Source organism: Paenibacillus silvestris (genome assembly GCF_009882985.1).
Classification (GTDB): Bacteria; Bacillota; Bacilli; order Paenibacillales; family NBRC-103111; genus Paenibacillus_E; species Paenibacillus_E silvestris.
In genome coordinates this window covers 57,672-170,984 of sequence record NZ_WTUZ01000020.1, presented here as the reverse complement: position 1 = coordinate 170,984, position 113,313 = coordinate 57,672, and the positions used below count along the sequence as shown (strand labels likewise).

Here is a 113,313-nt window from a genome sequence, read left to right as displayed (position 1 = left end):
CATGAGCAACTTCTCTAAATCAGGTTATGATATTCAACAAAATATTGAGGAGTGGATGTCCGTTTATGGAGTAATTTGATTCATGGAATAGAGACCTATACGAATTAATTTTGGAGGATGAGTGTACATGCCAATACTCATAACCGGTGGAGCCGGCTATATCGGCAGTCATACCTGCGTTGAATTACTGCATGCAGGGCATGAAATTGTCGTGGTTGATAACTTAAGCAACAGCAGTCTAGAGTCTTTAAGACGAGTAAGGGAACTGACGGGTAGAGACTTCAAATTCTATCAAGTTGACCTCTTAGATCAAACAGAACTGGATCGTGTTTTTGCAGAAAATAAAATTGAAGCCGTCATTCATTTTGCCGGGCTTAAGGCAGTTGGGGAATCCGTTGAGATTCCTCTTTTTTATTACCAGAATAACATCACGGGCACACTCATATTATGTGAGGTTATGAGGAAGTACGGGGTGAACAAAATCGTATTCAGTTCATCAGCAACCGTGTATGGCATGCAGGAACATGTGCCTATCTCTGAAAACTTACCGCTAAGTGCAACCAATCCTTATGGTCGAACGAAACTAATGATTGAAGAAATTTTGAATGATTTATACCTCTCCAATAAAGATTGGAGCATTGCGCTTTTGCGTTATTTTAATCCAATTGGAGCTCATAAGAGCGGACTAATCGGAGAGGATCCGAATGGTAGGCCTAACAATTTAATGCCTTTTATTTCACAAGTGGCGGTTGGGAGGTTGGCGGAACTAAGCGTATTTGGCAACGACTATTCTACCTTGGATGGCACAGGGGTAAGGGACTATATTCATGTGGTCGACTTGGCATGGGGACACTTGAAGGCGTTAGAGAAAGTGATCACAACTACAGGAATAGAAGCGTACAATCTTGGAACTGGACGAGGATACAGTGTGCTGGAAATGGTCACTGCCTTCGAACGAGTTACTGGAAAACACATTCCGTATCGGATTACAGATCGGAGACCAGGCGACATTGGGATATGTTACGCGGACGCATCCAAGGCAGAGCGTGAACTGGGCTGGATTGCAGAAAAAGGAATCGAAGAGATGTGTATAGACGCATGGCGGTGGCAATCAAATAACCCGAATGGTTACCGTGTAGAAGAGAAAGCATTAGAAATATTTTAGGAGAGGTCAAATCATGAATATTTCCGAGTTAACGCAACAACAGGTAAAAGAGATCCTTATTAATGCCTACAAAATTGGCAACGAAGAAGAACATATGAGTGCAAAAGAATTAGTAGAAGAAATAAAACAACAAATCATTCTGGCGTTAAGGTAATGCCACAATAAGATTTTAGGAGCATGATCATTGATGAAGCGATTCTGCGATTTACTAATCTCAATTCCTTTATTACTACTCTTTTCGCCGGTTATCGGAATTGTCGCCATTTTGGTTAGAGTAAAGTTAGGATCTCCGATTATCTTCACGCAGCTGAGGCCGGGATTGCACGGCAAGCCTATTAATATTTATAAGTTTCGAACCATGACAGATGCAAGGGACAGTGAAGGGAATTTATTGCCCGACTCGATCAGATTAACGTCCTTTGGGGAATTTCTTAGAAAATATAGCCTTGATGAATTGCTCCAGTTGGTGAATGTCATTAAGGGAGACCTAAGTTTAGTAGGGCCGAGGCCATTGTTAATGGATTATTTGACACTATACACGGAAGAGCAGGCCAAGCGCCATCAAGTGCGTCCTGGCATTACGGGTTGGGCTCAAGTTAACGGTAGAAATGCAATCTCTTGGGAAGAGAAGTTCAGGCTCGATGTATGGTATGTGGAAAATCAAAGCATCCTCCTCGATTTCAAAATTCTAGCTTTAACTTTTGTTAAAGTGATCAAGTCGGATGGGATCAGCCACGGCAATCATGTGACCATGGAGAAATTCTCCGGATCAAATCTATCATGAAAGGTTTGGTACAGGTTGGATTTAGTCGTTATTGGTGAGGGTGGCCACAGTAAGGTCATAAGGGACTTGATTCATTCAAAAAGTGATGCGAAGATCATCGCCATATTGGATGACAAGTATGATGAGTTAACTCTAAATAATGAGTTGTACATAGGACCGACTTCTTCCGCACCTCTTTTATTGAATCGCATGAATCATCTTAAATTTGTGATTGCGATAGGGAATAACGCGGTTCGCAAGTCGATTGCGACGAAGCTTGGCCTAGCCAAGGAGAACTATATTTCACTCGTTCACTATTCTGCGATTGTCAGTCCAAGCGCTGCTATTGGGAGTGGGACGGTTATTATGGCTAATACCATTGTCAGTGCAGATACAGTCGTTGGTGATCATGTGATTATCAACTCAGGTGCAATCGTGGAGCATGACAATCACATTGGAGACTATGTCCACATTGCTCCTAAGGCTACACTTACTGGCTCCGTGATTGTAAAAGAAGGAACTATGATCGGAGCGGGAGCTACCGTCATTCCTGGGAGAAGCATCGGAGAATGGGCGATTATCGGAGCGGGTGCCACAGTCATTAGTGATATTAGGGCGAATAGTACAGCAGTAGGAACCCCAGCCAAAATTATCAGCAGCAGAAAGTTTGCCTGACAGCGCCCAAGGCGCTTTTTTTCGTCTCAAGAACCTATGTAAAGGAAGTGGCTTAACAAGTGTTCACGAATAAAAAGAGAATATATCTTTCCCCTCCGCACATGAGCGGGAATGAAATGACGTATATTCAAGATGCTTTCGATACGAATTGGATCGCTCCGCTAGGCCCGCATGTCGATGCCTTTGAGAAAGAGCTTGCGTCATACGTGGGTGTAAACGACGCGGCTGCAGTCAGCTCGGGAACGGCGGCCATCCATTTGGCGCTGCGACTATTGGATGTTAAATCTGGAGATATTGTTTTTTGTTCAAGTCTCACATTTGTTGCAAGTGCGAATCCAATTGTTTATTTGGGGGCTTCACCGGTTTTTATTGATTCAGAGCCGGAAACTTGGAACATGTCCCCTCAAGCGTTAGAGCATGCCTTGTATGATGCCATCCAGGATAAGAAATTGCCTAAAGCAGTCATTGTCGTTAATCTCTATGGTCAAAGTGCAAAGATGGACGAAATCGTGGCGATTTGTCAGAAGTTTAATATCCCCATCATTGAGGATGCGGCTGAATCATTAGGCTCCACCTACAAAGGGAAAGCGAGCGGGTCATTTGGCAAGTTTGGCATCTATTCCTTTAATGGGAATAAGATTATTTCGACTTCAGGCGGGGGGATGCTGGTATCTAATGAGGGCGAGGAGCTGAATAAAGCTCGTTTCCTGGCAACTCAAGCACGCGACTATGCGGCACACTATCAACATAGCCAGATGGGCTATAATTATCGGATGAGTAATGTATTGGCAGGGATCGGGAGAGCTCAGTTAGAGGTGTTGGAAGAGAGAGTTAGCGCTAGAAGAGCAATTTTCAACAAGTATGTTCAAGAGTTGGCCCATGTTCCGGGCATCACGTTTATGCCTGAGTTGCCGGAAACGCGTTCGAATCGTTGGCTTACAGCGTTAACTTTGGACGAGAGGGAAGCTGGCATATCGGTTGAGGCTCTACTCAGTGCATTAGCGGAACAAAATATCGAGGCTCGTCCAGTTTGGAAGCCACTACATATGCAGCCTTTATTCGAAGGGGATAAGTTCTACCCTCATAGCGATAACGAGAATATATCTGAGCAATTGTTTAAAATGGGACTTTGTCTACCATCCGGATCCAGCATGTCGGAAGACGATCAAATGCGAGTTATCGAGTGCATCCAGGAGTCATTGATTAAGGCGAAAAGCATTAGTGTTTAATACTTGCATGTTTAAGCGCCTTCATGCATTTTCTGCCTATGATGCTGCATCTTTTCAAACAAAGCTTCCTTCATTTCTACGTCAAGGCAGTCTCTATAGAGTATAGAATTGTATGCATGCAGAACCTTATGGTAAGTACGCTGCGCCTTTTTCCATACACTCGTCGAAAGTGAATACATGACATAATCCCTCCCTTTGTAAAAACTTATGAGGGAGTTAGATAATGTATGCAAGGAATAGTTAATTATTCCTCGATCGTTCTTTATTAAGAATTTTATTTCAAAGGAGATTTAAAATGTGTGGAATTGTAGGATATATCGGTAATCAGGACGCGAAAGCAATCTTAATTAAAGGATTAGAAAAACTGGAATACAGAGGGTACGATTCTTCCGGAATAGCTTTATTGAATGAAAGAGGTACACATGTTTACAAAGAACAGGGACGGATCGCGGCACTTAGCGACGTCATCGATCATCAAGAGACAGCACAAGTTGGCATTGGTCATACCCGGTGGGCAACACATGGCAAACCTAGCCGCAGAAATGCGCATCCGCACCAAAGTAACAGCGGCCGTTTTACAATTGTACATAATGGGGTTATTGAGAATTTCGAAGAAATTAAGCAGCATGATCTTTCTGAAGTACCGTTCTCAAGCGACACGGACACTGAAGTTATTGTGCAGCTGATGGAGAAATTGGTGCAAAGCGGATTAGCGGTTGAGGAAGCTTTTGGACAATTGCTCTTGGCCATCAAAGGTTCTTACGCAGTCGCTTTAGTAGATAACGAAGACATCCATACGATTTATGTGGGTAAAAATAAGAGCCCCTTGCTCATTGGATTAGGCCAAGACTTCCACGTTATCGCAAGTGATGCTATGGCGATGCTGCAGCTAACGAATCAGTTCGTGGAATTAATGGATGAGGAGATGGTTATTCTTCGCCAACATTCAAAAATGATTAAGAATTTGAACGGAGAAGTCATTCAGAGGAGGCCTTTTCAAGTAAAACTTGATGCTAGCGATATCGAGAAAGGGCTCTACCCCCATTATATGCTGAAAGAAATTGATGAACAGCCCTTCGTCATTCGTAAAATCGTTTCTAAATATCAAGATGGTAATGGAGATTTGATCATCGATCCTAACATTCGCGACAGCGTGAAAGAAGCGGATCGTATCTATATCATTGCTTGCGGAACAAGTTATCATGCTGGATTGGTTGGTAAACAGCTGCTTGAGAAAATAGCCGAGATCCCCGTTGAAACTCATATCGCGAGTGAATTTTTGTATAACAGACCCATCCTGTCCACGAATCCGCTCTTTATCTTCATTTCTCAAAGTGGAGAAACTGCGGATAGCAGAGGAGTATTAGTAGCCATTAAGCAGCTGGGCTATCCCTCATTGACGATTACCAATGTACCAGGTTCCACTTTATCGCGTGAAGCGAATTTTACATTACTCACACATGCCGGACCCGAGATCGCGGTAGCATCAACAAAAGCCTATACAGCACAAATTGCTGTATTAGCGATACTTGCATTCGATTGTGCACGTGCAAAAGGGATCCAGCATGATATCAACCCCTTCCACGAGTTAAGTCTTGCCGCGAATGCCATGGAAATTATGATTAACAAGAAGGAGATGATGGAGGAGAATGTTTGGAAGTATTTGAACGCGTCACGTACCTGCTTTTTTATAGGACGAAGCATTGATTACTATGCCTGTCTTGAAGGCGCGTTAAAGCTTAAGGAGATTTCGTATATCCAAGCGGAAGGTTTTGCAGGTGGAGAGCTGAAGCATGGGACGATTGCCTTAATTGAAGAGGGAACTCCTGTTATTGCACTCCTAACCCAGTCTCCTATCAAGGGAAATATTAGAAGCAACGTCCAGGAGGTTCTAGCACGCGGTGCCCATGTTTGTATGATTAGCATGGAGGGGATGGAGGAAAAGAACGATCAAATCGTTCTGCCTGCTATTCATGAGCATCTTACCCCGCTGGTTTCAGTTATTCCGTTACAATTAATTGCTTATTATGCAGCCGTGTATCGAGGTTGTGATGTTGACAAGCCAAGAAATCTTGCCAAAAGTGTCACCGTGGAGTGATGATAACCATGATCGGTCAAAATATTTCAAGTATTCGTAAGCAAAGGGGGTATACGTTGTCTGAGCTTTCAGAGCGGACAGGTATTTCCAAATCCTATTTAAGCAATATCGAAAGAAATCTCAAACAAAACCCTTCGATTCATGTCATAGAAAAAATCGCAGAGGTTCTTAATGTTGATCTTAAGCTCTTGCTGAAAATTACCGAAGATACGGGAACCAATCATCAACTGGATCAGGAATGGATGGACTTTATTGCAGACTTGAAACAATCAGGCATTGCCAAGGAACGCATACATGAACTGAAAATTTTGATAGAGTTTATGAAATGGCACAATGATAAAGTTAACTAGGGCGAAGATGATGATCTGGTGGTGCCTACTAGCTGTTGGCTTAGGTGCCCTATTTCTAATCACTTCTCTTCAGGTTTTTACAAGTGAGCATACCAAAGTCATCGTTCAGCACCTAATAGGTGTCGATGAACAGCATGCCTATGCAACCAATGCCGTTATCCGTAAGGCTGCACATGTTCTTATGTTTGGCATGCTAAGTATTTTTTTCTACCTGGCATTCCGAAGGCGAACGAGTTGGTTACCATGGATTTGCACGACACTGACTGCTGCTATAGATGAATGTTATCAGGCTTATGTACCAGGAAGATCAGCTTCACTTCAAGATGTGATGTTAGATTCTTTTTCAGCGTTATTATTTCTAAGAGTTATGGTGTGGCTAACTAGTAGATGATCCATGCAAGGCTTAAAAGCCCCCTTGGGGCTTTTTTTGTTCTTAATAAGATACATATTTGTTCTTTGCAGGGAATTCTGATATAATTACATGAGCACCCATCACTTTAAGATAAGGGAAGATACGAAATGATTGGAAAACGTGTTCAACAATTGAGGAAAGAGAAGGGTCTGTCGTTGACAGAACTTGCTGAACGTGCAGGGGTTGCTAAATCATATATTAGCAGCTTGGAGCGGGATATTCAGAAGAATCCTTCTATTCAGTTTCTTGAGAAGATTGCAGCTGTATTAAAAGTACCCGTCGAGAGATTAATTGATGAACAGGATGAGACAGCGCAGGATGGGCCTCAGCTCGATCAGGAATGGTATGACATTATTAAAGAAGCTATGACATCTGGGGTAGATAAGCAGCAGTTTCGTGAATTTCTGGATTTTAACAAATGGAGAATGAAGCGACCAAACGACGAATAAGCCAGATAACCCTGCAGCTCTATGGGGACATACAAGGGTCATTTTCAGTTGAATTTTGTGACTTTTGAGTCGTTTGGAAAGGGCTTCTTAGGAATGCGCGAATTTCATCCATCGTAAAACCCATCTTACGAGCACTCATAATAAGATCTATCCACTCCGTGTCAAGTTCTTCCAAATTCGTCTGATGCATCTGATTCACAAGTGACCCCTCCAAAGCATTCTTTGTGATACAAATCGTATCTGGTAATTTATTATCGCACGTTTTTTCTGTGAAATCAATCCCGTTCATATTAAAATTATACAAATTGTATCGGCGCTTATGTGACTTACCTCGACAAATTCCGCATTAGCCTCCGTAATTAGACCTAGAGATACTCGTGAAGAAGGGGGACATATAGTGATCAATAGACGTATAGATCGCAGGACGTTTCTCAAGCTTAGTATGTCTGCTATTGGATCTCTGGCGATGCTTACGGGAGCAAGCGGTATATATGGCATTTTCGGAGAGCGTTATTGGATTCAGTTGAAAACGATTCAACTTGCGTACCGCCGATACCCGGCAGCATTTGCAGGCACACGAATTGTTCAATTCAGTGACACACATCTCGGCAAGTATTACAGCTTGGAACAATTGGCTCGAGTGGTCAAGCTGGTTCAGAGGCAAAAGCCTGATTTGATTTGTTTTACAGGAGACTTATTTGATTCTAACTATGGTGAATTAAGTGATGATGTGATCCCCATTCTATCGCGGCTTCAAGCCAAATTAGGGAAATATGCGGTTCTAGGCAATCATGATATGCGTCTGGATCCCAGTGGAGTAAGGAGTGTGCTTGAGCGCTCCGGCTTTACTGTGCTAGTTAATGCAAACAAGTCGATTGAACGAGGAAATAGCCGTTTATGGGTAGTCGGAATAGATGAAATGTTCCATGGTAAACCAGATCTGCCTCTCGCCTTAAAGGGGACAGAGGCAGATGAGTTCGTGCTTCTGCTTGCACACGAGCCGGATTTCGCTGATACCGCTATGAAATTTTCTGTTGACTTGCAGCTCTCTGGGCATAGTCATGGCGGACAAATTCGGATTCCTTTTTACGGGAGCCTGTTTACACCGGACCTAGGACAAAAATACCAGGTAGGACTTTATGCCTTCGAGAAAAGTGAGTTTCACGTTTACACAAATCGTGGAATAGGAACAACATTGTTTCCCATAAGGTTCAACTGTCGGCCTGAAATTACGGTGTTTGTTTTAGACGCAAAGCAGCCATAACGAATAAAAGCTCCGCCAGCTGATGCTGACGGAGCTTTTATTCGTTAATAGCAGAACCACTTTTTCCAAATATCGTATGAATCTAGACAATCATTATCATCCCAATCAATGTCGTCCCAGTCGATATCATCCCAGTCGTTGTGATTGTTGTTGTTGTGGTTATTATTATTATTATTATTATTATTATTATTATTGTTATTGTTATTATTATTATTATTATTATTGTTATTATGATTGTTATTATTATTATGATTGTTGTTATTGTTATTGTTATTGTTATTGTTATTGTTATTATTGTTATGATTGTTATTGCTGCTGTTATTATTGCTGTTATTGTTGTTACTACTGTTATTATTGTTCTGGTTTGAACTTGAACTCCATAATTTACTCAGATTAAACAAAGAAGTAAGTTGTGATAGAAAATTATTTTTCTGAGAATTTCCTGACTCATGACCCGAAGCATAAGCTGATACAGGAAACGTAATTGCACTGAAAATGAGAACGATAAATAGGAACCTAGCAACTTTTAACAATGTCCGTGGCCTCCCTCCATGATTTGTTAAAGCATGAAAACGTTCTTTATTAAGAATTATACCGTAGATAATGAGTTTTGAGAACAGGAAAAGGCATAGATCATTTATCAAATTTGTGATACAATATGTAACATACAATAATTAGGAGGATTGATAGATTAATAATAATTTGAGTTCATATGCAATAGCAAAAAATAGATACATACAGTGAATTTTGATTATAGTCATGTGAGGTGCTATCCATGCAAGTTGTTCAACCGATAAGAGATCAAGAGAAAATTGAACAATTACAAGAGGTTTTAAAAGAGCAATCGATTCGGGACTGGCTTCTCTTCACAATCGGGATTAATTCCGGACTCCATCTCAGCGATCTTCTTTCACTGAAAGTAAAGGATGTGAGGGATCGAAGTGTGGTAAGTGTTCGGGAGGAGAAAACGGGTAAACTCAAGACGTTCCAGCTCTCTGCACAGCTTAAGGCATTCATCAAGGAGTATATTCAATATATGGACGAGGATAATTACTTATTTCCGTCACAGCGAACTGGTAATCCTATCAAAAGAATTCGAGTCTATCGCATTTTAAATCAAGCAGCGAAGCAGGTAGGATTAACAGATATCGGCACGCACACACTCCGTAAAACATATGGCTATCATTACTATTTAAAAACGAAAAATGTCTCTGTGCTTAGAGATTTGTTTAATCAATCCGCCCCATCTGTAACATTGAAGTATATCGGTGTAAATAAGTAGAAATAGGCGATCCTCGCCGATCCGTCTCGCATGGGATACATATCGTATCACAAAAGATATCGTCATGTTTTTTTACTTTTTAAGAAAAGCTGAGCGTTGGGAGTAGGTCCGCATATGAATCAAGAACTTAAGATTTCAATCGATATTCATCAGATTCTTCTCTATATTGGCATCGACAAACAGAAATTTCAGGCTCATAACGTACAATGTGCTTTACAATCAACTACTCCAACGAACGCTCAGCCCTTACAAAGGCAATAAACCGTTTTGCTTCATCAGGTGAAAGCTTTCTGCCATCAACGGTCAATGAAAACTTTTGCAAAATATTTTCATCTGTTAAATCAAGATTTTCTACAAAGTCCCGTACATCGTTATCAAGAACAGTTTGCTGAAGGTTCGTGCGTCCAAGCAAATAGTCGATGGAAACATTAAAAAAATTCGCTATCTTATTAATGGTTTCGTAATCGGGCTCACGGCGACTTGTTTCATAGTGAGAAAGGGATGCCCTAGATATTCCAATTTTAATGGATAATTCTTCTTGGGTTAGTCCTCTCTTTTCACGTAAGTGGGCAATGCGGTCTCCATACTTCAGCTTGATCATTCCTCACTGTTTATTTTTCTACCATTATATCCACTGTGTTTAACCAAATATACCAGAAAACCATTATAACAAAGCAAAGATTCATTTGACTAGATACAATATGTATTAAGGTGGTGTGAAGGCTTTGACGATCGGAAAAAGAAGCAAATTAACACTTACTTCCCCTTTAGAAGGTAAATTAACAATTGTTCAAATGTATGCGAGAAATATTCATACGAAATATGCCATGATTGATATTTTGGAGTTAGAGAAGTCTCAATTTACTTTCGAAAGCTCATTGATTTTACCTACCGACAACGAAATTATCTATGGTTTTGAGTTTATCGTTGCGAATCGAACGTTCCATTGCGAGGGCTGCATTGACCTTGTGAGTAAGAACAAAGATATTTATTTGTATAAAGCGGCAATTCAACCGAATAATTACGTAGAATTCGAATTGCTTTATGAAATAAATCAACTTGCAACTTTACATAATAAGGAATTCGCTAGGCTAACTAAAAGCTATGATACTGACCGATATTACGATGACGTAATTGTCAATTATATGTGTTAATAGGAAGAAACCCCTTGTTAAGTTACGAAATGTATCTTATAATCATTTATATATACATAATGTAACAATAAACGACAGTACGATTCAGTAAAGGGGAGAGATTTATGTTTAACTTAGATATGGTGTATTGCGTGAAATGCGAATCTGTGATGTCCAGAAACAATGCGGAGAAAATATTCAAAACTGGGTATTATAAGACCACCATCCCACTGTGTCACTGCAAGGACTGCGCTAATGAGCGATTGGCGAAATTAAGTGCTGAGTTGTCCGAGGATTCACAGATTTGTTACTCGGGTTATGAAGCCTCCGCATTTTTATTTGCTACACAGGAGGCATGACAATGAGTACGTTTGACAGCTGTCTTAATAAATAAAGCCATCCCTAGATTCAAAGGGGTGGCTTCTTCATTTCTACTGAAGCAAATGTTTATAGGCGGTATAGTCGATCTGCTCCCTCTCAAGGAAGCTGGTCAAGCTGCGGTAATCACGCTTCGGAGTCGCCAGAATATACCCTTCGATACAATGATCTCTCGTTACTTCATTAGCTTTGGCCTCTAAAGCAACTTGTGCGATTCTAGCAGCGATGGAATGCTTAGCAATATCTCTAAAAGGTGTTGGCACAGGAGAAACCAGCTGATCCAGAAATGCTTTGGAGTCTTCTGTCCATAAATGACGAGAGTTGTCGACATAATGATTTTGCCAATCAAGCTTTGATTTTCCGTCCTCTTTGGGGAGGACCTTCAGGAACTTGCGAAACATGAAGAATCCGCCTACAGACATGAAGAACAGCAGGACAAAAACCCAGAAAATAATGAACCACATGAAAAAATCGTTAGCCATTTATTTGTCACCTCACGACCAAACAGTCATATATGATAAGAATTATACCTTATTTCTAGATTTCTTGCGACAATCCGAGTAAAATAGGAGGGTAGCAGATAGATACTCAATAAAGGAGCAATGAATCATGCCCAAAATTGGCTCACACGTTTCGTTCTCAGATAAAGGCTTATTAAATGCAGCTGAAGAAGCAGTTTCATACGGTTCTTCCACATTTATGATATACACTGGCGCACCACAAAATACGCGCCGCAAACCGATTGAGGATCAATATATTGAAGAAGGCAAAGCTTTGATGGACAAGCATGCAATGAACGAAATTGTTGTTCATGCTCCTTACATCATTAACTTAGGCTCCTATAAAGAGGATACCTTCGAACTAGCTGTTCGCTTCCTACAAGAAGAGATTCGCCGGACAGCATACATCGGTGTGCGTAATATTGTTCTTCACCCAGGTGCCTACACGGACAAGGATGCCGAGTATGGCATTGCTCGAATCGCGGAAGGTTTGAATGAAGTACTAGCCGGCGTGAAGGACACAGATGTGAATATTGCGTTAGAAACAATGGCTGGCAAAGGCACCGAAATCGGCCGCAGCTTCGAGGAAATTGCGGAAATTATGGAGCGTGTGGAGTTTAACAACAAACTTACAGTTTGTATGGACACCTGCCATATTCATGATGCTGGTTATGATATCGTTAACGATTTGGATGGCGTACTGCATCATTTCGATAAAGTCGTTGGCTTAGAGAAGCTTGGTGTCATTCACTTAAACGACAGTAAAAATTCTCGCGGAGCTTCGAAAGACCGTCATGCGCCGCTGGGCTCAGGCTGGATTGGCTTTGAGGCGATGAATAATATTGCTAATCATGAGAAGCTGCAGCATTTACCGATGATCCTAGAGACGCCATGGATTGGAAAAGAAGACAAAACGCAGCGTCCGATGTACGAAGCGGAGATTGCGCTCTTGTCAGGTAACCTCAAAGGCCGCTTCGGCGAAGAATTCTTGGATCATGTAGAGCGAATTGACCATATGTTTGGCAAAAAGGATATTCATTTCCGCGATTACGTGCTGAAAACTTGGGACATTTTGAAAAACGATGCGAAAGCCAAAAAAGCAGACGGCCGCGAGCCGCTAGAGCGCTTGTATGATATTTTGCATGAAGAAAGATTGTTGTCCGACCTAAGTGAAGAGCAGCTTAACCAACGTCTTATCGTTTGGCTTGCTGGTCAAGATATATTAAAGAAGGCTTAAGACAGATAGCTTTGGAGTAGAAAGCAACTAGGGGGATTCACATGGAACGGGGAAATACAAGCAGCCTGACTCGCAGGGAGAGCGAATGGGCGAATAGAGCAAGAATGTTGATCTCCTGTCCGGATCAGCCGGGCATCGTGGCGGCAGTGTCGCAATTTCTGTTTGAATATGGCGCGAACATCGTACAATCCGATCAGTATACGATGGATCCAGAAGGCGGTATGTTCTTCATCCGGATCGAGTTCGACTTGGAGCAGCTAGAAACCCGCGTTGAGCAATTGAAAGAGGCATTCTCTGCGGTTGCTGACAAGTTCTCCATGGACTGGAGTTTGTCACTTGCTAGTCAGAAGAAGCGCATCGCGATCTTCGTCTCGAAGGAAGATCATGCTTTGCTTGAGCTTCTTTGGCATTGGCGCGCTGGCGATTTGAATGCTGATATTGCGATGGTGATCTCTAATCATCCAGACATGCAATCGCTGGTAGAGCCTTTCGGTATTCCGTATTACCATATTCCAGTAACAGCGGATACAAAGGCTGAAGCGGAACGCCGCCAGCTTGAAGTAGTGGGAGACAACGTGGATGCTATTGTATTGGCACGTTACATGCAGATCGTCTCGCCGTCTTTCATCAAACATTACGCGAATCGCATCATTAATATTCATCATTCGTTCTTGCCAGCCTTTGTAGGCGGTAAGCCGTATGCCCAGGCGCACAACCGCGGCGTGAAAATTATTGGTGCTACCGCGCACTATGTGACGGAAGAATTAGATGGCGGACCTATTATTGAACAGGACGTTCAACGGGTTAGCCACCGTGATAATGTAGAGGATTTGAAGCGAATCGGCCGCCATATTGAACGCATTGTTCTTGCCAGGGCAGTTGCTTGGCATGTGGAAGATCGCATTATTGTTCATAATAATAAGACTGTTGTTTTCAATTGATGGGAAAACTAGGCTGTATCCAATAAGGATACAGTCTTTTTTGCTATTGAGCGCAATTCCGACGAGTTTTAACGGTTTATTGTGGCAAAGCCTCAAAGCAAATGGTACAATAATGCAAGTGAGAAAAGTCGCTTGTATGTACAAGTTAAGACTTAGGTAAGTAGAGACATATAGGAGGGAATTTTCGAAATGACAGCAACAAATAAAACAATCGAACAATTAGCAGTTGACACGATTCGTACGTTAGGTATCGATGCCGTTGAGAAAGCTAAATCAGGACACCCTGGTATGGTCATGGGGGCTGCTCCAATGGCGTACGTGCTGTGGAAACAGCATATGAAGCACAACCCTGCTAATCCGAAATGGGTCAATCGTGACCGTTTCGTACTTTCTGCGGGTCACGGATCCATGTTACTATACAGCCTGCTTCACTTGTGTGGATATGATCTGCCGATTGAAGAGATCAAGAACTTCCGCCAATGGGGAAGCAAAACGCCAGGACATCCAGAATACGGCCACACAGCAGGTGTTGATGCAACAACAGGTCCACTTGGACAAGGGATTGGTATGGCAGTAGGGATGGCTATGGCAGAAGCTCACCTGAGAGAGACATATAACAAAGAGAACTTCCCAGTAATCGACCATTATACATACGCGATTTGTGGTGATGGCGACATGATGGAAGGCGTTTCCTCTGAAGCGGTATCCTTAGCTGCTCACCTGAAATTGGGCAAATTGATTATGCTTTACGATTCAAATGATATCTCGCTTGATGGCGAGCTGAATATGGCATTCTCCGAAAACGTTCAGGCACGTTTTGAAGCTTATGGCTGGCAAGTGCTGCGCGTAGAAGAACAGAATGATCTTGCTGCAATCTCCAAAGCGATCGCTGAAGCGAAAGCTGATACAACTCGTCCTACTTTGATTGAAGTGAAAACGACAATCGGTTTCGGTAGCCCGAACAAAGGTGGAAAAGGCGGTCACGTCGGACCTCACGGATCCCCACTTGGCGGCGACGAAGTGAAATTGACGAAACAAGCATACGGCTGGCCAGAAGAACCAGACTTCTTGGTTCCTGATGAAGTTCGTGCCCACTATGCGGAAATTGGTAAAGAAGGCGCTGCAGCTGAACAAGCTTGGAGCACGCTTCTGAATGACTACATTAAAGCTTATCCGGAATTGGGTAACCAGTTCAGCGCAGCAGTTAATAACGAACTGCCAGCAGGCTGGGATGCGAACCTTCCCGTGTACAGCACATCGGACAAGCCAATGGCAACTCGTGTCGCTTCCGGTAATGCGATTAACGCGATTGCTCCTTTGCTTCCACAGTTGATTGGTGGTTCCGCGGATCTAGCGAGCTCCAATAATACGATGATCAAAGGCGAATCCAATTACAGCGCGAGCAACTATGCTGGCCGTAATTTATGGTTTGGTGTTCGTGAGTTCGGTATGGGTACAGCACTGAACGGTATGGCTTTGCATAGTGGTGTGAAAGTATACGGTGCAACATTCTTCGTGTTCTCCGACTACCTACGTGCGTCCATCCGTTTAGCGGCGCTGATGCAGCTTCCGGTTATCTACGTACTGACACATGATAGTATCGCAGTTGGTGAAGATGGACCGACGCATGAGCCGATTGAGCAATTGCCTGCGCTTCGTGTTATTCCAGGTATTACGGTTATTCGCCCAGCTGACGGAAACGAAACGTCCGAAGCATGGCGTTATGCCATTTCCCAAGCAACGGGCCCAGTTGCCCTTGTCTTGACTCGTCAGAACCTGCCGATTCTTGAAGGTGCGGTTGAAGGCGCGAAAGCGAACTTGAGCAAAGGTGGATATGTTGTCTCCGATGCTGCAAACGGGAAGCCAGATGCTCAAATTCTTGCAACAGGTTCCGAAGTACAATTGGCTGTCGCGGCGCAAAAGCTGCTTCAAGCTGAAGGTATCAACGTTCGCGTTGTCAGCTTGCCAAGCTTGGAACTGTTCGAGAAACAGTCCAAAGAATACAAAGATTCCGTAATTCTTCCAGATGTCAAAAAGCGCCTAGCTGTTGAGATGGCATTCCCGCTTGGTTGGGAACGTTATGTTGGCGACGAAGGTTCCATCTTGGGCATTTCCACGTTCGGTGCATCCGCGCCTGGCGATTTGGTTCTGAAAGAGTACGGCTTCTCACCAGAGAACGTTGTAGCTAGAGTCAAAGCTCTACTTAAGTAGAACAAACATAGCCGCGTTAGTCACAAAGCCATAGCCCACCTCGCGTGGGCTTGGCCTTATTTTATAGCCATTTTAGAGGGGGAACTATTGATCATGTCCAGCTTTGAAAATGTAACGGTATTAACGAAAGCTAATGTTTACTTTGATGGTAAAGTAACAAGCCGCACGGTGCAATTTGCCGATGGCACGAAAAAAACTTTGGGCATTTTGCTTCCAGGTGAGTATGAATTCGGAACAGATGTGAAAGAAATCATGGAAATCCAAGCTGGTGAGCTGAATGTACTTCTTCCAGGCAGCAGCGAATGGATCAGCATCAATGGACAAGGTGAGTTCACGGTTCCGGCGAATGCAAAATTCAAGCTTGAAGTGAAAACAGTTAGCGATTATATCTGCTCTTATATTAGTGAATAGATCTTAATATCCCATACATCTGATGAACATTGTTCATGGATGTGTGGGATTTTTTTATTTGGGGGGCTTGCGCGAGTCACTCCAAGGGTACAAGGTGCGAACATCCATCTGAAGTACTTCTTCGATGTCATTCATCCGCAGCCAGAGCTGCTGGATATCGAAGAGTTCTTCCAGGTATGCAGCGTGTCGAATCTTTAAGCTTGAGAGGGAGATACCTATAGCGTGGGGGCGTTCCGGATTGACAATGAGATCCTCCATTAGTACAGTGATGCCGACATCGAGTTCGTTGACATCCTCCATGTTCAGCTGTTGAAACGGTGCTCCCAGCGGCACATATAGCGAATTTTTGCTAAAATCAAGCTCGTTTGGCCGGAAACGCAGCGACAGGAGGATCGGCATGATGCCCTCTTCATGATAATCATAAAAGACGGTTAGTTTTGCCACTTGCAGGCACCCCCTTGGATTTCAGAAATTCGAGCCTTTCCATAATCAAACAGGTTGCCTCGGACCAATTGGACGGATCGTATTTCCTGCTAGTCTGGCCTTGTGTATTTTGTTGGTATTCATAGTCGAGAAACCCCTGTAGGACACGCCTTTCAATTTGATCAATCCGCGCTTTGGCAAGTCGGAAAGTGACCTGGAATTCTTCTGAGAGATACGCAATCATCTCATTTTTGTTCTCGGGCAGCGTAAGGGTCTTCAGCATGGAGAGTGGAAGGGCCGCGTAGAGCTGGAAGGCGGATGCGTCCTGCTCTTGCCAATTCACATATCGGTCAGGCATCGCCATCTGATTGCCGGAATGCCGGAGAACATGGCAGAGCTCGTGCAAGAAATCTTCCCACTGCTCCTTAGGGGAGAGACGACGGTCAACGTTAATGCTAAACTGCCCGTTATTTTCGATCGCCATACTATTCATATCCATGGTATACACCCAAATGCGCAGCTTAGCCGCCAAATGAGTCATGGAAAGCTGAGCTGGCCTTGTGATTTCATGCTGTTCATATAAAGCTTCGACCCATTGTTCCAGAGGGGTAGTGTGATAGTGAGTAAACAGGGAAAACACCTCGATATGATTGAAATGAGAATATATGTTCGTTCTATAAGGATAAAGAAAAGCCCATTGGGCTTAAACTTCATATCATATGTACTATTGCTCGCTATCCGGCGTACGGTTGATCTGCTGCTCTTTGATGAAGTGCCAGAAACGAAGCATTTCGTCCCTTCGTTCCCTAGGCGCACTTTGGAAGTCCTTAAAGAATAGACTGACCTCAGGATCATCGATGTTACTAACCCCGGGTCCAGAAGGGGCATCCAGTGACTCTTCATCCGTCGGCGCAAAGCCAGCAAGCAGCAAGAGCTCGTCCTTGTCAGCGCGATTAAGCGAGTCAGCTAGCGCGATCACCGTTTCCCTAGATGGATTGAAGCGGTTATTTTCTATGGAGTTAATAAACGAATAACTAACGCCGGACCGCTCTCCAAGCTCTCTAAGGGTAAAATGATTCTGCTTCCGCAGCTGCCGGATTCGAAGGCCGAACTGGACCATATCTTTCATCGATTCATCACCTGTTACTTATTGTAAATGGTTTGAGGCACAAAAAACAAGTGTAATTTTTCGTTTCTCAAAACTTTTGTATTGAAATTATAAACAAGATTAGCGTATGATTTGTTTATAATTTCAAAACGACAAATTTTGGGAGATGATGAGGATGTTGGAACAAATATTACACATAGATCAAGATCAAGTGGACAAGCGGGCTACACGGAAGAAGGTGGAGAGTCTGCTTGAGACGGTCCGTCTGTACCAAACACTTGGAGGTGTGCGTAAAGATAGCGGAAGGCTATTTGCGCCAAAAGTGGCGGAGGAACCTGCTGGATATAGCGTGGCTTCTGCGTCAGAGGAGCAGGCAGCGCTCTTACATGCTGAGGTTGAGCAGGCGCTGTCGCGGCTGGACGAGCAAGAGGAAGAGATTATACGTAGACGTTATTTGCAGAAGGAGAGAATGTTGGACTACTTGCTGTGTTACGAGGTGAATTTGAGCGAGCGTACCTATCGAAGGGTGAAGGCACGCGCAATGGAGAAGCTAGCTTACATGCTGCGGGCAGAGGTGGTCCGAACGTTTGGCTAGTGTGGTTGTTTCTTGGCCGCTTGTTGGCAATGCACTGGATTGGAGGCATGGTAAGATCGATGTGTAGACCAAGAAGGCGGTGATGCTGCTGAAGAAGATTGAAGTGATTAAGCTCTTAAGGCCAACAAGCAAGGCTTAACGGGAGTAGAAGAGAGGGAGTGGTTGTTGTAAAGAAAAAAATGTTTTGAAATTCAAAACAAATAACCGAAGAGAGGTGAGAGAATGAATGACTAACATGGCCAAACAATTGGCGTTGTTTTTACAAGCGAAAGAGGAGGGAACGCTCGGTACAGACCTGTTCGTGGATAGCGAAACTCAGAATCCAGACGAGGCAGTTACAATCTGCCATGTCGGAGGCAGCGCCGAATTCAAGCTGGATGCGCCTGGCAGTTGGCGCAAGTTGAGCCTGCTGGTCAGAAGCGCAACCGCTGAGGGTGCACAGGAGAGAATCTGGCGCATCATTGGCCGGATGCTAGAGCCAGAGGAAGGCACAATTCAGGTGGACGGCGGACAGTTTACGGCACAAATTACATCGCTGCCAGCTGTACAGGCTTTGGATGGGGAAGGCAGATACGCTATGAAAGCTGTCTTCCTTTTTAAGCAAATCAAGCCTGTCGTCGAATCATGGTTGGAAGCTATTTCCCAATTCACGGAAACTTCACTTGGCGGGCAATGGCGTGTCTATCGCGGTTTCAATGGAACTTGTCGACCGGCAGTCTCATGGCAGTGTACGGGTTGGCATAGCGCAGCAGCCTCGCGAGGCGTTCAACAGCTGTCCAAGCAATTCATTGGCCAAATTGCCGCTAGGTCGGCAAGTGAATACCAGCTGGCAGCGCAACTGCTGATGCTTGGCTTAGCTGAGCAGGCCAAATTGCCACTCGGAGGATTGGGCGGCAGATGGTTAACAGTGCTGGATGCTCAAGCTGCGATTCGCTCAGGCGATTTGTCCACAGGCGTGCTGACAGTGACGTTGACAGGTGCTGCCGGGGCATTGCAAGGTGCAACTCCTTTGATAGCTGGCGTACACACAGAAACAAAAATTTAAGAATGAGGTGACTGATTTTGAGACAGAGCAAAGCTCAAGCAAGCGGAACTACAGAGGAAGAAATCGTGATGTATGACAAAGAAGAACTAATGGCGAATTCAAAAGCGCTTTTTGATTGTGCCCCAGAAGTGTTCGTTGGTGCCTTGCAAGGGGATTCCGAAACGATGTTTTCGATTCAATACGTCAATCAAGCAATTCAAAACTTTTTACAAAGGAAGGTGCAGGAATAATGGCGGGTGGAACTTGGAGTGGAACAGATCGTCCGGTATTACCGGGATTTTATATGAATTTTGAGGCGGCGGCGTTAAGCGCGATCTTGCCTGGAAGTCAAGGCATTGTTGCCGTACCGGTGAAAGCAAATTGGGGAGCTGTGAAACAGTTTGTTGAAATTACGAGTGAGCAGGGTATCTATGATGCTTTCGGTCGTGATCAAAGCGGCTCGGCATCCGCGCAAGCGATTTTGAAGCTGGCACTGCTCGGCAAGCCCAAGAAGGTGCTAGCTTACCGGATTGCGGATGCAACAGCCGCCAAAGCAGCGTTAACGCTGAAAGACTCGGCTTCTGCCAATGTATTGAAATTAGAAGCTAAGTACGAAGGTGCACGAGGTAATGGCTTCTCGGTCATTATTCAGACGAATGCCGTGGATGCGTCGAAAAAAGATTTGAAGCTGCTTGAAGGCTCCGCAGTTCTGAAGACATTTACATTCCCAGGCAGTTCCGTTCAGGCTGCTGCGGATGCTCTTAATCAAGATAGTGGCAATACTTGGCTGACTGCGACTGTTCTTGCTCCGGGCAATGGTACGCTAGCTGCCGTATCAGGCAGTGCGTTTACTGGCGGCAACTCGGGTATTAGCGGGATTGCCTCGGCGGATTACCTGAATGCTCTGAGCACACTAGAGACACAGGAATTCCATGTGCTTGCGCTGGATGGAGTAACGGATACGGGCATTCAAGCATCGGTTGCTGCTTGGACAAGTCGTTTGCGCTCCGAGGGTAAAGGCATCGTAACCGTACTCGGCGGCCCTGCTGCCGATGATACCGCATCTGATGCAGCCAGTCGCGCTGCGGCACGCAGTGCTTTGTTTAATCATGAAGCGATTATCAACGTTGGGACAGGAGCAATTCTAGCGGGCACGAGTTATAGTTCGGCATGGGTATCCGCTTATGTAGCGGGTCTGATCGCTGGCCAAAAACTAAGCGAATCCACGACCTATGCGGCAGCACCGTTCAGCGATGTAACGCGGAGATGGACGCGCAGCGAACAGGAAAGTTCAGTGAAAAACGGAGTTTTCCTGCTGTATCATGACGGCCAGAAGGTGAAAGTACTGCGTGGAATGAATTCACTCGTTTCTTTGCGCCAAGGTCAAAATGCAGCTTGGAAGAAAATTCGTACGATTCGTGTCATGGACGCAATTAATCAGGATCTTTTGCGCACAGCGGAAGAGGGGTATATCGGAAAAGTAAATAACACGGAGGAAGGGCGTCTTGCTCTGGTGGAATCGGCCAAGCAGTATATGCAGACATTGGCGCAAGCTGGCGTCATTGAAACGACAGGCTTCGATGTGTATCTAAACCCAGCTTATTACGGAGAAACCGCAGGACTGACACCAGAGCCTGATCAAGTATATATCAAGTGGGATGCGCAGCTAACAGACGTGATGGAACAAATTTTTGGCACTTTTATCGTACATTAAGGGGGAAGAATAATGAGTTTAGATGCGAGCAGAGTAATTTTAGGGACGTATGGTTCGGTATTTATCGGTGGTGTATGGCAAACCAATTTTAATCATTTGGAAGCAAATGTGGAGATGCAGAAGAAAGAGTTACAGCTTGCAGGAGACCCGTGGGTTCGGCATAAAAAGGGTGCCATGAAAGGCACGGGAACACTGAGTGGTTTCAAGGTTACGAGCGATATGATTGCCAGAGGATTTGATAAATTCAGTCTTGTCTCCAAGTTGAATGATCCTGACGCTTATGGTTTCGAACGGATTACGCTAAACAACGTTATGCTGGATAAGCTTCAGTTGGCTAATTGGACGGCAGCGGAGGAAGTGAAGGAAGAAGTAACATTTACATTTGAAGGCTATACGCTTAACGATCCTATCAGGGCTATTTAACTAGTTGAACAAGGAGGAATGACGTGATGTTAACAGATGAACAAATTCTGCAAAAGCTGCTTGAGGCCGATCAACTCCCAGAGAAAACGGTGACAATCGCTAGGTTCGGTGTTCCCATTCTACTGCGCGGACTGACCGGGAAGCAGGTGTTTACGCTCCGCGAACGCTGCACGGAGCGAGCTGATCGCCGAGGTGTACAAACCGATCGGCTTGATGAAGAGCAGTTCAACGTCGCTCTGATTTTCGCTGCCACTGTCTCCCCCAATTGGGGGGACCCTCGGCTGCTTGCGAAGTACCAAGCCAGCTCCGGTGAGGAAGTGATTAAGCGCATCTTGCTCGCAGGCGAGCTGTCTGCACTTGGCGATGAAGTGCTGGATCTGAGCGGATTTAATACGACGCTAGATGAAGTAAAAAACTAATTACCTCCGGGGGGCTGCCGGCGATGCTCCACGCTATATGGATGCGTCATCACCTGCGCCCCGGAGTCTTCTGGACACTTCCTCGCGGAGAGCAGCAGTTCCTGCTCGCCAGTATGGAATTAGAGCTGGAGCATGAACATGCGCTGGAGAGGGAGCGTGAACGCGCAAGGAGGTGAAGCGATGAGTGAAATAGTGACAGTGAATAATCTGGCACGGGTCATGGCTGCGCAAGAACGATTGCGCAGTTTGGTGGACCGGACAGGGTCATCCTCGCAGCGGTTGACAGGTTTATTTAACAAAGCTGCTGAGGCCGGGACAAAGCTGAGCCAGATAACGGCAAGACCTGCAATTGCGGGACGGGATTATTTTTCTTTTGTCATAGACAGGATGCTGTTGCAGCTAGCGGACTTGGGACATACGAAGGTTGATGTGAAGCTAATGATCAACGATCAAATCATTCGGACGGCGAAGCAGCTGCGGGAGTTGCTGCAAGGACTAGGCGGCGAATTTTCAGGAAGTTTGGAAGGAAAGGCGAAGGCTTCGGCGTCAGCGTCAGCAACAGCCGCTGTTATTATTGCCGCTCCTCCCCAGAAGGGGCAGCTGGATAAGTGGCTTGACCGACTTTTGATCATGGCAGAAATTGTGAAATTGCTTGGTGAGGCCTTCAAGGCTTTTGGCGAGGGTTTCAAAAGCTTCGCACAAGGGCTCAAAATTTTAAAGGGATTGTTTGCCGGAAACGGCGGTAAGAAAGAGAAATGCAAGGATCCATACCAAGATAATGGCGGGAAACGTACGAAATCCGATGCCGACTCGAAGACCAAACCCAAATCGGGTTCCAAGACGAAGAACAAGGCTGGCGCGAAGTCGAAGAATAAGGCGGCAGCCAGGACCAAAGCACATGCTGGTGACCGAACGAATGCGAGTTCAGACAGAAGGAATAAATCGAGAGTTAGAACGAGAACCGGTAGACAAGACCTAAGTCGTCAACTCGTTCAAGGGAGCGCAGAAGGGCATCCGGCAGCGCCCAGAACGTCTAATCGGTTGGGCAAGTTCAGTCAAGCCTCCAAGCTGCTTAGAACAACTGGTAAAGTGTTTAAACCACTAGGAATTGGGCTGTCTGCACTGGACATTCTGACCTCGGACAATAAAGTAGGCGCAGCCATTCAGGCAGGTGCTGGTGTGGCAGGAGCTGCACTGGGCGCATTTGCGGGCTCTATAGTTCCTGGCGCTGGTACGGCTGTTGGAGGGTTCATCGGCGGATGGCTTGGGGATAAAGCAGGGGAACTCATTGTAAATAAATGGTTCTCAGGGAAAGAGAAAGAACCTCCGAAAGAGGCGCGAACAGAGCTGCTGCCAGCAGGGCGTGAGACTGTTTTGATGTCATCATCTGCAGCTAGTGTTGGCGTGAGTGAGAGCGTTCGTGCGAACAATTACAACATTTCCGTGGACGGAATTACGGTTAATATGCCGCAGGAGAAAGTGGACATGGACGAGCTGGCGCTCACCATTGGTCACCAGATTGTTCTACAGATTGGTGCAGCCATTCAGAATCGTGCGGAGAACGGAGGTGGAGCATATGGGTACTAAAGAAATGAATTTTACATTAGAAGATCCGAATAACGTTTCCTTGTGGTTCCCTGTGAATCCATCCGAAGTTAACATTCGACGCGATAAGAGCTTTGAGACTATCTCCATAATCCGTGGCGGAGAATTGGATGTTCCGCAGGGTGTAAAGGTGAAGGAGATTGCTTTCTCCTCCTTTTTTCCTGCGGTGTATGATGCCAGTTATTGCAAATATCAGCTCCTGCCTGATCCCCAAACGGCGATGAATCAACTGAATACATGGATGGAGGGGAGTGATCCGCTCCGGCTTATCATCACTGGTACAGATGTCAACGTCCTTGTCATGCTGTCTGCTCACAATAGCAGCTTCAAGGGCGGGGAGCCTGGCGATGTGTATTTTGATCTCATTTTTCGTACATGGAAGGATTACAGAATTAGAACACTTGACGAGAGTAGCGGCAATTCAGCTGGACAGACGAGGCCTGATATTAAGCTGATTTCTGCTACTTATCAGGTTCAGTCGGGAGATTCTCTATGGTCCATCGCGAAAATGAAGCTGGGCTCCGGCAGCCGCTGGCGTGAACTGTATGACGGGAATCGCACGGTTATCGGCGACGATCCTGATCTGATTGTACCAGGGCAGGAGTTGGTGATGCCGGGATGACTACTAGACGTTCGGATGGGTCTTACGATATTTGGCTCAACGGGCAATATGCGCTTCGAGATTTCATTTATGAGTTAACACTTGAAGAAGCGCTAGACGAAATCTCGTATAGAGCACAGGCGACAATCGTCGTCACGCCGGACTTTCCAGGAATGAGACCAGGTCAAGATGTACGGGTCGTAGGCGTCCCCTACGGTAGTTCGGAGCAGATAGATTTACTCCATCCTGCAATTGTCTGGCAGTGCGAGAATAGCTATGAACGGGCTGATCGTCTGACCGTAACGATGTACGATCGTACCATTTATTTAGCTAAATCGGAGGACGAATTTGTATTTCCCGCAGGAATGACAGCAAGCGAGCGTATTCGTCGTTATGCAACGGGGTGGAATATCCGTGTTGGCGACTTGCCGGATACGAAAGTTAAGCTAGCGAAGTCGATTTATCGTGCAGAGACGATTTACAACATGATCATGAAAGATTTGAAAGAAACCGCTCGGAAGGGCGGACCGATGTACCGACCACGTATGACGCTAAACGGGCTTGAGCTAGTGGAAATCGGCACTAACCCTGTTATATGGTCGCTGGAGCCTAGTGAAAACGTGATGAGCATTATGCAGAAGCGAACGCTAGAAGGTGCAGTAACTAAAGTGAAAGTACTCGGGACCAAAGATGCAGGAGATGAAAGTGCAGCCCAAGTTTTGGTGATAGAAGAAGGCGAGTACGCTGAACTGGGTACACTGCAGAAAATTGTGCAGGACAGCAGCTATCAATCCATCAGTGAAGCCAAAGAAGCGGCAAAAGCCATGCTTTCGGGCATACAGGAAACAATCAGCGTAACATCGCTCGATATTAACACAATTCGTGCTGGTGATAAGGTCGACTTGGCTGGTAGCGGGATGGACTTGATTGCTATGACAGTTAGGCACGAGCTAGGTGATCCTGGGAAAATGGTACTGGAACTGGGTAGCCCTGAGTTGGTTAGAAGGAGGTTTTATATGAATGAATCCGTATAAAAAGCTGGCGGCTGCATTGGACAACCGCATGTCCGTTCATGCGAGCTCGGCTGTAGCAGGAATGCCCGCTGAGCTGGGGACAATCACAGCAGGCGGGTTGAAACTGGATCGCTTTAAACATGAGATTTCTGATTACTATGTGGCGGATTGGATGGCAAAGCTGCTTCTGCCGGCTTTTACAATTAGTGGTACGGTTACGGGCTTGAGTAGTAGCAATGCTCCGGTGACAGGGGAAGGTGCGTTTACTTTTTCTGAATCGGAAGTTGATGATGTGCGGATTGCGTTTCAATCCGGTTTGAAGGCGGGGGATCGTGTGCTGGCTATTCCTGTGCATGATGGGAACGATGCCGTGATTTTATGCAAGGTGGTGAAGTAGATGCCCAATTTATTTCCTCTCACGGGTACAGGAAGTAGTGAATTGCCATTGTCAGGAGCGGGCAGCAGAAGAGGAGCGGTTGGCTTTGGGCGTAGTCCAAAGTTCGATTATGACCTAGGAGAATTCGTGTTGACGCAGACAGGTAAAATAGCTCAGTGCAGCGGCTCGGAGGCCTGGATGCAGTGGTGTCAGAAAGCTCTGCTCACCCAACGTTATACCTATCTGGCGTATTCTAGGGACTACGGACAAGAGTTCGATGATTTAATAGTCAGGCAATTATCCAAGCCAGCCAATGAAATGGAAATAGCCCGAATTGCAAAGGAGACTCTTATGGTTGATCCGCGTACGGCAAGTGTTGATCACTTTACATGGACGTGGAACCAGAGTGAGTGTTCATTTCAATGCCAGATCACGAATGTGCGAGGCGACAAGAAAAATATTCAAGGAAGTGTGGTGATCAGTTAACATGACTGTTTTGCCGAATTATTTGACCGAACAAACCGAGGAGGCAATTCGTGGCCGTATGCTGGGAGGCTTACCTTCCGATTTGGATAAATCCGAAGGTTCGTATATGTGGGACGCGTTGGCTCCGGTCTCCATCGAGCTAGCGCTGGCAGCGATCCAATCGCAGGAAGTCTTGCGACGGGGGTTCGCCGGAACGACATACGGTCCTTATCTGGACCTGCGGTGTGCGGAACATGGAGTAATGCGCAAAGCTGCGGTGAAGGCCACCGGTACTGTAAGGTTTACAGGTTCACCGGGTACAGTGGTTGCTCAAGGTACTCGTATTGGCACAATAGCGGATGCCATGCAGGGGACGGCTTCGTTGCTTTTTGAAACGATGGACGCCGCTGTTATTGACAGCTCGGGGAGCGTGATATTGGGTGCTCAGGCCGTATTGGGAGGATTAGGCAGCAATGTCCCTAGCGAATCAATCGTCTTCGTCGTTGCGCCATTTACCGGAATCACAGGCGTGACCAATGTCACTCCAATGGTGGGTGGCGAGGATACAGAGAACGATAGTTCGCTGCTGAACCGTTATTATGCCAAGGTGCGCTCCCCAGGTACAAGTGGCAACCGAGCTGACTATCTTAATTGGGCGCTCGATATTGCCGGCGTTGGAGCTGCTCAGGTGCAGCCGCTCTGGAACGGCCCCGGCACGGTGAAAGTTGTCATTATCGGTACGGATAAAAGAAGCGCCTCTCCTTCCACCGTAGCCGCCGTGCAGCAGTATATTTATCCGGCTCCACCTCTGGTGGGCAAAGCACCGATCGGCGCAGCCGTTACCGTCGAATCTGCCTCTGAAATTGCCATCGCTCTGCAGGCCAATCTTAGCTTGAATGGCACAAGAACGCTCAATCAGGTGAAACAAGATTTCGCCGTGGCTGTCCGCAGCTATTTATCCGAACTGGCGTTCTCTTCCGACCCGACCGTACGCTATGTGCGTATCGGTTCGCTGCTTCTTGATACGCAGGGTGTGCAAGATTACAGTAACCTGCAGGTGAATGGTACAAGCGCCAATATTGTGGTAGGCGCCGGTCGCGTTGCCGTCCTGGGGCAGGTGACACTCACATGAGTCTCGTCACTTCCCTAAGCGGAAGGCGCATGAAGGGCTATTTGCCCGACTATTACGAAACGTCGCGCGTCATGGACTCTATCCTGCAAGCGCAGGGCACGGAGCTGGATCTTTTGCGTGTCTCCCTGGAGGAGACACTGCAGCAATTCTTTGTCAGCTCCGCAACGTGGGGGCTGGATGCTTGGGAGGCTGAGCTCGGCATCGCACCGGTGCCGGACAAGCCTGAGGATCAGCGCCGGGCGGTGATCCATGCGAAGCTGCGTGGTGTCGGCACCGTCACCGTGGAGCTGTTGCAAAGCGTGGCCGGCGCGTATGAGCGCGGAGCCGTCGAGGTCACGCAGCAGCCGGCGTTGTACCAGTTCACCGTGCGCTTCGTCGACACGCTGGGTACGCCCCCGAACTTGGATGACCTGCAGGCGGCCATTGAGGAGATTAAGCCGGCTCATCTGCAGGTGGTTTACCAGTACAAGTACTTTTTGCTTAATCAGCTTCACCAAACGATGACAATAAAGGACATTCAAACGAGGAAAATGACCGACTTCGCGCCATTTATTCCCGTTTCATAAGGAGGGAGCAAGCCTATGCCAAGCACGACAACGAATTTAGGACTTTATAAGAAAAACCCGTCTACGGACGGGAATGATACTTTTGATATCACAACCATGTTGAATGATAACTGGGATAGACTTGACGCGCAGTTGGGGGCGCAAGTAGCCGATGTAGCTCCGACCGCCGTGAATTTGGTGAACGGGCTGCAGGTGGTTGATGTGCCTCAGACGGCACCGTTAGAGAACTTGCGGATAACGGGGCGGACGCTTGTTAATTTGTTGGGGCGGGATGGGAATTGCGAGGATATGAGTAGGTGGTGGGATTATCAGGCTACTCACGCTGCTGACACAACAAATTTCACAAACGGTAAACAGGGCATTAAGGTAACATTAGCTGCTTCTTTTACAGCTGGTTGCGCGCTAACAGCAGTTGGTGTCAGTTTAAACCCATCGAAATACTATATCCTCTTAGGTATGATTAAAAATGGTAATTCCTCAGTCGGTGGTAGCTTCTCAATTTCAGGACAGTTTGCAACTACTAAAACGAATATTGTTTCTGACTCAAGTAAGTTTAATCTGGCCTATAAAAAGCTTAATGGTATTACAGCGTTAAATGTGGGTGTAAATTTCAATGTAGAAGGTATTGCAACTCAATATGCTTATGCCGATGAAGTTCGTTTATATGAAATTGGAACGCTTACCGAGTACAACGCGATTGATGCAATGACAGCATCTCAAATTGCAGCTAAATACCCTTATGTAGACGATGTAAAACACGTAACCGCGCCGTATTTGATTAAGTTTGGGGAGAACTTGTTGCCACCGTTTAATGAGTGGCTATCTTTAAGCTCAGGAACGTCCATCACTGAACCCTACAAGATGATTTTATCAACTACTGCGTTAGATCAGGATAATTATGTTGATGTGGTAGCCATACCAAACCAGACCTACACATTGTCGCTGTTAACTATGAGTCAAACAATGCTAGTTGAGTACTTTAAATACGGTACAACTTATTCCTCTATTAAGCCAGACAGTGGCGTAATTACATCGTCGAGTACAACCTTTACTACACCTTCGGATGCTTACATTATGAGGGTTCATTTTTATAATCATACCTTATCTATTGGGTCATTTACATTCGACAAACCGATGCTCAATCTTGGCTCAACAGCCAAACCATTCAAACCACGTAACGACGAAACAATTGCCTTCCCTAACTTACAACTAGCATCAAGTACAGATGGTACGGTGTATGACACTTTGTTTAAGCGTGATGGAAAGTATTTTGAGGAGAAGCGATTTAAAGATATAGTCCTGGACGGAAGCTTGGCTTACGGTATTGCTACGCAGGAGACAGGGTTCAAACAATTTTATGTTTCAATTTTAAATGCTGTAGATACCACGGTGGCAACATCGAACAAGATTATGAAGTATGATGGTAAGTTAATCCTAATAGGCGTACCAGCAAACGTGGCTGATGTTTTCGGAATTACTTCTAACAATGTTTACTTGTCTGTCTCTTCTGCTGATTCTGGTTGGGGAGACTCATATATACCATCAACAGCAGAGATACAAGCGTATTTTAATGGTTGGAAGATGGCACATCTTAATGGCACAACACCATATACAGATACAGGGGCAACATCAAATGGAGCAAAGGTATGGATACCCGTTCTTGGATTTACTGGAAGCAATGGATCGAATATTCTTCCCACAACTCAATCAAGCGCAGCTATAAGCAAAGGATGGACACCTTACAAACTTACCTATCAATTAGCAACACCAACTTTTGCAGAAGTTCAATTTGAAAGTGGCATGTCGCTTCATGAGGGATTGAATCAGATTGAATTAGGGCAAGGGTTGGTTGTGCGGGAGAAGGCGAATCCTAAATTTTCAGGTGGCTACTACATTATTAATCATATTGGTGTCTCAAGTTCACAATTGAGAAATAGAGCATCAAGAATCTGGGCTGTATATAAAAATGGGAGATTGGATACAGCTTGGCTTCGCTACTCTGATTATTCATCATATGGTTTGGATAGGGTTTCTATAGCAAGTTCCATGTTCGACCCAACCGCGACCTACGAAGTCACATATCTTGCACTTGATCAATACCTAATATCAGCGCCAGTACAAGCAGTAACGTCTGAGTTGGCAAGAAACCTTAAAACAGTTGTTAATGCACTGTGTACAAATCAAGCAGACAATGAAGCGCGGATTGCTGCAAACGAGTTATTAGCTAGGCAGATATACAACGTACCACAAAAGACAACGGCAAATATGACGCTGTATGTTGATACTGTAAACGGTGCGGATAATAACGATGGAAGCGTTGGGAAGCCATTTAAGACGATCATGGTGGCTATTAATAACATTCCTCAAATCGTGAATCATACGGTAACAGTCAACGTAGCTGCTGGAACATATGCAGAAGACGTTGAATTAAAGGGATTCTGCGGACGAGGAAGACTCCTTATCAACGGAGCAAACAACGTTGTATCTGACAGTTACGTTGTAAACAGATTTTTCGTCGTATCATGCTCTTTGGCCATTTTTATTATTGGTTTTAAGGCAACTTCTACGACATTGAACAATTTCCATGCCCAATATTCAAATCATATTGTATTTGATTATTGTAAAACTGATGTTACGGCTTCCACAATTTACGCAGTTCGTTATGATTCAAGTTTAGGTAGAGTTAGCAACGGTGTTTTTTCCAACAAATATGGCGCAATAACATCTAGTTTTTCTTCAAATCTTTATTCTCAGAGTAACATCGGTTCGGGAAATATTATTGGCACAGAATCTGCAAATGGGGCCAGTGTTTCTATTTTTGGAACGTATCCTATTGGAACAACAACTTTTAATACTGTTAATACTGGTACACTTACTACTAATTCTGTTCTTAATCCTTGGGGAGATAATACCTATGCAAGCCGAAGTAGATTAGCTGCTATAAACACGGCAGCTCAAAATATAAGTGCGGGAATTGCTACAAAAGTTCTATATCAAAGTGAAAACTTAGATAACTTGTCTGAATATGATAATGGTTTAAGCAGATTTACGGTGAAGAACTCAGGAACTTATCTTATCTCAGGCACATTGAATTTCAGCTCAGGTATGGGGACAGGTGTAGGTTGTACGATATTTGTTTATGCAAACGGTGTAGCGTACAAGACATTAAGGGCTGATAATGGATCGAGCAGCTCAGCTCCTATGCTTAATTTTGTTACGCAGGTTAATTTTGCAACAGGCTCGTACGTTGAGGTTTATGTAGTAACTTCAAGCGCCACAGTTATCGCCACGAATACAACCCTGGATATTACCCAAATCGCTTAAAGGAGAGGAGAACACCTTGAATATTACTCAAGCCATCACACACCTATACCCACAAGCCGTACCACTAATCGACTTCATCGTCCAAGACGATTCAGATGGCAGCGGGCCATACATCGCCCAATGGAACCTCGAAGCCACGCAACCAACTGAAGAAGAATTACAAACCGCATGGGAAGCTATGCAGCCGACGCCCGAGTCCCAGGTCGCGAGCGCTAAACTCTCAAAAACAGCCGAACTCAACACAGCGTGCAACGCAGCTATACTATCAGGTTTCACCTCCAACGTATTGGGTGCAAACCACACCTACGACTTCGACTACGAGGCGCAAACGAATCTCAACACGATGCTCAACGCAATCATGGCTGATCTAATCTCTGAACCTATCATATGGAAAGCTAGCAACATGCTTCAACCGCATACGACTGAACAATTTAAGTCACTGTTCACAGACAGTCTCATGCACAAAACGACCAACATCAACAAGTATTGGGAGCTAAAAACAGCAGTTACTGCAACAAACAGCATGGAGGGTGTGTCGTCTATATCATGGTAAATATTTTGAAAACACAACCACTTTTCCTCCCATCTCAAAAGAAAGGAGCGAAACCGATGAACCAAGTCATGTTCAGCTCGATTTTGGCCGCGCTTAGCGCGTGTGTGACCTATGCCTTCGGCGGGGTAAGTGAATTGATGGGCCTATTCTTGATGGCAATTGCTGTTGATTATGTCACAGGCATTGCAGCTTCCATGAAGGAACAGCGCGGTCTGAACAGCCAAGTTGGCTTCTGGGGGTTAACCCGCAAAGGAATGATGCTGCTTGTCATCATGCTGGCTCACCGCATGGACCTACTACTAAACACGAATCTCATGATGACGGGGGCGATCTATTTTTACTTGGCCAATGAGTTTATCTCGATCACTGAAAATTACGGTAGATTAGGGCTGCCATTACCCAGCTTTTTGAAGCAGATGATTCAAGTGCTTCGCAACAAGAGTGAAGGTTTATGAATAAGGAGAGTTTTATCGGGCGAGTAGCACCTGCTGCACAGGCGAATATGCGGGAGTTTGGCATTCTGGCAAGTGTGACACTGGCTCAAGCGATTTTAGAAAGCGGTTGGGGAAGTCATGCGCCAGGCAATAATTTGTTTGGCATCAAGGGGAGTGGGCAACTGCTAGCTACTCAGGAGTTTATTAACGGCAGATGGGTGCAAATTGTAGATGGCTTCTGTGTTTACGAGAGTTGGTACGAAAGTATTCGCGATCATTCGTATTTTCTTTCCCAAAACTACAGGTATGCCAACGTATTGAACGAGCTGGACTACCGGTTGGCCTGCCAAAAGTTGCAGCACGCAGGATACGCAACCGATCCGCTGTATGCGGATAAACTAATTCGTATTATTGAAGGGAGTGACCTTACGAGATTCGATCAAATTGAAGAGAAAGGGGAGTATATTATGAGTACTGATGATGCGAATAAAATAATCACATTCCTATCTGCGGCTTGGTCAAGCACGGAAGATATGGAAGCTAGAGCTGAGTTTCACCGCTTGGCTAATGAACTCAGAAAAGCATCCGGGCAACAGTGAGTAGCATGCAGGAATAAAAGTCTCTACCGACTCTTATTCTTGCATTTAAGCTAATATGTACAAAAATAGAAGTCTTCAAAGACTCTTATTCGCGAAAAAATACCCGTTAAGGGTGCAATCATTAGAAGATAAGAGTCCCTAGAGACTCTTACACTGCTCAAAGCCAAAATTGACATGGAATAGGAGTCTCCAAAGACTCTTATTCCATTTGATATTCGGGCAGCTACTTGCAAATTTCATCATCCCCTACAGAAAAAAGTTCTTTCCAGCAGCATCCCATACATAAGAACGAACCCGTTTCTGCCCGCTGGCAGGTCGAATAATCCCCTTCTGGTGCAGTGAATGCAGCCATCTGCGAGCATGCTCGACGCGAATGCCAAGTTGCTCCGCCACATCACGAGGCTTAAGAGGGGACATGGAGCTGGCTGCTAGGCGAACGATTTCCTTTTCCCGATTAGCGAGTGACAAGGAAGGTGATTGTTCATCTCCATACCAACGTCCCATAAAGTGCAAGATCATTTTCTGACAGCGTCGCTGCTTGTGAGTAATGTCATCGTAAGAAAAGCGGAGCACTTTCCATCCGTCCAGGACAAGTTGGTTTTGACGCATGAGATTGTCTCCAAAGCGGGAGCGGTCAATGTCTCTGGCATGAGGACCGAAGCCATCAATTTCAATGGCGACTCGGTACGGCGGCCGAAGATAGGCGAAATCGATGAAACGAGTGCCGTCCTGAAAATCTTTTACTTCATATTCGGGATGCAGTTGACGAAAGTGTCCGATAGCTGTCCACCAGACCTGCCGCAAAAATAATGTTTCCGCATGTCCATGTCCTTCTAGCAATCTACGCATCCGTTCACCTGAGCGTTTCCCTTTATGGGAGTTTATTTAAGCTTCATACTCTACTTCAAAGCTCAACCCAATCCCCTCCAAACAAAATAAACCGTCTCTCCATTTAGGAAAGACGGTGTTCTTCACGCATCAACGAGGTACATGTATCCTTGTATTTATATTTTCATGTGTATTCAACTCTTCATATCTTCATATCTTCAATTACTTCCACTAACCCCTACAAAGCATTCTCAATATGCTCATCAATATACTTCTCCAGCTTAATCCGCACATAAGGCGGCAAACCGGATAGCATACAACCATAGCGGAACTTATCGCCATCCGTCACGATCCGAATCACACGAGCGGTGATTGGCGGGAGTTCTGCTTCCTGCGGGAAGTGGATGACGATGAACATGTCCGGCGCAAGTGGTGCAGCGGTTGTGATTTGCAGTCCGCTCTCCGATAGGTCGAAGAGTGTGCCATCGATGTTTTGGCCGGAGAAGGAACCTTCCTGCTCCCATTGGTAGATGGACAACTTCAAGTTGATGTCCAGCTTCACACGCGTGTTCCGGCGGCGTTCACGGCCAGAAAGCGGCGATGCCGGCTTCTCTTGAGCGGCAACAGCAGGCACGCTAGGTCTAGCGATTTGTTGCCCCATCCAGTCTTCGTAGCATTGGATGATAGAGCTCAAATCCTCATCGCCAAGGCCTTTGCTTAATCCCATTTGGAATAAGCCTGCCGTTGTTTGCAGCAGGGGAACTGGCAATTGGAAATTACTCGCCAGCCCCTGAGCAAGCAAGAGATCCTTGAGCATCAGCTTCAAGGAGAATTGATTGCTGAAATCGCGGTTCAATATTTTATCGCCTTTGAGGTCGACTATTTTGCTGTTGGCGCCGCCAGAGCGGACGATTTCTAGAAACTTCTCCAGGTTAACCCCTGCTTTGGATGCGATAGACAAGCCTTCGGCAAAACCAAGCAAGTTAATGCCCACCATGGTGTTATTGGCAAGTTTAGCATAGGAACCGGAGCCGGAGGGACCTAGGTAAAGAGCTTTACGGCCCATGGCAAGGAACAACTGCTCATGTTCTTCAAACACTTCCTGACTACCGCCGACCATGAACGCAAGCGAGCCTTCTTCGGCAGCAGGCTTACTGCCTGTAACAGGCGCGTCGAGGAAGTCGACGAAATGGGCTGCAAGTTCCTCGGCCAGCTTTTGGCTGGTTTGTGGAGAAACGGTGCTGGAATCAATAATCGTTAGAGCGGGATGAATACCGCTTAGAACGCCTTCTTCGCTGTAAAATATATCTAACAAAGCGGCATCGTTGCTAAGCATGGTGAACAGTACATCCGAATGACGGGCAGCATCGGCAGGTGTTGAAGCTACTTCAGCGCCAAGACGAGCCAACTCGTCCGCTTTTTCAGGAGTACGGTTATAAACGGTTACCATAAAACCTTTTTGAATAAGGTTAGCAGCCATGGGTTTGCCCATTGTGCCAAGTCCGATAAAGCCGATACGTTTCATGATCATTCACCTCTGGAATCATTTTATCATGGGAAATCTAACCTGTGAATGCCTTCTTTACTTGCTTTTGTACAAGCAAATAAGTATGCTAGGAAAAGGAAAAAAATAGAGATGGAGGCGAGCATATTGAGCTCTAAGCTACAATTTGACTACAGCAAGGCATTGTCCTTTTTATCCCAACATGAGGTTGATTATTTGTCTGGGCAGGTAGAACTGGCGCATGATCAGCTGCATAACAAAACAGGTGCCGGCTCTGATTATTTAGGATGGGTGGAACTGCCTGAGAAGTATGACCGTGAGGAATTTGCTCGCATTCAAGCGGCGGCAACACAAATTCAATCCGACTCTGAAGCGCTTGTTGTTATCGGAATCGGCGGTTCATATTTGGGAGCGCGCGCTGCGCTAGAAATGCTGTCCCATTCGTTCTATAACATTTTGCCTAAAGATAAAAGAAAAACACCTGAGATTTATTTCGTTGGAAATAACATCTCCTCTACATATGTAACGCACCTTCTTCAATTATTGGAAGGCAAAGATTTCTCCGTGAACGTGATTTCGAAATCCGGCACGACGACAGAGCCAGCGATTGCTTTCCGTATTTTCCGTGAATTGCTCGAGAAGAAATATGGTAAGGAAGCCGCTCGCAAACGGATCTATGCAACAACGGATCAAGCTAGAGGCGCTTTGAAAACACTAGCCAATGAAGAAGGCTACGAATCTTTCGTAATCCCTGATGATGTGGGCGGACGGTATTCCGTTCTGACTGCAGTTGGCTTGCTGCCAATCGCGACAGCTGGTATTGATGTAGAAGCGATCATGAAAGGTGCTGCGGATGCTCAGCGTGAGTACGCGAATCCGAAGCTTAGCGAGAACCAGGCATACCAATATGCGGCTGTTCGTAACGCGCTTTATCGCAAAGGCAAAACAATCGAAATTCTCGTTAACTATGAGCCATCTCTACACTTTGTTTCCGAGTGGTGGAAGCAACTGTTCGGCGAAAGCGAAGGGAAAGACTACAAAGGTATTTACCCGGCTTCTGTAGACTTCTCTACGGATCTTCACTCCATGGGCCAATTCGTTCAAGACGGCAACCGGATCTTGTTTGAAACGGTGATTCAAGTAGATCAAGTGGCTGATCATATTACGATCGGTACAGATGCTGATGATTTGGACGGACTTAACTTCCTGAGCGGGAAAACGATGGATTTCGTGAACAAAAAAGCCTTCCAAGGCACGATGCTCGCTCACACGGACGGACACGTACCGAACCTAATCGTTACGCTGCCGGACATGACGCCTTACTCCTTCGGGTATATGGTATATTTCTTTGAAAAAGCTTGCGGGATCAGCGGTTATCTGATGGGTGTGAATCCTTTTGACCAACCAGGCGTTGAAGCTTACAAAAAGAATATGTTTGCACTCCTGGGCAAACCGGGTTACGAGAAAGAAAAAGCGGAGCTGGAAGCACGTTTAGAGAAGTAATTTACGCAGGTAAGGAACAAAAACGATCCATCCAACCGGATAGATCGTTTTTTTCGTGGAAAATTACCATTATTTATGTGGTAAATTTTCTTACAATATTGTCGAAGTCAAAACTAGTGTGTAGAATGTAATGAAACAGTTGTTTCCTTCTACCAAGAAAGGTCGGCTATGCTAGCAAATTTCAAAACAATCCAATCGTACGGATCGTCGGAAATCATCATCAAGAAGTCGCGTTTCATCGGTCATGCCAAACCTGTGGAGTCAGAAGAAGAGGCTGCCCAGTTTATAGAAGCGATCAAGAAGGAACACAAGACGGCTACCCATAACTGTAGTGCATATGTCGTCGGAGACAGGGACCAGATTCAGAAGCAGTCTGATGACGGAGAACCGAGCGGCACGGCAGGAAAGCCGATTCTGGAAGTAATTAAGCATCAAGGGCTCAAGAATATTGCAATCGTCGTAACTCGTTATTACGGCGGTATCATGCTCGGCGCGGGCGGACTCATTCGGGCTTATACGGATGGAGCCGTGGTGGGCATTGAAGCTGCACAACCCGTTTACAAAGTGAATCATCAGAGGGTGATGATTGAGGTTGATTATACGTGGTATGGCAAAATTGAGAATGAACTGAGAAATCAGGGAATGCTTCTCGGGGATATCGATTTTACTGATAAAGTAACAGTAAATTGTTTTCCTTTAGCAGGAGCTGCGGATGCATTTATCAACTGGGCAACAGATTTTACGCAAGGTCAAGGTATGATTATCGCTGGAGAGAACGAGTACGTCGTTCACAAGAACCTGCCCGGATAGGCAGGTTCAAGACTAAACAAAATTAAATAGGCTAAGGATGCGGAGGGATTGGAATGGCTAGGAAAGCAGTCGCGCAAGAGCTTAGCAGAGAACGAATACTTACCGAGGCGCGGGATTTATTCGCTACTTTCGGCTATCGCGCTTTAACGATGCGCAGCATCGCAAAAGCAATGGGGTACAGTCATGGGGCGTTATATTACCATTTTACAGAGAAAGCCGAACTATTTTACGCGTTAATTAAAGACGATTTTTCCCTGCTGATGCAGCGTCAACGGGAGATGATCGTACGTGAACATGGATTTAGCGTGAATTTGCTTCAAAAGTTAATGATGGAATTCGTCTGGTTTGGCCTTACTAATCCGAACCACTATGAAATGATGTTCATGCTGAATGAACCTGAACTGCAGCAGTATTCCCGTACTGAACAAGCGCAATGCCTCGAAATGTTCTCCATCGTCGTTCGTCAGGTTGTAACGGACCAGCCTGGCTTCGAAAGCAAAAGATTTACTCTTCCTTGGAATTTGTTTATGTCTCTACACGGCCTTATATCGTATTGCATCCAGTTTAAAATTACTTATGAAGAAGCCCGCAGGCTGGCAGATGAGCACATTCGTCTTATTTGTGTAAGCTTGGACCTAGATTCTCATGAGCAGCAGCGCCCGCTTGTCAAAATGGTGGGACCGCATTTGCCGATCACCAATGCCATATAACTAGTTAAGGAAGAGAGACGATGGTCTTTCTTCTTTTTTTTGCCGTGCGCGAAGCTTGTATTTTACATTAGCACTCATGTGCATTAATATAGGGAAAAGAACAGCTGGGAAGGATGAGGGTCTAACATGGATTTAAATAATTGGTCGGAAGAAAATGTGGAATTTATGTTTGAAGAAATAAAGAAGAAGCTACGCATGGCTACGGGGGGCTCGATTAAGGCCTCTAACGTGAAAGAGGAAGTGTATGAAGATCTGAAAGACTTGTACGACATTGTCGCAAGTAAGGATAGATTCAGTATCAGCGAGATCGATGCTATAACAACAGAGCTTGGAAAGATTCGTAAAGGATAAGCACTTATTGATAAAATGCTGTTTTTCTAGGCGTATGACCTGGAAAAGCGGCATTTTTTTATAGACGAATGACTATTTTTCCGAATGGGTGGACAGCTATCCAAGCGATGTTACCTACACAGGAGTACACTGTAGAGCAATGTATCCCTGGTGGCTAAAAGGAGGTGGACGTTCGTGGCATCCCAAATTCGTAAATCAGATGTTCGTAAATTGGTCGGCAAACAAATTGTGGCTCTTAAGAAAGACGGAACAAGCGTGTCCGGTAAATTGGTAAGAATCAGTGGAAACACGTTGATCGTTTCTCCACAAAAAGGTAAAAAAGTTCAAGTTAAAGCGATTATCCCTTTGGTACTGTTTGACCTGTTAGCAATTGGTACTGCACCATTTGGATTCGGTGGCGGCTTTGGTTATGGTGGCTTTGGCCCAGGCTTTGGAGGAGGCTTTGGCCCTGGTTTCGGTGGCTTTGGCGGTGGCTTCGGCCCTGGCTTTGGAGGCTTTGGAGGCTTCTGGTAGGAAGGTAGAAGGAAGGGGCTGTGCCGAAACGGTGCAGCCCTTTTTTTGCGTTTATGAGAATCGTACACCAATTGGTTGACGAATGAATAGGCTAGCATACAGGATTCATCCCATAGCCTTGTCAACCTTGATAGGAGTGAGCAGTATGCCGAGTTCTATCGTTTTTAACATGATCAATATCAACAATCAGAACACCAATGCCACCATCGGGATCGGTGAGAACGCACAGTCGAGCTGGGATTCGCACAGTAAGAACAATTACGGAACCGGTGAGTTCATCGGCAATTCGATCTCCGCCAATATTGTGAATTTCATCTATGATAATGACTTTATTGATGCTCCAATCAATGATCAGGATTTCAAACCGGCAGTCACGAATCAAGCTTAATGGAGTGAGGTGAGTCGTATGCAGAGAGCAGCTCTTCCCGTCATTCCTCTAGACCCGCCGCTCATTCAGTTTGACTCTATTCATGTGAATGCGATATCGGATGGTTCCGGTATTTTTATCGGGACGAATACACAAGTGTACTGGACAACAAGCGGTAAGTCGAATTCCGGTCTTGGCGAGGTCAGCGGCGAGAACAATTATGTCGTGAGTAATGTTAATACGGTTCACGACAATGACATTATCGACGCACCTTACACCAAAGGGGATCTCGTTATTGGCCGTGTCTAAAAGGCAGCTTCAACGCGTCTTCAATCCGGCGTTTGCGGCGTGCTAACGGCCTCTTCCGGCTTTTTGGCTCCTGTTGCTGGGGTGAAGCCGGAGGCTTCCGCCTGCGCAGTTATCATCTCCTGGAGCCAGTCAGGTGTTTCATTATCACCGATATTGAGCATATCGAGGAAGTCGGAGTCGTTGAGCATGGAGCGTGTTCCAACCAACTGATTGTGGTCGCCTTCTACTTCGCCAAAGCCTTGTACAGTCTTCTGATTGCTCTGGAAATCGGTGGGCCAATTGTTGCCCATATTGATACAAGAAGCACTTTCCACCGATCCGATTCGGATCGAGCCGATAATAAAAGTCGGTGACATGAAGGATGACAAGGGGAAACACCTCATTTCGTTTTGGATTGCGGCGGCGTGTATTTGTAGCCAGTGGAAGTTCGCTCTGTCGATGACGCTGCGCCGTCGTTGCCGGACTCCGCCTGCGCGGGGGACTCTCCCTTAGATTTAGTGGGGGTGGGCCGTGAAGCGGCAACAGGCGGCTCTTTTGACACTTGAGTACGCTGAAAAGCCTCATCGAGAGGGCCTTTTTTCTCATTCGGCTTGGCCCCGAAGTTGTTCCCCAAATTTAAAGAGCCACTCAGCTCTTTGATATCCAAGTGATCCAAACGAAAGGTCAGATTTTCCAAGACAGGCTGATGAACATGCAGGGTATCTATATGAATCTGCGGATGTTTGGCGGTCAGGTTTGATAACTCGTCTTCTAATTTTTTCAGACGCTTTTCTAATTGCTGAACGGTAAGGGAAGTAGAAGTAGCGACAGAGGCGGGCTCATGTCTACTGGGAGCAGCTGCTCCGACTTGAGATGGTGCCACAGTACTCGCTCCTTGCGGTTTGGGAGGCGGCGATTTTTTCTTTTGAAACCACATGGTTGTTTCTCAGCTCTTTCGGATAAATGGTTTGAAATCAAAGAGGTCCCCATCGTTAACGACATGCTTGCCGCCAATTACAACATTGCCCTCGCCACTGACTTCTCCGAGTCCCTGGTTGGTCTTCGCGGAATGCCGCCTGCCGACAATCCGATTCGTTCCCTTGTTCACACTGGAAGATGCCGCGAGGCTGTCGATATGAATGGATTGAAATTGGATGCGTACCACAATAATCCCCTCCAAATTCGTTTTTACCGAATGTTCTCTTTTAACTATATGGGGACAAACGAAGATTCATTTCTCTTTTCCAAAATCGCAAGACAAATAACGCCCAGCCTTGATCCTATTGCAGGCAGGTGACGGTGTCTCCGGCAAGCTTAGGGTGGCTGAACGTTATGTGAACTGAATAGGAATAACTTTCTCCCCATCGGGTGGTGCCAAAGGAATGCGGATGATAAGCAGACCGTTATGATACTGCGCCCGCATTTGTTCGGTCAAAGCTCTTCCGGGTAAACGAATGGTACGCTCGAAGGCCCCGAAGAAACGCTCGGACAGCCTCATTTGCTCATCAAGCACTTGATAAGGCCTAACTAGATGTCCTCGGATTAACAGCGATTGATCACGGAAAGAAAGCTGAATCTGCTCGGGTGCGGACAACCCGGGAACCTCCGCGACAACAACGAGCTCCTGCGGTGTTTCATACATATCGATTCTTGGCCCGGTTAACGGGATGATACTGGCAATGTCCTGCCAGAATTCAGGGCCCAGCACATCGCCGGCTTGCGCCGTGAGCCCTTTCCAATCGGGCTTAGGCGGACGGTTGCCTGGAGGATTCATCGACCATCATCACCTGACTTTTGCATAGAAAATAGCGCTGCAAGCAGCTTGCTATTAGTTTATGTACAGCCGCGGCGGATTATGGCACTCTTGGGAAGCGGATCATTGCGGAGGCCGCTGCTCCGCTAATTTCTGCTGCGCCATACGAACGAGCTCCTTCACCATTGCCCCGCCAATTGGACCGCCGATCCTGCCCGCGTCTTCCGAGCTTAATTGGCCGTTGTAACCTTGCTGCAGGGGAACACCCAATGTTCGAGCGACCTCATATTTGACCAAATCAGGCCGTTCTGGATTCACATGATAACCTTGATTTCGCATGACTTGCGCTTTAAGAATTCCGAGTCCATGTTCGGATCCGGGCACGATGGCCCGGTTGCTTCTTCTACGTGCCATTAGGCATCACCTCTTGGTGATTAGGATACCCCTCTGGTCGTGGGACCATTAGCCCGAAATGTAAAATATTTATGTCCCAAATAATTTCCAATGGTATACAAGCCATTTCCAACTAAAATAGCGGCATTGTGCAGCCAGTTTGCCTGCAAGTCAGGCCACAGTGCGCCTGCGGCTTCAGAAAGCAGCAGACCGCAGCTATATGACAAGCCATAACAACTTAATATAACGATCGCAAATTTCCACCAACTGCTGCCCACACTGGCATTCGAACGGAACGTAAATGTTCGATTAAGCGTGTAGCTGACGATAGCCCCTAGCGTATTTCCCGCGAATGTCGAGAGCCAATAGTTCAAGTGCAGCAAATTGAAGAAAGCGAAGCTGGCCGAAAGACCAACGAGCGTATTGAATACACCGACAAGTAGAAATCGTAAGAAGCTGCCTGATAACAATCTCAATAATCGTTGTTGCATCATGTTAACGCCGGTTCGAAGCAGTAGGGATGGATGGCGAATTTACCTGTAATTCATCCTGTTCCTGAGCGCTCCCTTTCAACACCTTCTCAATGACAAAAAGCGGTCTCTGCTTCACTTCTTTATATATTTTTCCTATGTATTCACCGATTAGACCAAGCGCTAGCAGCTGCACACCGCCAATGAACCATACCGACAAGACCAGTGAAGTCCAGCCCGTCACATTGGCTCCCAGCAGTTTGCCGATAATGGCATATAAGCCAGCAACGACACTGAGAAGGAACAGGACGAAGCCCATTAATGTGACGAAACGGATCGGTGTTACACTGAAAGACGTGATGCCGTCGAAAGCGAAGGCTAGCATTTTGCGCAGTGGATATTTCGATTCTCCAGCGAAACGCTCTTTACGGTCGTAGTACACCTGAGCAGACGGGAAGCCAAGAAGCGGCACCATGCCACGCAGGAATAAATTAACCTCTTGGAATTTCTCCAAATTATCAAGAGTACGCTTGCTCATTAAGCGAAAATCTGCGTGATTGTAATGTATTTTCACCCCAAGGGAAGTCATTAGCTTATAAAAGCCTTGCGCAGTTGCCCGCTTGAAGAAAGTATCTGCCGATCGATCCTGCCGAATACCGTACACGATATCGTAGCCTTCCCGGAATTTGAGGACAAATTCTCGGATAACGTCCGTATCATCCTGAAGATCTGCATCGATGGATACAACACAATCAGAATAAGCTTTGGCGTGCATGAGACCGGAAAGCAAAGCGCTTTGATGACCTGCATTTCGGGCCAGTTTTAGCCCGGTAACAAAGGAGTTTGAGGCGTGAAAGCGCTCGATAAGCGACCACGTTGCGTCCTTGCTGCCATCATCAACCAAGAGCATGGTGCTCGTGCTTGCGATTAGATGATCTGTGATGAGGGCGTCGATTACGCCGCTGAGCCGGAATACCGTTTCCGGAAGGACTTCTTCTTCGTTATAGCAAGGAACTACAATGGTTAAAATCGGAGTAGCCACAATTCCTCGTCTCCATCCTGAGTAGGTAATAAGAGTGATACAGGCTTCCATTATAACGTAAAAGCTCACAAAAAAGTAAGCGGCCGAGACGAATTCATCGTCCCAGCCGCTTTCATAAGTCATTACCAACCAAATCCGAAGGTACTTAGAACGATAACCAAGAGGATGAATAAAACGAGGACTACAGCAGCTCCATTGTAGGTTGTTCCGCATCCGCAACTCATGTCTATCCCTCCCTTCATAAAATTACTATATGTCATTCATCTAGATGGCGTATGGATGAATGTCCATATTCGTCATTTTATTTGGGGACGTGTCCATATGACGTTACGATGCGGAGCCGATCAAGATAAGGTTTCCCATTTGGCCCACATTTCGGGCGGATTCATCTCATAGATCTCGTTTTCCCTGAACATAAACTGATGCATAATAAACTCCCGGCGAATCGTTGCGAAATCGGGATGGAACTGCTTAATCCACTCGTTAAGCTCTTTCTCCGTATACGTGCGTCCTTTTTCGAGCTGATCGATGAGATGCCCCAGTACGATTAGCTTCTTTTTAAGTTGAGAAGGGATATGTTTGAGCTTACCGTCTTGCGTGAAAAAATTGCGAATAATGGACTGCTTCAAGTTCTGGCGTGTGTCTTCTGTTTGCATGGATGCTGATTCTCCTTTCTGATTTTTGAAAATGAGGTCAGCTGTCGCGCTGGCGTTGCTGCGAATAAAATATTCGTTTAATGCGAAGTAAATCGTATTCTTGTCTCTGCGTTCGTGAATGAGGCTGGCTTCGCGAAGTTTGGCAGCATGATGGGTGATTGTAGCGGGTGTAACGCCTAATTTCTCGGCAAGCACTTGACCGTTCAGTTCCCCGTCTCTTAGCAAAATGAGCATGCGTATACGCGTCGCGTCGGACAGCGCTTTGTGGTAGGTGATAATTTTATCTAACTGCATGGCAGGCGCACCTTCCTAATCAAAACTAATTTATCAATCATCTAATTAGATAATAATTAAATTAGTTATCGAAGTCAAGACGGCTGTCGCGGAAGTGTTCAAAAGTTTCTTATTTGGTCCTAGTCATGTAAAATAATCTATAAAGTAGTTATCATGGTTGTTGATTAAAAAGGGGATTGGCCTAATAATGCGTGTACTTATTATGACGGCAGTAGCGCCTGAAAGAGATGCTGTGCAGCGGGGGCTTGGTCATGACAGCAGGTTTGAATTTGCTTTGGCCGGCGTAGGTCTTGCTGCAGCGGCTGTTAATGGCGCAATGGTGCTTGCCGCAGCACACTATGATTTGGTTGTTATATGTGGTATTGCCGGCGGATTTCCCGGACAAGCGGAGATCGGATCCCTTGTGGTCGCGAGCGAAATCATCGCCGCGGATCTTGGCGTGGAGCTGCTCGACGGCTTCAGCTCCCTCGATGAGCTCGGCTTCGGCACAACGCGCATCAGCGTTGCAGCGGGTACGGCCGAGCGATTGACGGCGGCGCTCACGGCCGCCGGCCTTAGCGCGCGCACTGCGCCGGTGCTCACGGTAGCGACAGCCACCGGGACGGCGGCTACCGCAGCTCAGCTAGCGGCGCGCGTGCCCGGAGCTGCTGCCGAAGCCATGGAAGGCTTCGGCATTGCCACGGCCGCCGCAATGCGCGGTGTGCCTGTGATTGAAATCCGCGCGATTTCCAACGCGGTCGGTCCACGTGACCGCGATGCCTGGCGCATCGGCGATGCTCTACAAGCTTTAGAAGCAGCAAGTTCAGTCTTAGCGGAGGTGCTTTAAAAATGAAAATTGCGTATTCACCTTGTCCCAATGATACTTTTGTCTTCCATGCTTGGGCGCACGGCTTAATCCCTGGCGCTCCAGAGCTGGATGTCTTATATGCCGACATCGACATAACGAACAAGCTGGCTGCCGAAGGCACTGGCCCCGACGTGCTCAAAATCTCATACGCCGCACTCCCATGGGTGCTGGAGGAGTACGCGCTGCTGCCCTGCGGCGGCGCCTTGGGCAGAGGCTGCGGCCCGCTCGTGCTGACGCAGTCCGGCGCAGCAGATCCTGACCCGGCACAGCTTAGCGGCCGCCGGGTCGCCGTGCCAAGCGAGCGCTCGACCGCGTACTTGCTGTTCCGCCTGTGGGCGGAACAGAACGTTCCCGGCGGCGTCGGTGAAATCGTGGTCATGCCGTTCCACGAGATCATGCCTGCCGTACGGGACGGCCGAATTGATGCCGGCCTAGTGATTCATGAAGCGCGCTTTACTTACCCGTCGTACGGGTTAGCGCTTCTCAAAGATTTGGGCAGTTGGTGGGAAGAAGATACCAACTTGCCGATCCCGCTCGGCGCCATTGTAGCGCGGCGCACGATGGATCTTGAGGCGCTTGCGGGCTGGGCCCGCGCCTCTGTAGAGTACGCGTGGGCGCATCCGGAAGCTTCGCGCGACTATGTGATGCAGCACGCGCAGGAGATGGACCCGCAGGTCGCTCAGGCGCACATCAACCTGTACGTGAACGAGTTCACCGCTAATCTTGGCGATGACGGCTATGGCGCTGTGTTGACCTTGCTTCAGCGCGCAGCAGAGGCAGGCATTGTGCCGCAGATGGATTATGCGGCACTGCTGAAGTAGATTCTGCTGTGCAATGCCAATCTCAGCCTTGCTGTAGCTTTGCCTCGCCCAAGTGCTACCCTGAACCACCCTCGGAACCAAATAGGGGGAACTACAGTCCCCTATTTTGGGTTAAACCGTCTTTTCCCGGCAGCGAAGGGAACTGGAGTCCGCTATTCTCTCGATTCTCGGAGAGAATCAGCGGCGAGAACGGAAATAGCACCCTGTAGTTCCACGAAGTCAGCTATTTCCCACTATTCACGCCAAATAACGCCCTGTAGTTCCCTCGGGACACGCTGGGAGCACCATAACCAAAAAGAGGGTCGAAATTCCAACAACGTTGGAATCTCGGCCCTCTTTTCCTATCCTTTGATTCACCCAATCAAATTCCGTGCCTGCCCATCAAGAAAGGCACGCACATTACCAACAGCAATCGTCATCAGCCTAGCACGAGCTTCCTGAGTCGCCCAAGCAATATGCGGCGTAATAAGCACATTGCGCGCATGCAGCAGGGGGTTATCCGACGTTGGAGGCTCTACGGTCAACACGTCGAGCCCGGCGCCAGCCAGACGCCCTTGGTTCAAGGCCTCCGCAACATCGGCTTCATTCAGAAGACCGCCTCTTGCCGTATTTATGAGAATAGCCGTAGGCTTCATAAGTGCAATTCGCTCTGCATTAATGAGCTCTTTGGTCTCAGGGGTCAGCGGGCAGTGAAGAGAGACGACATCGGAGTGCTGCAGCAGCTCTTCCAGCGGCACCCAAGTAAGGCCTTCGACAGGCTCAGGTGTGCGTCTGCCGCTGCCTGTTGCCACTACGTTCATGCCCATGGCTTTGGCGATGAGTGCTGTTTGTTTGCCGATTTGGCCTAAGCCGATAAGTCCGATTGTTTTGCCGCTAAGCTCCATAAGGGGAGATACCGTGTAGCAGAAGTCGATCGAGCTCGACCAATCTCCTTTTACAACACTATCACTATGCTGTTGTACCCGATGGCAAAATTCCAGCAGTAAAGCAAAAACCAACTGAGGAACAGATTGCATGCTGTAAGCAGGAACATTGGTCACAAGAATGCTGTGCTCCTTAGCGGCTTGTAAGTCAATGATGTTATAGCCCGTTGCAAGGACGCCAATGTAGCGAAGCTTCGGCAACTGCTGCAAGGTAGCAGCAGAAAGCGGGGTCTTGTTCGTTAACACGATGTCAGCGTCAGTCGCGCGATCGACAATCTGTGATTCAGCGGTGCGCTCATAGACAGTAACCTCTCCAATAGCGTGTAAACCATCCCAACTCAAATCGCCGGGATTTAACGTATAACCGTCAAGCACAACAATTCGCATTTTGTGAAGTCTCCTAATTGCTTATTTTTTTGCGGGCAGCTCACGGAAAGGGTTCATGAACAACTTCGGAATGTTCGTCTCAAAACGCAGCAGCTCCCCCGTTGTCGGATGCACAAAGGCAAGTACACGCGCATGAAGTCCCAGACGGCCAATTTCCTTCGTTTTCGAACCATATTTCTTATCGCCGACGACAGGGTGTCCGATGTCCTGCATGTGGACGCGGATTTGATTCTTACGTCCTGTTTCCAGATTAACTTCGAGCAAGGAGAAGCTCCGGTTTGCTTGCAACGTTTTGTAATGTGTTACTGCGTGCTGACCGTCATTCGGATAAGGGGTGGAGTACATTTTAAGAGATTTGGCATGCTCCTTCAGCCAGGAAGAAATCGTGCCCTCTGGTTTTTTGACCAATCCTTCTACCAGAGCTACGTATGTACGCTCTTTCACGCTATCCTGCCAGGTGTTTTGCAGGTGCTGCTGAGCCTTTTCGTTTTTGGCGAACATCATGACACCTGACGTATCCCGATCCAGTCTATGCACAACGAAAATCCGCGCTTTCGGATCATGATTACGCACATGTGCCGTCAGCTGTCGGTAGGCGGTAATTTGATTTTCCTCTGGATTGGTCGCGATCGATAGCAGCCCAGTGTCCTTTTGAATAACGATAACATCCTCATCTTCGTGCAAAATGGACATCCCAGCGAGTGGGATATTCTCCACGATCTTCTCTTTGCTAATCGTTACTGTTTGCTCCGGCAGCAGGGGGTGATTGTAAGCTGTGACGGCTTTTCCATTTACCGAAACCTGACCCCGGGCCAGTGTGGCTTTCACAGAATTTCGGCCTGCGCCGGAAAGCTTCTCCAATAAGAAAGGCAGCAGCTCGGTTGCCTCCTTAACCGTATACTGGCGAGCGTTCGCCTCCGTGACGGCCTTGATTGAAACAGGTTTATGCGTTTGGCTCTTGCTCATTTTAAGCTTGGGGTTGTGATTTGGATTTTTGTTAGGGCTTTGATGCTTGCTTTGCTTTTTGGGCATAAAAAGGGCCTCCTTTTCAATAAATACGCACGCCGATCTAATCGTGTATGTCTAACAATATATCATGTTCATAAAAACAATAGAAACGTTGGTACGGAATTTTAGGTTTCCTGTAACTTTTGTGTAACCGCCGAAAGCGTATAGTAAGAACATATCAATAGGGATTATGCTCCTTACATAGATGGAAGGCGGGTACTTTTCAAAATGGGAAAATCGACCGATTTGTCAACGTTCCGGCAAGCACGAAGGATCTTCTTGCAAGGGATTCAATTTTTGTATAGGACGTTTATGTATAGAACGAGAGCAATCACGTATATTCGGGAGCAAACCAGCGAAACACCGCATTTCCTCATAGATGCATGCGACCCTGGCGCTAGTCAGGGTTTTCTTGCAGTGACGAACCATTATATCGCATTTTTTGACCGAAATAAAAAAACGGTTGAGATGTTCCCGTTGCTGCATACAACTGACTTCGGGTTTGATACGATCGATGCTCAGCCTGTTGTTTGGATTGAAGGTTCTTTTGAGCAGGGTACAGGCCGTTATTTATGGTACGTAGGGAAACAGAAATCATTCATAGAGGCCATGAAGGAGCAGATGGAAAAAGGCGTTGTTGCCCAAGAGATAGCAGCAATGAAGCGGAATCAAGCCAAACTAGATTCTTATATGGCAACTGTGAATAGTAGACTAAATGATAACCGTGAAACGATCTTGTGCAATTCTAAAGTGGGGATCGACGACAATGCGGACACCTTATTGCAGAATATGCAGGTTATGCTGGAGACCATGTGGGAGGTTTTCCTGACGGGTTCAGCACCGCATTTACGCGTTTTGAATCAGGAAGAAACTCAGCTTCTGAGAGACAACATTATTTGTTATGCGGCGGTTAAAGGCAATCGGATTGCCAAAATTGTTCTGGAGGCCAGAGGGTACAAGCTGCCTACAGATGATGTATTCATAGAAAGCGATGCCTTCGTTGATGAGTACTATAACGCGGTGTTGCCGCCGTTTGAAATCTTGGAGCTGGTGTATGAGGATGTTCTAACCGTTTACCAAAGGTTTTTTCCCGCAACCACTTTGCATCAAGCGCATGTTGTCATGATGATTTCTGAGGCTGTGAATCTAGGTTACCGAGTTACTATTGCCAACGCCATGGTGATTGTCAAAATGCCACTGCGCATTGCAAATTAATGTTATAGATTTGGCAGGTGCACTCTTCGGATTGCGCCTTTTCGTATGGAAAGGTTGAAACCTCCAAAGATTTTTGTACAGCCAGTCATATTGTTTAAATGTCCCGTTCCTTATATGATATAACCTAACATAGAATGGAATGGTGGTGCATCGGTGTCTTTTGCGCAAGTCAATGGCGTTAGCCTCTACTATGAATGTATTACTTCCACGCGCGACTCCGAAGAAACGATTGTTTTTTTCCATGGAAACGGTTTTGACTCCTCACGATGGGGACATTTAATTGACGGGTTAAAAGAGGACTATCATCTTCTCCTTGTTGATTTGCGTGGATGCGGATCAAGTGAACCAACCTTAGGCGAGATCTCATGGGACCTGTTTGTTGATGATATTTATGCGCTGATCCAGCATTTGAATCTGCAGAAGTTTCACCTGATAGGCCATAGTTTTGGAGGGTCCTTGGCCATTTTTTTCACTGCCAGATACCCGAAGTTAGTCAAGTGCCTCATCCTTATTTCGATTAATGTGCTATTTCCAGAGATGAATGGGAGCACCGTCATTAAGAACTATATGGCTTTGATTGAAAAATACGGCATGACCTACATCCTCGAACATTTCCTTCTCCCATCCTTAACGGTCTATCCGTTTCGACACGAGGAGGCTCAGCGTTTGTACAACATGTATGCAGACGTGCCCGTTGAAAATTATACTAAACTATTTCAGTTGCAGATCGAGCAGCGGCCTATAAGTGAATTATCACAGATTCAAAGTCCCACCCTGCTGCTTGCTGGGGAATGTGATACAGTTTATCCTTCTTCTTTCCAAAATATGACGGCGGTGCTTATTCCGGATGCTACGTTTTATGTCGTTCCCAATGCCGGGAATGCGCTGTTTATTGATCAGCCTGATGTAACCGTGCAGTGGATCAAAGCATTTATCAAGAGGAAGATGAATAGTCCTGCTGCAGCTAAAAGCGTGAAACAGTCGGAAATTGCAAGCTCTGTCCAACACATGTGGGATTCTTTCTTGCAAACCCTGCTCCCAATTAGGAAGAACAACGAGCCCGTCATGAAAGTGGAACTTTTATCTGGCTTTCGAGTAACCTTGAACGGGCAAGAGATATTGAATGGCTGGAACAAACGGTATGCCCAAAATATTTTGGTCTACTTGGTGTTACGCCCTTCTTGCACCAGAGAAGATCTGTGTGATGCGATATTTCCTGCCCTACCTTTACCTATTGCCTTGAGAAATTTAAAGGTGTACCTGAACTATTTGAAAAAGTTACTCACCTACGAGGAAGATCAGAATTCAATTTTGAAAACGGATCGTAAGCATTTGTATCTGCAGGGCAAGATCGAGTGTGATCTTCTTGATTTTTTCGAGTATATCAAACAGACCTTGCATCACGAAGATAACGAAATGGAAATGTATGAGAGCTGCAAACGATTATTTCGTCTCATGCGTCAGAAGGAAATTATGCCAGGTATTTTTGACCAATGGTTCATTGAAATGAAAGCAAGAGCAGAATTCAGGCTGGGCGTTCTTTCGGCATGGATGTCTGAGCAGGAGAAAAAGAGGGGGAATTTAATGAAAGCAGCTGAATTTAGAAAGCTCGCCAACTATTATACAAGCGAAGAAGAGTAAGAGGGAGCTAAGTAGGGCTGCCCTCTTTTTTATTGGACTGATATCACTTTGACTTATGCACAGATAGTGTGCTTCCCGTGAAAAATTCCCCTTGCAGTCGCACGTGTTCAAATGGGAGATGGGGGTTAGCGATCCGCCAGAGCATCCGGTCTGCGGCGCGATAACCTGATTCCCTGATGGGCAGCTGCGGGCGTGAGCACAAAGGGAGCGTGTCGGTTTGCTCATTGAGCAGCGCGATGAATGAGCATTGCTGCGGAATTAGCGCGCCCATTCGGCGCAGCGTATAGTACACGGGCGCAGCCTCTTCGTCGATGCCGCAAATAACGGCCGTCGGCTTGCGCAGTTCATAGAGCTGCTCGACATCGTGCAGCCAATTGTCTGTGCCGTCTCGATTGGTCGCGTGCTCCCGCGCATCGACGGCATGACCAGCTTCCTTCATTGCTTCGCAAAATGCTTGCCATCGAATAACAAAACCTCTCTGATCTCGCGTATCTCCCACGTACAGAATCGTCCGATGTCCCATGCGGACTAACCTGCGTACGGCCTGGAACATCGCTTCGTAAACATCCCAAATGACGCTGTCCACTCTAGATTCTGGCGGAGGGAAATTGAGCAAAATCCGCGGCAGCGGCAGCTCCAGCAGCTTCTGCTCCAGTAGATCATGATTCATACGCGGTGCGATGAACACTCCCTCCGCATAGAGCAGTTCCTGATCTTCCGCCCAGCTTTCAAAGTGTGAGGGCTTCAGATCCGGTGGAATGAGCAGCGGCTGGACGGTATGTCCGAATTCCATGAACCTCTCATGGAGACCTTGCAGCAGCAAACGATTGAAATTCAAAGACTGCTTGTTTTGAACGAGCACGAATCTGCGCTGAACAACGGGATATGGCGAGATATGGTCAAGCTGCAGCGTTTGCTTCTGATCTTTGGTCATATACCCAAGCTCGCGGGCAAGCTTAAACACTTCACTTCGTGTTTGTTCAGACATACCAGGTAATCCGCGAAGTGCCTTGGACACTGTTTGAATCGTTAGGCCAAGCTGAGCTGCGAGATCGTGGAGCGTTATTCTTTTGCGCATAAGTTCCGTAGTCCCCTTGTACAAGTATGTAGTAATTTTAAACTAATTTTAAACTAAATTGAAAGTAAAATTTCAACTATACTTGGGAAAAGCGAGATAGTGGCCTGAACTTTATACAAGGGAGAGATTGATATGAATAAAATCATAGAAGCGGATATCGTTGTTGTTGGCGGCGGTCCAGCGGGTGTTAATGCGGCTATTGCAGCAGGGCGGAGCGGGGCTAAGACGGTTTTGATCGAGAAGTATGGATTTATTGGCGGGATGTCGACGGCTGCGCTAGTCTATCCATGGATGACCTTTCATACGACGGACGGCAAGCAGGTGATTAAAGGGCTTGCGCAGGAGATTATCGATCGACTTATGGCGATGAATGCCTCGCCGGGGCATCTCCGAGATACCGTTGGTTTCGTGAACACGATAACGCCTTATCATCCTGAGATTTACAAAGTGTTGGCCGTGGATATGCTCAAGGAAGCAGGGGTTAAGCTGATTTTTCACAGCTTCGTCGATCAGGTAGAAACGGTAGATAACCGCATTCAATCGGTACAGCTCACGTCCAAATCCGGGAGAATGGATGTGCGCGGCAAAGTTTTTATCGACACGACAGGCGATGCTGATCTAGCGTACTTGTCAGGAGCACCGTGCCTGCAGGGCCGTGACGGGGATAAGCTGACACAGCCAATGACGATGAAATTCCGCATGCGCGGTGTGGATTTGGCGGGCGTGAAACAATACATGATCGACCATCCCGATGAGTTTTATAAAAAAACGCCGTTCTCCGAGTTGGCTGAGCTGCCGCTTTCCGGTGTTCTGGGATACTTCAAGCACTGGAAAGAAGCGAATTTGCCGATCAATCGCGATCAGGTGCTCTTTTTTACTGGACCTGAAGACGACGAAGTACTGGTCAATACTACGCGTGTGCAAGGGCTGGACGGCACCAATGTGGAGGATTTGACCGAAGCGGAAGAGCTTGGGCGCAAGCAGGTGTTGATGGTGGCGGAATTCATGAAGAATAATCTGCCTGGCTTCGAGAAGGCGTCGATTTCATCCGTCGGCGCCCAGATCGGCATTCGCGAAACGCGGCGCATCGATGGCCAGTATGCTTTGCAGGTGGACGATGTCGTGCAAGGCCGCCATTTTGAGGATGTCATCGCTCGGAGCGGGTATCCCATCGACATCCATGATCCTTCCGGCAAGGGCGTGACCGCTGCCTGGGTTGAGGGCGATGGGGCTTATGACATTCCATATCGCTGCCTGCTTCCGCAAAAAATCGAGAATCTGCTTACCGCAGGGCGCTGCATCTCGACGACGCACGAGGCGTTAGCCACGACGCGCCTGACGCCGAGCTGCATGGCAACGGGGCAAGCGGCCGGCTCTGCTGCTGGTCTTGCTGTTAAGCACGGCGTACTGCCGGGCGAGATCGATATTGCCGAACTGCAAGCTGTGCTAGTGCAGGACGGGGCTTTGCTTTCGTAGTTTGTGTTGGAAAGTAGCTCACCACACTGCTTCTGGGGAACTACAGTACGCTATTTCTCAGAAAAAACACGGTTTCCGCCTGTGAAGGGAACTAGAGTCTTCTATTTTACCAGTTTTACGTGAAAAACATGTCATGGGCGGGAAATAAGACACTATAGTTCCCCCTATTAAGAGGAAAACGTTGTATTCTCCAGAATAGGGGACCACAGTTCCCTAAGAAAGGCTTAGGAGGATCTGCTGCTTGGTTATTGGAATTTGTTATTGGCAGCTGAGGTGGAAATTGGGTATTGCGTGAAAAAGAGTACTGAGATAGAACACGGCGGTATGCCCCACCCACGCATCGGGAATACTTATACTTACTCAATCTTGAGAAAAGGTGGAATTCCCTATGCTTTTATACCAGTTAACGCAGTGGTTCGAAGAACGCACATCCCTGCAGCAGGCGTTGCAAAGTGGAACGGCTGACAGCAGCAGTGATCTGCAGCAGAGAATTCAAGATGTCGAGCAGCAGCTCCACTCCCACGCCGAAAGATGGAAAAATGCGATCCAAGAAGCTTCCTATCTACAGTTTCCCTATGAAAATCCGCAGCTGGATGATGATATGGTACTGTAACTTACGAAGCGCGCCATTCTTCGCTCCTTTGTATTTCCTCGGTTTTCGTGTAGAATTAGAGAGTACGAAAAACGAGAATAGAACGAGGTCTTTTTACAATGAAAGTACTAGTAACGACACTGAATGCCAAATTCATTCATACATCCTTGGCACTGCGCTATTTGAAAGCGTTCTGCGAGAAGGATTTTGATGTTGAAATTACCGAATATACGATCAAAGACCCAGTGATGAACGTTGTCTCCGACCTGTACCAGAAGGCTCCGGACGTGCTGGGCTTTTCCTGTTACATTTGGAACATTGAAGAGACGATTCATATTATTAAAATGATTAAGAAGATCAGGCCCGAGATTCTCATTGTGCTCGGTGGTCCTGAAGTTTCCTACGATACCGAATACTGGATGGAACGTATTCCAGAAGTTGACTTTATCGTTATGGGCGAAGGCGAAGAGACTTTCCACCAGTTGCTGACGGAAATTTCGACAACACGCAAATACCACTTCGTGTATGGCCTTGCATACCGCAAAGGCGAAGAAGTCGTGCTAATGCCGGGCAGACCGAAGCTCAAGCTCGACGATATCCCGTCTCCGCACCGGTTTACCGAAGACTTGCCAAGCTTGGCTAATCGCGTTGTGTATTTCGAAACGAGCCGCGGCTGCCCGTTCTCTTGCCAGTTCTGTCTCTCCAGTATTGAAGTCGGCGTACGCTACTTTGATATGGAACGGACGAAGTCGGACCTTCTGTATTTAATTGATTCTGGCGCGAAGTTGATCAAGTTCGTTGACCGGACATTTAATATCAAGCGTGACTATGCGATGGAGATTTTTGAGTTTCTGATTGCCAATCACCGCGGAGTCGTGTTCCAATTCGAGATTACGGCGGACATTATGCGGCCGGAGGTTCTTGATTATTTGGCTGAAAATGCACCACCGGGCACGTTCCGCTTTGAAATCGGCGTACAGTCGACGAATGACACCACGAATGAGCTCGTGCAGCGCAGGCAGAACTTCATGAAGCTGAGCCGAACTGTCTCCAAGGTGAAAAATAGTTTCAAAATCGATCAGCATCTCGATCTAATCGCGGGTCTGCCGGAAGAAGACTATCATTCATTCCGTAAGACGTTTAATGATGTATTTGAGCTAGGACCCGAGGAGCTGCAGCTTGGTTTCCTCAAAATGCTGCGAGGCACCGGGATGCGCAAAGACGCGCATAAGTACGGCTACGTGTATATGGATCATGCCCCATATGAGATTCTCGGGAATGACATCCTCCCTTTTACAGATTTGATTCGCATCAAGCGGGTTGAGGATGTGCTCGAGAAATATTGGAATGCGCACCGAATGGACCATACCGTCAAATACTTGATTGCTCATGAATTCGCATCGGCATTCGATTTCTTCCAAGAGTTTGGTGACTTCTGGGAAGGCCGCGGCTGGCAGAAAATCGGGCATCAGCTCGAGGATCTGTTTACCCGTTTGCGCGAGTTCCTCCTTCAGCGTGAAGCCAAGAATATGGCTGTTATCGAAGGTCTCATGAAGCTCGATTATTTCTTGGGGCATAAGTATAAGCCGCGTAAAATCTGGTGGGATTTCACACTGGAGAAGTCCGAGCAGAACGCTTTCCTCAAGCTTTTGGCTGAGCAGCCAGAGCTTGCAAGCGGCGACTTCCATCTTCTTCGTATCAATGAGAAAGATCTGCACAAGCATGCGATGCTTGAAGTGCTGCCTTTCGCTTTGCAGACTTATCTGCAAACAGGTGAGATTGATAATTCCAGCCAAGAGCTGCTTATCGTTCATTTCCCGCCGGATGCCCAGCTTACAGCTAGCTGCTACAGCATGCCGATGCACCAGACTGCAACTGTATAAAAGAAAGCCCCACACCCGTCGTTACGATGATGGGCGTGGGGCTTTTCGCATAAAAACGTGCCTTTTCAGGGTAATCTAGGGGAGTTGACTCACAGGCTGCTTACTAACTAGCACCTAATATGAAAGGGGATTATCTGCATGATCGAAACGAAGAATAAACTGGAAGAGCAAATTGAAAAAGTGCTGGACGCAAATAAAATTTGCTCGTTTGCTACGGTTGAAGGAGCCAAACCTAAAGTCCGCTATATGGCGCTGCATCATGAGGGGCTGACCCTGTATCTGGCCACGAGTCGGAAGACAGATAAAGTGGACGAGGTGAAGGATAATCCCAATGTTCACATTCTAGTCGGGTATGACGGGAAAAAGTCCTCTGATATTTTGCAGATTCAAGCAACAGCGACGATAAACAAGGATAATGCGCTGCGTGAAAAATTGTGGTCGGACGAAATGGCAAAGTGGTTTGACGGCCCACAGGATCCTAACTTCGTCGTCCTGGACATAACGCCTTCGTATATGGAATATAGGAGCGGAGAGGCTGAACCACAGATCTGGGAGAGGTAATTCAAGGGTTTCCTGAAAAAACCATTGACCACAGGTGAGGTTCAATGATAAGATTGAAAAAATTTACCTATGGATCGATGAGGAGGAAATGTAAAGTGGCTACGTATTACCTAGAACCATCTCGCACGTTCAGTGAATTTCTGTTAATTCCTAACCTTACAACGAAGTCCTGTACACCGGCAAATGTGAAGCTCAAAACACCGCTTGTCAAATTCAATAAAGGCGAGGAGCCTGCCATCTCGCTTAATATCCCGTTTTCATCTGCTGTCATGCAAGCCGTATCCGACCATGGAATGGCGATTGCTTTGGCGCGTTGTGGCGGGATTTCGTTTATTTTTGGCTCGCAGTCGATTGAAGAAGAAGCACAGATGGTACGGAAAGTGAAAGGGTACAAAGCTGGTTTCGTCGTAAGCCGTTCTAACTTGACACCTGATCATACATTAAGCGATGTGCTGGCTTTGAAAGAAGAGACTGGCCACTCCACAGTAGCGATTACTGACGACGGTACAGCGAATGGCGTGCTGCTAGGTATTGTAACAGGTCGCGATTACCGGAAAAGCCGTGATCCGCTGGATCGTCCGATTCGCGAGTTCATGACACCTTTTGAAAAACTGATTTATGGAAAATCGGGTATTTCCCTTTCGGAAGCGAACAATTTAATTTGGGATCACAAGCTTAACTGCTTGCCGATTGTCGATGAGCAATTAAATCTGGATACGCTGGTTTTCCGCAAGGATTACGATGAGCATAAAGAAAATCCGATGGAGCTTCTTGATACGAACAAAAGCTATATTGTTGGTGCAGGAATCAATACCAAGGATTATAAAGAAAGAGTTCCTGCTCTCGTTGAAGCGGGAGTAGACGTTCTAGTCATCGATTCCTCTGACGGCTACAGCGAATATCAGCGCGAAACGGTTCAGTATGTGAAAGAAAATTTCAATGTGAAAATCGGAGCTGGTAACGTTGTTGACCGTGAGGGCTTCCTGTACCTCGTGGAGTCTGGTGCGGATTTCGTGAAAGTAGGAATCGGCGGCGGTTCGATTTGTATCACGCGGGAACAAAAAGGGATTGGTCGCGGCCAAGCTTCCTCCATCATGGAAGTCGTTGAAGCCAGAGATGAGTATTTCAGAGAAACAGGGACATACATTCCAATCTGTTCTGATGGTGGTATTGTGCATGACTACCATGTTACGCTAGCCTTAGCTATGGGTGCGGATTTCGTGATGCTGGGCAGATATTTCGCCCGTTTCGATGAAAGTCCAACCAGAAAGCTGAAAGTTGGCAACAACTTCGTGAAAGAGTACTGGGGCGAAGGCTCCAATCGTGCTCGCAACTGGCAGCGTTATGACACTGGCGGCAAAAGCAAGCTTCTATTCGAAGAAGGCGTTGATTCCTACGTGCCTTATGCGGGAAGCCTGCAGGAGAACTTGGACAAGACACTGGGCAAAATTAAATCCACCATGTGTAACTGCGGATCACTAACCTTGGATGAGCTGAAAAGCAAAGCGAGAATTGCTCTTGTTTCAGCAACCAGCCTAGTCGAGGGCGGCGCGCATGACGTTATATTAAAAGAAAGCTCCTTGTCTGAAGAATAGACGGAGAATCATAAATGAAAAGCGCTCCACCACATCGCTTGGATGTTGGTTGGAGCGCTTTTTGTATGCCGCAACGGCGAGGTGTTAAGGCAAGTAGCTGCGAATAACGGTCATGCTGCCTTCAAGCGCATAGCTGCCTAGATCAGCTGGAAGCAGGAAGCAATCGCCTGGCTTGGTGGAGATGCTGCCATCTTCCCAGTGAAGCTGTCCATTTCCTTCAGCAATAACGAGGATTACGAAGCTTTCAGGCAATGTGCTAAGCTCCCACTTAGGCCCTACTAAACCTTTTTCGACGATGAAAAAAGGAGACTCGGCCAGCGTCAACCATGTGCTGGTTTCGCTTAGGTTCGTTTTCATGCGTGTAGAGCCTGAACCTTCATAGGCAATTACATTCAGGGAATCTTCAATATGAAGATCGCGCGGTTTACCATCCAATCCAGGTCGGTTGTAGTCGTACAGACGGTAAGTCGTATCGGAGTTTTGTTGAATTTCTGCGACCAATACTCCTGCGCCTAGCGCATGTACAGTACCGGCAGGGATATAGAAGGAATCGCCGGCTTCTACAGGAACTTCCTGCAGGCAGTCCAAAATACGATTCTCGCTAATAGCTTGTGCTAAGCTTTCGCGCGTAACGCCTTCCTTCATGCCATATATAATTTTGGCGCCAGGTTTAGCATCTAGGATGTACCACATTTCGGTTTTACCTAGTTCTCCCGCGGCCAAATTGTGATAGTGATCATTGGGGTGAACTTGAACGGACAGATCGTCTTCACAATCCAAAAGTTTAATCAGGAGTGGAAAACGTCCGTTTTTTTCGGAAAAGCCTTTGGTACCGAATAACGTTTTACCGTATTTTTCACGGATTTCGTCCAGACCGAGACCTTCGAGCTCTCCGTTAATCACTTTCGTAGTTCCGTTCGGGTGATCGCCGATCATCCAGCCTTCGCCAATCGCGCCTTCCGGCAGCTGAAATCCAAACTTCTCCAGGGCTCTGCCTCCCCAGACACGTTCTTTCATTTCAGGTTGAAATTGAAGCGGGTATGATTTCACTACTATCCCTACTTTCTCTCTATGTATTTAATAGGCAGTATACATGAAATCTACTGCCTATCTAGCATTATACCATGGGACTATCTTTTTTCTAGGGCTAAGAGATAGGGGGCATGCGCACTAGTATTCATAAATTGATAGCGCAGCACCTGATAGGCTGCGAGCGGGAGCTGCGCTGCCCAAGCCTCAACGGCAGCGGCTTCTTCGGAGCCGCCATCGTGCCCGCTGTATAGTACGATGGTCACAATGCCGCCTTTGCGGAGCAGGCGGAGAGCCGCTTCCAGAGCAGGAAGGGTTGATTCCTGCTTCGTGATTGTTGCCGGATCGGCGCCAGGCAGATAGCCGAGGTTGAAAGTGACCGCAGCTACCTTGCCATGGCGGTCTTCCGGCACTGCCGCTTCCATGAGCGCATGGCTGCATAAGCTCATGTGCACAGAAGAAGATGCGTCTGGGAGTTCCTTCTCCAGACGCATCTTCGTTTGATCCAGCGCTTGCTGCTGGATATCAAAGCCGTATACGCGGCCGCGGCGGCCCACCAGCTTCGCAAGGAAGACGGTGTCTACGCCGTTGCCGAGTGTCGCGTCAATGGCGGCATCGCCTGGTTGAACGCGCTGGCCGATTAGTTGATGAGCAAAGCCCAAAACAGAAACAAAACCCATACGAAGAAAGCCTCCATGCTGATTGTGCTTGTGAGCGACAGTTATTTTTTGGCGGCCAGCCAGGCGGCCAGCGTTTCGATCTCTTCGGCCTTTAACGCTTTTTGGAAAGGTGGCATATCGCCACTGCCCTTGTTGATTTGCTGCACAATCTCATCTTTGGTTTTACGCGAACCAACCTTCGTCAGGTTCGGCCCGAAGTCTCCTTCAAGGCCAGCCCCGTGGCAGGCCATGCAGTTGTCCTTGAACAGCGCTTGCGCCTGCGCCGCTGTCGTAACACCGGCATCCGTAGCCTGCGGCTTCTCGGATGGGGTAGGCGCCGCGCTCGCAGGCGCGGGCGTTGGTGTAGGCACCGGCGTCGGCTTCGCCGTAGCCGATACCACGGGCGCAGCGGTTGCCGCTGCTGCGCTAGGTGTCGCAGCCGCTGCGCTTGGCTGCGGCGTGCTGCTTGCCGCCGGCACTGGCGTGGCCGGCGCTGTTGTGGCTGCCGCTGGCGTAGCCGCGGCTGTTGGTGTCGCCGTCTGCGCCGCAGGGGCAGGCGTGGCACTTGCCGCCGCGGATGGCGACGGCGATACAGAAACCGGCGCCGCTGTTTCGGGCGCCGCTCCGCATGCTGACATGACTAGCATCAATCCAACTAAAGCTGCTCCAACCCTTTTCTTCATCGTGTCCATCTCCTTCATATAAGTTCTCATTATATAATAGGAAACGGTTCAAAATCGAAATGGGTTTGATCCTAGCGGCTATTATTTGTTAGCCTTACCTTTCCAATACTTGCCTTGCCATGTATTTCTTTCTGATAGCAGCTTATCGAAGCTATTCAGCACTTCCCACTTTTTGAGACTCCACATGGGACCGATCAGCAAATCACGCGGAGCATCTCCAGTTAGCCGGTGAACGATCATTTCCGGTGGAAGAAACTCCAATGTATCGACAATGAGCTTCACATACTCGTCTTTTTCAAGAAATTCGAGCAGTCCAGCTTCATATTGTTTCACCATAGGTGTTTTACGCATTAAATGAAGTAAATGAATTTTGATGCCCTGTACATCCATTTGAGCGACTGCTCTGCCAGTGTCCAGCATCATTTCATGGGTTTCCCCCGGCAATCCGTAAATAATGTGCGCACAAGTGCGAATATTATGCTTCCTGAGCTTGGCCACGGCATCCAAATAGCACTGAGTGTCATGTGCGCGATTGATAAGCTGCGACGTTGATTCATGAACGGTCTGGAGGCCCATTTCCACCCATAGATAGGTTCGTTGGTTCAGCTCAGCCAAATATTCAATAACATCATCCGGCAAGCAGTCGGGCCGCGTTGCAATGGATAAGCCTACTACGCCTGGCTGCTGCAGAATGACTTCATAATACTCGCGCAGCTGCTCCACAGGTGCATAAGTGTTCGTATAGGCTTGAAAGTAGCCGATATACTGAGCTTCCGGCCATTTTTGATGCTGAAGATCTCTGATCTTGTTAAATTGTGTAACGAGATCGTCGCGGCGGCTTCCAGCGAAATCGCCAGAGCCTCTTGCACTGCAGAACGTGCAACCGCCTGTTGCAATATTGCCATCGCGATTGGGACAAGTGAAGCCAGCATCCAGCATGACTTTAAATACTTTGCCGCCGAACGCCTCGCGCATTTCATAATTCCATGTATGGAAACGTTTATCCCCCCAGAGTTGGGGCGATTCTTGTATGATTGTAGACATCAGATTAGAACTCCTTTCCTTCCACCCTATTGTAGCGAAAAATAAACATGAAAGCGACCCCTGCCTTTCCACCAACTTCCCCGTTAAAAGAGGGCTTATCGGAGCATGATAACTTTGCATGACGATCATATGCCGAGAGGGGAAATGAAGAAGTGAAAAAGTTTCGTACAGTGACATTGGCGGTAGCTTTAACGACAGCATTGAGCTTTGGGGCAGTTGGGGCGCACGCAAATATGAGTACACCGACGATGAACACTCACACGGGTACTTCGGGGACAATGGGGACGGGGACTACGACAACATCGGGTTATACGGGCAGCACTTACGACGCTACGACGGGGACTAGCGCCGGGACAGGCTTGCTGAATGGAACGGGGACGATGACCAATACGAATTCGTATAATGGAGTTACAACTCCTATTACAGGTTCGGTTGCTCCAACAACGAATCCCAACAGGTATGATGGCATGCACAGACATGATGGAACGACGACTAATACGTATACGGGAAAAAGTGACGGCACGGGTACCGGCGTATTAGGCCAAATTAACGGTTATGGCAACAATCTTATGGACCGAATGAGCACGACAGGCACAGCGAGCTCGGCAGGAACCAATCGCGGCAATTATGATACGTCTTCATATCGCGCCTATGCGACAACAGCTTCCGACAACAACAGTATGAACTGGGGCTGGCTTGGCTTAGTAGGGCTAATAGGTTTGGCGGGATTAAGAGGTGGCAATAGACATAGAGATGAGAGTTACAAGTAACCAAATGAGCGCCTTCCTAGTGGGAGGCGTTTTTCTTGATGTAAGTGAAGGTTACCACCCTGTTTGTTGGCGGATTAACTGGAATTTCTACAGTTAAAACTGGTATACGGCGGGGCTCCGCAGAAATAACTGGAAATTGTACAGCTATTTCGGGGGCTCACTACTCATTTTAGGGGAAGCTTGAGGGTTTAGCTGGATAAATTCCATCTAATTGCATGAAACCAGCGTAGAAAGAACAAATTAGCAGGACTATTTCCCGTTAAAATTTGGGTGATCGGTCTTGCCCCTCATGATCTTCCATTCATAAAAATATCCTTCCAAACCAAAACTAAGGTAAAAGCTCAAAAGAAAGCAGGTGAAATCATCATGATTCCTACGAACTTATCGACAGATACCTTGACCGTTGAGCTTACTGTGAGGGAAGCTCAGGCGTTGAGCAGCAGTGTGAAATTTGTGGCAGATCCGAATGTAGCCAAGGAAGCCAGACAAAAGGTGCATCGCTCCTTAGATCGTAAGTTGTTCCCAGCAAGCTCCCAAACCATTCAATATCATGAACTGGAAGTCTAATTCCCTTTGATTTTTTCCCAAGAATGGTCTATGATTTGTATTCGATAGCTTGTACGTGTAGGAGGCAAATAATAGATGCGGTTACGGGGAAGAAAAGGAATTCGAGAAGATATAGAACGTCAGAAGGAACTCGTTGTTCTGAATGCCAAAGATTATAAAGGCAAGTGGGCTGAGTTATTTGGTAACAATAACCCTATTCATGCGGAGCTTGGGATGGGGAAAGGGCGTTTCATCAGTGAGATGAGTAAGAAATACCCTGATATTAATTTCATCGGCGTCGATATGTATGATGAATTGATTCGCAAAGCAAGTGAGAAAGCGAAGCTTGCTCATGAGATTAATACGGAGGAAGAGTCAGAATCAGCGGCGAACATTCCGAATTTGAAGCTGATGCTGTTCAATATTGAACATATTGAAGAAGCTTTTGCTGAAGGAGAGCTGGAGCGGGTTTATCTGAATTTCAGTGATCCATGGCCGAAGAAAAAGCATGCCCGCAGACGTTTGACACATCCGGGTTTTGTTGCCAAATATCAGCAAATTCTGAACGCAAACGGTGAGATTCACTTGAAAACCGATTCCCAATCGCTCTTTGAGTTCTCGCTGAATTCTTTTGCCGACATGGGCTTAAGAATGCGTAATATTTCTTTGAATCTGCATGCAGAAGGGTTTCACCCGGATCATGTTATGACGGAATACGAAACGAAATTCGCCACAAAGGGTATGAACATTCACCGCTGTGAAGTTGTGATTGGTCAGGACGCACTTGCTGCTCATCTCGACCAATTGAGCAAGGCGAAAGCTGAATAAGTATATAAAAAAAGGCTCCCCTACTTCTGCTTACAGAAGAGGAAGCCTTTTTTTTGCGTTAAACGGGTGGTTTACCCCATCACTTGGAGAATAACCTCTGAACAATCCGCTGAAGGCGTATTCATTCGTTGGCGGTAATTCCAAATACGTCTGGCCTGGACATCTGTATAACGGCTAACGAGCATCGCCAGCCAGTTCGAGATGGTATCAGCGGATCGGATGGGTTCTCCGAAGCCTTGTTCGGTAAAATAGAGTACGTTCTCTTCCTCTTGTCCGGGAATCGGATCATAGAACAGCATTGGAATGGATTTCGCGAGGCCTTCTGAACAGGTCATGCCACCTGGCTTGGTAACCAGTAAATCCGAAATTTCCATTAATTTATCAATGTCTGGTGTAAATCCAAGCAGGCGGATGTTCGGATGCTGATAACGTTCGTCCGCGGCGAGCTTCGTTAATATTTTGGCATTATTTCCTAGGCAAAATATGAACTGCACGCGGTCCCTCCAGGCAACGAGATGCTCGCTGAGTGAATCGCCCCCGATTAGGCCCCAACCCCCGCCCATTACGAGCACTGTAGGCATCGCGGCCAAGTGGAATTGTTGTCGAATGACCGCTTTATCGTGCGCTACTCGGAAGCTGGGATGGACAGGAATTCCTGTGATTTCGACTTGAGCCGCGGGGATTCCTCGACCAAGCAGTTTATTTTTGACATCCTCAGTTGAGACCATATATTTGTTCACTTCACTACTGACCCATGTTCCGTGTACATCATAATCCGTGATGACGGTGCATAGCGGAATGGCAAGGCCGGCTCTTTTGAGCCGTGAAACAACGACGCTGGGAAAAGGGTGCGTGCAGACGATGGCTTGAGGAGCCCAGTTCTGGATAATCTCCGCAGTCTGAGCGTAAAAAATGCGGTGCAGCGCTAATTGCGTCAACCGGTTTAACGATTTCTTGTACTGAGAGCGGTATAACCGACCGTAAAGCTTGGGACTTGTGGTTAGTGTCTTTTTGTAAGCTTGGATAATCCAAGGCGCAATGGTCGGATGCAGGAAAGATCCCAGTTCTAGTACACGTGTTTCAATCGTCGTGCATCGCTTTTCTAAGCTTACAGCGAGCGCATAAGCTGCTTGCGTATGACCTGCTCCGAAGCCTTCGGAGAGGATGAGAACTCGCTTTTTACCCTGCGCAGCATCCATTCATTTTACCCCCATAAAGCTACAGTTGTTAGAGATGCTGCCGTACCGATCAAGATACCAACGAAACAATCGGAAGGATAATGCAGCCCTAAGTAGATACGTGATAGACCAACAATCAAAGCTAGTGGTAAAAGGATGAGTCCAAGAACTGGCATGGCCGCCATAAACGGAATGACGATTGAGAAAATAGCGGTTGTATGTCCGGACGGAAAGGAATGATCCGTTAATGGATTTTTATACGTAATCGTTTGGGGAAGCACGAGATAAGGCCGGAGCCGCGGATATTTCTTTTTAATGATAGCAACCGGTATGTGACTGATCGTTAAGGCGATGAGAGCTTGAATGCCAGCGGTACGCAGAGCTCCTTGCCCAAATAACGCGCAGCAAAGCGAAATAACGATCGTCGCCGTAGCTCCTCCTAAATGCGTAATTCTAGAAAAGAAATGATCGAGGAAGAAGTGCTGTATACGTTGATTCACAAAGTGGAACATGCGTGTTTCATGATGCTGAAGCCAGTTCACGACTCTGCTCATGAGTAGTAGCCTCCTTCGAAACTTGAGATATCTGCTATTTCAAATTATAAAGAACATTTATTAAAGGGAGATTAACGCAGCAATAAATTTTTAGAAATTTACGTTTACATTTTTAGGATCGGGTAAAAAGAAGGATTGATGGAAATAATGGTAGAGTATTCCTTTTATTTTACCCTAAATGTCGAAGAGATATCCCGATCCATTGTGCCTAGAACGTTGTTTTTGTAAACCCTTTCAATTCAGGATTTTCCGAATTAGGTGTCGACACAGCGCGGTTCAGGTTGAAAATGCCCGAAAGAAAGTCAGTGCTTAGGTCGTATGGCATCGATGTTGTGGAGTCCGTTATGCTGTAAGTCTGGGTAAGATATGGTTCTCATGAATGAGATTTCCGAATGACGGACTCTCTGCGTGAAAGTCCAGCGAATGTTATGAAGGATACCCCAGAACTTGGTTGTTGGAGGCGCTGTTAGATCGGACCCGGCAAAAGTTGTCAGGGGAAGCTCGGGTGAATTATAATAAACCCGAAACACATGAGGGGTTGCTGGTTGGTCTAAATGGTGAACTTTTTGTACACAATAAAATGAAAAACGTTGAAAACAGGACTTTAACGATCTGATTTCAAGCACATGCGGTAAAGTATGTGTCCGTTCCGCTTAAATGTCAGAGAACCGGCTATTTTTCGGTTTTTGTAGACTTTGACAAATAGGGGGAAAGAGAGGAAAATCAAGAACGGTTAATTCACCTGTACATAATTGCGCACTATGCGTATAAAAAGATAGCTTGTGTGCATAAACAAAAAGGGGGACTTTGCTTCATGCTTGACAAGATTGTGCTTACGTTTCAGATTGGCTTGGCGCTCGTCGGTGCGTATCAGTTTTTTTTAACTTTCTTCGGATGGTACCGTCCAAGGAATAAACAGAAATTTGCACCGCAGAAATCGTTTGCTGTCCTGGTTGCAGCTCATAACGAGGAGCAAGTCGTTGGCGCATTGATCGAGAATCTGAAGGCTTTGGATTACCCAAAAGAGCTCTATGACATCTTCGTGATTTGTGATAACTGTACGGATAACACAGCTGAAATTACACGCAGTCATGGCGTTTATGCTATGGAGCGTCATAACCCGAACTTAAGAGGCAAGGGTTATGCGATTGAATGGATGCTGAAGGAGCTTTGGAAGCGCGAGCGTCAATATGACGCGGTTGTTATGTTCGATGCCGACAACCTCGCTAGCCCGGACTACCTGCTTCACATGAACAATGATCTTTGCTCTGGCTCCAGAGTGATTCAGGCTTACTTAGATAGCAAGAATCCTAATGATTCTTGGGTTACCGGTTCTTACGCGATTTCGTACTACTTTGCAAACCGTTTCTGGCAGATGCCCCGCACGAACTTGGGCCTTGCCAACTATTTGGGCGGAACGGGCATGTGTTTTGAGTCCAAGCTGTTAAAGCAGATTGGATGGGGAGCTACCAGCTTGGTTGAGGACTTGGAGTTCTCGATGCGCTGCATCAAGATGGGAATTAGACCGACTTACAACTACGAAGCGTTTGTTTATGATGAGAAGCCGCTTACGTTCAAAGCATCTGCCAAACAGCGTCTGCGCTGGATGCAAGGGCACTTTGACGTGGCTAAGCGTTACTTCTTCCCGCTATTGTGGCAAGGTATCAAAGAAGGCAGCTGGACGAAGATTGACGCGGCGATTTACTCCGCTAACGTATATAACTTTTTCTTCGGAGCGATTATTACCGTGCTGTTGTGGATCAAATCCGTAACGCCGGGCTGGTCGGAAACACCGATGCTTGCCGACATCAATCCCGTTTTCTTTAACTCAGTGAGTTTTGCTATTTTCGTGCTGCTGCCAATCTCTATGATCATTGAGAAGGCGCCACGCAAAGTTTATAAATATTTAATTTTATATCCAGTGTTTATGATATCTTGGTGGCCGATTACGTTCTTTGCTTTCTTCACGCAAAACAACAAGCAATGGAGCCACACAGAGCATACGCGCGTCATTCGCCTGGATGAAATGAAAAGTAAACAAGTTAGTTGACTTTTCTTTACCGAGATGATATTATACTTCAAGTAAAAGCAGAGGCGCCCGCTTCTCACCTGACCGACAAGAATGTTGGCTGGTTTGAATGAATCATCATGAATGCTCAATAGGTTGCTTAAACCTGTTATTGATGAAGATGTGGGCCTTTGCGGGCCCGCATCTTTTTTATATTGGAATGAGGTACATACTTTCTGGAGGTGGAACACTATTAGCAAAGACCATATGATTAATGATGAGATTCGTGTGAAGGAAGTACGCCTGATCGGGGCGGACGGAGAACAACTCGGCATTACGCCGATTCGCGAAGCTCTTCAAATCGCACAGGACGCGAACTTGGATTTGGTGAATGTGGCACCAACGGCGAAGCCGCCGGTATGCCGCATCATGGATTACGGTAAATTCCGTTATGAAACACAGAAGAAAGAAAAAGAAGCTCGTAAGAACCAGAAGATCGTGGATATCAAAGAGATTCGCTTAAGCGCGACAATCGATGAGCATGACTTCCAAACGAAGCTTCGCAATGCGGTTAAATTCCTTGGCGAAGGCGATAAAGTGAAAGCCAGCGTCAGGTTCCGCGGTCGCGAAATAGCGCACTCGGAGATTGGTCGCAGAGTGCTTGAACGTCTGGCTACTGAAACAGCCGACATTTCCTCACAGGAGCGTGCTCCTAAGCTTGAGGGAAGAAGCATGATCATGATCTTAACGCCGAAGGCAACCACCTAGGCGGTATACTAAATTAGGAGGAACAACACCATGCCGAAAATGAAAACACACAGCAGCCTGAAAGGCCGTTTCAAAATTACTGGCACAGGCAAAGTGATGAGATACAAACAAGGTAAGAACCACTTGCTTTCCGGTAAATCATCGAAGCAAAAACGCGTTTTGTCCACGAACCCAGTTATGGCTCCTGGCGATGTACGTCGTTTGCAACAACAACTGACACTAATCAAAGGTTAATTTTTTAGCATTCGAACATTATTTATACATCCCAGGAGGTAGTTAACAATGGCAAGAGTCAAGGGCGGATTTATTCGCGCTCACCGTCGTAAGAAAATTTTGAAATTGGCAAAAGGTTATTTCGGTTCCAAACACCGTTTATTTAAAACAGCTAAAGAGCAAGTAATGAAATCTTTAGTGTATGCTTACCGTGACCGTCGCCAAACGAAACGTAATTTCCGCAGACTGTGGATCACTCGTATCAATGCAGGCGCTCGTCAAAACGGCTTGAGCTACAGCAAATTGATGCACGGCCTTAAATTGGCTGGTATCGACATCAACCGCAAAATCTTGGCTGATTTGGCTGTAAACGATGCTAAAGCGTTCAACGATTTGGCAACAGCTGCAAAAGCAAAAGTAAACGCGTAAGCTGCGCTTCGCGTTCAGGAAGCTTGTCCCCGCAAGGGGGCAAGCTTTTTTTATTTTCCTAGGCTTGTGTATCTTCCGAGGGCGGATTCTTTTTCAGTTTACGGAGTAATATGGCGACGAACATAGCGAGGGGAAGCAGAATTTGAAAGATAGGGAACAGCTTAACGCTCACCGCTAGACCTAACCAGATGTGATAGGTGTAGTTAGGTTCAAGAAACGAAGAAGCGAAAATCACAGCGCCAACAAAGCATATAGAAAGCTTGGCTCTGCAGCCCGTAAGCTGAGAAAACCCATAAGCGGCTGCCCAGAAGAACGCGGCTAGTTTTACGAATAAGCCTAGAAAAAGCAGCAAGGTCACGAAGACATCCAGCCGTTCAAAAATATCGGCAACCTGAATTAACTGCACGGTCTGCAGAAAGGGCAAAGTGCTGTTGCCAATCAAGGAGGGACCCAGAACGAGTACGTTAATCATATTCATCCCTACAAGGAATACCGCAACCCCAAGATAGGTGAGAACACTGATGCGTTTCAGTTTCTTGCTATCTGACATGAGGTGCCAGAACATCAGAAAGACGACCATTTGGCCGAATGGAAAAGAGACGAGATCGGGAAAGGCCGCCTGGAGGATTGGTTTAAAGCCCTTTTCCATGATAGGTTGAATCCGTTCAATATTGACTAATTTAGAACCGAAGATGAGAAGACAGAGGACGCCATAGCTGAAAAGCACGGGCAGTATTAAACTTTCAGCAACGCGACAAAAGGTTTCAATGCCCATAATAATCATATATGCGGCCAGCACGATGACCAGCAGCATAACGACAAATTTTGGCGTTCGCGTGAGCAACGTGACGTTCGTGATTTCGCCGAAGTCTCGTACGTTTCTCATGGATTCATAAGCAAAGTATATAAGAAAGCAGCAGCTTAGCAGGCCGCCTGCTATTTTGCCAAAACAGATACGCATTAAGACGATAAGAGACTGATCAGGCGCAATGCTTTGGATATAGAGGAACATCCGAAGCAGAACTAAGCCGATGATTGCCGCGACGATCATAGCAACCCATGAATCCTGCTTTGCTTTGCTGCCAATGGCAAATAAAGGCGTGCTGCCGATTTGGAATAGAATAATCATAACGGCAATTTGGTAGTTGCTGATTCGTTCCATGCGGCTAGACTCCTTCTTCCGAATGCCTTTACTTGCTTTCACTCTCAATAAGCTGCTTCACGGATTTACTGTTCATACCGATATTCGCAATCTCGATTTGGAAAGAAGACTCCATCTGCATGTGAGCAAAATACGTTTCCCAATCTGGTTTTAGCTGCTCCCAGGCTTTCGGATCCTTCCGATGGATGAGGCCTGCAAATCCAAGTATATCGGCTTTCATGCTTTGAGCTTTATGCAAGGAAGTTAGCATAAGTCTCGAGATGGTGTTTCCGATGAGCCTCTCCATTTCACGGGTTCCTTCTGGTTTTGAGGCGTCAATCGTACATCCGTTTTCAAGAAGTTGTCCATTGGCTTTTACCGCAGCTTTGATGACCCACTTGCCTTGGATATTAACAGGGGTCAGCTTGGTTGAAGCTTTGGTAATACGTATAGCGGAGCGAGACTGATCATCTTTCTCTGTGCATCCAAAAAATAGGATAGATTGGCTGATTTCTCCTTTAATCCAACTGAGGCCGTAACCTTCATGTCCAGTCATCCAACCAACAAGCTGATCTTTGTGAAAAACTCCGATGCGCCCCATTTTGAGCTTGGTATCAAAATTCGTGCTTTTTAAATTTTCAATCGAAGTCGATTCGGCACCTTCGCCTGAAATGAATACTTCAGGTATGGTTGAATAACCAGAATCACTAGCCATTCTCATCGCAAGTTGATACAACATGACTTGTTTGAGGTTGCCATCGGTTTTGTCCTCATTGAGCACCATGTTTCTCAAGGCTGCGCCGGGGATTTTCTCGAGTGGTAAAATTTGCTCTAGAATTTTCCTTCCTTCGTCTCTGCTCACGAGCAAGCTTACGGTTTCTCGGGAACTCGCGCTTCTTAAATAAACGTCGATAATGGGAGAAATGCCTTTGCGAGCTGCGCTTTCTCCAATGACGACGACGCGGTTATGAGCGAAGAACATCGTACGAGGCATCTCTAAACTGGCCCTTTGAACGGCAGATTGGATGGAGTCTCCGTTCGTAGAGAACACCAATACAGGGGCTTGCTGAGTCGCCATTCCGCCCGCGTTGGAGATGGATTGGGGAATGACGACTTGATAAGAGACTTTCCAGTGATCGTTCTCCCAATCGACGGCGGTTGCTGAGGTGATGGCGATCTTATTAAGTTCGGTTCGATCCCAACAGCTCGTGCACAAGCAGCAAATAACGAAAGAGATTAGGCTTGTCACTACCACTCGGCGCTTGGTTCGCATGCATCCAGTCTCCTCCGCGTGCAGTTATTTTTTCTTTGGATTTTTAGGCATAGGACGCTGTCTATACACGTTCTTGGTCAGCACTAACGGCCTTGTGACCAATTTCCACCATGGAAGCCGGATGAAGATATCCTTCACATTGGACGGAATAAACGGAGATATTGGCGCCATATAAGGCAGGCCGAATGATTTAATTGAACACATGTGAATAAGGATGAACATACAGCCGAATAAAATCCCAAACAGTCCAAGGAAGCCCGCCAAAAGCATGAGCATGAAGCGGATTAATCTTGCTGCTACAGCCAAGTTAATCGCGGGCGTGACGAAGTTGGAGATCGCGGTAAAAGACACAACGATAACCATCGCTGCGGATACGAGCCCGGCTTGCACGGCAGCTTGTCCGAGAACAAGCGCACCCACAATGGAGATGGCAGGTCCGACGACCCGGGGCATCCTCACCCCTGCTTCTCGCAGCACCTCGAACGTGATCTCCATCAGGAATGCCTCCACAAGCGCAGGGAAAGGTACTCCTTCACGCTGAGCAGCGAGGCTGATGAGCAGTGTTGTAGGCAGCATCTCTTGATGGAAAGTGGTAATCGCGATATAGAGAGAAGGAAGCAGCATCGAGACGAAAAATGAGGCGTACCGGATAAGACGCACGAAAGAGGCGATATCATACCGCTGGTAGTAGTCCTCACTTGATTGCAGGAACTTAAAGAACGTCACCGGAGCCATTAAAGCGAATGGCGTTCCGTCGACCATAATGACAATCTGCCCTTCAAGCAAACCCGCTGCTGCTGTGTCAGGCCGTTCGGTGTTCAGCATGGTGGGAAAAGGTGTATAGCCTTTATCCTCGATGAATTCCTCGATATAAGCGCTCTCCAGGATGCTGTCCGTATCAATGAGTTTAAGCCGTCTGCGTGCTTCATTCAGTACGTTCTCATTCGCGACGCCTTGCAGGTAGGTGATAATGATCTCAGTTCGGGTGTAACGACCAATCTTCATGCTCTCAAAGCGAAGATCAGGCGACTTGATTTTTCTACGCAGCAGGGTCAAGTTCGTTCGAATGTCCTCCGTGAAGCTTTCCTTCGGTCCCCGAATCACGGTTTGTGATTGCGGTTCTTCAATCGCTCGCTTCTCCCAACCGTTCGTGCAAGCGATAAAGGCCTCGTCGAATCCATCGATTAAAATGACTGTGCTGCCCTCTAAAATGGCACCCATCAGCTCAATGTCATATTTGGCTCCAAATAGCTCGCCAACAGATATGGTTTGCTGCAGGATTTCGTGAACTCCGCAATATTGCTCGCTTGTCTGCTCAGTCGCTTGAACATTTAATAAGGGTTCAATGAGGTGTTTATGTATGGATTCTGAATGGACAAGCCCATCTATGTAGATTAAAGCAACGGAAAGGTGATCCTGACTAACCTGCACATCGAGCAAGCGAGTAATGATATCCGGAGAATCACCAAAAGCTTCTTTCATCATCGAAATATTCGTAGGCAAATCCGTTGATAAAGGGAGAGCGGATTTCTGAGAAGATGTCATCAGCGAAGCCCTCATTTCCTGAATTGGTAGTATATTCCCTCACTTTCGTGTGTTTTATTCGATATGCTATTGACTAATGCTCTGGGGATGCATATAATAATCTCTAATATCATCTTAACGGATGGTGTTCACGAATAAATCGGCTATGAAGAGGAAGAAGTCATAAGGGCACTTATGCGCAGAGAGCGTTGGACTTGCTGAAACCATCGCCTTAATCCCTTACGTACGAAGTCACCTCGGAGCTGTTTTCCTGAAGACTTATAGCACTGTATATAAGCACTAGGGAGAATCGGAAAAGCACACGTTATAGTGCTGAGGGTATTGTTCTATAGGAACATACCTGCTAAGGCTGTATGCTGTGAGGCATGTAGCAAATTTGGGTGGTACCACGGAAGCTTAAACCCCTTTCGTCCCGTTTAACACGTTACGTACGTGCGCGGGATGAACAGGGGTTTTTCTTATTGTCTAAGAAAGCTCGATGTATAACATGGACTTACTTTTTGAGAGGAGGATCACAATGAATGTTCAAACTGAACCAAAGAGGTCAAAAGAAGAACTGATTGACAAGCTGATGAAGCCGGACCTGATCACAGGCTCTGAGATTTTGCTAAGAAGCTTATTGCTGGAGGGTGTGGACTGCGTCTTTGGATATCCGGGCGGCGCTGTTTTGTACATCTACGATGCTATGCATGGCTTTTCCGATTTTAACCACCTACTGACAAGACATGAGCAAGGAGCCATTCATGCTGCCGATGGATATGCACGTTCCACAGGCAAAGTTGGCGTATGTATCGCTACATCAGGACCGGGGGCTACGAATCTCGTCACTGGGATAGCTACCGCTTATATGGATTCTGTTCCACTCGTCGTTATTACAGGGAACGTTGCAACGAACTTTATCGGTACGGATGCTTTCCAAGAGGCAGATATCACGGGGATTACGATGCCGATTACGAAACACAGTTATTTGGTTCGTGATGTAGAAGATCTGCCGCGCATCATTCATGAAGCGTTCCATATTGCGAACTCAGGTCGAAAAGGTCCGGTTCTCATTGACATACCAAAGGATGTCTCCGCTCATAAAACGATATTTAAGCCGGTATCGGATGTAAACATCCGCGGCTATAACCCGACTGTTCAGCCTAACAAGCTGCAAGTCGACAAATTGCTGAAAGCCATCGAAGAAGCAGAACGTCCAGTGATCATCGCTGGTGGTGGTGTTGTCTACTCAGACGCTTCCAAAGAGCTGATCGAGTTCGTTAATGCTACGCAAATTCCAGTAGCAACAACATTGCTCGGACTTAGCGGTTTCCCAAGTGCGCACGAGCTATGGCTCGGTATGCCGGGGATGCATGGAACGTACACGGCGAACACAGCCATTCAGAACGCGGACCTCTTGATCTCCATCGGCTCGAGATTCGATGACCGTGTGACAATGAACTTGAACGGTTTTGCCCCGAAGGTGAAAACAATCGCGCATATCGATGTAGATCCTGCGGAAATCGGTAAGAACGTGAAAACGGATATCCCGTGTGTTGGGGATGTGAAAGCAGTTCTGGCTTTAGCCAATCTTAAAGCTAAGCCTGCGAAAAGCGAAGCATGGATTGCTGAGGTTCAAGCTAACAAAGAGAAATTCCCGCTTAAATACGGTGATACAGAAACAGAATTGAAGCCACAATACGTTGTTGAAATGATCAGTGAAACAACGAAAGGCGAAGCGATCGTTACAACAGACGTTGGTCAGCACCAGATGTGGGCTGCTCAGTTCTACAAGTTCAAAAACCCTCGCTCCCTGGTAACGTCCGGTGGACTTGGTACGATGGGCTTTGGTTTCCCTTCCGCGATCGGCGCGCAAATGGGGAACCCGGATAAATTGGTTGTTTCCATCAATGGCGACGGCGGCGTACAAATGTGTGCGCAAGAGCTTGCGATCTGTGCGATTAACAACATTCCGGTGAAAATTGTTATTTTGAATAACCAAGTGCTCGGCATGGTTCGTCAATGGCAGGAGATCATTTATGATAACCGCTACAGCCATATCGATTTGGCTGGCAGCCCGGATTTCGTGAAGCTCGCTGAAGCTTACGGCGTAAAAGGCTTGCGTGCTACGACGAAGGAAGAAGCAAGAAAAGCTTGGCAGGAAGCGCTTGATACACCTGGACCGGTCTTGATTGATTTCGTCGTACCAAAAGGAGAGAACGTGTTCCCGATGGTTAAAGCAGGCGATACAATTAGCGACATGTTAATGGGGGATTCGGAATGATGACGACAACTAAACATACAGTTTCCGTACTCGTAAACAATCAGCCTGGTGTTCTGCAGCGAGTATCTGGTTTGTTCGGACGCAGAGGCTTCAATATTGAAAGTATTACTGTAGGGGAGTCCGAAGAACTCGGACTTTCCCGGATGGTTATTGTAACAACAGGCGATGACAGCACATTGGAGCAAATTTCCAAACAGCTGTACAAGCTGATTGACGTCATCAAAGTCGTCGATTTGAGCTCCAACCCGATGGTAGCTAGAGAATTAGCACTTATTAAAGTAAATGCTGAACCGATCATGCGTCCTGAAATTCTCGGAATTGTCGAAACATTCCGTGCCGCGGTTGTCGATATTGGTCCAGCTTCAATTATCGTGCAAGTTGTCGGAGATTCAGATAAAATAGATGCTATGGTAGAATTGCTTCGTCCATATGGTATCCGTGAGCTATCCCGTACGGGAGCAACGGCCATGATACGGGGCTCAGTTAAATAAATTAAATAATAGTTAGTCATGTGAAAAAGTAGGGAAAGCCTCCTTGAGTGGGGCTTTGAGCGATAGACTCTTTAGCGCTTTAAAAGGCTAGTCGTTCATCGTTGAAACACCCACTCAAGGGGTAGACAATACGGATTCATCATATCAAAGGAGGATTTATACGAAATGGCAGTTACTACTTACTACGAAAAAGATGCAGACTTAGCGGTACTTAAAGGCAAAACGATTGCAGTTGTTGGTTATGGTTCCCAAGGGCACGCACAAGCCCAAAACTTGCGTGACAGCGGTTTGAACGTAATTATCGGTCTTCGTGAAGGCCGTTCATGGAACGCAGCAAAAAATGATGGTTTCGAAGTTGTATCCGTTGAAGAAGCAGCAGCACGCGCTGATGTTATTCAAATCTTGATGCCGGATGAAACGCAAGCTCGCGTATTCCGTGAGTCCATTCAACCGAACATGAAAAAAGGCGCAGCTTTGATGTTCTCCCACGGATTTAACATCCACTTTGGTCAAATCGTAGCTCCTGAAGGTACAGATGTATTCTTGGTTGCTCCTAAATCCCCAGGTCACATGGTACGTCGTACTTATGTTGAAGGCTTCGGCGTTCCTGGCTTGATCGCAATCGAGAAAGACGCTACGGGCAACGCAAAAGCAATCGGACTTGCTTATGCAAAAGGTATTGGCTGTACACGCGCAGGGGTTATCGAAACTTCCTTCCGTGAAGAAACAGAAACTGATTTGTTCGGTGAGCAAGCTGTTCTTTGTGGCGGTGCATCTGAACTGGTTAAAGCAGGTTTCGAAACATTGGTTGAAGCTGGTTATGCACCTGAAATGGCTTACTTCGAGTGCTTGCACGAGTTGAAATTGATCGTTGACATGATGTATGAAGGCGGAATCTCCTCCATGCGCAGCTCCATCTCCAACACAGCGGAGTATGGTGATTATGTAACAGGACCTCGCATCATCACAGCTGAAACGAAGAAAGAAATGAAAGCAGTTCTTACAGATATCCAACAAGGTAAATTCGCTCGCGACTTCATCTTGGAAAACCAATCCAACTTCGCGTTCATGAACGCAACTCGCCGTAACGAAGCTCAGCACCCAATCGAGGTTGTTGGTGCAGAACTACGCGAAATGATGCACTGGATCAAAAAGTAATTTAATGCATAATTGAATCATATAGTTATTCATCCCACAGGGAGTGATTGCGGAGAATTTCCCAGTCACTCCCTGTGAATACTATTTAGACGAGTAAAAATTTAATTGTAAATTTTTGGAACCTTCCCTGAAATGCCCAGTGGAGGGCTCAGTGTTTGTCGGAGAAGCGTAGCGTTCGTATTTGAAAACGTGTCCCGACTTTTTGTTTTATTCAAATCAAGGGACACGGTTTCAAGAAACGATCGGAGACAAATACTGAAGAACGGAACGGTCAGCAGTTAGGGTAAGGTTGTAACTCATTTACAAGGAATCTTTTAGGAGGTGACCATGGTGCGCAAAATCTACATCTTTGATACAACGCTCAGAGACGGAGAACAATCGCCAGGCGTGAACCTGAACACACAGGAGAAGGTCGAAATCGCGCTTCAACTTGAGAAGCTGGGTGTCGATCGGATGGAGGCTGGTTTCCCAGCTGCATCACCTGGTGACTTGGCAGGCGTTAATGCCGTAGCGAGAGCTGTTAAGAACGCCTCTGTAATCGGTCTGTCCCGTTCGAAGGAGACGGACATCGAGGCTGTCCGTGAAGCGCTGCAGGGCGCTCAGGACCCATGTATTCATTTGTTCCTGGCGACATCCCCTATCCACCGGAAGCATAAGCTGAAGATGGAGAAGCACCAAGTGCTGGAGACAGCGGAGTCTGCGATTAAATATGCGAAGAAGTATTTCAGCAAAATCGAGTTTTCACTTGAGGATGCCGGGCGTACGGAGCTTGATTTCATCGCAGAAGTAACAGCAATGGCGATCCGCGCCGGCGCTTCGGTCGTGAATATTCCCGATACGGTCGGTTATATGACACCGTACGACTACGGGAATATTTTCAAAATGCTGAAGGACACCGTGCCAGGCATTGAGAAAATCCAGCTGAGCGCGCACTGCCATGACGATCTTGGCATGGCGACAGCTAACGCGCTAGCGGCTGTTCTGAATGGTGCCGATCAAATCGAAGGCACCATCAACGGTATTGGCGAGCGAGCAGGGAACACCTCGATCGAGGAAGTCGTGCTGGCGCTGGAGACACGCCAGGACTTCTACCAAGCGAAAACATCGCTTGTACTGAACGAGATCTACCGCACCAGCCGTTTGGTCAGCAAGCTGACCGGCATGGTGGTGCCAGGCAACAAAGCGATCGTCGGCGCTAACGCGTTCGCTCATGAGTCCGGCATCCATCAGGATGGGATGCTCAAAGAGAAAACGACCTACGAGATTATTTCCCCTGAGACCATCGGTGTCAAGGAAAGTAAGCTCGTGATGGGTAAACACTCCGGCCGCCATGCGTTCCGTGAGAAGTTGATCGATCTTGGTTATGACCTCTCAGACGAGCAAGTGAACGTGGCGTTCGGTAAGTTCAAAGATTTGGCCGACCGCAAGAAGCAGGTGGAAGACGAAGATATCCGTGCGCTGATCGAAGAGAAGTTGATCGAAACACCGGAAATTTTCGCGCTTGGCACGCTTCAAGTGGCCTACGGCAATCAGATGACACCAACAGCAACCGTGCATGTTCGTTTCCAAGATGGCAGTGAAGTGGCGGAAAGTGCTGTGGGTAACGGCTCTGTTGATGCTATTTACAATGCCATTGATAAAGCAACGAAGGAAGAAGTCGAGCTGGATGACTACTCCATCAAGTCCGTTTCTCACGGGAAAGATGCGCTCGGGGAAGTGCATGTCGTACTGAAACAGAACGACGTGTCCGTTCAAGGACGCGGCATCTCGACAGATATTCTGGAAGCAAGCGCCAAGGCATATCTGGACGCTGTGAATAGACTCATTGATAAACGCAAAACGCCAACAAGCAATAGAAGCAACGTTACGTTGATTTAAACTCTAAGTCCACGGGACTACTGGATAAGCACCTCACCTCCAAGCTAGAGGAGGGGTGCTTTCTACAAATGCGAAAGGATGCGTCCATTTATGAAATATCGATTTTCTAAATCGCTGGAAGGTTTCTCATCCTCGGCGGTAAGAGAAATTCTTAAGCTGACACAAGGCAGCTCAATTATTTCGTTTGCCGGCGGATTGCCTGCTGAAGAGTTTTTCCCATTGGACGCGGTGAGCGATGCGTTTAAACGAGTTGTTGGCGGCGGGAAGTCAGCGCTGCAATATGGATTAACCGAAGGGTACAAGCCGCTGCGCGAGTCCTTATGCAAACGTATGGCTGCCAAAAACATGCACGTCACACCAGACGAGATGCTGTTAACGACTGGCTCCCAGCAAGCGATCGATTTGTTGACACGCGTAATGATTGATGAAGGCGATATCATCTTGGTAGAAAGACCGACATATTTGGCGGCGATCCAAGTTTTCCAAGCCAAAGGCGCCAAGATCTATTCCGTTGAAAGTGATAACGACGGCATGATTCTTGAAGATTTGGCGGCCAAAGTTGCCGAGCATAACCCGAAGCTCGTGTATGTTATTCCGACGTTTTCGAATCCGGCAGGTCGTGCCTGGAGCTTAGAGCGTCGTCAAGGCTTGCTGAACATTTGCCGTGAAGCGGATGTGCTGATTCTTGAGGATGACCCCTATGGGGAAATTCAATTTGATGAAAATGAAACGTACCCATCCATTTTCTCGCTTGGCGGTAAAGCTGAAGGCGGTAATGTGCTGTACACCAGCACTTTCTCCAAAACAGTAGCGCCTGCTTTCCGGACAGGCTGGGTGATGGGGGACGAGACGGTCATTCGCCAAATCGCCCGTTTCAAGCAATCGGCGGATCTGCACTCCAGTACGATTGATCAGCAAACCCTGTTCCATCTGCTTGAGCATTTCGATCTCGATGCACATATCTCCCTAATTCGTGAGCAGTATCTGGATCGCATGAAATTCATGTCAGGTCTTTTGAAAGAATTGAATTGGCCTGGTCTGAAGTGGGAAGAGCCGAAGGGCGGCATGTTCATCTGGGTGGAACTTCCGGACAATATGCGCGCAGAAGATCTGCTGAAAATTGCGGTAAAAGAAGGCGTGGCTTTTGTACCGGGATCCACATTTTATGCGGAGAATCCACAGTACAACACGATGCGCCTGAACTACACACACACGGATCGCCAGAACACAATTCTTGGCATGCAGAAGCTAGCGAAAGCTATGGAATCTTACCTACAAAGCGTATAAAAAGAAAGGACTGTCCCGAGAGTAGAGATTTCTACTTTTGAGATAGTCCTTTTGTTATATCTATATCCTGTGAATGATGTTATTACGGGTTAATAATTTGAGCCAGGGCTTCACGGATTGGCGTAGCCGGGCGGCCGAGCAGCTTCTCGAAATCGTCGCTTACGACCTCCAATGTACCTTCCCGAATGCCTTGCTGAATAGCTGAAAGGATGGGGACAACGAAGTCGGGCACACCTACACCCTTCAAAATGTCAGCATAAGCGGCATCATCAACCTGCTGCACAAGAACTTCCTTGCCTAACACTTCACCAAGTGCGGATGCTAGTTCATTTTGAGTGAGCAGCTCGCCGGATAGCTCATAGATTTTATTCTCGTGTCCATCTCCAACCAATACAGCCGCTGCGGCTTCTGCGTATTCTTGTTGCAGCGCCCAACCCACCTTACCAGAGCCTGCAGAGGTCACCCATGGAGCTCCTGCGATCACACCTTGAATGCTTGAAAGCTCATTCTCCAGGTACCAGTTGTTGCGTAAAAAAGTATAAGGAATGCCCGTTTTGACGATGATTTCTTCTGTTGTACGGTGTACGGGTGCAAGGAAAATCGTGCTGTCACTTGCATTAGCTAAGCTGGTATAAGCTATGAATTTAACTCCAGCTTGCTCGGCAGCTGCTACAGCATTGGTGTGCTGCCGAATTCTTGTTTCCGTGTCTCCATCTGCCGAAATCATTAATAAGCGATCGATACCTGCAAAAGCGGTTTGCAAAGTTTCTGGACGATCAAAATCCCCGAGACGAACGTCTACGCCGCGAGCGCGCAATCCTTCGGCTTTCTCTGGATTACGGACACTCACAGCCAGTTGGCTTGCCGGTACTGTTTTCAGCAGTGTGTCTACAACTCTTGTTCCTAATTTCCCTGTTGCGCCTGTGACTAAAATTTTCATTGATCTAATCCTCCTAAAAATAATGTGTTATCTTGCTGAAATTTGTAATAATAATTGTTACAACTTAGGTGTAAAATAAAAGCTCTCAGAATAGAGCTCCTACTTATCATAAGTCGTTTGTGCCAGTCTATGCCCCATAGCGGATTGAGCCTCGTTTAACTCTGACCACTGTTGTAACAATTATAGTTACTACTTGAGGCGGTGTCAACATCCAACTTTGAAAAAGAGCCTTATTTGTTGTTATAGGAGGAACCTATTAAAGCAATAGCTTTTATATCTAAGGAAAAGGGTTATCTTATGTTACAATGAGAGCATCATATAGTCGATAGAGATGCTTACCAAGCAGCTTTACTATTCTAAGGAGTGAATGACAGTCATGGCAGATGTTAAAAAAATTGCTGTAATCGCTGGAGACGGCATTGGTCCAGAAGTCGTTGCAGAAGCGGAAAAAGTATTGAAACGTACCGAAGAGCTTTTCGGTTATAAGTTTGAAACAGAGCACGCCTTGTTCGGTGGAATTGCCATTGACGAGACAGGTACACCGCTTCCGGAAGAAACATTGAAAGTTTGTCAATCCGCAGATGCTGTTCTTCTAGGTGCTGTTGGCGGACCAAAATGGGATAACAACCCGAAAGAAACTCGTCCGGAGACAGGTCTTCTGGGTATTCGTAAAGCGCTTGGTTTGTTCTCTAACATTCGTCCAGCTTTCATCTTTGATTGCTTGAAAGAAGCTTCCACATTGAAACCAGAAGTACTTGAAGGTACGGATCTGATCGTTGTTCGTGAATTGACAGGCGGTATCTACTTCGGTGAGAAATTCCGTCGTGAAACAGCGAACGGTCAAGAAGCTGTAGACACATGTGCCTACAACGTTTCCGAAATCGAGCGTATTGCTCGTCAAGCGTTTGAAATTGCGCGCACACGCCGCAAAAAGCTTGCTTCCGTTGATAAAGCAAACGTTCTGGAAACTTCCCGCCTATGGCGCGAAACCGTTAACCGTATTGCGGTTGACTACCCGGATGTTGAACTTGAGCACGTGCTTGTAGACAACTGCGCAATGCAATTGCTGCGTCGTCCGTCTTCCTTCGACGTCATCGTGACTGAGAACATGTTCGGCGACATCTTGAGCGATGAAGCTGCTATGTTGACAGGTTCCATCGGAATGCTGGCATCCGCTTCACTTGGCGAAGGCAGCTTCGGCTTGTATGAGCCGGTACACGGTTCTGCGCCTGATATCGCTGGCCAAGGCATTTCCAACCCAATCGCAACAATTCTATCCGTAGCGTTGATGTTCCGTCTGACATTCGGCTACCACGATGCAGCAGATTCCATCGAACGCGCTGTGAAAGAAGTGCTTGATGCTGGCAACCGCACAGGCGACATCGCAGTCGATAAGAGCAAAGCAATCGGAACATTGGCTATGGGCCAACTGATTGTAGACGCAATGCGCAAATAAGAATATGAGCTTGTCCGCTAAGCATGCTGTGCGTAGCGAGCAAGCTCTTTTTTTGTATGCTGGGAATATTAGTTGTATAGCTTTAGTCAGCTAGTTGAGACTCCGTGATGGATGAAATCGAGCTGATTGAGGGGTAAAAGGCAGGGAGAAGGAAGCGGAATTAGGTTGTTCAAGGACCTTTCATATTTTAAAGTAATTATTACATAGTATGCACTCTAATTATTGACTTTCATCTATTCGGATGATACCATTTTAAACGAGAAGAAGATAGATTTGAGGAGGAATTATACACATGGCAGAGCGTTTAGTTGGTAAACAAGCTCCTGATTTTACAATGGAGACAGCTACAGGTGATGGTACAGCGTTTGGTAAAGTATCTTTGTCTGATTACAAAGGCAAATGGTTAGTATTGTTCTTCTACCCATTGGACTTCACATTCGTATGTCCAACAGAAATTACAGCGCTTAGCTATGCTGCTGCTCAATTCAAAGAATTGGACACTGAAATTCTTGGCGTTTCCATCGACAGCATCCACACACACAAAGCATGGATCAATACACCTGTGAACGATAACGGTCTTGGCAAATTGGAATTCCCACTTGCTGCTGACATCACGAAATCCGTAGCACGTGACTACGGCGTTCTAATCGAAGAAGAAGGTATCGCACTTCGCGGTCTTTTCATCATCGATCCAGAAGGCGAATTGAAATACGAAGTTGTTAACCACAACGATGTAGGCCGCAGCGTAGAAGAAACACTTCGTGTGCTTCAAGCGCTTCAATCCGGCGGATTGTGCCCAATGAACTGGAAACCAGGCGACAAAAACCTTGTCGTAAAATAAGCTTTTCATACATAGACAAGCTCCTCTTAGCTGGCATGCGAATGCGGCGAGGGGAGCTTTTCTACTTGAAGGAGAATGAACGTGACCGTACCTACGCATCTGCAATATACAAGAGATCATTATTGGATACGTAAAGAGGGGAATGAGGCCATCATCGGCCTGACAGAAATCGGCCTGCTTGCGTGGGGGATGGTTCTATTCATTGAACTCCCGGAACGTGGAGCGGTGCTAGGGCGAGGCAGTTATGCTGGCTCCTTGGAGACCGCCGAAAGCGAGCATGATTTGCTTGCACCGTTATCCGGTGAAGTCATTGCTGTTAACCTGCTGCTGGAGCGGGCTACGATGATGCTGATTGAGTCACCCTATGATAAAGGGTGGCTGTTCAGAGTAGCGTGCAGCGAGCCTTCGGAGCTGGAGCAGCTGTGGGATGCGCAGACGTATGCGTCGAGTTATTCATTTGAGTGAGGGAACGGGCGCAGAGTGCAGAGTGCAGAGCGCAGACCGCAGACCGCAGACCGCAGACCGCAGACCGCAGACCGCAGACCGCAGACCGCAGACCCCAACGTCAAAAACCGCATGTCCGCTAATACAGGGTTTGCGGTTTTTGACATTGCAGGGCCATCTGCCAACATAGCTGATTGGATGTTTTCCAATGTAAAGCCAAATTCAGAACCTTAAAAGCCCCTCTCACTGGATGAAATCCAATGAAGAGGCTTAATATCATCCCTAATGGCACTAAAAAAGCTCGTCTCACTGGATTCTGTCCAATGAGAGAGAGGTTTTACTCGTCTGCAGAGCCATTATATTGGATTCCGTCCAATGGACCACCGCCCCCCAGCGAAGGTCTCAACAAAAAACCGCAAGGTTAACACTTTATTCAAACAAAGTGTTAACCCTGCGGTTCTACATATCTTACTGCTTAGACAGCTGTTTGTATTTGTTCAGGTACTTCACTACGGCAAGCACATAAGTGGCATGCGACCAGGTAAGCGGGGCGACAGAGACCGGATCACCTGTGAAAGGATCCAATTGCTCCGATAGAACGCCGCTTTCCATAGCGTGTTTGACGACCCATTCTAACGTTTGGCGAGGGGCTTCGAGATCAGCGAGTGTTTTGGCGTATTCAATTTCCCACTCAGCGATCCAGAGCGTACAGATGATCCAAGGATTTCCTGGTACATTTTCGATATCGGTGGAGCGTTGGAAGTAATAATCATGATGATAGCGGGCAATGCCACCGACTTCTGTTTTGATTCTAAGACCTTCTTTATTCGCTTTCATCGTACCTACTACACGTTCGTCATCCGCAGGCAGCACTCCGAATTCAAAAATACCGTAAACTGAGCTTTCGAGCGTCATATCTTTGACCCATTCGCCGTCCTCCATGTACAAACCGCGAACGAATCGGCCTTCATTCTCATCCCACAAATGCTTGAGGATACCGGCTTTTATTTTCTCCGCTGTATGCTTATAGCGGTTGCTGCGCTCTTCGTCCCCGAAGAGGTTGCTGAAGTTGGAAGCCGCGATAAGTCCGCCATACACAGCTGAAGCGGTAAATGTGTAAATTCCATAACGCTCTTCCCACAGATCATAACTCGGCTTCGGCAGGTTCAATTCCTGATCAATATAAGTGGACATGAATCTGGCAGCTCTGCGAATCAAATTGCGATACAGAGACTGCGCAAACTCCAGGCTTCCATTTTTCTGGAAATCAGCCCAGAGAGCGAAGAGCACAAGGGCTGTTTCATCCTCTTGGATAGGAAGCTGGACACGTCCGGAATGAATATAAGGATGCCAACTGGAGCCTACGGTGCCGTCCGGATTATATTTATGATGCAGGTAACCTTCAGGAGACAGCACGTTCGCACAGAAGTTGAAGAAAGGAATAATCATCCCTTGGTAGCCGGCCATGGACATGGAGTAGGCAATTAAGGCGCCATCCCTAGGCCACATGTAGCTGTAATGATCACGGTTGCTCTGCATGATGTCCGAATCGTTCGCGGCGATAATGGCGCCGTTCACATCGGTTTGCGTCCTAACAAGCAGCAAGCTTTGTTTGAAGAGGCGCTGCACATCGGCATTCAGATCCCCGTAATCCCTATCGATCTTATTCGCCCAGCGCTGCCAGTAAACCGTCACACGATCCAGCAGCTTACCTGGGTGGCTGTCTTTCACATAAGCGTCAAGCTTCTTGACTTCCTCGAGCGTTTTGCCGGCGCCCATCCAGTAGTAGAGCGTCTGGTCGGCATTAGGAGGCACGAAAAGCCGGAAGGAGATCGTACTATCGACAGACCCTTGCGCAATGGCATTGCCCATCAGATGCCCGTCTTCCGCATCACGCCACGTGCCTTCGGCGTTATAGAATCTTTTGACACCTGTAGAGTATTGATAAATGCCTTCTGTTCCGGTGCTGCCGTTGAACATGAAATATCTGTCTTTTTTATAATGGAATACCGTATTCGTTAGAGGGTAGAAGGCAGCAGTATCGCCAACCTCAGTCTCATTAATGAGCAAGTCCTGATTGAAGAACATCCTCACTTCGCGAACGGTATGTTTGTGATTCGTAATTTGGATGCGTTTCAGATAAATATCTTCACGCTGATGAACCCCGTCATTCATGAGTAAGGTGATGCCAAGACCAGGATGCGTTGCTCTTACTTCAGTAACAAGAGAATCCTCCACATAACCAAGCTGGAACTGCCACTCGGGGGAATTCAGCCAGGCAAAGTCACCATCCACCCAAATACCGACACGGCATTGATAACCGCCAATATGATTAAGCTGGCCTACGAAAGGATAGTACAGATCTCGCATATAGGAATGCTGATCGAGATTAATAAGAAATTTTCCGTTTCCGATGACCAGATGTCTAGGCAATACAATCACTTCCCCACTCTTTTGTTTGATTGTTCAGTAAGTTCAAATGATGCTCCAGATAGAACGTCGCTAGCACAAGGCCTGCCAATAGGTTACCTAATAATTACCAAGGAATCAATGATTCTTTGAAAAAATTCTGATTATTTCGACTGGACACGCTTTCATTTGGCATAGTTGCCCATATTATTTGATTATTTCCTTTTGATGCGGGATTATACCTGATGGCTGCTCGTGAGCGATTAATTTCGTGTACACAGCAAGCGTTATAGCACCGATTTGCTCCCAATCGAAGCTGTCGTTGATTTTGGCCAAAGCTTTGGCAGCGAGTTCAGAAGCAGCAGCGGGATTCTGTAAATGCTGAACAATTTGCAGGGCAAGCAGATTAGCATCTGATGGAGGAACCTTATATCCGTTAATACCTTGGTCGACGATGTCCGATAAACCGCCTGTATCCGAAACGATAAGCGGCGTACCGCTAGCCATCGCTTCCAAAGCAACAAGGCCGAAGGGCTCATAGAGGCTAGGAAATACACAGAGCTCAGCGTGATGCATTAGCAGGCTTTTGTCAGTTTCATCTAGGAAACCAGTAAAGGTGACACGAAGACCTAGAGGGGCAGCCAAGAGTTGTAGCGCTTCAAGTTCTGGCCCCGTTCCGGCAATAACCAAATGAGCATTAGGAAATTCTTTGTGAACGTGCTGCATAGCACTAATGAGGATGTGCACGCCTTTTTCATAGACAAGCCTTCCGAGGAAAGCAACAATGCGGCGAGAATCGTCTCCACTCGGTGCAGAAAGCAGCTGAGAAAGCGCCGGGTTAGCGGTCAATTCGTTAGCATCAGGAGCCCGGAAGGGCATAACCCCATTAGGGATATGGGTCATTTTATGAAAAGGGGTATGAAAAAGGTGCATAATTTCTTGCAGCATATAAGAACTGCAGACCACAAGGTGATCAGCTTCGTGCGCTAACTTATGTTCTAGTGCATGAATGCGCTTTTGAGCTGGTGTATCGAGCTTGCCCAGATTACGTCCCGACTCGGTCGCGTGAATCGTGGCGAGCAGAGGTAGGTGCAGCATTTGTTTACACTCTTTGGCAGTGTAGTAGACGAGCCAATCATGAGCATGAATGAGATCGAATTGCAGTCCCTGAGCGGATAAGCGCTGGGCAGTATCCGTGAAGGCCAAGTTCATTTGAAACACCCAATCAAGGAAATGAAGCGGCTCTGCGGAAGAAAATACGTCTACGCGATGAACATGCACACCATCGAGCAGCTCGTAGGACGAGCAATCGGGAGCTAGGCATGTGATGACATGAATCTCCTGACCGCTTGCAGCAAGCTGTACAGATAGGTCACGAACGGCTCTGGCAAGACCTCCGATGACACGTGGCGGATATTCCCAAGCAAGCATCAGAACACGCAGAGGGCTTAGAGCTTCAGGCTGCGAAGGGGCATTGAATGAACGCTGGGCGGCATCACAAATAAAGCTGATTGATGAAGACGATTGGTAAAGACGGTAATGAACGTCGGGCAAAAAAGGAGATTTCCGCTCCAATGACAACACAAGCTCGGAAAGCGCCCTGTCGGTGATTTCAACTTTATCCTCGTCAAATGTATCTAACAATTTATGGAAAGAAGCGATGTGCGTCTCGATTCGTTTCACGGCATAGCTGGTTACGGTTTCAGCGTCCAGGATGAAGGTCCAGTCGCTGCTTTGCGCGAGCATCAGCTCTCGCGCGGCTTGATTCAGCGCGCGGATCTGCAGACCGCTGAGCAGCTCTGGTTTGCGGTGCTTCTGCGCAGCAAGCACCAGGCGATCCTCCGCCGCGTGCAGCAGCGGATGCACCCACTGGCTGCGCGGCTGCAGCCAGACCTCGGCGAAGCCGCCACGGCCCCAGCTGCACGTCGGCAGCGTGGCCGCCTTGGTCGGCGCATTGGCGGCAGCGTAGCCGCCTAATGTCGCCGTCTCGCAGCGCGCAGCGGCAAGGCCGCGCAGCACGGCCTCCAGCCACTGGTGGCCTTCGTGCCACCAGTGCCCGAACAGCTCGGCATCGTATGGACATACGATGACCGGAGGCTGCGCCGCCGCTTCGAGGCTGCGCAGCTGCGCCACCCGGCTGGCGACGAAATGCTCAGCGTGCTGCTGAGCTTTCTGCGCGGCCCGCGCCGGGTGGTAGGGCGCTTTGGCGTCACCATGGCCGGTGACGCGGTGGTACTTGAAGCCCGTATGGATGCGTGCGCCGTCTGGCAGCACATAGGGCTTCAAGTACTCCCACTCGGCGCCGCCATTAGCGCCGAGGTCAAAGCCGATATCGCGGTAATATTCGCGATAGTCGGGGTCGCTCGGGTAACCGCTTTCGGCGCTCCATACTTGCGCGCCGGCTTCGAGGTCCCGAGCGTAAGCGCACGCGCCACTGGGCGTGAGCAGGGGAAAGCTGGTTGATGCCCCAGACGCAGCAAAGGCATGGGCATCAACAACGAAATAGCGCAGCCCCAGCGCTTTGAGGTGGGGCTCCACAGCTGGCGTATAGCCGCACTCCGGCAGCCAGATGCCTGCTGGAGCGGACCCGAAATGCCGCCTGAATTCCTGGACGGCGGCCTCAAGCTGGGCGCGCAGCGCAGCGTCATTCTTGACCAGAGGCAAGAAGGCATGCGTTGCTGCGCACGTTATTAGTTCTAAGCAGCCTGAGCTTCTTAGGCTGCGGAATTTACCGATCAGATCGCCTCGCAGGCGATCGTACAAAGCAAGCAGCCGATGATAATGATCGGCGTAAAGTCTAGCGGTGGGGCCGAAGTCGGCATGACCCCATAAACGAATCACTTCGCGCTGTGAGAGCTCGCATAGGGAGGCTAGATGCTTACGAAGCCGTTTCTGTAAGCGGGTATCTTCGAGCATAGCTAGCAGCGGCGGAGATAGGGATAAAGTCAGCCCAAAGGGAACGCCTTCCTCAAGCAGCCGATCCATCATTTCAATCATAGGCAGATAGCTGTCCACAACCGCTTCGAAAAACCAACGTTCCTCTAACGTAACTTCATCTTCATTATGACGCACGTAAGGGATATGGGCATGCAGGAGCAAAGCAACATAACCGTGTACGTTTGTGCTCAATCGAGATCGCCTCCGAATTCCGAATCTGCTGGGTTTGTGTACTTGGGTAAGTACACGGAGTAGGCTGAGAAATGCTCATGAGCTATTGAAGCCATTCGTTGAATGGAAACGGCAGTTGGCCGGTAAGTAACTTGGTTATCCAGTGTTACATCGTTTGAAGGAAATTCTTGATTCGTATGTATATGGGGAGTCTGAATCGTATTAGAACGCAGAAGCAGGAGAAATTGTCCCTGTTCATTCTTAATGCCGAGTTCTGCGAAATAAAGCCGTCCGGGTAGAAAACCGTTCAGGAAACAGCAGCCTCCTTCTGGAAGAGGGAGTTCAGAAATGGTATCCGAAAGAGGAGCGCTGACAGCTTGTTCGACAATAGTTTCATAAAATCGCAGTGTCGGCTGAAGCAGGAGCCAGTCCGCTTCGAAGTGATCCTGCACCATCCTTTTTTTTCTGGCAGAAAGCTGCCAGTAGGCAAAAAGAGTAGCCCATGACTGCACCAGCAAGTGGAGTGTGTCCCTGTCATTTTGATGGGCAGAGAAAGCTTGGGTAGGAATCAGACTCACCTTTTCTTAGGTCATAATGGGAAATAAATGGCATTGACCTTTCGGACAACATTGTAGCATACGTGCCTTGGAAACGAAAAATCTCCTCCTTTCAAGAAGGGGGAGATCTCCTGTATGTGCTTTACTTGATTGGAGGTTGACCTTCCATGTACCGGGTTTCCGTAAGCCGCATTAAAGAGTCATATCGATTGACAGAACTCAGAATCAACAGATAATCATCCTGATTAATATTCGTATAAGATGCCTTGAAACCGGTATGATATTGAACCGTCATACTGGAGGATTGATCGTCATACTGCACAAAAGCGATCTGCCTGGAAACGCTTGGAATCATATTCACGCCGCTCTCCCCTTCATCTTAAGACTTCGGATCACCCGCTTATGGATATATCTGTCATATATTATGCTTATTGCAACACATTTAGAATGTGGTCTCGATAGGAATGGACAAGCTCTTCGGCAATCGTCGGGTTCTGGGACTGGGCGACAAGCCTGAATACAGGGTCTTCACTATCAGGCAGCAGCAAAATCCAACCATTTTCGTGATAGAATTTGATCCCGTCCACCAAATCAACAGAGGTATCCTTCGCCTTGTTCATCATACTTCGCATCACTTCACCTTTGGCATCCCAAGGACAATCGATTTGCTCGCGGTGCAGGTAGAAGGTCGGAATTAGAGCAAGAAGCTCAGAAAGCGGCAAGCCGGTTCTGCCTAGATGAAGAACGGCAAGTCCAGTGGCGAAAAGCGAGTCGAACAACGGATGCATCCGCGCTTGCTCTGTGGCCTCCAGAATGGCCCGTTCCCATTCCTTCGTACGAACAATTGTCGCGCCCAGCCCCTCCGCCATACTCTCCAGGAGCTCAGGTGCGCTGACGGGTGCACCGATGGTTGCTCCTGGCCGGCTGTGCAGGTAGCACAGATACAAGAAAACAGTTTGCAAATCCGAATCGACAAGCTCCCCTTTTTCCGTCACCATATGCAAGGTACGACCATCGTCCAAGAGTCGCAAGCCAAGATTGGCCCCGGCTAGCGACGTGAAGAGAGGGAGTGGTTCCTGGTTATTAACCGTGGTCACATGAATCGCTTCTATCCCCAATTTCTCGAAAAATGGCACTAGATAAGGCTGCAGCCAAGGGCTGGCCTCAATGACGATCTTCATGGCGGGTAAAGGCAGGCCTTCTCCTTCATCTGCAATTTCTTCGGACAAAGTTCGGATATAGGTTTGAAACCAATGGGTTTCATCTTTATAGCTGCCAAGCTGATTCATAGCTGCCCGTCCATAATCTTCTTGCCAAAAGCTGTTTTCCACTTTGCGTTCGGCTGATCTTGTAATCGGCAGTCCTTCGGCATCCATGCAGGCAAGCAGACACCGCTCGTTCTCATTGCCTGACCAATCCAAGTGGATGCCTCCTGCGGCACCCAGGTGTCGAATAGCAAACGAAGCGGCTGGAGCCAAGCAATCCCCCAAATCAATGACATGCGTGCCGACCGATTGCAGACTTGCCGTCAAAGCACGCTTTAGCAAACGAGTGAAGGTATGCGGGGCGCAGCTTACCGTGAGTGTTTTGCCTGCAGCAAGGGTTGCTCCATAAGCTGTCCCGAATTTGGCGGTCATCTCAGGCGTTATTTCAAGATTGGGAAGGCCGCTTACTCCGCGGGTTTTGAATAACGTTTTGGCAGCATGCTCCCCCCAGATATGAGAAGTATGAAGGCGGGATTTATCGCGAATTTGTTTGTGCGGCCATATTTTCACATGAGGTTCGATCCGGCTTTTTTCCCCAATGATGACATGGTTGCCAACGACCGAGCCTTCTCCAAGATAGGAGGCCTCTTTGCAAACAATGCGGCTAGTTAGCGTTGAACCGGCTAATTCGTTGTTGGCGGCGATGTGATTATGGTCCCAAAGTACGCTGCGCGTGAGCTTGCTGCCCTTGGAAAGCCGGTTATTTTCCCCGACGATGCAGTATTCTCCGAGTTCGACCCCATCCTCAAGCTTGCTCCCTTTACCGATAAAAGCGGGTCCAATGACGCGCGCTGTGCTGCTAGTCTCTACGTCATCCGCGATGTACACGCGAGGCCGAATTTGGGTGCCATGGATATGGAGCTGCACCTTTCCATCGAGCATATCAAACTGGGTTTGCCGATACTGCTGCAAGTTGCCGATGTCCATCCAATATCCGGCGCTTACGTAGCCGTAGAGTTCTCTGCTTTCTTGCAGTAATGCCGGGAATAGCTGCTGACTAAAATCAAATTCCTGCCCTAGCGGCACGCGCTCTAGCAGCTCTGGCTCCATGATGTAGATGCCCGTATTAACTGTATCGCTAAATACTTCTCCCCAGCTTGGTTTCTCCAAGAAGCGGGTAATCAAGCCATTCTGATCGGTCATGACCACGCCATATTCCAGTGGATGAGGGACACGGGTCAGCAGCAGCGTAGCTTTGGCTTGTTTTTCTTTGTGAAAGGCGAGCGCTTGCTCCAAATCGAAATCGGTTAAAGCATCGCCGCTAATGACTACGAAGGTATCGTCTAGAAATTCGTGCGCCTGCTTGACGCTTCCGGCTGTACCCAGGGGACTCAACTCTTCAAAATAGTGGAGATTGACGTTGAACGCTTCGCCATCGCCAAAATAGTCGCGAATCACTTCAGGTTTATACTGCATCGTGACGGCAATGTCTTGGATGCCGTGTTTGTGAAGCAGCTCAATAATATAGGCCATGCACGGTCTTCCCAGGAGAGGCACCATGGGTTTGGGAAGATGGCAAGTCAGGGGGCGAAGCCGTGTGCCTTTGCCTCCAGCCATAATAACAGCCTTCATAGTGGGATCCTCCTTAGAGTTTTCGTGAGAAAACTTGCTTCGTAAGCATTTGCTTGAGTTTTCGTGAGAAAACTTGCTTCGTAAGCATTTGCTCATTGAACGATTTGCAATTGCTCAACTTTTTGCTGTAACTGGAATGTGGGAAAGATGGTTGGTCAGTTTGCGGTAATCCTCCTGAATCTGCGCAGCAATATGACTCCATTGGTAGTTGTTCTGGAGCAGCTGGTAGGCGCTGTCGGCCATTTTGGCGGCTAGCTTGGGATGCAGCAGCATTTCGGTAATATGCCATGAGAGCGAATCGACGTGTCCTGGCAAAGCTTTATAGCCATCCACGCCATGTCGGATGATTTCAGCTAAACCGCCTGTATCCGAGATGACGAGCGGCCGCCGACTGGCCATAGCCTCCAAGGCAACGATTCCGAATGGCTCGTACAAGCTCGGAATGACACAAACATTGGCATATTGGTAGAGCTGGACACGGTAGTTATCATCTATGAAGCCTGTAAATAAAACGCGATCTCCCAAATGGGCTGCTAACGAGCGAAGTTCATGTTCCATTGGTCCTGACCCAGCTATGATGAGCTTAGCTTGCGGCACATGTGACAGGATGCCTGGCATAGCATGGAGTAGCGTGTGAACTCCCTTTTCGTATACGAGCCTGCCAATATAGAAAATCACTTTATCCTGCTTCGTTATATAAGGAGGACGTTTCCTTGTTTCTTTACTGGTCGAAGGAGGGATCTGAATACCATTCGGATGAACAGCGACTTTATCCTTAGGCAAATTGAATATTCGGACAACTTCCTCTTTCATATAGGAGCTGCAAACAAAGACGGCGTTAGCCTCATAAGTCAGCTTCCACTCTAACTGATGAATTTTGCGCTGCAAGTCGGAATCTAAATGCCCTTGATTCCTTCCCCATTCCGTTGCGTGTATCGTCGCTATAAGCGGAATGTCATAACTCTTTTTTATTTCTCTTGCGGTGTGAAAAACCATCCAATCATGTGCATGTAAAAGATCAATGCGGCCGCCATTTTCTTTCCATTTGACCAGATGGTCCGTCATGGCGAGATTCATTTCGAAAGTCCAGTGGTAAAAGGATGTATCTCCGGAATGTTGGACAGGCAATCGATGGACATAAACGCCATTTTTCATCTCAAAAGCAGGTACGCCATCATAGGACGTCGTAATGACATGGACAATTTCCCCGCGGGAAGCAAGGGTTTCGGATAGCTCGTGGACGGCTTTCGATAAACCGCCGACTTGTTTGGGCGGATATTCCCAAGCAAGCATGAACACATTGGGATGCTGCTTGGTTTCCTCCAGTAAGGTTTCCCATTCACTTTTGCTTGGAATAATGGGAACAGGCGCTAGGAGGCTGGTGCTCCTGAAAACTTGATGCTCGACATCAGGAAGGCAATGGTCTAGCTTCTCCAGAGCAGCAAGAAAGTCCTCATCGATCTGATGATGAACCAATTGATCGCAAAGCTGGTGGAAGCGGCCGAGATGGTTTTTGATCCGGCGGCTGGCATAGTCAGCGTAGGTTGCTGTGTCCATCATGAACGGCCAATCGCTGCTCTGAGCCAGCATGAGCTCTCTGGCGGCTTGATTCAAAGCCCGCTTGAAGGTATCGGCGTTCGCTTTGTCAGAGCGAATATAACGCTCCTGATTGGCAGCTAATTGAATCATCCGCCCTTCAGCTTCGTGAAGATGGCGGTAGATCCAGTCATTGCTTGCTTGCAGCCATGTTTCAGAGTTGTGGTTACGTCCTGCGCTGGAAGGATTCAATTCGCTGATCCCGGCCGCTGGGTACTCATGAAGGTACTCGCTTGGCGTTATCATTTTCACCGCCATCTGATCGAGAAACATCTTGCGGCAAAGCTGCTCTAGGAAGTGGGGACCTTCATACCACCAATGCCCAAAAAGCTCCGCTTGATAAGAGGAGACGATGATCGGTTTTCGATCCAGCCAGCGATGTCCTTGTTGGATCTGCTTTTGACGATGCTTGAGAAAATCATCCGCATGCTCTTCCGCTTTTTCTAATGCGAGTGCTGGATGATAAGGCATTTTGAGTCGGCCTTTGCTTGTATTGCGGTCGTATTTGAAGTCTGAGCCGTTACCCGAGTAGTAATCTCGATAGAGAAAATCGCTGCAGTAGCCGTCCTCTGGCGAACAAATCTGGTGAACAGATGCCAGATCGCAAGGGAAAGCCGTCACGCCACCTGGCGACGTCATCAGCGGTGCTAACCGCTCCCGGACGGGGTGAGGGGAAGCGAAAGCCACAGCAGTGGCATCCGTGAAGACATATTGGAGGCCTGCTTCGTTCAATATCCGCTCAATCCCTGGCGTATAGCCGCATTCGGGTAACCAGAACCCGCGGGGCTTGTGGTCGAAATAACGCTCAAAGTCTTTCACAGCCGTAAGAATCTGTGCCCTAAGGGATTCTTCCGTTTGTAGGAGCGGCAGATAGGCATGTGTAGCAGCGGAAGTTATGATTTCTAGGTGTCCTAACGTTTGAAAATGTTTGAGGGCAACAATGACATTCTCGTTATAGCTCTCGTACAGATTCTGGAGCTTATGGAGCCTCAGCGCGTACTGTTTGGCAACCGGAAGGAGAACGGGATCCTGTTGTAACCGAACCTGTTCGCTATCTGCTAACGCCATATGCTCTTGGAGGCGAGCACGATAGTTCGCTTGCCAGAACGGATCGCTAAGCAGGGAAAGAAGCGTCGAAGTGATGGAGAGAGTCAAACGGAAATCAATTTGATCTTGTGTGAGTCGATGCATAACGTCCAATAATGGCAAATACGTTTCTGTCATGGCTTCAAAAAACCAACGCTCTTCCAGTGCCATGTCCGGACCTTGGTAGCTGAAATAAGGCAGATGGGCATGCAGGACGAGGGCGAAATAACCCTTGATCTCTGGCTTCGATTTCATGCGATTAATCAAAACTTATCGTCACCTCGGTTCTCCCTAATTCTCTTCCGAATCTTTGGGGGTTACGACACAATTGGATCGAAGTAAAGGGATAAACTCATGCTCCAACGTGTATGTTCCTACGTCTACTATATAGCTGCGATTAGCCTTGGCTTGATGTAAGTACGAATGCGTAGTTTCGGGCAACATGGTTGTATCCCAGTAGGCATGGGCATTATGTCCATTAAAGTGTATATGGGTCACATCGTACAATCGGATGACGGATGGCATGACGCCAAAGTCACATTCAAAATGCTGAGACATCAGCCATCTGCGCCTATCAGATATTTCCCAATAGACATAGAGCGAATTTGTACCTACAACCATAAGATGGAGTAAGTCCTTGTAATATCTTCCAGGCACCTCATGCTCCGAAATTGGTGAAGCTTTCAAGGCTATTCCTCTTTTCTGGCAATCACGTGTTCGATGACCATTTTCTTGTAAAAGCATTCGCTTTTCCACAGAAAAATATGCGTGGATTGCTAAAATCTAGATGTCTCGTAAAAAAGGAATTTCGCACTTTTAAGGCGAATATATTGGATTAATCCGGGTGACAAAGATGATGCTACGATGCAAGTTTTCCTCACGGAAAGCTTAAAGGGAGTGATATCGATGAGTTTTTGTTGTGGCGCTAGTATGATTGGAACAAAAGGTACATTGAAGCACATCCGTACACAAATTCATAATGTGCCTATCCTCTTCTGCCCGGTATGTCACCACATTGAGGTTCATTATCTGGTAGAGAACGAATACGAGATATTGGCGGAATATGCCCACGGTGATGGGGCTGCTGAGGTTGACTTTCTGGAATACGTAGATGGGAAAGACCATCTGCTGCATGACAATTGTGTGAATCATGAAGGCGAAGAGCCTATGGATATTGTGCGCAGCCAAATCGATATGTCGCTGGATCTGCTCATGGTGGCCAAATCCTTAGCGGATGCCGAATGGGAAGATCAGCTCATGAAACGATTGAAAATGCTAAGTGTACGCCGCGATAAGCTGAAAAACAAAAAAACCTCTAAGCCCGTATAGAGGTTATTACAATAAAAGCCGCTGTCTTTTTCCTAACGGAAGAAGGAGCGGCTTTTTGTTTATTATGAGATTAGACTTGGTCATGAATGTCCTGGAGCAATCGCCCGAACTCTTTTTGCAGACTTCTGCTTAAAGGAATTTTTACCAGTGTATGATTCAAGTGAATAAGAAACCTGCGGGAGGTAGGAAACCGGCTTTCCTTCACATAACTTACAACGTGCCGCATATTGACAAGAAAGCCCTTGAAGGGACTGAACATCATTGGTGAACTTTGAGCTAGAATATCTGATAAATTCGTGCTGGAATCCATGTGTGCGCCATTCATCAGATGAATTCTGGATAACCGCTTGTCCTCTTTCTCTACGAAAAGGATTGATTCCTCTGAGATGGGCAGCTGTGATTTCTGATTTTTGACGGTGATCCAAGTAGTTTTCATTGGTGGTGACACTTGCTGCGTAAGACTGCGTTCCAATTGAATTTCGGCAACGGCTTTGTGAATGGCTGCTTGAAACTTAGGCAGCATCACGGGCTTAGATAAGAAATAAAGAGATCCTAGGTCATGAAAGCTCGTGAGGATATGATCGATATTTGTAGTTCCGCTAACCATGATGACCTTCATCTGATAGCCGGCTCTTCGCAGGGTCTGCACCATAGTAATGCCGTCCAAGCTGCCTTCTAGTCCAATATCAACGAGCAGCACATCCGGAAGAAGCTGGTCATACATCCGAATGAATTGTTCGCCATCCGTAGCGATCGAGACGACTTGTAATCCGCACTGTTCACAATAGCTTTCAAGTAATTTACCAACCCAATAATTATCTTCCACGATGGCAACTGTGAAACGATGCCCCATACGATCATCGCACTCCATTTCTCTAAGACCATCCATGCATTCTGTCAGCTCATGCTCAGAAACAGCCAACTTAGTCCACATTGCACGCAAAAGATCTATTATCCTGTATAATTCTAGTTGTAGAGTTAAGTGACGTAATTTCTTAAGAGCAAGCTTAGAAATGAGGGGTAGTATTTGTTTACATGGGCGATATTTATCTTGACCTGTCTTGATTTTGTTCCCATGATTCTATTCTCATTGGTTCTATTCAGACAAAAAATAAAGCCGCACTGGCTGCCAATCGCTTTGGCTGTCCTTGCTGGAACGATGGCTACATACCTTGGCCAAAGGCCTCTTTTATACATAAGTATCATATGTGTGCTGCTAGTATCTGTTTGGAAATTCTATCCAATACCTGCGGTTATTCTCGCACTATCTGGGTATATTCTGTCTGTGATTGTCTCTACAGGGGTCTTCGCAATATGGGAGCTGACCCCGCTCACTTCCTATGCTGACCTGAAAAATGATCCTGATAAGTTCGTTATCATCCTGCTGCTCGCTTTATGTGTGAAATGCAGCATTCTTGTAGGCATACATAAGCTGCGGCTTGGCTTTACGTTCTTGACGCATTACACAAGAATATTACCAACCAAAGAAAATGCAGGTTTCTACCTGTTCATCATTGTCGTAATTATCGGAATTATCTATCGGCATTCCTATCCAGACAGCGCGCTAAGCGCTCTGATGCCGATTCAAATGCTTGGTATCGCAACAGCTCTATTCATCTATGTTATGCTAGGTAAGGAGCTTAGCTTTCAACGATAAGTGACGGCTATCGCCATCGGTTTGGGTAGCTACACCTGTGTTGCGAGCTACGCAGTCCAAGAGTGTTTGATGATACTTCATCTGCGCCATGGCAGCGATCGTGACATAATGCGCATCTTCATAAGAATCAAAATAAAGTTTGCCTTCTGAGTGGGCATACTTTTTTATTTTGTTCAGGTTAACGAACAGATGCATATCCATTTTTGCAAATTGAAGATCCATCAATGCTTCTATGAAACTAGTAAAAGCCACGAGTGATTCTACGTTTTCTTCCACAATGCCATCTTGCGAAACATACTTGATCGATTTCGTACCGAACTCCACATACCAGACATTATCTAAACGGATTTCGTTAGGCGTCTGCCAAGATGACGCTTCTTCCAGATACCCGGCTTTCATTAAAAGATCCGTGTAAGGATATTGATAAGCTTGCGAAAGCTTCCTTAAGGTGTCAGGGGATGGCTTGATGATGTCATTCGTGGTACGATTACGTCCGAGTTCTAAGTCTCGAATGTACGCATGAGATAGGCCGCTTTTGCTGGCAACCTTGCGCAAGGACATTTTGCCCCGCAGCGTCTCTAGAAATTTGCCAAATTGATTACCTTGTTCCAAATGAAACACCTCCTTACCTTAATTGTAAAGGATTCTAGATTAAATTGAAATCGTCTACAAAGGTTTTATTTCCCAGTAGGTGCTCGTTTGGACATCTATGTTATAATAAATTTGCTTTTTATTTCTGTTTTACATATACTGTACCCCCCGAATCGATATACATAAGGACGAAAATACTATACTGTGAGGTGGAAAGGTGCTACTGGTACTATTCAAAAGGTTCCTTGGAAAAAAGGAATCCCAGGGTCAAAGTGAATCCTATGCCTCTTCCCTTGAGGTTACCATACATCAAATTCAATCAGGAGACCTAAGACTTAGGAATCAATTTATTTCAGACTATCAGCCCTATGTAGCTAAAGTGACAAGCAGGTTCTGCAAGAGATACATAGATCCTGCCAGGGATGATGAATTCAGCATTGCTTTAGGGGCATTTAATGAAGCCATTAATCAATATTCTTCCGTGATGGGGAGATCTTTCCTCGGGTTTGCCGAAACCGTTATGCGAAGAAGATTAATTGATTTTTTGCGGAAAGAACAACGTTTCAAAGGACAGATTCCTTATAGTTCATTCGATCAGGAAGATGATGAAGATAACCTACTCAATCCAATTGAGGTTCATCAAGCAATAGAAGCTTATGAAAAGCAAAAAGGACTTGAAGAACGGCGTAGTGAAATCATGGATTTCACCCGCTGTCTAAGTGATTTTGATATCGATTTCTCTGAATTGACGGAAGCCTCTCCTAAACATGACGATTCCAGACAGATGCTTTTCGGCATCGGTCGGACGCTGGCACAGGATGCGGAACTTATGCGGACTCTTCTAACGAAACGGCAGCTACCCATTAAAGAGCTGCTGGAGCAAGTACAGGTTTCTAGAAAAACCTTGGAGCGCAACCGTAAATATTTGATAGCCATTGCTCTCATTTACAACGGTCCATACCCTTACTTGCGGGATTATTTACATATTCGAGAATGAGGACGGCATAAAGAAAGGAAGAACAGCGCATGAACAAGGGAATCGTAATGGAAATAAGCGACAGCTCCATTATCGTCATGAGTCCAGAGGGTCGATTTGAGAAGCTCCCTAGGGGGACACGAAATTGTGAAGTAGGGGAAGAGATCCTATTTGCACCTGCGATAAGGCGCTTCCGAGTACCGCAAATAGGGATTCTATCTGGGTTGGCTGCCGCAATAGTTTTGTGCTTCGTCTTAGTATCCACATTGACGGGAAGTGTGCCAGGTGGTCAAGTGGTTGCTTACGTAACCATTGATATCAATCCAAGTGTCGAAATTGGTATTGATAATGAAGAGATTGTTCAAGATCTTCAGGGATTAAATTCAGACGGCGATGAGTTAATCAGCACCTTGGTGTACAAGGGCAAGTCGCTAGAAGCTGTTACCTCAGACATCTTGGATAAAGCGGAGCAGGGAGCCCTTGCAAAAGGGGAAGGCGATATTATCATTTCATCTACAGTCGTAGAACAAAAAACGGCGGTGGACGATGAGGCGATAGCCACCAAGATGAAGAATCAGGTCAGCAAACACATTGAGCAAGCACATCCTGAGCAAGTCAAAAACTATGAAGTGACTGCGTTCGCAGCACCGCAAGAAGTGAGACAGGAAGCAAAGGCGAGCGGTGTATCCGCCGGGAAATATGCCATTTATCTCAATGCTGTAGACAATGGGGCGAAAGTATCTCTGGATGACATCAAAAGCGTCTCCATCCATCAGTTAGCCAAAGAAAACGGCGGGATCGAGAAGCTGGTGCCATCATCGAAGCCTATCGATAAGTCCTCGCTAAAAAGGCTTGTCGCCGATGAAAAGTCCGGGAAATTGAGCGAGCGAATTCAGCAAATTCAAAACGACCGAGATAAAGGCAAAAGCAATGCTAGCAATGATAAGAACGATAAGAACGGCAATGGCAATAATAATAGTAATAATAGTAATACCAATACCAAAATTGGTAAGAACGAAAATACTGGCAAGCCTAGTGTGAAGCCGACACCAACGCCAAGAATCAATCGTAATGACAACAAGAACGGCCAGGACGGCAAAAACGGTCGTGATGATAACAATGACAAAAATGGCAAGAACGACAACGATGATAAAAACGGCAAAGATAACAATGGCAGGGACAATGGTGGTAGGGATAACAACGGCAACGATGACAACGATGATAACAAAAATACACCAAAGCCAGGACGTAAGGACGACAATGACGATGATCCGAAAAATGGGTCATCGTCTAATCCACCTAAGCCTAGTGTAAAGCCGACCGTTAAACCAACAAGCACGAGCAAGCCGACGGCAAAACCGACAGCGAAGCCAACGGCTAAGCCTACAGCGAAGCCAACATCGACCCCGAAGCCAGATAATGACCACAATTTCAATTGGAATTGGGGCAATCGGGACTGGGGCCAGAAGAACGATGGCAAGGATTGATGGGCATTAACGATTGAGGAGTCATAATGACGACTCCTGTTATGGGAACCCTGAGACACTCTGGTGAGTGGCTTGGGGTTTTTTTGTTTGCGGTGGGGGGCGGTGACAGAGTGCAACCGTCTGTCTACCGGTCCAGCTAGCTTAACTTATTGAGCAGGTTTACCCAACTAACTAGTTACTCCAACTAATACTCGAACTAATTGCATCTAACAAACCACCCAAGCCCAGCCAACTCTTCCAACCGTTTACTCCAACTAGCTAGTTATTTCGACTAACTACGTTTAACGATCCATTCTAGCCCAGCCAACTTCGCCAACCATTAACCCAAGCCAGCTAGTTACTCCAACTAATTACATCTAACGATCCACCCTAGTCCAGTCAACTCCATCCAGCCACATCAGATGTCTACCCCGACCAACTAGCTACCCCAACTAACTCCACCGTGCCACCCCCGCCAGCTACCTTAACCAAACCACTCAAGNCCCAACACCCCAACACCCCAACACCCCAACACCCCAACACCCCAACACCCCAACACCCCAACACCCCAACACCCCAACACCCCAACACCCCAACACCCCAACACCCCAACACCCCAACACCCCAACAGGGGGAACTATGATCCTCTATTTATTACAAATTAGGCGTTTGGACAAAATGAGAGGAACTATGATCCTCTATTTTGCCAATTTATGACGAATTGTTGCTCAAACCTAAGGAATAGCGGCCTGTAGTTCCCATGGGCTTTCCATTTGGCTACTTTTTAATGATATAGGGACCTGTAGTTCCCTAAGCATGCACGATCTCGTGGAAAGTAAGATAGAGTTGTATTACAATAGTTGCATGTGCAATTATTCATATCCTCGCGAACAGAATGGAAGGGAGCTATTAGCTTGAGATATTCGAGATTCGGTAAATCCGGCTATAACGTATCATCACTGGGCTTTGGTGCAATGAATCTTCCAAATGTACCCCTGGAACAAGCTAGAGAAGCACTGAACTATGCCTTGGATCACGGTATTAATTATATCGATACCGCAGCAGCTTACCGCAACAGTGAAGAGATTATCGGCGAATGCATCTCGCATCGCAGGGACGAATACTTCTTAGCGACGAAGACGGGGGCGCGAGATTATGAAACGGCGAAGGCGGAGATTGAGCGAAGCTTGGTACGGATGAAAACGGACCATGTGGATTTACTCCAAATTCACTATGTAAACTATGTAACGGAATTCAAAAAGGCAATGGATATCGAAGGCGCTTACAAAGCGGCTCTGGAAGCTCAGCGAGAAGGCAAGGTCCGCTTCATCGGAATTTCCGGACATCGGCCGGATTTGCTGACGAAATGGATCGCAAAAGGGCAATTCGATCAAATTTTATTTCATTTGAATTTAGCGCAGCCTTTTGCATTAGAGGAGCTTATTCCCAAAGCGACTGAGATGGATTTGATGAAGGTTGCGATGAAGCCATTATCAGGGGGCTTCATTCAGCCCGTTGACCGGGCCATCCGATTTCCGTACAGCCAGGACGTTCATGTAACCATCTCGGGGATGGTCAGCGTTAAGGAAGTGCAGGAAAACCTGGCTGCCCAACAGCAGGAGGTTGGACCGGAAGAGCGTCAAGAGCTCGAGCAACTGGCTGTTGAACTGGGTCAGCACGATTGCAGACGCTGCAATTACTGCTCTTGCCCACTCGAAGTCGCCATTCCGGATGTGATGATTGCGAGCAGATTCAGGGAGAAATTTGGTTTGCTGCCCAAGGGTGAGGGATTTTTCCAGAGACAAAAGGATAGAATAGTAGGCTGTGCTGACCACGATCCGTGCAAAGAGAAGCCGATTTGCGAAGAGAAATGCCCGTACCACCTGCCTATGCAGTCCGTAATCCAGAAGGCAGCATCCTTCTATTAAGCTAACAGGGAGAACGACATTATGTTTTCAAAAAACACAGCAATTACGACAGGCGTGTTCACGTCACTCACGCATAACGAGCAAGGGGCAGACGCCATCCTCGTCTGCCTAAGCGAAGCTGAGCTGCGCGAGGACACCGTCCTCGGCGAGCCGCAGCTCGACCAAGCCCTTCAGCGCATGCGCGCGAAGGGCATCTTCACCGGCGCCTCAGGCGAGCTCGAGGCGCTGCCCACCCACGGGCTGCTGCCGTACGCGTACGTGCTCGTTGCGGGGCTCGGCCCCGCAACATCACGCGATACGCTGCGAGCAGCCGCCGTACATGCAGCGCGCGAGGCACTCGCGCTGAAGCTCGAAAGCTTGGCGCTGAAGCTGCCAAGCGGCATCGACAGCCGGTCCGCCGTCACGGCGCTGACCGAAGGGCTGCTTCTCGGTACATACCGCATCGCGGTGTACCGCAAGAACGAGCCGGCGCGCGCAGAGCTGCGCCAGGCGGTACTGCTCACAGAAGCGTCTGCGGATGCAGCGCTTCTGATGTCTGCGATCGCAGCCGCTGAGGCGGTTGCGGAGGGCACGAACTATGCCCGGGATCTCACGAACCTCCCGGCCAATAAGCTCCTCCCGGCTACCCTCGCAGAGGAAGCCATGAAGCTTGCCCAGCACTACGGCTTCGGCTGCGAAGTGCTGGACGAGCACGAGATCGCCGCCCGGGGGATGGGCGGTCTGATCGCGGTTGGCGCAGGCAGCGTCAACCCGCCACGGATGATCACCCTGCAGTATAAGGGTGATCCGGACTCAGCCGACGTGCTGGGCCTCGTCGGCAAGGGCGTGACCTTCGATACCGGCGGCATCTCGATGAAAAGCCCCGACGGCATGGAAGAGATGATCAGCGATATGGGCGGTGCCGCAACGCTGCTTGGAGCTCTTCACGTCGTCGGGCAGCTGAAACCGAAGGTCAACTTGGTCGTCGTCATACCGTCAGCAGAAAATATGACGTCCGGCTCGGCTTATCGTCCCGGTGATATCGTGACGATGCTTAGCGGACATTCCGTAGAAGTGCTGAATACGGACGCTGAAGGCCGTATTATCTTGGCGGAGGGCATCACCTACGCGAAGAAGCTCGGAGCGAACCGCCTGATTGATGTAGCTACTTTGACAGGAGCTATCTTAATCTCCTTCGCCGATGTGGCGACAGGGGCTGTGACGAACGATGATGAGTTCCTGAAACCGCTGCTTCAAGCGGCTGGAGAAGCGGGAGAGAAGCTCTGGCAGCTGCCGAACTACCCGGAATATCGCGACATGCTGAAAAGCGATGTAGCCGATATCAAGAATCAGGCCTCGGCAGACCGCTGGGCGGGGGCTATTACCGGAGGGCTTTTCATCGGATACTTCGCCGAAGAAACACCTTGGATTCATCTGGATACAGGCGGCACCGCCTGGTTGTGGTCAGCCAAAGGCATTGAGCCCAAAGGGGCAACAGGCGTTATGGTCCGGACATTAGCTGCTTATTTATGCGGCGATCAAAACGCCACTTGACGCTACCGACCAGTTTGTATTAACTGGAAATACTACCGTTATTTAGTAGAGTAAACACAGTAAAAGCGTGAATACATGGAATTTCTCCTGTTAATGAGGACAATTAGAGCTTGGAGGCAGGGTCGAAGGGACGAATTAACGGGAGTTTTTCCAGTTATTTGGTTTTGTGATCCGAGATTGCTTGAAATAACGGGAGTTTATCCCGCTAATCGCCAAAAATCAGTTCCATAAAAAAGAGGCTCTCCCAAGTCACAATGACCGAGGAGAGCCTCTTCTTTGAAGAATGGAATAGCCTTGCTTGTCGATTAAGCGCCGACACTTCTTCCGGCTGCAGCAGGCTGTGAAACTGTTTTCTGCATCAGCTCGTGCACATCGGACATTTGAATGATGATTCTATTGATCTCATTCGTCGTATAAGAGAGCTGACTCATACGCTGCTGAAGCTGGGCCAAGGAGATGCCGACCCAGCCTTTTTTGCTGCGGTGCAGGGACAAGTCATATTTGAGCACCGTCATCGTGGCGGCGAATGGATCTGGTTTGATATAGACATCTTTCATTACATCATCCAGATTAAAGTAGAGCTGCTTATGGTCCCATTTAACAAAACCTTGATCAAACAAGATGACTAGGAAATCAGATCCTGATTTGTCCTTGTTCTCCATTGTAATGAGTCGGACGGCGCCTTTGGCTTGATTCGGCCTGATGTACTGGCCAGAACGAATATCAGGGATGAAAGGAACAATGAGAAGCGGGCCTACACTGGCGATGTACAAATAAGTTGTTGACTGGAACACAAGAGAGAGTACAATAAAGGTCAAAAAGAGTATTGAGCTTGTGATAAGACCAAAATGGTTTGGTTTCATAGTATGTCGATGATCCCGCCTGACATGATAGATTAGGTACTCTGTCCCATTTTACCATAAGCGCCCTATACCTTGTAAACTATTAGATCAGTCAATAGGCTTTACCCTTACAATATGGAGGCGATCATACTTATGAAAATGCTGGACAGCTTTTGGAATCCTAGGAAAAAAATGTCCTACTACCGAAAAAGTCTCCTCATCGCTACGCTGGAGGGATTCCCGGCCGTTGTGATTTTTCAGCTATTGGGCGGTCCTTTTTTAACTGGTTATTTATTGTACCTTGGTGCGACTTCGACAGAGATTGGGTTTATACTCGCGATCACAACAGTGGTTAACATTATCCAAATTGGAATGGCTGTAGCCATGCAGAAGTTCAGGAACCGCAAGCGGATGCTGCTCATTTTCGGCTCCTCTCACAGGTTGCTATGGGCTTCGGTGGGGTTGATACCGTTTCTGTTTCCGCAAGATTTGTGGGTTGTGATGTATATCATTCTGTATACGGTGGCTCATTTAGGCAATGCTGCAGGGGGTGTCGTGTGGACCTCGCTGATTAGCGATGCTGTTCCGGGGCCAGTTCGCGGGCGGTATTTTGGGCTTCGCAATACGATACTAGGCGGAGTAAGCTCTCTTGCTCTTTTTATAGGTGGGCAAATTCTTGATCGATATCCTGGTGGGCAGGGTTTTAACTATTTATTTATGATCGTCGGCGTTTGCGCGCTCCTCAATATATTGGCGTACTGTTTGTATCCGAATCCGCCCTTCGAGCCGTCCAAGGAGTCGAATCCGATTGGAATGATCGGGAAGCCATTGAAGGATCGCGCTTTTCTAAAAGCGATTATTTTTTTAGCTGTGTTTTTATTTGTGCAAAGTTTGACCGTGCCGCTATTTTCCTATGTCATGCTAAAGCTCATGAAAATTAACTATGAAACAGTCTCCTACATAACCGTCGTCCATACGTTAGTCATGATGGCAAGTTACTATGTTTGGGGGAACCTAAACGCACGTTATACAGCACAAACCTTGCTGTTATGGTCTTTACCGATCATTGCCATCGCTTGTCTTTTGTGGGGGGCGATAGCTTTGATCCCGGCGATTGTCGTGCTTTATGCGGTTCATATTGTGCTTGGCATTGGACTCGGCGGGTTTAATCAGATGGTCTTTACATTTACTATAGGCGACACGCCAAAAAGTGAACGGCCCATGTACATTGCAACGTACTCGGCGATTACGGGTTTTGCTGCATTTTTAGGACCGATTGTTGGCGGAAAAGTGTATGAACTCATTGCAGAGGCCCCGATGTGGGTACAGGTTTATGGCGTTTCGACGCTGGTTGGCGCTGTGCTGCTGATACTTGGATTAGTTGTAGGACGCATGGTACTCGGGAAACAAATAAGGAGCTGACTTTCCAAAATGACAAGAAAAAGAATCGGAATCATCGGGCTTGGGGATATCGCGCAAAAAGTATATCTACCTCTTCTTTCCGTTAATGAGCAAGTCGATATCGCGGGCATTGTGAGCTCCACACCGGCAACGGTTGAACGAATGAAGACTAAGTATCGTATCCCGTTCGGGACGACGAAGCTGGAAGAGCTTCTTGCGCTTGATCTGGACGCTGTTTTCGTGCACAGTCCAACACCGACCCACTATGAAATTGCAATGAGATGCATGGAGCAGGGAGTGGCTGTGTATGTAGATAAGCCCTTGTCCTACGACTGGGCACAGTCAGTTGAAATGGCATCTTACGCCGAACGAAAAGGCGTGCTGCTAGCAGCGGGTTTTAATCGCAGATTTGCTCCGCTCTATCTCGAGGCGCGAGACTGGCTTCGCGAAGCTGGCGGCTTCGATTGGTGTTCAGCCGTGAAGCATCGGATTAAACAGCAGGGCCACGGCGCGAAAGAGACGTTGTATGATGATTTGATTCATATGTTAGATCTGTTGCTCTGGCTGGGGGAGAGTCCCTATGAAGTGGCTTCACATCATCAACAAGTGGATGAAGTTGGAAAGCTGCTTCACGCATCGGGAACGTTATCTTTCGGCTCATCGCAGGGCAGCTATAGCATGGTTAGGCTTGCTGGCGTGGATTTGGAAAAAGTCGAGCTGCACGGCAGCGGCCGTTCGGTCGAGGTGACGAATTTGGAGTCAGCGGTCTTCTATGAAAAAGGCGCCGCACCGCGCATACATTCCTTCGGAAGCTGGGACACGGTGCTGGAAAGAAGGGGCTTTGCCAGCGTCGTTCAGCATTTCCTGGACAGCTTGGCTGACCCGAATGCTTGCACGATTCGCGGGGATCTTGTGCTGGCGTCTCATCAGCTGGTTGAGCGGCTGTCTGTTTAAGAGTGTTGTAAGGGACTGTCTTCGAGTAGAGTTTTCTACTTGAGGGTGGTCTTTTTTATTTGGTTGAGTTGGTTTGTGTGTTGGTTGGTTTGTATATCGGTTGTTTGGTTAGTTGGTTGGGAGGAGCTCCGCATAGTGGCGGTCGTAAATGGTTTGCAGCTAGTTTAGTTGGAGCAAATCCAACGAGGAAGCCGTTTGAGTGGGTTAAAAGCGTGATTCATTGGAGCAATTCCAATGAGATGGTTGGAATTGATGCTTCTATGGCCGATTTAAGCCGACATCGTTGGAAATCATCCAATGAAAGACTGCGCAAAGGCGATTAAACGCGTATTTTATTGGAAATCGTCCAATGAAACGTAATATTGATCGCGCTGTATCAAGCAACGTAGATATACGAAGCATCGTTGGGCAGCCGGATAGCCACTAAGCCGAGCAGGGAAGCGGAGCAAGTGCCAGCTCCAAGCAGAAGCAGATTAAATGACCGGGAAATGCTATGATAAAGCCACATGGAAACCATCCCCAGGAGGACTAGCCCCGAATGTCAAAAGCGGACCAAATGCTAGCCATTCTATGGCTGATCAAATCACATAAACAAATAACGGCAAAGCAATTAGCCGAGAAACTTGAAATTCACATCCGCACGGTGTACAGGTACATCGATGCGTTATGCGCGAGCGGCGTTCCGATCATTTCGGATTCCGGGCACCATGGCGGCTACCGACTGCTCGGCCAGTTTAATGAGGCGCCGCTCGTATTCGATCTGGACGAGCAGAAGGCGCTCATTCACGCTGCCTCGTTTGCCTTGGAGGCAGGATATCCGTTCGGCGAGAAGCTGAATCAGGCTGTTGCCAAACTTAAGTTATACACCAATCAAACGCAGCTCGCGCAAATCCATCTTCATGAGCAGGGGCTGGATGTCATTTCGCCGCAGGCAGATGCCGCCGAAGCTTCTTTCCTGCAAGAAGTGGAGGTCGCCGTTGCACAGCGGATCACGCTAAGCATGCATTATCAAAAAGGCTATGGTACTGTAGCAGAAACTCGCCATCTGGATCCCTATGGACTAGTTTGCTGGAAAAGCAAATGGTATGTCGTTGGGCACTGTCATCTGCGGAAAGAAATTCGCAGCTTTCGCGTAGACCGAATCCGGGAGATGTCGAGAACGGACATGACATTTGAGCGGCCGACGGATTTCTCAGCACGCCAGTTCATCCTTGCAGGTGTCCTGCCAGACTCTGATAAGCCGGGAGAGTTGATCTCCGTGAAAATCACAGGGAGAGAGCAAGCGCTGGACGACCTGTGCGGGCATTGGTTCCTGTCCCATGCGCTAGTAGAGCGCTCGCAGTATGAAGCCCATTTTCAAGTCCAGGAGAAAGCCATCCACACTCATCTTCCATATCAACTCCTCAGTTATGGAGGCACGATTCAAGTTAAGGAACCCCAAATGCTTATCAAGATGCTACGGGAGATTACGCTGAATTTACATCAACATTATTTGTTGATGCCAATTGACTGACCGTTTTTGTCAGTGAAGCCGAGGTACAATGAGCTCATAGTTAACACAGAGTTCCATTCTGAGGAGGATGATGAAGCATGAGAGAACAAACGATCAATACCTATGATTATCACGTCTGGGCGAATAAAAGAGTATTCGAACGACTAGCGGAATTGCCGGAGGAAGTTCTGCATCAGGAGCTTTGCAATGTGTTTCCGACGATTTACAAAGGGCTCGTACATATTTACCAGGTGGATACGGTTTGGTTGTCAGGCATGATGGGGAACAGCTATGAGCAGATTGTAGAGCTGATAGGCACGATTGAAGCTAAGACAGCGGGTAAAAGCCTGAAGGAGCTGCAAGCAGTATATTGGGAAAAAGCCGAGGAGTATCGCATTTTCCTGAATCGTGTAGACGATCTGCAAGCGAAAAAGCAGTTTCCGCATCCAACTTTTGGCGTGCTGAATGCCAGCATTCAAGAATTGATTCAGCATATCGTGAATCATGGCACCTACCACCGAGGTAATATTTCCTCGATGCTTCGTCAGCTCGGGCATGCGGGGGCATCAAGCGACTTCGTCTTCTATTTATACGAAGTCAATAAGTAAGTGAAAAGGGCTGCCGTAGAAGTCTAAGAAACATAAGACTTCTGCGGCAGCCCTATCTTTTTATCCGCAGCTGCAGTTCAGGACAGGCTTGCGAGCGGCAAGCGCTTCGTCCATACGGCTGACCACGGTGGTGTATGGCGCATTTTTGACGATATCCGGATTCTCTTCGGCCTCTTTGGCGATGGCGATCATCGTGTCGATGAATTCGTCCAGCGTTTGCTTGCTTTCCGTTTCCGTCGGCTCGATCATGATGCATTCTTCGACGCTAATCGGGAAGTAGATCGTCGGCGGATGATAGCCGAAGTCAAGCAATCGCTTGGCGATATCGAGAGTGCGCACGCCAAGCTTCTTCTGACGGTTGCCCGACAGCACGAACTCGTGCTTGCAGAAGCGGGGATGCGGCACATCGTAGTAAGGCGTCAGCCTTGCGAGCATATAGTTGGCGTTCAGCACGGCAAACTCGGATACTTTGCGCAGGCCTTCTGGACCGAGCGTACGGATGTAGGTGTAGGCGCGGACCAGGATGCCGAAATTGCCGTAGTAGCCTTTGACGCGGCCGATCGACTGCGGGTAGCTATAGTCGAAATAAAAGCTGCCGTCCTCTTTCTGCGCCACAAGCGGCGTAGGCAGGAACGGGATGAGCTTTTCTTTGACGCCGACAGGGCCGGCGCCAGGGCCGCCGCCGCCATGCGGGGTGCTCATCGTTTTGTGCAGGTTGAGATGCACGACGTCGAAACCCATGTCGCCGGGGCGGGTAATGCCCATAATGGCATTCGCGTTAGCCCCGTCGTAGTAGAGGAGTCCGCCTGCGGCATGGACAATCTCAGCGATCTCTACGATCTGCTCCTCGAACAAGCCGAGTGTGTTGGGATTGGTGAGCATCAGGGCGGCCGTGTCCGGGCCAACGGCTTTGCGAAGCTCATCCAGATTCACGAGGCCGCGTTCGTTGGATTTGATTGTAATGGTTTCGAAGCCTGCGACCGTAGCACTGGCTGGATTCGTGCCGTGCGCGGAGTCTGGGCAGATGACTTTGGTCCGCTTTTCGCCGCGGCTTTCATGGTAGGAGCGAATCATCATGAGACCGGTCCACTCCCCATGTGCGCCAGCAGCGGGCTGCAGGGTTACGCGATCCATGCCTGTGATGGCTTCAAGATCGTTTTGGAGGTTGTAAAGCAGCTCCAAAGCACCTTGCAGCGACTCTTCCGGCTGGTAGGGATGTATTTTGGCGAAGCCTGGGAAGCGGGCTACGTCTTCATTAATTTTTGGGTTGTACTTCATCGTACACGAGCCAAGCGGGTAAAAGCCGTTGTCCACGCCGAAATTGCGGCGAGAGAGAGCGGTATAGTGGCGGATGACATCAACTTCGTACACTTCCGGCAGCTCCGGCGCATTCTTGCGCTGGAATTTGGAAGGCAGGACGTCGTTCAGGTTCACTTCCGGCACATCGGATTCCGGCAGGGAATAGGCGACACGGCCCGGATGGCTCATTTCGAAAATGAGCGCTTTGCTGTCATTTTTCACATTTATGTTGTTTTCGCTGGTGCTCATCGTCATACGAGTTCCTCCAGTGCATCTGCGAAGGCATCGATATCTTCGCGCGTTCTTTGCTCAGTGACGGCAATTAGCATATGGCCGGCGAGCTCGGGGTAATCGCGGCCAAGGTCGTAGCCGCCGATGATGTTATGCTGCAGGAGCTTGCTGCTCAGCTCCTGCACGTTCGTGCCGTCCGGAAGCTTGACGGCGAATTCATTGAAGAAGCTGCCGGCAAACGGCAGCGAGAGCTTACCGGACGCGGTGAGGCGATTCGCCGCGTAATGAGCCTTGTGGACGTTGAGCTTGCCAACGTCCTGAATGCCCTGCTTGCCCATCGTGGACAAGTACACGGATGCGCAGAGCGCGAGAAGCGCTTGGTTGGAGCAGATGTTCGACGTGGCTTTCTCACGCCGAATATGCTGCTCCCGCGCTTGGAGCGTCAAGACGAAGCCGCGCTTGCCGGCGCGGTCGACGGTCTGGCCCACGATGCGCCCAGGCATGCGGCGCATCCAGCTCTCGGCGACGGCGAAGTAGCCGCACGTCGGCCCGCCCAGCGCAGCTGGGATGCCGAGCGGCTGGCAGTCGCCGACAACGATGTCAGCGCCGAGCTTGCCCGGCGCTTCGAGCAGCCCGAGCGTGAGCGGATTCGCGCTCACGACGAGCAAGGCGCCCGCGCCGTGCGCGATCGGCTCCGCCGCGCCGATATCCTCCAAGCAGCCGAAGAAATTCGGCGATTGGAGGATGACGGCGGCCGCGTCGGCCGCCTTGGAAGCGAGGTCATCGAAGTCAGTCACGCCCTCTGGCGTGACGCTGATCTCGACCACTTCCAAGTTCAGCCCGCGGGCGGTCGTGCGCAAGATGGCGCGCGCCTCCGGGTGCACCGCGCGGGAGACAAGCAGACGGCTGCGCTTCGTCGCTCCACTGGCCAGGGCGCCGGCTTCGGCCAGCGCCGTGGCACCGTCGTACATCGAAGCGTTCGCTACGGCCATGCCGGTGAGCTCACAAATGTACGACTGAAATTCAAAAATCGCCTGCAGCTCCCCTTGGGAGATCTCCGGCTGATAGGGCGTGTACGCGGTGTAGAACTCCGAACGCGAGATGACATGATTGATCACCACGGGAAGGTGATGATCGTAGATGCCAGCGCCGAGGAAGCTGGCGTAGCTATCGAAGTCGGCGTTGCGGCTGGACAAGCCGCGCATATAGCGCAGCAGTCCTTGCTCATCCAGCGCCTTGGAGACATTCAGTTCGCCTTGGAAGCGAACCTTTTGCGGAATATCTTGAAACATCTCTTCCATGGAGGAGATGCCGATTGTTTCCAGCATGTCTTTCTGATCTTGCTCAGTAATAGGCAAATAGCGGTGCTTCATGATGGGGGCTTGCTCCTCTCCGGATTACGGCTTTCTTTTATAAAAAGGGGTGGCCACGATTTTCGCTTTGACCTGTGCCCCGCGAATTTCCACATTCACTTCCGTGCCCAGCGCACTGTAGGCGGAATCAATTAAAGCGAGGCCAACATTTGTTTTGAAAGTAGGAGACTGTGTGCCCGTTGTTACTTCCCCGATAGGCGTACCCTCGAGTGTGAAAACCTTATAATGTGGGC

Annotated in this window: 124 protein-coding genes (2 of these 124 running past the window's edge); 79 read left to right on the top strand and 45 right to left on the bottom strand. The window is 47.6% G+C overall.

Going from position 1 to position 113,313, the window contains the following annotated elements:
• The 6 genes from GQF01_RS16210 to GQF01_RS16185 all read left to right on the top strand — a co-directional run.
• Window positions 1–79, top strand: partial view of a glycosyltransferase family 1 protein gene (locus tag GQF01_RS16210; protein ID WP_161407786.1) — the final stretch only. It extends 1,058 nt beyond the left edge of the window; only the last 79 of its 1,137 coding nucleotides appear in the window; the start codon falls outside the window, past its left edge; its stop codon occupies window positions 77–79.
• A gap of 48 nt (window positions 80–127) precedes the next feature.
• On the top strand, window positions 128–1,165 hold the full coding sequence (gene galE, locus GQF01_RS16205) for a UDP-glucose 4-epimerase GalE (RefSeq protein ID WP_161407785.1): 1,038 nt from the start codon (window positions 128–130) through the stop codon (window positions 1,163–1,165).
• 13 nt (window positions 1,166–1,178) lie between these two features.
• Entirely contained in the window at window positions 1,179–1,319 is a 141-nt protein-coding gene (locus GQF01_RS16200; RefSeq protein WP_161407784.1) for a hypothetical protein, read from the top strand.
• A gap of 33 nt (window positions 1,320–1,352) precedes the next feature.
• Window positions 1,353–1,949: a sugar transferase gene (locus GQF01_RS16195; protein WP_161408216.1), complete on the top strand. Its 597-nt coding sequence runs from the start codon at window positions 1,353–1,355 to the stop codon at window positions 1,947–1,949.
• A 15-nt stretch (window positions 1,950–1,964) separates the two neighbouring features.
• A complete protein-coding gene (locus tag GQF01_RS16190; RefSeq protein WP_161407783.1) occupies window positions 1,965–2,603 on the top strand; it encodes an acetyltransferase in 639 nt (212 codons plus the stop codon).
• A gap of 101 nt (window positions 2,604–2,704) precedes the next feature.
• The gene (locus GQF01_RS16185) at window positions 2,705–3,832 is read left to right on the top strand and encodes a DegT/DnrJ/EryC1/StrS family aminotransferase (RefSeq protein ID WP_161407782.1); all 1,128 of its coding nucleotides are present in this window, start codon (window positions 2,705–2,707) and stop codon (window positions 3,830–3,832) included.
• An 11-nt stretch (window positions 3,833–3,843) separates the two neighbouring features.
• Here GQF01_RS16185 and GQF01_RS16180 read toward each other — a convergent pair whose 3' ends face one another.
• Window positions 3,844–4,011, bottom strand: coding sequence for a hypothetical protein (locus tag GQF01_RS16180; RefSeq protein ID WP_161407781.1), 168 nt, complete (start codon window positions 4,009–4,011; stop codon window positions 3,844–3,846).
• Window positions 4,012–4,127: 116 nt separating this feature from the next.
• Here GQF01_RS16180 and glmS point away from each other — a divergent pair, with 116 nt between their 5' ends.
• The 4 genes from glmS (at window position 4,128) to GQF01_RS16160 (ending at window position 7,141) form a co-directional block, all read left to right on the top strand.
• The gene (gene glmS / locus GQF01_RS16175) at window positions 4,128–5,930 is read left to right on the top strand and encodes a glutamine--fructose-6-phosphate transaminase (isomerizing) (protein WP_161407780.1); all 1,803 of its coding nucleotides are present in this window, start codon (window positions 4,128–4,130) and stop codon (window positions 5,928–5,930) included.
• An 8-nt stretch (window positions 5,931–5,938) separates the two neighbouring features.
• Window positions 5,939–6,280 (top strand): helix-turn-helix domain-containing protein, encoded by a 342-nt coding sequence (locus GQF01_RS16170; RefSeq protein WP_127455448.1) that lies wholly within the window; start codon window positions 5,939–5,941, stop codon window positions 6,278–6,280.
• A complete protein-coding gene (locus GQF01_RS16165) occupies window positions 6,264–6,671 on the top strand; it encodes a VanZ family protein (protein WP_161407779.1) in 408 nt (135 codons plus the stop codon). Before GQF01_RS16170 ends, GQF01_RS16165 begins: the two co-directional genes overlap by 17 nt.
• 128 nt (window positions 6,672–6,799) lie before the next feature.
• Window positions 6,800–7,141, top strand: a complete 342-nt coding sequence (locus GQF01_RS16160) for a helix-turn-helix domain-containing protein (protein WP_161407778.1) — start codon at window positions 6,800–6,802, stop codon at window positions 7,139–7,141.
• Between the two features lie 19 nt (window positions 7,142–7,160).
• Here the strand turns inward: GQF01_RS16160 and GQF01_RS16155 are convergent, their stop codons facing one another.
• The gene (locus GQF01_RS16155) at window positions 7,161–7,331 is read right to left on the bottom strand and encodes an anti-repressor SinI family protein (RefSeq protein WP_161408215.1); all 171 of its coding nucleotides are present in this window, start codon (window positions 7,329–7,331) and stop codon (window positions 7,161–7,163) included.
• Between the two features lie 207 nt (window positions 7,332–7,538).
• On the opposite strand from GQF01_RS16155, the gene GQF01_RS16150 reads away from it, so the two are divergent.
• The 3 genes from GQF01_RS16150 (at window position 7,539) to GQF01_RS16140 (ending at window position 9,687) form a co-directional block, all read left to right on the top strand.
• Window positions 7,539–8,405, top strand: coding sequence for a metallophosphoesterase (locus GQF01_RS16150; RefSeq protein ID WP_328803470.1), 867 nt, complete (start codon window positions 7,539–7,541; stop codon window positions 8,403–8,405).
• Between the two features lie 140 nt (window positions 8,406–8,545).
• Window positions 8,546–8,773, top strand: coding sequence for a hypothetical protein (locus GQF01_RS16145; protein ID WP_161407777.1), 228 nt, complete (start codon window positions 8,546–8,548; stop codon window positions 8,771–8,773).
• Window positions 8,774–9,180: 407 nt separating this feature from the next.
• The gene (locus tag GQF01_RS16140; protein WP_161407776.1) at window positions 9,181–9,687 is read left to right on the top strand and encodes a tyrosine-type recombinase/integrase; all 507 of its coding nucleotides are present in this window, start codon (window positions 9,181–9,183) and stop codon (window positions 9,685–9,687) included.
• 223 nt (window positions 9,688–9,910) lie between these two features.
• On the opposite strand, the gene GQF01_RS16135 is transcribed toward GQF01_RS16140, so the two are convergent.
• Window positions 9,911–10,279, bottom strand: a complete 369-nt coding sequence (locus GQF01_RS16135; RefSeq protein ID WP_202556468.1) for a helix-turn-helix domain-containing protein — start codon at window positions 10,277–10,279, stop codon at window positions 9,911–9,913.
• Window positions 10,280–10,481: 202 nt separating this feature from the next.
• On the opposite strand from GQF01_RS16135, the gene GQF01_RS16130 reads away from it, so the two are divergent.
• Window positions 10,482–10,841, top strand: a complete 360-nt coding sequence (locus GQF01_RS16130; RefSeq protein ID WP_161407774.1) for a hypothetical protein — start codon at window positions 10,482–10,484, stop codon at window positions 10,839–10,841.
• Window positions 10,842–11,251: 410 nt separating this feature from the next.
• Here the strand turns inward: GQF01_RS16130 and GQF01_RS16125 are convergent, their stop codons facing one another.
• On the bottom strand, window positions 11,252–11,680 hold the full coding sequence (locus tag GQF01_RS16125) for a DUF2621 domain-containing protein (RefSeq protein WP_161407773.1): 429 nt from the start codon (window positions 11,678–11,680) through the stop codon (window positions 11,252–11,254).
• 127 nt (window positions 11,681–11,807) lie between these two features.
• On the opposite strand from GQF01_RS16125, the gene GQF01_RS16120 reads away from it, so the two are divergent.
• From GQF01_RS16120 to ppnP, 4 genes are all read left to right on the top strand, one after another.
• Window positions 11,808–12,935, top strand: a complete 1,128-nt coding sequence (locus GQF01_RS16120; RefSeq protein ID WP_161407772.1) for a deoxyribonuclease IV — start codon at window positions 11,808–11,810, stop codon at window positions 12,933–12,935.
• 41 nt (window positions 12,936–12,976) lie between these two features.
• Window positions 12,977–13,876: a formyltetrahydrofolate deformylase gene (purU, locus tag GQF01_RS16115; protein WP_161407771.1), complete on the top strand. Its 900-nt coding sequence runs from the start codon at window positions 12,977–12,979 to the stop codon at window positions 13,874–13,876.
• Between the two features lie 189 nt (window positions 13,877–14,065).
• Entirely contained in the window at window positions 14,066–16,087 is a 2,022-nt protein-coding gene (tkt, locus tag GQF01_RS16110) for a transketolase (protein ID WP_161407770.1), read from the top strand.
• A 93-nt stretch (window positions 16,088–16,180) separates the two neighbouring features.
• Window positions 16,181–16,498, top strand: coding sequence for a pyrimidine/purine nucleoside phosphorylase (gene ppnP / locus GQF01_RS16105; RefSeq protein WP_145658187.1), 318 nt, complete (start codon window positions 16,181–16,183; stop codon window positions 16,496–16,498).
• A 54-nt stretch (window positions 16,499–16,552) separates the two neighbouring features.
• Here the strand turns inward: ppnP and GQF01_RS16100 are convergent, their stop codons facing one another.
• The 3 genes from GQF01_RS16100 to GQF01_RS16090 form a co-directional block, all read right to left on the bottom strand.
• The gene (locus GQF01_RS16100; protein ID WP_161407769.1) at window positions 16,553–16,942 is read right to left on the bottom strand and encodes a hypothetical protein; all 390 of its coding nucleotides are present in this window, start codon (window positions 16,940–16,942) and stop codon (window positions 16,553–16,555) included.
• On the bottom strand, window positions 16,917–17,462 hold the full coding sequence (locus tag GQF01_RS16095; protein WP_161407768.1) for an ImmA/IrrE family metallo-endopeptidase: 546 nt from the start codon (window positions 17,460–17,462) through the stop codon (window positions 16,917–16,919). The genes GQF01_RS16100 and GQF01_RS16095 overlap by 26 nt, the downstream gene beginning before the upstream one ends.
• 183 nt (window positions 17,463–17,645) lie before the next feature.
• On the bottom strand, window positions 17,646–18,050 hold the full coding sequence (locus GQF01_RS16090) for a helix-turn-helix domain-containing protein (RefSeq protein WP_161407767.1): 405 nt from the start codon (window positions 18,048–18,050) through the stop codon (window positions 17,646–17,648).
• A 154-nt stretch (window positions 18,051–18,204) separates the two neighbouring features.
• Between GQF01_RS16090 and GQF01_RS16085 the strand changes: the two genes are divergently transcribed.
• The 18 genes from GQF01_RS16085 (at window position 18,205) to GQF01_RS16005 (ending at window position 32,872) form a co-directional block, all read left to right on the top strand.
• The gene (locus tag GQF01_RS16085; protein WP_161407766.1) at window positions 18,205–18,624 is read left to right on the top strand and encodes an ArpU family phage packaging/lysis transcriptional regulator; all 420 of its coding nucleotides are present in this window, start codon (window positions 18,205–18,207) and stop codon (window positions 18,622–18,624) included.
• Window positions 18,625–18,859: 235 nt separating this feature from the next.
• On the top strand, window positions 18,860–19,669 hold the full coding sequence (locus GQF01_RS16080; RefSeq protein ID WP_161407765.1) for a minor capsid protein: 810 nt from the start codon (window positions 18,860–18,862) through the stop codon (window positions 19,667–19,669).
• Between the two features lie 17 nt (window positions 19,670–19,686).
• Window positions 19,687–19,899, top strand: a complete 213-nt coding sequence (locus tag GQF01_RS16075; RefSeq protein WP_161407764.1) for a hypothetical protein — start codon at window positions 19,687–19,689, stop codon at window positions 19,897–19,899.
• Entirely contained in the window at window positions 19,899–21,362 is a 1,464-nt protein-coding gene (locus tag GQF01_RS16070; RefSeq protein ID WP_161407763.1) for a phage tail sheath family protein, read from the top strand. Before GQF01_RS16075 ends, GQF01_RS16070 begins: the two co-directional genes overlap by 1 nt.
• A 12-nt stretch (window positions 21,363–21,374) precedes the next feature.
• Complete coding sequence (locus GQF01_RS16065; protein ID WP_161407762.1) at window positions 21,375–21,785, top strand: phage tail tube protein; 411 nt, start codon at window positions 21,375–21,377, stop codon at window positions 21,783–21,785.
• A 26-nt stretch (window positions 21,786–21,811) separates the two neighbouring features.
• A complete protein-coding gene (locus tag GQF01_RS16060) occupies window positions 21,812–22,204 on the top strand; it encodes a phage tail assembly chaperone (RefSeq protein ID WP_161407761.1) in 393 nt (130 codons plus the stop codon).
• Between the two features lie 23 nt (window positions 22,205–22,227).
• Complete coding sequence (locus GQF01_RS35935; RefSeq protein ID WP_164819622.1) at window positions 22,228–22,380, top strand: hypothetical protein; 153 nt, start codon at window positions 22,228–22,230, stop codon at window positions 22,378–22,380.
• Between the two features lie 4 nt (window positions 22,381–22,384).
• The gene (locus GQF01_RS16055; protein ID WP_161407760.1) at window positions 22,385–23,791 is read left to right on the top strand and encodes a hypothetical protein; all 1,407 of its coding nucleotides are present in this window, start codon (window positions 22,385–22,387) and stop codon (window positions 23,789–23,791) included.
• Window positions 23,781–24,431, top strand: coding sequence for a LysM peptidoglycan-binding domain-containing protein (locus GQF01_RS16050; RefSeq protein WP_235959800.1), 651 nt, complete (start codon window positions 23,781–23,783; stop codon window positions 24,429–24,431). Before GQF01_RS16055 ends, GQF01_RS16050 begins: the two co-directional genes overlap by 11 nt.
• Window positions 24,428–25,444: an XkdQ/YqbQ family protein gene (locus GQF01_RS16045; protein ID WP_161407759.1), complete on the top strand. Its 1,017-nt coding sequence runs from the start codon at window positions 24,428–24,430 to the stop codon at window positions 25,442–25,444. The genes GQF01_RS16050 and GQF01_RS16045 overlap by 4 nt, the downstream gene beginning before the upstream one ends.
• Window positions 25,431–25,820, top strand: coding sequence for a hypothetical protein (locus GQF01_RS16040; protein WP_161407758.1), 390 nt, complete (start codon window positions 25,431–25,433; stop codon window positions 25,818–25,820). Before GQF01_RS16045 ends, GQF01_RS16040 begins: the two co-directional genes overlap by 14 nt.
• Window positions 25,821–26,285, top strand: coding sequence for a DUF2634 domain-containing protein (locus GQF01_RS16035; RefSeq protein ID WP_161407757.1), 465 nt, complete (start codon window positions 25,821–25,823; stop codon window positions 26,283–26,285).
• A 58-nt stretch (window positions 26,286–26,343) separates the two neighbouring features.
• A complete protein-coding gene (locus GQF01_RS16030) occupies window positions 26,344–27,396 on the top strand; it encodes a baseplate J/gp47 family protein (protein WP_235959795.1) in 1,053 nt (350 codons plus the stop codon).
• On the top strand, window positions 27,393–27,962 hold the full coding sequence (locus GQF01_RS16025) for a YmfQ family protein (protein WP_161407755.1): 570 nt from the start codon (window positions 27,393–27,395) through the stop codon (window positions 27,960–27,962). The genes GQF01_RS16030 and GQF01_RS16025 overlap by 4 nt, the downstream gene beginning before the upstream one ends.
• 15 nt (window positions 27,963–27,977) lie before the next feature.
• Complete coding sequence (locus GQF01_RS16020) at window positions 27,978–31,286, top strand: hypothetical protein (RefSeq protein ID WP_161407754.1); 3,309 nt, start codon at window positions 27,978–27,980, stop codon at window positions 31,284–31,286.
• Between the two features lie 16 nt (window positions 31,287–31,302).
• Window positions 31,303–31,839: an XkdW family protein gene (locus GQF01_RS16015; protein WP_161407753.1), complete on the top strand. Its 537-nt coding sequence runs from the start codon at window positions 31,303–31,305 to the stop codon at window positions 31,837–31,839.
• Between the two features lie 56 nt (window positions 31,840–31,895).
• Window positions 31,896–32,294 carry a phage holin family protein gene (locus GQF01_RS16010; RefSeq protein ID WP_161407752.1) on the top strand — a complete coding sequence of 133 codons (399 nt, stop codon included), beginning with the start codon at window positions 31,896–31,898 and terminating at the stop codon, window positions 32,292–32,294.
• Window positions 32,291–32,872 (top strand): glycoside hydrolase family 73 protein, encoded by a 582-nt coding sequence (locus tag GQF01_RS16005; RefSeq protein ID WP_161407751.1) that lies wholly within the window; start codon window positions 32,291–32,293, stop codon window positions 32,870–32,872. Before GQF01_RS16010 ends, GQF01_RS16005 begins: the two co-directional genes overlap by 4 nt.
• A 246-nt stretch (window positions 32,873–33,118) precedes the next feature.
• On the opposite strand, the gene GQF01_RS16000 is transcribed toward GQF01_RS16005, so the two are convergent.
• Together GQF01_RS16000 and GQF01_RS15995 are read right to left on the bottom strand one after the other, a co-directional pair.
• Window positions 33,119–33,721 (bottom strand): DNA-binding response regulator, encoded by a 603-nt coding sequence (locus GQF01_RS16000; protein WP_235959792.1) that lies wholly within the window; start codon window positions 33,719–33,721, stop codon window positions 33,119–33,121.
• 217 nt (window positions 33,722–33,938) lie between these two features.
• A complete protein-coding gene (locus tag GQF01_RS15995) occupies window positions 33,939–35,225 on the bottom strand; it encodes an NAD(P)-binding domain-containing protein (RefSeq protein WP_161407750.1) in 1,287 nt (428 codons plus the stop codon).
• Between the two features lie 126 nt (window positions 35,226–35,351).
• Here GQF01_RS15995 and GQF01_RS15990 point away from each other — a divergent pair, with 126 nt between their 5' ends.
• From GQF01_RS15990 to GQF01_RS15960, 7 genes are all read left to right on the top strand, one after another.
• Window positions 35,352–36,707, top strand: coding sequence for a glucose-6-phosphate isomerase (locus GQF01_RS15990; protein WP_161407749.1), 1,356 nt, complete (start codon window positions 35,352–35,354; stop codon window positions 36,705–36,707).
• Window positions 36,708–36,875: 168 nt separating this feature from the next.
• Window positions 36,876–37,517, top strand: a complete 642-nt coding sequence (locus GQF01_RS15985; RefSeq protein WP_161407748.1) for a YigZ family protein — start codon at window positions 36,876–36,878, stop codon at window positions 37,515–37,517.
• Between the two features lie 53 nt (window positions 37,518–37,570).
• Window positions 37,571–38,227 carry a TetR/AcrR family transcriptional regulator gene (locus tag GQF01_RS15980; RefSeq protein ID WP_161407747.1) on the top strand — a complete coding sequence of 219 codons (657 nt, stop codon included), beginning with the start codon at window positions 37,571–37,573 and terminating at the stop codon, window positions 38,225–38,227.
• 126 nt (window positions 38,228–38,353) lie between these two features.
• Complete coding sequence (locus GQF01_RS15975) at window positions 38,354–38,578, top strand: DUF1128 domain-containing protein (protein WP_161407746.1); 225 nt, start codon at window positions 38,354–38,356, stop codon at window positions 38,576–38,578.
• A 174-nt stretch (window positions 38,579–38,752) separates the two neighbouring features.
• The gene (locus tag GQF01_RS15970; RefSeq protein WP_161407745.1) at window positions 38,753–39,091 is read left to right on the top strand and encodes a 50S ribosomal protein L33; all 339 of its coding nucleotides are present in this window, start codon (window positions 38,753–38,755) and stop codon (window positions 39,089–39,091) included.
• Window positions 39,092–39,173: 82 nt separating this feature from the next.
• On the top strand, window positions 39,174–39,479 hold the full coding sequence (locus GQF01_RS15965; RefSeq protein ID WP_328803469.1) for a spore germination protein: 306 nt from the start codon (window positions 39,174–39,176) through the stop codon (window positions 39,477–39,479).
• Between the two features lie 18 nt (window positions 39,480–39,497).
• On the top strand, window positions 39,498–39,767 hold the full coding sequence (locus GQF01_RS15960) for a hypothetical protein (RefSeq protein WP_161407743.1): 270 nt from the start codon (window positions 39,498–39,500) through the stop codon (window positions 39,765–39,767).
• A 20-nt stretch (window positions 39,768–39,787) separates the two neighbouring features.
• Here the strand turns inward: GQF01_RS15960 and GQF01_RS15955 are convergent, their stop codons facing one another.
• The 9 genes from GQF01_RS15955 to GQF01_RS15915 all read right to left on the bottom strand — a co-directional run bounded on the left by GQF01_RS15955 (window position 39,788) and on the right by GQF01_RS15915 (window position 44,354).
• On the bottom strand, window positions 39,788–40,123 hold the full coding sequence (locus tag GQF01_RS15955) for a hypothetical protein (RefSeq protein WP_235959790.1): 336 nt from the start codon (window positions 40,121–40,123) through the stop codon (window positions 39,788–39,790).
• 23 nt (window positions 40,124–40,146) lie between these two features.
• A complete protein-coding gene (locus tag GQF01_RS15950) occupies window positions 40,147–40,629 on the bottom strand; it encodes a hypothetical protein (protein WP_161407742.1) in 483 nt (160 codons plus the stop codon).
• 63 nt (window positions 40,630–40,692) lie between these two features.
• On the bottom strand, window positions 40,693–40,911 hold the full coding sequence (locus GQF01_RS15945) for a hypothetical protein (RefSeq protein WP_161407741.1): 219 nt from the start codon (window positions 40,909–40,911) through the stop codon (window positions 40,693–40,695).
• Window positions 40,912–41,076: 165 nt separating this feature from the next.
• The gene (locus tag GQF01_RS15940) at window positions 41,077–41,520 is read right to left on the bottom strand and encodes an Hsp20/alpha crystallin family protein (protein ID WP_157317986.1); all 444 of its coding nucleotides are present in this window, start codon (window positions 41,518–41,520) and stop codon (window positions 41,077–41,079) included.
• A 102-nt stretch (window positions 41,521–41,622) separates the two neighbouring features.
• On the bottom strand, window positions 41,623–41,913 hold the full coding sequence (locus tag GQF01_RS15935; RefSeq protein ID WP_161407740.1) for an alpha/beta-type small acid-soluble spore protein: 291 nt from the start codon (window positions 41,911–41,913) through the stop codon (window positions 41,623–41,625).
• 20 nt (window positions 41,914–41,933) lie between these two features.
• Entirely contained in the window at window positions 41,934–42,383 is a 450-nt protein-coding gene (locus tag GQF01_RS15930; protein ID WP_161407739.1) for a GtrA family protein, read from the bottom strand.
• A gap of 4 nt (window positions 42,384–42,387) precedes the next feature.
• Entirely contained in the window at window positions 42,388–43,455 is a 1,068-nt protein-coding gene (locus GQF01_RS15925) for a glycosyltransferase family 2 protein (protein ID WP_202556464.1), read from the bottom strand.
• A 71-nt stretch (window positions 43,456–43,526) separates the two neighbouring features.
• The gene (locus GQF01_RS15920) at window positions 43,527–43,628 is read right to left on the bottom strand and encodes a YjcZ family sporulation protein (protein ID WP_157317989.1); all 102 of its coding nucleotides are present in this window, start codon (window positions 43,626–43,628) and stop codon (window positions 43,527–43,529) included.
• Between the two features lie 120 nt (window positions 43,629–43,748).
• A complete protein-coding gene (locus GQF01_RS15915) occupies window positions 43,749–44,354 on the bottom strand; it encodes a DUF2087 domain-containing protein (protein WP_161407737.1) in 606 nt (201 codons plus the stop codon).
• Between the two features lie 187 nt (window positions 44,355–44,541).
• Between GQF01_RS15915 and GQF01_RS15910 the strand changes: the two genes are divergently transcribed.
• Together GQF01_RS15910 and GQF01_RS15905 are read left to right on the top strand one after the other, a co-directional pair.
• On the top strand, window positions 44,542–45,180 hold the full coding sequence (locus GQF01_RS15910; RefSeq protein ID WP_161408212.1) for a futalosine hydrolase: 639 nt from the start codon (window positions 44,542–44,544) through the stop codon (window positions 45,178–45,180).
• 2 nt (window positions 45,181–45,182) lie between these two features.
• Complete coding sequence (locus GQF01_RS15905) at window positions 45,183–46,022, top strand: 1,4-dihydroxy-6-naphthoate synthase (protein ID WP_161407736.1); 840 nt, start codon at window positions 45,183–45,185, stop codon at window positions 46,020–46,022.
• Between the two features lie 353 nt (window positions 46,023–46,375).
• On the opposite strand, the gene GQF01_RS15900 is transcribed toward GQF01_RS15905, so the two are convergent.
• Window positions 46,376–47,332 (bottom strand): D-2-hydroxyacid dehydrogenase, encoded by a 957-nt coding sequence (locus GQF01_RS15900; RefSeq protein ID WP_161407735.1) that lies wholly within the window; start codon window positions 47,330–47,332, stop codon window positions 46,376–46,378.
• A gap of 21 nt (window positions 47,333–47,353) precedes the next feature.
• Complete coding sequence (locus GQF01_RS15895) at window positions 47,354–48,298, bottom strand: RluA family pseudouridine synthase (protein WP_235959937.1); 945 nt, start codon at window positions 48,296–48,298, stop codon at window positions 47,354–47,356.
• Between the two features lie 354 nt (window positions 48,299–48,652).
• On the opposite strand from GQF01_RS15895, the gene GQF01_RS15890 reads away from it, so the two are divergent.
• Both GQF01_RS15890 and GQF01_RS15885 read left to right on the top strand, forming a co-directional pair.
• Window positions 48,653–49,555 carry a hypothetical protein gene (locus GQF01_RS15890; RefSeq protein WP_161407733.1) on the top strand — a complete coding sequence of 301 codons (903 nt, stop codon included), beginning with the start codon at window positions 48,653–48,655 and terminating at the stop codon, window positions 49,553–49,555.
• A 153-nt stretch (window positions 49,556–49,708) separates the two neighbouring features.
• The gene (locus tag GQF01_RS15885; protein ID WP_161407732.1) at window positions 49,709–51,196 is read left to right on the top strand and encodes an alpha/beta fold hydrolase; all 1,488 of its coding nucleotides are present in this window, start codon (window positions 49,709–49,711) and stop codon (window positions 51,194–51,196) included.
• Between the two features lie 43 nt (window positions 51,197–51,239).
• Here the strand turns inward: GQF01_RS15885 and GQF01_RS15880 are convergent, their stop codons facing one another.
• Window positions 51,240–52,274, bottom strand: a complete 1,035-nt coding sequence (locus tag GQF01_RS15880; RefSeq protein ID WP_161407731.1) for a LacI family DNA-binding transcriptional regulator — start codon at window positions 52,272–52,274, stop codon at window positions 51,240–51,242.
• Between the two features lie 132 nt (window positions 52,275–52,406).
• Between GQF01_RS15880 and GQF01_RS15875 the strand changes: the two genes are divergently transcribed.
• The 5 genes from GQF01_RS15875 (at window position 52,407) to GQF01_RS15855 (ending at window position 58,381) form a co-directional block, all read left to right on the top strand.
• Window positions 52,407–53,750, top strand: a complete 1,344-nt coding sequence (locus tag GQF01_RS15875; protein WP_161407730.1) for an FAD-dependent oxidoreductase — start codon at window positions 52,407–52,409, stop codon at window positions 53,748–53,750.
• Between the two features lie 388 nt (window positions 53,751–54,138).
• Window positions 54,139–54,363, top strand: coding sequence for a hypothetical protein (locus GQF01_RS15870; protein WP_161407729.1), 225 nt, complete (start codon window positions 54,139–54,141; stop codon window positions 54,361–54,363).
• A gap of 98 nt (window positions 54,364–54,461) precedes the next feature.
• Window positions 54,462–56,225 (top strand): B12-binding domain-containing radical SAM protein, encoded by a 1,764-nt coding sequence (locus GQF01_RS15865; protein WP_161407728.1) that lies wholly within the window; start codon window positions 54,462–54,464, stop codon window positions 56,223–56,225.
• 138 nt (window positions 56,226–56,363) lie between these two features.
• Window positions 56,364–56,786 (top strand): pyridoxamine 5'-phosphate oxidase family protein, encoded by a 423-nt coding sequence (locus GQF01_RS15860; RefSeq protein WP_161407727.1) that lies wholly within the window; start codon window positions 56,364–56,366, stop codon window positions 56,784–56,786.
• A 95-nt stretch (window positions 56,787–56,881) separates the two neighbouring features.
• Window positions 56,882–58,381 carry an IMP dehydrogenase gene (locus GQF01_RS15855; RefSeq protein ID WP_161407726.1) on the top strand — a complete coding sequence of 500 codons (1,500 nt, stop codon included), beginning with the start codon at window positions 56,882–56,884 and terminating at the stop codon, window positions 58,379–58,381.
• 84 nt (window positions 58,382–58,465) lie between these two features.
• Here GQF01_RS15855 and GQF01_RS15850 read toward each other — a convergent pair whose 3' ends face one another.
• The 4 genes from GQF01_RS15850 to GQF01_RS15835 form a co-directional block, all read right to left on the bottom strand.
• Window positions 58,466–59,431 carry a type I phosphomannose isomerase catalytic subunit gene (locus tag GQF01_RS15850; RefSeq protein ID WP_161407725.1) on the bottom strand — a complete coding sequence of 322 codons (966 nt, stop codon included), beginning with the start codon at window positions 59,429–59,431 and terminating at the stop codon, window positions 58,466–58,468.
• A gap of 80 nt (window positions 59,432–59,511) precedes the next feature.
• On the bottom strand, window positions 59,512–60,090 hold the full coding sequence (locus tag GQF01_RS15845; protein ID WP_161407724.1) for a class I SAM-dependent methyltransferase: 579 nt from the start codon (window positions 60,088–60,090) through the stop codon (window positions 59,512–59,514).
• Window positions 60,091–60,131: 41 nt separating this feature from the next.
• On the bottom strand, window positions 60,132–60,752 hold the full coding sequence (locus tag GQF01_RS15840; RefSeq protein ID WP_161407723.1) for a c-type cytochrome: 621 nt from the start codon (window positions 60,750–60,752) through the stop codon (window positions 60,132–60,134).
• 81 nt (window positions 60,753–60,833) lie between these two features.
• On the bottom strand, window positions 60,834–61,796 hold the full coding sequence (locus GQF01_RS15835; RefSeq protein WP_161407722.1) for a TIGR01212 family radical SAM protein: 963 nt from the start codon (window positions 61,794–61,796) through the stop codon (window positions 60,834–60,836).
• 152 nt (window positions 61,797–61,948) lie between these two features.
• Between GQF01_RS15835 and GQF01_RS15830 the strand changes: the two genes are divergently transcribed.
• From GQF01_RS15830 to trmB, 3 genes are all read left to right on the top strand, one after another.
• A complete protein-coding gene (locus GQF01_RS15830) occupies window positions 61,949–62,566 on the top strand; it encodes a WGxxGxxG family protein (protein ID WP_161407721.1) in 618 nt (205 codons plus the stop codon).
• Window positions 62,567–62,932: 366 nt separating this feature from the next.
• The gene (locus tag GQF01_RS15825; protein ID WP_161407720.1) at window positions 62,933–63,133 is read left to right on the top strand and encodes a hypothetical protein; all 201 of its coding nucleotides are present in this window, start codon (window positions 62,933–62,935) and stop codon (window positions 63,131–63,133) included.
• Window positions 63,134–63,208: 75 nt separating this feature from the next.
• A complete protein-coding gene (trmB, locus tag GQF01_RS15820) occupies window positions 63,209–63,940 on the top strand; it encodes a tRNA (guanosine(46)-N7)-methyltransferase TrmB (RefSeq protein ID WP_161407719.1) in 732 nt (243 codons plus the stop codon).
• Window positions 63,941–64,011: 71 nt separating this feature from the next.
• Here the strand turns inward: trmB and GQF01_RS15815 are convergent, their stop codons facing one another.
• Together GQF01_RS15815 and GQF01_RS15810 are read right to left on the bottom strand one after the other, a co-directional pair.
• Complete coding sequence (locus GQF01_RS15815) at window positions 64,012–65,139, bottom strand: MGDG synthase family glycosyltransferase (RefSeq protein WP_161407718.1); 1,128 nt, start codon at window positions 65,137–65,139, stop codon at window positions 64,012–64,014.
• Window positions 65,140–65,144: 5 nt separating this feature from the next.
• Window positions 65,145–65,672 carry a phosphatase PAP2 family protein gene (locus tag GQF01_RS15810; RefSeq protein ID WP_161407717.1) on the bottom strand — a complete coding sequence of 176 codons (528 nt, stop codon included), beginning with the start codon at window positions 65,670–65,672 and terminating at the stop codon, window positions 65,145–65,147.
• Between the two features lie 814 nt (window positions 65,673–66,486).
• Between GQF01_RS15810 and GQF01_RS15805 the strand changes: the two genes are divergently transcribed.
• The 4 genes from GQF01_RS15805 to rplT all read left to right on the top strand — a co-directional run bounded on the left by GQF01_RS15805 (window position 66,487) and on the right by rplT (window position 69,090).
• On the top strand, window positions 66,487–67,722 hold the full coding sequence (locus tag GQF01_RS15805) for a glycosyltransferase family 2 protein (RefSeq protein ID WP_161407716.1): 1,236 nt from the start codon (window positions 66,487–66,489) through the stop codon (window positions 67,720–67,722).
• A 225-nt stretch (window positions 67,723–67,947) separates the two neighbouring features.
• The gene (gene infC, locus GQF01_RS15800; protein WP_029199202.1) at window positions 67,948–68,448 is read left to right on the top strand and encodes a translation initiation factor IF-3; all 501 of its coding nucleotides are present in this window, start codon (window positions 67,948–67,950) and stop codon (window positions 68,446–68,448) included.
• A 30-nt stretch (window positions 68,449–68,478) separates the two neighbouring features.
• A complete protein-coding gene (rpmI, locus tag GQF01_RS15795) occupies window positions 68,479–68,682 on the top strand; it encodes a 50S ribosomal protein L35 (protein ID WP_145658092.1) in 204 nt (67 codons plus the stop codon).
• A 48-nt stretch (window positions 68,683–68,730) separates the two neighbouring features.
• Window positions 68,731–69,090, top strand: a complete 360-nt coding sequence (gene rplT, locus GQF01_RS15790) for a 50S ribosomal protein L20 (protein WP_127455519.1) — start codon at window positions 68,731–68,733, stop codon at window positions 69,088–69,090.
• A 58-nt stretch (window positions 69,091–69,148) separates the two neighbouring features.
• Here the strand turns inward: rplT and GQF01_RS15785 are convergent, their stop codons facing one another.
• Genes GQF01_RS15785 through GQF01_RS15775 form a run of 3 tightly spaced genes read right to left on the bottom strand, consistent with a single transcriptional unit; the run spans window position 69,149 to window position 73,049 of the window.
• On the bottom strand, window positions 69,149–70,252 hold the full coding sequence (locus GQF01_RS15785; protein WP_161407715.1) for a GerAB/ArcD/ProY family transporter: 1,104 nt from the start codon (window positions 70,250–70,252) through the stop codon (window positions 69,149–69,151).
• A gap of 28 nt (window positions 70,253–70,280) precedes the next feature.
• Window positions 70,281–71,504 (bottom strand): Ger(x)C family spore germination protein, encoded by a 1,224-nt coding sequence (locus GQF01_RS15780; RefSeq protein ID WP_161407714.1) that lies wholly within the window; start codon window positions 71,502–71,504, stop codon window positions 70,281–70,283.
• Between the two features lie 24 nt (window positions 71,505–71,528).
• The gene (locus GQF01_RS15775) at window positions 71,529–73,049 is read right to left on the bottom strand and encodes a spore germination protein (RefSeq protein WP_235959787.1); all 1,521 of its coding nucleotides are present in this window, start codon (window positions 73,047–73,049) and stop codon (window positions 71,529–71,531) included.
• Between the two features lie 517 nt (window positions 73,050–73,566).
• Here GQF01_RS15775 and ilvB point away from each other — a divergent pair.
• The 5 genes from ilvB to GQF01_RS15750 all read left to right on the top strand — a co-directional run bounded on the left by ilvB (window position 73,567) and on the right by GQF01_RS15750 (window position 80,126).
• A complete protein-coding gene (gene ilvB, locus GQF01_RS15770; protein WP_161407712.1) occupies window positions 73,567–75,312 on the top strand; it encodes a biosynthetic-type acetolactate synthase large subunit in 1,746 nt (581 codons plus the stop codon).
• Window positions 75,312–75,803, top strand: coding sequence for an acetolactate synthase small subunit (gene ilvN, locus GQF01_RS15765; protein ID WP_145659093.1), 492 nt, complete (start codon window positions 75,312–75,314; stop codon window positions 75,801–75,803). Before ilvB ends, ilvN begins: the two co-directional genes overlap by 1 nt.
• 165 nt (window positions 75,804–75,968) lie before the next feature.
• On the top strand, window positions 75,969–76,961 hold the full coding sequence (gene ilvC / locus GQF01_RS15760; RefSeq protein WP_161407711.1) for a ketol-acid reductoisomerase: 993 nt from the start codon (window positions 75,969–75,971) through the stop codon (window positions 76,959–76,961).
• Between the two features lie 330 nt (window positions 76,962–77,291).
• On the top strand, window positions 77,292–78,839 hold the full coding sequence (locus GQF01_RS15755; RefSeq protein ID WP_145659092.1) for a 2-isopropylmalate synthase: 1,548 nt from the start codon (window positions 77,292–77,294) through the stop codon (window positions 78,837–78,839).
• 90 nt (window positions 78,840–78,929) lie between these two features.
• On the top strand, window positions 78,930–80,126 hold the full coding sequence (locus GQF01_RS15750) for an aminotransferase-like domain-containing protein (RefSeq protein ID WP_161407710.1): 1,197 nt from the start codon (window positions 78,930–78,932) through the stop codon (window positions 80,124–80,126).
• 82 nt (window positions 80,127–80,208) lie between these two features.
• On the opposite strand, the gene GQF01_RS15745 is transcribed toward GQF01_RS15750, so the two are convergent.
• Entirely contained in the window at window positions 80,209–81,066 is an 858-nt protein-coding gene (locus GQF01_RS15745) for an SDR family oxidoreductase (RefSeq protein WP_161407709.1), read from the bottom strand.
• Window positions 81,067–81,442: 376 nt separating this feature from the next.
• Between GQF01_RS15745 and leuB the strand changes: the two genes are divergently transcribed.
• The 4 genes from leuB (at window position 81,443) to GQF01_RS15725 (ending at window position 84,041) form a co-directional block, all read left to right on the top strand.
• Window positions 81,443–82,522, top strand: a complete 1,080-nt coding sequence (leuB, locus tag GQF01_RS15740) for a 3-isopropylmalate dehydrogenase (protein ID WP_161407708.1) — start codon at window positions 81,443–81,445, stop codon at window positions 82,520–82,522.
• Window positions 82,523–82,814: 292 nt separating this feature from the next.
• Complete coding sequence (locus tag GQF01_RS15735) at window positions 82,815–83,363, top strand: peroxiredoxin (protein WP_145658072.1); 549 nt, start codon at window positions 82,815–82,817, stop codon at window positions 83,361–83,363.
• 81 nt (window positions 83,364–83,444) lie between these two features.
• Window positions 83,445–83,828 (top strand): glycine cleavage system protein H, encoded by a 384-nt coding sequence (locus GQF01_RS15730; RefSeq protein WP_161407707.1) that lies wholly within the window; start codon window positions 83,445–83,447, stop codon window positions 83,826–83,828.
• A gap of 15 nt (window positions 83,829–83,843) precedes the next feature.
• Window positions 83,844–84,041, top strand: coding sequence for a hypothetical protein (locus tag GQF01_RS15725; RefSeq protein WP_161407706.1), 198 nt, complete (start codon window positions 83,844–83,846; stop codon window positions 84,039–84,041).
• Between the two features lie 234 nt (window positions 84,042–84,275).
• Here the strand turns inward: GQF01_RS15725 and GQF01_RS15720 are convergent, their stop codons facing one another.
• The 7 genes from GQF01_RS15720 to GQF01_RS15690 form a co-directional block, all read right to left on the bottom strand.
• Window positions 84,276–86,240: a glycoside hydrolase family 15 protein gene (locus GQF01_RS15720; RefSeq protein WP_161407705.1), complete on the bottom strand. Its 1,965-nt coding sequence runs from the start codon at window positions 86,238–86,240 to the stop codon at window positions 84,276–84,278.
• 183 nt (window positions 86,241–86,423) lie between these two features.
• A complete protein-coding gene (locus GQF01_RS15715; protein WP_161407704.1) occupies window positions 86,424–89,345 on the bottom strand; it encodes a 1,4-alpha-glucan branching protein domain-containing protein in 2,922 nt (973 codons plus the stop codon).
• Window positions 89,342–89,902 carry a DUF4912 domain-containing protein gene (locus GQF01_RS15710; RefSeq protein WP_328803468.1) on the bottom strand — a complete coding sequence of 187 codons (561 nt, stop codon included), beginning with the start codon at window positions 89,900–89,902 and terminating at the stop codon, window positions 89,342–89,344. The genes GQF01_RS15715 and GQF01_RS15710 overlap by 4 nt, the downstream gene beginning before the upstream one ends.
• Before the next feature lie 121 nt (window positions 89,903–90,023).
• Window positions 90,024–90,236, bottom strand: coding sequence for a hypothetical protein (locus GQF01_RS15705; protein ID WP_246069161.1), 213 nt, complete (start codon window positions 90,234–90,236; stop codon window positions 90,024–90,026).
• A 73-nt stretch (window positions 90,237–90,309) separates the two neighbouring features.
• Window positions 90,310–92,718 carry a sugar phosphate nucleotidyltransferase gene (locus GQF01_RS15700; protein WP_161407702.1) on the bottom strand — a complete coding sequence of 803 codons (2,409 nt, stop codon included), beginning with the start codon at window positions 92,716–92,718 and terminating at the stop codon, window positions 90,310–90,312.
• 114 nt (window positions 92,719–92,832) lie between these two features.
• Window positions 92,833–95,667, bottom strand: coding sequence for a 1,4-alpha-glucan branching protein domain-containing protein (locus tag GQF01_RS15695; protein ID WP_161407701.1), 2,835 nt, complete (start codon window positions 95,665–95,667; stop codon window positions 92,833–92,835).
• Between the two features lie 24 nt (window positions 95,668–95,691).
• Window positions 95,692–96,087, bottom strand: coding sequence for a DUF4912 domain-containing protein (locus GQF01_RS15690; protein WP_161407700.1), 396 nt, complete (start codon window positions 96,085–96,087; stop codon window positions 95,692–95,694).
• Window positions 96,088–96,306: 219 nt separating this feature from the next.
• Between GQF01_RS15690 and GQF01_RS15685 the strand changes: the two genes are divergently transcribed.
• A complete protein-coding gene (locus GQF01_RS15685) occupies window positions 96,307–96,729 on the top strand; it encodes a hypothetical protein (RefSeq protein WP_161407699.1) in 423 nt (140 codons plus the stop codon).
• A gap of 70 nt (window positions 96,730–96,799) precedes the next feature.
• Here the strand turns inward: GQF01_RS15685 and GQF01_RS15680 are convergent, their stop codons facing one another.
• Entirely contained in the window at window positions 96,800–97,663 is an 864-nt protein-coding gene (locus GQF01_RS15680) for a LytR/AlgR family response regulator transcription factor (RefSeq protein WP_202556404.1), read from the bottom strand.
• A 93-nt stretch (window positions 97,664–97,756) separates the two neighbouring features.
• Between GQF01_RS15680 and GQF01_RS15675 the strand changes: the two genes are divergently transcribed.
• The gene (locus GQF01_RS15675; protein WP_161407697.1) at window positions 97,757–98,386 is read left to right on the top strand and encodes a hypothetical protein; all 630 of its coding nucleotides are present in this window, start codon (window positions 97,757–97,759) and stop codon (window positions 98,384–98,386) included.
• Here GQF01_RS15675 and GQF01_RS15670 read toward each other — a convergent pair.
• Window positions 98,357–98,998, bottom strand: coding sequence for a helix-turn-helix domain-containing protein (locus tag GQF01_RS15670; RefSeq protein ID WP_161407696.1), 642 nt, complete (start codon window positions 98,996–98,998; stop codon window positions 98,357–98,359). The two genes, GQF01_RS15675 and GQF01_RS15670, sit on opposite strands and share 30 nt — an antisense overlap.
• A 196-nt stretch (window positions 98,999–99,194) precedes the next feature.
• Between GQF01_RS15670 and sigI the strand changes: the two genes are divergently transcribed.
• The 4 genes from sigI to GQF01_RS15650 all read left to right on the top strand — a co-directional run bounded on the left by sigI (window position 99,195) and on the right by GQF01_RS15650 (window position 104,880).
• Complete coding sequence (gene sigI, locus GQF01_RS15665; RefSeq protein WP_145658043.1) at window positions 99,195–99,974, top strand: RNA polymerase sigma factor SigI; 780 nt, start codon at window positions 99,195–99,197, stop codon at window positions 99,972–99,974.
• A gap of 29 nt (window positions 99,975–100,003) precedes the next feature.
• Window positions 100,004–101,440: an anti-sigma-I factor RsgI family protein gene (locus tag GQF01_RS15660; RefSeq protein ID WP_161407695.1), complete on the top strand. Its 1,437-nt coding sequence runs from the start codon at window positions 100,004–100,006 to the stop codon at window positions 101,438–101,440.
• 893 nt (window positions 101,441–102,333) lie between these two features.
• On the top strand, window positions 102,334–103,347 hold the full coding sequence (locus tag GQF01_RS15655) for an aldo/keto reductase (RefSeq protein WP_161407694.1): 1,014 nt from the start codon (window positions 102,334–102,336) through the stop codon (window positions 103,345–103,347).
• Between the two features lie 21 nt (window positions 103,348–103,368).
• A complete protein-coding gene (locus GQF01_RS15650; RefSeq protein WP_161407693.1) occupies window positions 103,369–104,880 on the top strand; it encodes a leucyl aminopeptidase in 1,512 nt (503 codons plus the stop codon).
• A 305-nt stretch (window positions 104,881–105,185) separates the two neighbouring features.
• Here GQF01_RS15650 and GQF01_RS15645 read toward each other — a convergent pair whose 3' ends face one another.
• On the bottom strand, window positions 105,186–105,743 hold the full coding sequence (locus GQF01_RS15645) for a hypothetical protein (protein WP_161407692.1): 558 nt from the start codon (window positions 105,741–105,743) through the stop codon (window positions 105,186–105,188).
• 132 nt (window positions 105,744–105,875) lie between these two features.
• Here GQF01_RS15645 and GQF01_RS15640 point away from each other — a divergent pair, with 132 nt between their 5' ends.
• The 3 genes from GQF01_RS15640 to GQF01_RS15630 are packed head-to-tail and all read left to right on the top strand — an operon-like array spanning window position 105,876 to window position 108,400.
• Window positions 105,876–107,144 (top strand): MFS transporter, encoded by a 1,269-nt coding sequence (locus GQF01_RS15640; protein ID WP_235959781.1) that lies wholly within the window; start codon window positions 105,876–105,878, stop codon window positions 107,142–107,144.
• Window positions 107,145–107,153: 9 nt separating this feature from the next.
• Entirely contained in the window at window positions 107,154–108,077 is a 924-nt protein-coding gene (locus GQF01_RS15635; RefSeq protein ID WP_161407690.1) for a Gfo/Idh/MocA family protein, read from the top strand.
• Window positions 108,078–108,136: 59 nt separating this feature from the next.
• Window positions 108,137–108,400, top strand: coding sequence for a hypothetical protein (locus GQF01_RS15630; protein WP_161407689.1), 264 nt, complete (start codon window positions 108,137–108,139; stop codon window positions 108,398–108,400).
• A 53-nt stretch (window positions 108,401–108,453) separates the two neighbouring features.
• On the opposite strand, the gene GQF01_RS36645 is transcribed toward GQF01_RS15630, so the two are convergent.
• Complete coding sequence (locus tag GQF01_RS36645; RefSeq protein WP_268894363.1) at window positions 108,454–108,585, bottom strand: hypothetical protein; 132 nt, start codon at window positions 108,583–108,585, stop codon at window positions 108,454–108,456.
• Window positions 108,586–108,615: 30 nt separating this feature from the next.
• Here GQF01_RS36645 and GQF01_RS15625 point away from each other — a divergent pair, with 30 nt between their 5' ends.
• Together GQF01_RS15625 and GQF01_RS15620 are read left to right on the top strand one after the other, a co-directional pair.
• Window positions 108,616–109,590 (top strand): helix-turn-helix transcriptional regulator, encoded by a 975-nt coding sequence (locus tag GQF01_RS15625; protein WP_161407688.1) that lies wholly within the window; start codon window positions 108,616–108,618, stop codon window positions 109,588–109,590.
• 77 nt (window positions 109,591–109,667) lie between these two features.
• Window positions 109,668–110,177, top strand: coding sequence for a DinB family protein (locus GQF01_RS15620; protein ID WP_161407687.1), 510 nt, complete (start codon window positions 109,668–109,670; stop codon window positions 110,175–110,177).
• A gap of 60 nt (window positions 110,178–110,237) precedes the next feature.
• On the opposite strand, the gene gcvPB is transcribed toward GQF01_RS15620, so the two are convergent.
• The 3 genes in view from gcvPB to gcvT are tightly spaced (at most 24 nt apart) and all read right to left on the bottom strand, a layout consistent with a single transcriptional unit that may run on beyond the window.
• On the bottom strand, window positions 110,238–111,731 hold the full coding sequence (gcvPB, locus tag GQF01_RS15615; protein ID WP_407945410.1) for an aminomethyl-transferring glycine dehydrogenase subunit GcvPB: 1,494 nt from the start codon (window positions 111,729–111,731) through the stop codon (window positions 110,238–110,240).
• Entirely contained in the window at window positions 111,728–113,080 is a 1,353-nt protein-coding gene (gcvPA, locus tag GQF01_RS15610; RefSeq protein ID WP_161407686.1) for an aminomethyl-transferring glycine dehydrogenase subunit GcvPA, read from the bottom strand. The genes gcvPB and gcvPA overlap by 4 nt, the downstream gene beginning before the upstream one ends.
• A 24-nt stretch (window positions 113,081–113,104) precedes the next feature.
• Window positions 113,105–113,313, bottom strand: partial view of a glycine cleavage system aminomethyltransferase GcvT gene (gene gcvT, locus GQF01_RS15605; RefSeq protein ID WP_161407685.1) — the final stretch only. The gene runs 886 nt beyond the window's last position; the window shows 209 of its 1,095 coding nt (coding positions 887–1,095); its start codon lies beyond the right edge, outside the window; its stop codon occupies window positions 113,105–113,107.

Bases quoted from the DNA above. Each gene is read 5' to 3' on its own strand.
- GQF01_RS16185 (WP_161407782.1), top strand. From the start codon at position 2,705: ATGAGCGGGAATGAAATGACGTATATTCAAGATGCTTTCGATACGAAT.
- GQF01_RS16040 (WP_161407758.1), top strand. From the start codon at position 25,431: ATGAATCCGTATAAAAAGCTGGCGGCTGCATTGGACAACCGCATGTCC.
- GQF01_RS16180 (WP_161407781.1), bottom strand. From the start codon at position 4,011: ATGTATTCACTTTCGACGAGTGTATGGAAAAAGGCGCAGCGTACTTAC.
- GQF01_RS16035 (WP_161407757.1), top strand. From the start codon at position 25,821: ATGCCCAATTTATTTCCTCTCACGGGTACAGGAAGTAGTGAATTGCCA.
- GQF01_RS15685 (WP_161407699.1), top strand. From the start codon at position 96,307: ATGAGTTTTTGTTGTGGCGCTAGTATGATTGGAACAAAAGGTACATTG.
- trmB (WP_161407719.1), top strand. From the start codon at position 63,209: ATGCGGTTACGGGGAAGAAAAGGAATTCGAGAAGATATAGAACGTCAG.
- GQF01_RS16070 (WP_161407763.1), top strand. From the start codon at position 19,899: ATGGCGGGTGGAACTTGGAGTGGAACAGATCGTCCGGTATTACCGGGA.
- glmS (WP_161407780.1), top strand. From the start codon at position 4,128: ATGTGTGGAATTGTAGGATATATCGGTAATCAGGACGCGAAAGCAATC.
- GQF01_RS15845 (WP_161407724.1), bottom strand. From the start codon at position 60,090: ATGGGTTTTGTTTCTGTTTTGGGCTTTGCTCATCAACTAATCGGCCAG.
- GQF01_RS16155 (WP_161408215.1), bottom strand. From the start codon at position 7,331: ATGCATCAGACGAATTTGGAAGAACTTGACACGGAGTGGATAGATCTT.
- GQF01_RS16080 (WP_161407765.1), top strand. From the start codon at position 18,860: ATGGCCAAACAATTGGCGTTGTTTTTACAAGCGAAAGAGGAGGGAACG.
- GQF01_RS15645 (WP_161407692.1), bottom strand. From the start codon at position 105,743: ATGAAACCAAACCATTTTGGTCTTATCACAAGCTCAATACTCTTTTTG.
- GQF01_RS15625 (WP_161407688.1), top strand. From the start codon at position 108,616: ATGTCAAAAGCGGACCAAATGCTAGCCATTCTATGGCTGATCAAATCA.
- GQF01_RS16170 (WP_127455448.1), top strand. From the start codon at position 5,939: ATGATCGGTCAAAATATTTCAAGTATTCGTAAGCAAAGGGGGTATACG.
- GQF01_RS16050 (WP_235959800.1), top strand. From the start codon at position 23,781: ATGGGTACTAAAGAAATGAATTTTACATTAGAAGATCCGAATAACGTT.
- GQF01_RS16005 (WP_161407751.1), top strand. From the start codon at position 32,291: ATGAATAAGGAGAGTTTTATCGGGCGAGTAGCACCTGCTGCACAGGCG.
- GQF01_RS15745 (WP_161407709.1), bottom strand. From the start codon at position 81,066: ATGAAAATTTTAGTCACAGGCGCAACAGGGAAATTAGGAACAAGAGTT.
- GQF01_RS15810 (WP_161407717.1), bottom strand. From the start codon at position 65,672: ATGAGCAGAGTCGTGAACTGGCTTCAGCATCATGAAACACGCATGTTC.
- tkt (WP_161407770.1), top strand. From the start codon at position 14,066: ATGACAGCAACAAATAAAACAATCGAACAATTAGCAGTTGACACGATT.
- ppnP (WP_145658187.1), top strand. From the start codon at position 16,181: ATGTCCAGCTTTGAAAATGTAACGGTATTAACGAAAGCTAATGTTTAC.
- GQF01_RS15915 (WP_161407737.1), bottom strand. From the start codon at position 44,354: ATGCAGTTAGATAAAATTATCACCTACCACAAAGCGCTGTCCGACGCG.
- GQF01_RS15980 (WP_161407747.1), top strand. From the start codon at position 37,571: ATGGCTAGGAAAGCAGTCGCGCAAGAGCTTAGCAGAGAACGAATACTT.
- GQF01_RS16120 (WP_161407772.1), top strand. From the start codon at position 11,808: ATGCCCAAAATTGGCTCACACGTTTCGTTCTCAGATAAAGGCTTATTA.
- GQF01_RS15935 (WP_161407740.1), bottom strand. From the start codon at position 41,913: ATGGCACGTAGAAGAAGCAACCGGGCCATCGTGCCCGGATCCGAACAT.
- GQF01_RS16140 (WP_161407776.1), top strand. From the start codon at position 9,181: ATGCAAGTTGTTCAACCGATAAGAGATCAAGAGAAAATTGAACAATTA.
- GQF01_RS15910 (WP_161408212.1), top strand. From the start codon at position 44,542: ATGCGTGTACTTATTATGACGGCAGTAGCGCCTGAAAGAGATGCTGTG.
- GQF01_RS15775 (WP_235959787.1), bottom strand. From the start codon at position 73,049: ATGACATCTTCTCAGAAATCCGCTCTCCCTTTATCAACGGATTTGCCT.
- GQF01_RS16165 (WP_161407779.1), top strand. From the start codon at position 6,264: ATGATAAAGTTAACTAGGGCGAAGATGATGATCTGGTGGTGCCTACTA.
- GQF01_RS15870 (WP_161407729.1), top strand. From the start codon at position 54,139: ATGCTTTTATACCAGTTAACGCAGTGGTTCGAAGAACGCACATCCCTG.
- GQF01_RS15805 (WP_161407716.1), top strand. From the start codon at position 66,487: ATGCTTGACAAGATTGTGCTTACGTTTCAGATTGGCTTGGCGCTCGTC.
- ilvN (WP_145659093.1), top strand. From the start codon at position 75,312: ATGACGACAACTAAACATACAGTTTCCGTACTCGTAAACAATCAGCCT.
- GQF01_RS15890 (WP_161407733.1), top strand. From the start codon at position 48,653: ATGTATAGAACGAGAGCAATCACGTATATTCGGGAGCAAACCAGCGAA.
- rplT (WP_127455519.1), top strand. From the start codon at position 68,731: ATGGCAAGAGTCAAGGGCGGATTTATTCGCGCTCACCGTCGTAAGAAA.
- rpmI (WP_145658092.1), top strand. From the start codon at position 68,479: ATGCCGAAAATGAAAACACACAGCAGCCTGAAAGGCCGTTTCAAAATT.
- GQF01_RS15955 (WP_235959790.1), bottom strand. From the start codon at position 40,123: ATGTCACCGACTTTTATTATCGGCTCGATCCGAATCGGATCGGTGGAA.
- GQF01_RS15735 (WP_145658072.1), top strand. From the start codon at position 82,815: ATGGCAGAGCGTTTAGTTGGTAAACAAGCTCCTGATTTTACAATGGAG.
- GQF01_RS16045 (WP_161407759.1), top strand. From the start codon at position 24,428: ATGACTACTAGACGTTCGGATGGGTCTTACGATATTTGGCTCAACGGG.
- GQF01_RS16065 (WP_161407762.1), top strand. From the start codon at position 21,375: ATGAGTTTAGATGCGAGCAGAGTAATTTTAGGGACGTATGGTTCGGTA.
- GQF01_RS16160 (WP_161407778.1), top strand. From the start codon at position 6,800: ATGATTGGAAAACGTGTTCAACAATTGAGGAAAGAGAAGGGTCTGTCG.
- GQF01_RS16195 (WP_161408216.1), top strand. From the start codon at position 1,353: ATGAAGCGATTCTGCGATTTACTAATCTCAATTCCTTTATTACTACTC.
- galE (WP_161407785.1), top strand. From the start codon at position 128: ATGCCAATACTCATAACCGGTGGAGCCGGCTATATCGGCAGTCATACC.
- GQF01_RS15905 (WP_161407736.1), top strand. From the start codon at position 45,183: ATGAAAATTGCGTATTCACCTTGTCCCAATGATACTTTTGTCTTCCAT.
- GQF01_RS15635 (WP_161407690.1), top strand. From the start codon at position 107,154: ATGACAAGAAAAAGAATCGGAATCATCGGGCTTGGGGATATCGCGCAA.
- ilvB (WP_161407712.1), top strand. From the start codon at position 73,567: ATGAATGTTCAAACTGAACCAAAGAGGTCAAAAGAAGAACTGATTGAC.
- GQF01_RS15940 (WP_157317986.1), bottom strand. From the start codon at position 41,520: ATGAATCCTCCAGGCAACCGTCCGCCTAAGCCCGATTGGAAAGGGCTC.
- GQF01_RS15750 (WP_161407710.1), top strand. From the start codon at position 78,930: ATGAAATATCGATTTTCTAAATCGCTGGAAGGTTTCTCATCCTCGGCG.
- infC (WP_029199202.1), top strand. From the start codon at position 67,948: ATGATTAATGATGAGATTCGTGTGAAGGAAGTACGCCTGATCGGGGCG.
- GQF01_RS15835 (WP_161407722.1), bottom strand. From the start codon at position 61,796: ATGTCTACAATCATACAAGAATCGCCCCAACTCTGGGGGGATAAACGT.
- GQF01_RS16055 (WP_161407760.1), top strand. From the start codon at position 22,385: ATGAGTGAAATAGTGACAGTGAATAATCTGGCACGGGTCATGGCTGCG.
- GQF01_RS15985 (WP_161407748.1), top strand. From the start codon at position 36,876: ATGCTAGCAAATTTCAAAACAATCCAATCGTACGGATCGTCGGAAATC.
- leuB (WP_161407708.1), top strand. From the start codon at position 81,443: ATGGCAGATGTTAAAAAAATTGCTGTAATCGCTGGAGACGGCATTGGT.
- GQF01_RS15975 (WP_161407746.1), top strand. From the start codon at position 38,354: ATGGATTTAAATAATTGGTCGGAAGAAAATGTGGAATTTATGTTTGAA.
- GQF01_RS15860 (WP_161407727.1), top strand. From the start codon at position 56,364: ATGATCGAAACGAAGAATAAACTGGAAGAGCAAATTGAAAAAGTGCTG.
- GQF01_RS35935 (WP_164819622.1), top strand. From the start codon at position 22,228: ATGCTCCACGCTATATGGATGCGTCATCACCTGCGCCCCGGAGTCTTC.
- GQF01_RS16085 (WP_161407766.1), top strand. From the start codon at position 18,205: ATGTTGGAACAAATATTACACATAGATCAAGATCAAGTGGACAAGCGG.
- GQF01_RS15930 (WP_161407739.1), bottom strand. From the start codon at position 42,383: ATGCAACAACGATTATTGAGATTGTTATCAGGCAGCTTCTTACGATTT.
- gcvPB (WP_407945410.1), bottom strand. From the start codon at position 111,731: ATGACGATGAGCACCAGCGAAAACAACATAAATGTGAAAAATGACAGC.
- GQF01_RS15900 (WP_161407735.1), bottom strand. From the start codon at position 47,332: ATGCGAATTGTTGTGCTTGACGGTTATACGTTAAATCCCGGCGATTTG.
- GQF01_RS15785 (WP_161407715.1), bottom strand. From the start codon at position 70,252: ATGGAACGAATCAGCAACTACCAAATTGCCGTTATGATTATTCTATTC.
- GQF01_RS15815 (WP_161407718.1), bottom strand. From the start codon at position 65,139: ATGGATGCTGCGCAGGGTAAAAAGCGAGTTCTCATCCTCTCCGAAGGC.
- GQF01_RS15840 (WP_161407723.1), bottom strand. From the start codon at position 60,752: ATGAAGAAAAGGGTTGGAGCAGCTTTAGTTGGATTGATGCTAGTCATG.
- GQF01_RS15925 (WP_202556464.1), bottom strand. From the start codon at position 43,455: ATGGAAGCCTGTATCACTCTTATTACCTACTCAGGATGGAGACGAGGA.
- GQF01_RS16090 (WP_161407767.1), bottom strand. From the start codon at position 18,050: ATGAAAGATATGGTCCAGTTCGGCCTTCGAATCCGGCAGCTGCGGAAG.
- GQF01_RS16200 (WP_161407784.1), top strand. From the start codon at position 1,179: ATGAATATTTCCGAGTTAACGCAACAACAGGTAAAAGAGATCCTTATT.
- GQF01_RS15895 (WP_235959937.1), bottom strand. From the start codon at position 48,298: ATGAGCAAGAGCCAAACGCATAAACCTGTTTCAATCAAGGCCGTCACG.
- GQF01_RS16030 (WP_235959795.1), top strand. From the start codon at position 26,344: ATGCTGGGAGGCTTACCTTCCGATTTGGATAAATCCGAAGGTTCGTAT.
- GQF01_RS15660 (WP_161407695.1), top strand. From the start codon at position 100,004: ATGAACAAGGGAATCGTAATGGAAATAAGCGACAGCTCCATTATCGTC.
- purU (WP_161407771.1), top strand. From the start codon at position 12,977: ATGGAACGGGGAAATACAAGCAGCCTGACTCGCAGGGAGAGCGAATGG.
- GQF01_RS15705 (WP_246069161.1), bottom strand. From the start codon at position 90,236: ATGATTCCAAGCGTTTCCAGGCAGATCGCTTTTGTGCAGTATGACGAT.
- GQF01_RS16095 (WP_161407768.1), bottom strand. From the start codon at position 17,462: ATGACTCATTTGGCGGCTAAGCTGCGCATTTGGGTGTATACCATGGAT.
- GQF01_RS15920 (WP_157317989.1), bottom strand. From the start codon at position 43,628: ATGAGTTGCGGATGCGGAACAACCTACAATGGAGCTGCTGTAGTCCTC.
- GQF01_RS15650 (WP_161407693.1), top strand. From the start codon at position 103,369: ATGTTTTCAAAAAACACAGCAATTACGACAGGCGTGTTCACGTCACTC.
- GQF01_RS15640 (WP_235959781.1), top strand. From the start codon at position 105,876: ATGAAAATGCTGGACAGCTTTTGGAATCCTAGGAAAAAAATGTCCTAC.
- GQF01_RS16010 (WP_161407752.1), top strand. From the start codon at position 31,896: ATGAACCAAGTCATGTTCAGCTCGATTTTGGCCGCGCTTAGCGCGTGT.
- GQF01_RS36645 (WP_268894363.1), bottom strand. From the start codon at position 108,585: ATGTGGCTTTATCATAGCATTTCCCGGTCATTTAATCTGCTTCTGCTT.
- GQF01_RS16130 (WP_161407774.1), top strand. From the start codon at position 10,482: ATGTATGCGAGAAATATTCATACGAAATATGCCATGATTGATATTTTG.
- GQF01_RS16020 (WP_161407754.1), top strand. From the start codon at position 27,978: ATGCCAAGCACGACAACGAATTTAGGACTTTATAAGAAAAACCCGTCT.
- GQF01_RS16000 (WP_235959792.1), bottom strand. From the start codon at position 33,721: ATGCGTAGATTGCTAGAAGGACATGGACATGCGGAAACATTATTTTTG.
- GQF01_RS16060 (WP_161407761.1), top strand. From the start codon at position 21,812: ATGTTAACAGATGAACAAATTCTGCAAAAGCTGCTTGAGGCCGATCAA.
- gcvPA (WP_161407686.1), bottom strand. From the start codon at position 113,080: ATGAAGCACCGCTATTTGCCTATTACTGAGCAAGATCAGAAAGACATG.
- GQF01_RS16025 (WP_161407755.1), top strand. From the start codon at position 27,393: ATGAGTCTCGTCACTTCCCTAAGCGGAAGGCGCATGAAGGGCTATTTG.
- GQF01_RS15875 (WP_161407730.1), top strand. From the start codon at position 52,407: ATGAATAAAATCATAGAAGCGGATATCGTTGTTGTTGGCGGCGGTCCA.
- GQF01_RS15780 (WP_161407714.1), bottom strand. From the start codon at position 71,504: ATGCGAACCAAGCGCCGAGTGGTAGTGACAAGCCTAATCTCTTTCGTT.
- GQF01_RS15880 (WP_161407731.1), bottom strand. From the start codon at position 52,274: ATGCGCAAAAGAATAACGCTCCACGATCTCGCAGCTCAGCTTGGCCTA.
- GQF01_RS16125 (WP_161407773.1), bottom strand. From the start codon at position 11,680: ATGGCTAACGATTTTTTCATGTGGTTCATTATTTTCTGGGTTTTTGTC.
- GQF01_RS15995 (WP_161407750.1), bottom strand. From the start codon at position 35,225: ATGAAACGTATCGGCTTTATCGGACTTGGCACAATGGGCAAACCCATG.
- GQF01_RS15680 (WP_202556404.1), bottom strand. From the start codon at position 97,663: ATGTGGACTAAGTTGGCTGTTTCTGAGCATGAGCTGACAGAATGCATG.
- ilvC (WP_161407711.1), top strand. From the start codon at position 75,969: ATGGCAGTTACTACTTACTACGAAAAAGATGCAGACTTAGCGGTACTT.
- GQF01_RS15965 (WP_328803469.1), top strand. From the start codon at position 39,174: ATGAATAGGCTAGCATACAGGATTCATCCCATAGCCTTGTCAACCTTG.
- GQF01_RS15825 (WP_161407720.1), top strand. From the start codon at position 62,933: ATGATTCCTACGAACTTATCGACAGATACCTTGACCGTTGAGCTTACT.
- GQF01_RS15700 (WP_161407702.1), bottom strand. From the start codon at position 92,718: ATGAAGGCTGTTATTATGGCTGGAGGCAAAGGCACACGGCTTCGCCCC.
- GQF01_RS15620 (WP_161407687.1), top strand. From the start codon at position 109,668: ATGAGAGAACAAACGATCAATACCTATGATTATCACGTCTGGGCGAAT.
- GQF01_RS15865 (WP_161407728.1), top strand. From the start codon at position 54,462: ATGAAAGTACTAGTAACGACACTGAATGCCAAATTCATTCATACATCC.
- GQF01_RS15960 (WP_161407743.1), top strand. From the start codon at position 39,498: ATGCAGAGAGCAGCTCTTCCCGTCATTCCTCTAGACCCGCCGCTCATT.